This is a genomic window from Pseudomonas sp. P106(2024), assembly GCF_057480815.1.
In genome coordinates, this window is sequence record NZ_JBLIYU010000003.1 from 111,719 (window position 1) to 224,943 (window position 113,225).

Consider the following 113,225-nt stretch of genomic DNA (forward strand, 5'->3'; position numbering starts at 1 on the left):
TTTCGCATCGGCCCGGGTGGTGATTTCGACTTTGGCAACGATGTCAGCAACCTGAGTGGTGACAGCCTCACCATCAATTTCGAACTCGATGTGCAGCACGCCTTCATGTTCGAGTTTCCGCCTGGTTCCGACCGGGCTGTGCTGGAGCCCAGGAACGGCTGGCAGGCCTGGTTGGCCGGTGGCAAGGCGCCGCAGCGCATCTATCGCGACCTGCCGTTCAGGGTGTGGTCCACCGGCCCGTTCAAGGTCTATAAGCTTTGCCAGCACGACATGGGCGCGCACTGCGCGATCCGCAGTGACGAAGGGGAACAGGTGGCTGTGGAGGTCGCCATGAGTCTGCCTGCGGGTATCCAGCACCGGGGCCAGGCGGTGGAACGCCTGCAGTTGCCTACTGGCCGCTTCGCGGCGCTTCAGTTCGAGGCGGCCATGCCAACGTTGAATCGACCAGGCCAGTTGCATTTCGAGGTGGGACGCAGTGATGTCCAAGCGATGCTCAAGCACCCTGGCAGTACTTATGCCGGCCAGGTCACCGTGGTCTTCGACGCCGAGCTTTAACCGGCTGAGGTAGCGCACGAGGTAAACGCTATGCACAGAGCACTTGTGGTTGACGACCATCCTTTCATCCGCAGCACCGTCTGTATGCTGCTGCGCCAGCAACGCCTGGAGATAATCGGCCAGGCCGACAATGGCATCGACGCGGTGCGCCTGGCCCGTGAGCATGCGCCGGACCTGGTAATTCTCGATATCGCCATGCCTGGCCTGGATGGGCTGGAAGTGATCGCCCGGATCAAGGCCCTGGGGACGCTCACGCGTATAGTGGTGCTGACCTCGCAACTGGCCGAGTCCTACTCATTGCGCTGCATGCAGGCTGGGGCCGTTGGGTATGTGTCTAAAACCGATGATCTCGATGAACTCGGCAAAGCGGTGCGCGCTGTGCTGTCTGGCTATAGCTACTTTCCCGAAGTGGCGCTCAGCTCGGTCAACCGCCGTGACCTGCAGGCAACCGAGGCACAGTGCATCGCCAGTTTGACCGATCGCGAGTTGATGGTCCTCCAGCACCTGGCGCGTGGCTATAGTAACAAAGCCATCGGCGAGGCCATGTTGTTGAGCAACAAGACCATCAGTACCTACAAGATTCGCCTACTGGAAAAGCTGCGACTCAGCTCGTTGATCGACCTGGCGGATTTCGCCCGTCGCAACGCGCTCATCTGAGCGCTGTAGTCCCGTGTTCCTGCGTGCCTTGCTGATAGGGATACTGGGGGGGCTTGGCTACCTGCCAACTTGCGCGGCCGTGCAATTGCATGCACGCCCCGCCCCGCAGACACCACCGCCGGTTCTGGATCACGAGGAACTGCGTTGGCTGTGGGAGCACCGCGTGTTACGCCTGGGCGTGATCGCCCGTGACAACCCACCGTTCGACATGCTTACCACGGGGCAGGCCTACGAGGGCATCACCGCCGATTACGTCGGGCTGCTGGCGAGTCAACTGCGCCTCGAAGTGCAGTTGCAGGTGTTTGCATCGTTCGCCGAGACGGCAGCTGCCCTGCGCCAAGGCCGTATCGACCTGCTCGGGTCCGTCAGCCCGCAGCAGGCGCTCGAGGCAGGTCTGCATCTGTCTGCGCCCTATGCCCAGGATCGCCCCTTGCTGATCGCCCCGCAGGAGCATGCGCGGGAACGGGGCCGCAGCGGCGCCAGCTTCAGGTTGGCGCTGGTCGACGGATATCGTCCGCGCCAACAGGTACAGGCGTTATACCCCTTGGCCGAAATCCAGCTTCATCCCTCGCCGTTCAGCGCCTTGGCGGCACTCGCGCTGGGTGACGCCGACCTTTATCTGGGCAGCACGCTCGGAAGCCGTTATCTCCTGGGCCGCAACCAATGGAACGGTGCCGAGGAAATTGGCCATGCGGCCCTGACCAGCCAAGCTGTCGGTTTTGCCATGGCCCGCGACAACAAGGCGTTGATCGGCCTGGTTGATCGAGTATTGGACGGCCTTGGCGATCAACATGCGGATATTCACGAGCGTTGGCATGCCCGACCTGCTGCCGTGCACAGGTCGCCAGGCATCCCGCTGAGCGATGTCGAGCGGCACTGGCTGGCCGAAAACCCACGCATCAAGGTGCTGGTGAATGAACAGGCAATGCCGCTGAGCTATCGCGATGGTAAAGGCCAACTGCAAGGGTTGAGCTTCGATCTGTTGCAATTGCTTGGCCGGCGAACGGGCTTGGAGTTTGACGTCGAGGCAGGTGGCACTACGGCACAGATGGTCGAGCAGGTACGCATGGGAAAGGCACAATTGATCGCGGGCCTGCCCTACAGCCCGGCGCGTGGAGAGCGCCTGCGATTCACTCGTGGCTTTCTGAGTTCTGCGTATGTGCTGGTGATGCAGGGGCACGCCGAGCGGCCAGGTAATCTCGCCCAGCTGAACGGGCGGCGGCTGGCACTGGAGGAAGGCAGCGTGGCACAGGCGTTGCTGGCCCAGGCATATCCGAGGGTCGTGCAGTCACCGGTCAATGGTGCGTTGGAGGCGGTGCACGCGGTGGCCGCCGGGAGAGTCGCGGCAGCCGTGCTGCCACTCGTCCAGGCCCGGTTACTGGTTGCTCGCTGGTACCCGGGGCGGCTGCGGATCAGCAGCCTGGCCTTGCCAGCGGAGCATTTCGCGTTCGCCAGCAGTCCGGGTGCGGTTCATCTCCAGAGCATCCTCGACAAGGCATTGCTCGATCTGGCACCACGCGAAATCGATGTGCTGGTCCGGCGCTGGCGCAGTCCGCTGATCGTTGCCGCCAGTGCCTGGCAGCGGTACCGGACTCCGCTGCTGCTGGGATTTCTCGCTGCTTTTGCCGCACTGCTGGTAGCGCTGCTGTGGATCCGCTACCTACGCCGTCTGCAGGTGCAGCTGCGGCGGGCCAAGCAAGGGGCCGAGGCAGCAAGCCATGCCAAGACTCATTTCCTGGCAGCCATGAGCCATGAGATCCGCACGCCGTTGCATGCCCTTTTGGGCATGCTGGAGCTCGCCCAACGCAAGGCCGGACGGGGCGTGCTCGATCACTTGGCCATCGAGGTGGCCGCTGACGCTGCCCGGGGACTGCAGGAACTGATCGGCGATATCCTCGATGTCACCCGTATCGAGGCGGGCGAGTTACAGTTGACGCCAGCGGTGGCATGCCTGCGCGAACAGGTGTCGCAGGTTATCCAGTTGTTCGATCATCAGGCTCGTGTCAAGGGATTGCGGCTCGATCTCACCGTTGAGGGCGAAGTTGACCGCCCGGTATTGCTTGACCCGGTGCGCTTGCGGCAGGTATTGGCAAATCTGTTGAGCAATGCGATCAAGTTCACCCAGCAGGGGCGGGTACAGGTGAGCGTCTGTGCTCAGTCCCGCAGCGATTGCCTGGTGGTACGCCTGATCGTCGAGGACACCGGTATCGGCATTGCCAAGGCCGAATTGGCCGAGCTGGGCCAGCCCTTTCGCCAAGCCAGCAATCAGTCCCAGTCGCCGCGCAGCAGCACGGGGCTTGGATTGGGCATCTGCCGCAGCTTGTGCCAGATGATGGGCGGCAACTTGCAGTTGAGCAGCGAACTGGGCAAGGGCACCCAGGCGCAAATCCACCTGGAGCTGCCAATTCATCCGCTGGATCCGTCAGAGCCCGTGGTGGCACCACGCAGTGATGTCCCGTCGAATGCAGTACCGCTGCGCGTGCTGGTGGCGGACGACTATCCGGCCAATCGATTGCTGTTGGCCCAGCAACTTGATTACCTGGGGCATCACGCCCGGGTTGCCGAGGATGGAGCGCAGGCCCTACGGCTGTGGTTGAGCGAGCACTTCGATGTCGTCATCAGCGATTGCAGCATGCCGCGCCTCGACGGCTATGGTCTGGCCAGGGCGATTCGTCTGCATGAGCGTCGCAATGGAGGGACGGCGTGTCGACTAGTCGGGCTCACCGCCAGCGCGCTGGCGGACGAACGCCGACGCTGCCTAGCGGCAGGCATGGATGATTGCCTATTCAAACCCCTCGGTTTGCAGGCGCTGATCGGTGCCCTGGGCGGCAGTGTTGCGCAGCAGGGCAAATGTCTGGGGGCTGAGGGCGCGCGCACGTCGATATTCGATTTCGATCATCTACGACAGTTGGCGGACAATGATCAGGGCGCACTGGAAGCGTTGCTTGCCGATCTGCGTCGCAGCAATCGTGATGATCTCACCCGCCTGGCAGATTCAGGCGACAATCCAAAGGCTCTGGCTGCCTTGGCGCACCGGGTCAAGGGCGGCGCACGCATCTTGCGCGCTGGCGATCTGATCAATGCCTGCGAGCGCCTGGAGGGCAGTTGCGCCAGCGCCCCCTTGGATCTTGAACGACTTCGCCGTGATGCTCAGGCCTTGCATGCGGTGATGCAAGACCTGGAGCACTATCTGGGCAGCCGGACTCAAGGCTGAGCGTCATGCCAGGCCAGGTTCATATCCTGCCCAGCAACAAGAGGATCAACAAGACCACCAGTACCACCCCGATTATGCCGGACGGGCCGTAACCCCATGCGCGGGAGTGAGGGAAGACCGGTAAGCCGCCGATCAGCAGTAAGATCAGGATGATAATGAGGATGGTGGTCATGGCGAAGTCCTTGCGTTATGGAAGGGCTGGGGCATAGCGGTAGCCGCTTAATGTTTCCGACTGGTGCCCTTGTATAAAAATTCAATCCACCTGCCTGACGATTGAATGGCCTGCCGCCCAATGGCGCCGTATTCAGCAGTTTGATGCCGTACCGGCAGCCGTGGTGTTGTGGCTAGACTCCAGCCATTCCCACTGTTCAAGGCGCTCCACCATGCACAACCGAATGATGATCACTGGCGCCGCCTCCGGCCTTGGCCGCGAGATTGCCCTGCGCTGGGCTCGCGAGGGCTGGCAGCTGGCTCTGGCAGACGTCAATGAGGCGGGCTTGCGCGATACCCTGGCCTTGGTGCGCCAAGCCGGTGGTGACGGCTTCTCCCAGCGCTGCGACGTGCGCGATTACAGCCAGCTCACCGCCCTGGCCCAGGCCTGCGAGGAAAAGCTCGGCGGCATCGACGTGATCGTCAACAATGCCGGGGTTGCGTCGGGTGGATTCTTCGCCGATTTGTCCCTGGAGGACTGGGACTGGCAGATCGCGGTCAACCTGATGGGCGTGGTCAAGGGCTGCAAGGCGTTCCTGCCGCTGCTCGAGCGCAGCCGTGGGCGGATCATCAACATTGCCTCCATGGCCGCCCTGATGCAGGGGCCGGGCATGAGCAACTACAACGTGGCCAAGGCTGGGGTGCTGGCCTTGTCCGAGAGCCTGCTGGTGGAGTTGCGCCAGGTCGAGGTGGCGGTGCATGTGGTGTGCCCGTCGTTCTTCCAGACCAACCTGCTCGACTCGTTCCGCGGACCAGATCCGGCGATGAAGGCGCAGGTGGGCAAACTGCTGGAAGGTTCGTCGATCAATGCTGCGGATATCGCCGAACATATCCACCAGCGGGTCGCCGCTGGCGAGTTCCTGATCCTGCCCCATGAGGCCGGGCGCCACGCCTGGCAGCTCAAGTGCCAGGCGCCTCAGCGGCTTTACGACGAAATGGCGGACATGGCGGTAAAAATGCGGGCGAAGGCGCGCAAAACCGCGCATTGAGAGAGATTTCTGTAGGTTTTTTTACCTTTGCCAGTAGGTTGCGTCTATTTGTCCTGAGAAGGATTGAGTAGGCCAAAGCTGGCGGGGCAGTCTCCGATTTTCCCTTGAGCTGGAGGATCGGAACATGCTGGTAATTGGACGAGAAGTGGGCGAAGTCATCGTCATTTCCGAAAACATCAAGATCCAGGTGATGTCCGTCGAGAACGGCCAGGTCCGCTTCGGTATCTGCGCGCCGCGGGACGTGGAGGTGCACAGGACCGAGGTGTACAAGCGCATCAAGGCACTTGAGCTCGAGAAGCAGCAGGCTTGAGGGCCCGCTACTCGAACAGCTCACGCGCAACTTCATGCTTGGCCAGCAACTGGCACTGCTGGCTGTCCATGTCGAACAGGATGAAGGCCTGACCTTTGGCCAAGGCCTGGCGTACCCGCAACACGCGGGTTTCCAGCGGCGTGTCGTCGCCGTTGTCGGTACCGTCGCGGGTGACGAAGTCCTCGATCAGGCGGGTCAGTGTTTCGGCTTCAAGTTGCTCGTAGGGGATCAGCATGGTCTGGGCGGTGGTTGTGGGAATGGAGGCATGCTACGTGAATTTGGGGGCCTGGTGCGCCCCATTCCCGCTCGATCACCCTTTGTTGCCCACCAGACTGTCCACCGCCGGCACCCGGGTGTCGCTTTCCATCTGCGTGTCGTGTTCCAGTTGGTGGCTGAAGCGCTCCAGTGAGGCATTGGCCGGTTGCGAGTCGCTGGCGAATACCGGCGGGCTGAGCAGGTAGGCACCGAGCAGACGGCTCAGCGCCGCCAGGCTGTCGATATGGGTGCGCTCGTAGCCATGGGTGGCATCGCAGCCGAAGGCCACCAGGGCGGTGCGGATATCGTGCCCGGCGGTCACCGCCGAGTGGGCGTCGCTGAAGTAGTAGCGGAACAGGTCACGGCGTACCGGCAGGTCCTGATCGCCGGCCAGCTTGAGCAGGTGACGCGACAGGTGATAGTCGTAGGGCCCGGAGGAATCCTGCATGGCCACGCTCACCGCGTGTTCGCTGGACGCCTGCCCCGGCGCCACCGGGGCGATGTCGATGCCGACGAACTCGCTGACGTCCCAGGGCAGGGCAGCGGCGGCGCCGGAGCCGGTCTCCTCGGTGATGGTAAACAAGGGATGGCAGTCGATCAGGGGCTGGCGGCCGCTTTCCACCACGGCCTTGAGCGCCGCCAGCAAGGCCGCCACGCCGGCCTTGTCGTCCAGGTGGCGGGCGCTGATATGGCCGCTTTCGGTGAACTCCGGCAACGGGTCGAAGGCCACGCAGTCACCGATGGCGATCCCCAGCGCCTCGCAGTCGGCGCGGGTAGCGCAGTAGGCGTCCAGGCGCACCTCCACATGTTCCCAGCTGATCGGCATCTGGTCGATGGCTGTGTTGAACGCGTGCCCGCTGGCCATCAGCGGCAGCACGCTGCCGCGGTAGACGCCGGTGTCGGTGAACACGCTGACCCGGCTGCCCTCGGCAAAGCGGCTCGACCAGCACCCCACCGGCGCCAGCGCCAGGCGACCGTTGTCCTGCAACTGGCGCACGCTGGCGCCGATGGTGTCCAGGTGCGCCGAGACGGCGCGGTCGGGCGAGCTCTGGCGGCCCTTGAGGGTGGCGCGGATGGTGCCGCGACGGGTCAGCTCGAAGGGGATGCCCAGTTCGTCCAGGCGCTCGGCGACATAGCGCACGATGGTATCGGTGAAGCCGGTGGGGCTGGGGATGGCGAGCATCTCCAGCAGTACACGTTTGAGGTAGTCGAGATCGGGTTCGGGAAGTCGTTCGGACATGTCCAGGTCTCCGGTCGGGGTGAAATTTTCAAACTGTGGGCAAGGTCTTGTGGGAGCGGCCTTGGGTCGCGAAAGGGGGGGGCGAAGCGCCCCCGGGATGTCAGCTTCGCTGCATCTATTGCCGGGCCCGCTTTGCGGGCCTTTCGCGACACAAGGCCGCTCCCACAAAGATCCGAGGAGCTGTCAGGCCAAGGGGCGGCTGTGGGGAAACAACAAGTCGACAAAGCGCTCGGCCGTAGGCTGCGGTTCATGATTGGCCAATCCCGCACGCTCGTTGGCCTCGATGATCACGTAGTCCGGGTGCTCGGCATCGCGGACCATCAAATCCAGGCCCACCACCGGGATTTCCAGGGCGCGGGCGGCACGTACGGCGGCATCGGCCAGCACCGGGTGCAGGCGCGCGGTGACATCCTCCAGGTTGCCGCCGGTGTGCAGATTGGCGGTACGGCGCACGGCCAGCCGTTGCCCGGCGGGCAGGATGTCGTCGTAGCCCAGCCCCGCGTCCTTGAGCGTGCGCGCGGTCTCTTCGTCCAGTGGAATGCGGCTTTCGCCACCGGTGGCCACCTGGCGGCGTCTGCTCTGGGCCTCGATCAGGGCACGCAGGCTGTGCCTGCCGTCGCCGATCACCTGGGCCGGATGGCGGATTGCTGCCGCCACCACCTCGTAGCCGATCACCACGATGCGCAGGTCGACGCCTGCATGGAAGCTCTCCAGCAGCACGCGGCTGTCGAAGGCGCGGGCTTGCTCCACGGCATGGCTCAGCGCTTCGAGGGTGGTGATATTGACCGCCACTCCCTGACCCTGTTCGCCATCCACCGGCTTGACCACTACCGCGCCATGCTCGTCGAGGAACGCATGGTTGTCATCGACGCTCCCCGCCAGTTGCTGCGCCGGTACCTGCAGGCCAGCGTTGTGCAAGGCCTGGCGGGTCAGGCGCTTGTCCTGGCAGAGGGTCATGGTGACGGCGCTGGTCAGGTCACTCAACGATTCGCGACAGCGGATGCGCCGTCCGCCCAGGCTCAGGGTGAACAGCCCGGCATCGGCATCATCGACCTGAACTTCGATGCCTCGGCGCAATGCCTCGTCGACGATGATCCGTGCATAGGGGTTGAGGCCGGCCTCGGGCCCTGGGCCGAGGAACAACGGCTGGTTGATGCCGTTCTTGCGCTTGATGGCGAAGGTCGGCAGGGTGCGGAACCCAAGCTTCTTGTACAGCCGCTTGGCCTGGCGGTTGTCGTGCAGCACCGATAGGTCCAGACAGGCCAGGCCGCGGCTCATGAAGTGTTCGATCAGGTGGCGTACCAACACTTCGCCGACGCCCGGGCGGGTGCAGTGTGGGTCCACCGCCAGGCACCACAGGCTACAGCCGTGTTCGGGGTCGTCGAAGGCCTTGCCGTGGTCCAGGCCCATGACGCTGCCGATTACCGTGTGGCGGTCTTCGTCCTCGGCCAGCCAGTACACCGGGCCGCCGAGGTGGCGCGGGGTCAGCAGCTCGGGATCGACCGGCAGCATGCCGCGGGCCTGGTACAGCGCATTGATTGCCTGCCAGTCCGCCGCACCTTGCGCCCGCCGAATGCGAAAGCCGCGAAACACGCGTTGCGCTGGCCGGTAGTCGCTGAACCACAGGCGCAAGGTGTCCGAAGGATCGAGGAACAGCTGTTGCGGCGCCTGAGCCAGCACCTGCTGCGGCGCGGCGACGTACAGGGCGATATCGCGCTCGCCGGCCTGTTCTTGCAGCAGCGCTTCGGCCAGGCTGAGCGGATCGGGGTAGGTGTGCCCGATCAGCAGCCGCCCCCAGCCACAATGCACGGCCCGTGGCTGGTCATGGGGCTCGCTGCCGTCACCGGCCAGGCGTGCCTGCAGGCGCTCGTAAGACGGCGCCTGACCGCGCAGCAGGCGTTGGCCGTAGGCGATCTCGTGGGCTTTCATTGGTCAGATTCCTTGTTCGCTGAGCCACAGGTTCAAGGCCGCCAGCTGCCACAGCTTGGAGCCGCGCAGCGGGGTAAGCTGGCCGTGGGGGTTGCTCAGCAGGCGGTCGAGCATGGCCGGATCGAACAGCCCGCGATCCTGACTGGGGTCGGTCAGCAGCTCGCGCACCCAGTCCAAGGTGGCGCCTTGCAGATGCTTGAGGCCGGGCACCGGGAAGTAGCCCTTCTTGCGGTCGATCACTTCGTGTGGAATGACTCGGCGCGCCGCCTGCTTGAGCACCTGTTTGCCACCGTCGGGCAGCTTGAAGCGCGCCGGTATGCGCGCCGACAGCTCCACCAGGCGGTAGTCGAGGAACGGCGTGCGCGCTTCCAGGCCCCAAGCCATCGTCATGTTGTCCACCCGCTTAACCGGGTCGTCCACCAGCATCACCGTGCTGTCCAGGCGCAAGGCCTTGTCCACCGCGTCCGGCGCGCCGGGGCGGGCGAAGTGCTCGCGAACGAAGTCGCCGGCCGCGTCGTTGTCCAGGCGCCACGGCGCCTGCACGGTGTCGCGGTATTCGGCGTGGCTGCGGTCGAAGAACGCGTCGCGATAGGCACCGAAGGCGTCCTCGGCACCGTTCACCTGCGGGTACCAGTGGTAGCCGGCGAACAGCTCGTCGGCGCCCTGGCCGCTCTGCACGCCCTTGCAATGCTTGGCCACCTCCCGCGAGAGCAGGTAGAAGGCGATGCAGTCATGGCTGACCATCGGTTCGCTCATGGCGCGGAAGGCCGCTGGCAACTGCTCGATGATCTCGTGCTCGGCGATGCGCAGCTTGTGGTGGCGGGTGTGGTAATGGCTGGCGATCAGGTCGGAATACTGGAACTCGTCGCCGCGCTCGCCGCCGGCGTCCTCGAAACCGATGGAGAAGGTCGACAGGTCGTCCACGCCTGCCTCGCGCAGCAGGCCGACCAGCAGGCTGGAGTCGACGCCGCCGGAGAGCAGCACGCCGACGTCCACTGCGGCGCGCTGGCGGATCGCCACGGCGTCACGGGTGGCATCGAGCACGCGGCTGGTCCAGCCCTCCAGGTCGAGCTCGCGCTCGTCCGGGTTCGGGCCGTAGTGCAGTTGCCACCAGGTCTGGCGCTCGACCTCGCCATGGCGGTCGATACGCATCCAGGTGCCGGGCTCGAGCTTTTGCACATTGGCCAGCAGCGTGCGCGGCGCCGGCACCACGGCGTGGAAGTTCAGGTAGTGGTTCAGTGCCACCGGGTCGATCATCGGGTCGATATCGCCGCCCTTGAGCAGTGCCGGCAAGGTTGAGGCGAAGCGCAGGCGCTCGCCGTTGCGCGACAGGTACAGAGGCTTGACGCCCAGGCGGTCGCGGGCCAGGAACAGGCGCTGACTGTCGCGCTCCCAAATGGCCAGGGCGAACATGCCGTTGAGCTTGGGCAGCAACGCCGCGCCCCAGGCGTGATAGCCCTTGAGCAGCACCTCGGTGTCACCGTCGGACCAGAAGCTGTAGCCCAGGGCCTGCAGCTCCTGGCGCAGTTCCGGGAAGTTGTAGATGGCGCCGTTGAAAGCCAGTGCCAGGCCCAGGGTGTTGTCGACCATGGGCTGGGCCGAGCCGTCGGACAGGTCCATGATCTTCAGGCGCCGGTGGCCGAGGGCGATCGGGCCCTGGCTATGGAAGCCCCAGGCGTCGGGGCCGCGGGGCGCCAGGTGGTGGGTGATGCGCTCCACCGCGGCGAGGTCCGCCGGGCGTGGGGCTTGGTCGATGGGGGTGAAACGTAACTCTCCTGCTAATCCGCACATAAGTCCTTACCGGTTTTGCCGTTGGGGAAGGTGCCCGAAATAAGGGACACTTAGGTAGGGACCGAGGTAGGTTGTGAGAGTTTTAGATCGATCTGTTATATGGGGTGAGTGGTCCCGGGAGCGCAAGGCGCCCCCCTGCGGTAGTGCTACTTGCCGCGAATCAGCCGGCGCAGCGAGAAACGGTTGGGATGACAGGCCTCGGCCACCGCCCTGGGCAGCGGCAAGGGCTCGCCGCTGACCCAGGCGGCGATCAGCTCACCCGACAACGGTGCGGTGATCAATCCCCGCGAGCCATGCCCACTGTTCACATACAGCCCCTCCAGCCACGGGCAGGCCACATCCGGCACCTGTCGTGCATCCTTGGCCAACATGGCGTAGGCCTGGTTGAACGCCTCGACATCGGCCAGCGGCCCGACGATGGGCAGATAGTCCGGGCTGGTGCAGCGGAACGCCGCCCGGCCCTGCAGTTGTGCCGGGTCCAGTTCGGCGGTGCGCAGGCGGGTGGCCACGTCTGCGGAAAGATCATCCAGCAGCGCCAGGTTGTCCCGGTGCTCGGCCACGGTCGGCGCCAAGTCCTCGCTGTGAAAGTCGAAGCTGGCGCCCAAGGTATGTTCATCGCCACGAGATGGCGCCACGTAGCCGTCGGCGCAAACCACCGTGCGCAGCTCCCGGCTTGCCACGGTGGCCGGCAGGCGGGTGATCTGCCCGCGTATGCGCTTGAGCGGCAGCCCGGCGCAGGCCGGGAACTGACGGACATCGGCAGCCCCGGCCAACACCACCAGCGGCGCGCTGGCCAGCAGGCGCTCGCCGTCCCAGGCCTGCCACAGGCCGTCGGTCTTGCGCAGCGCGATGACGTTGGCATGGCCAAGCAGGCGGATGCACGGATGCTCCAGTTGGGCCTGGCACAGCGCCGGTGGGTGTACCCAACCACCTTCGGGGTAGAACAGGCCGCCGCTGGCCAGCGCCACGCCCGCCGCGGCTTCGGCTTGTGCCCGGTCGAGCTGGCGCAGCAGGCTGTTGTCGAAGGCACTTGCCAGCTTGGCCTGACGTTCGCCTTCCTTGTCGTCAAAGGCCAGTTGCAGCACGCCGCAGGCGTCCCAGTCCTGGCCGCGTTGCAGGTGCTCGAGCCAGCGACGGGTGTAGCCGAAGCCGGAAAGGATCATCTGCGACAGGGCGGTGCCGTGGGCGGACAGTTTGAGGTACAGCACGCCCTGGGGGTTGCCCGAGGCCTCCTGGGCCGGCCCGTCGTGGCGCTCCAACACGCAGACTTGCCAACCCCGGGCCGCCAGGCTGCGCGCGGTGGCACTGCCCGCTAGGCCGGCACCGATCACCAGCGCCTCGCGTGGCCCCGGCAAGGGTGCTGGGCGTGCGTACCAGGGCGCCGCAGGGGCGGCGGGCGCGCCGCTGTAGACGCCATGCATTACCTCCCACTTCTTGCCGATACCGGGCACCTTCTTCATGGTGAACCCGGCCTCGATCAGCGAGCGGCGCACCCAGCCGGTGGTGGTGAAGGTGCCGAGGGTGGTGCCGGGGTATGACAGGCGCGCCAGCTGGGCGAACAGCTCGGGCGTCCACATGTCGGGGTTCTTCGCCGGGGCAAAGCCGTCCAGGAACCAGGCGTCGATGCGCGCGTCCAGTTGTGGCAGTTGCTCCAGCGCATCGCCGATCATCAGCGTCAGGGTGACGCGGCCGTCATCGAGGCTCAGTTGCTGGAAACCCGGATGGATCGCCACGTACTGATCGAGCAGGGGCCGGGTGAAGGCCGCCAGTGTCGGCCACAACTGCATGGCGCGCTCCAGGTCGGCGCGGCTCAGGGGGTATTTTTCCACGCTGACGAAGTGCAGGCGCGCCTCGGCGTGAGCCAGCTCTGCGAACAACTGCCAGGCGCAGAAGAAGTTCATGCCGGTGCCGAAGCCCGTTTCCCCGATCACCAGGCAGTCCCGCGGCGCCAGCTCGGCAAAGCGCTGGCGCAGGTGGTTCTGCTCGATGAACACGTGCAGGGTCTCGTCGATGCCTTCGTTGATGGCGAAATAGACATCGTCGTATTGCCGAGAGTGGGGGCGGCCCTGGTCGTCCCAGTCGATCTGGGCGTGCTGGGGGAGGGTGGTATCGGACATGGTCGGCTCGGTTGCAGCGGATGACGGATTTTAAGCGATTCGCGTGGCGAGTGTCGGCCCTATCGCAAGGCGCGACAGAATCGATACGCATGGCGCAAATCCGCTAATCTTGCTTATCCATTGAAGGAGCCCTCCATGTTCGAATCCGCCGAAATCGGTCACAGCATCGACAAGGACACCTACGAAGCGGAAGTCCCCGCCCTGCGCGAGGCGCTGCTCGAAGCCCAGTATGATCTCAAGCAGCAGGCACGCTTCCCGGTGATCGTGCTGATCAACGGCATCGAGGGCGCCGGCAAGGGCGAGACGGTCAAGCTGCTCAACGAGTGGATGGACCCGCGGCTGATCGAAGTGCGCACCTTCGACCAGCAGACCGACGAGGAACTGGCCCGGCCACCGGCCTGGCGCTATTGGCGGGCGCTGCCACCGAAGGGGCGGATGGGCGTGTTCTTCGGCAACTGGTACAGCCAGATGCTCGAGGGCCGCGTGCATGGCCAGTTCAAGGATGCCGTGCTCGACCAGGCCATCGCCGGGGCCGAGCGCCTGGAGCAGATGCTCTGCGACGAAGGCGCGCTGATCATCAAGTTCTGGTTCCATCTGTCCAAGAAACAGATGAAAGCCCGGCTCAAGGCGCTCAAGGATGACCCGTTGCACAACTGGCGCATCAGTCCGCTGGACTGGCAGCAGTCGGAAACCTACGACCGCTTCGTGCGTTTCGGCGAGCGGGTGCTGCGCCGCACCAGCCGCGATTACGCGCCCTGGCATGTGGTCGAGGGCGTCGACCCGCATTACCGCAGCCTGGCAGTGGGGCGCATCCTGCTGGAGAGCCTGCAGGCGGCCCTGGCCAACAACCCCAAAGGCAAGCATCAGGGCAACGTCGCGCCGCTGGGGCGCAGCATCGACCAGAAGAGCCTGCTCGGCGCCCTGGACATGACCCTGCGCCTGGACAAGCACGACTACCAGGAACAGCTGGTCACCGAACAGGCGCGCCTGGCCGGCCTGCTGCGCGACAAGCGCATGCGCCGCCACGCCCTGGTGGCGGTGTTCGAAGGCAATGACGCGGCCGGCAAGGGCGGGGCGATCCGCCGCGTGGCGGCGGCGCTGGACCCGCGCCAGTACCGCATCGTGCCGATTGCCGCGCCCACCGAGGAAGAGCGTGCCCAGCCTTACCTGTGGCGGTTCTGGCGGCACATCCCGGCACGGGGCAAGTTCACCATCTTCGACCGCTCCTGGTATGGCCGGGTGCTGGTGGAGCGGGTCGAGGGTTTCTGCAGCCCGGCGGACTGGATGCGTGCCTATGGCGAGATCAACGACTTCGAGGAGCAACTGAGCAACGCTGGGGTGGTGGTGGTCAAGTTCTGGCTGGCCATCGACCAGCAGACCCAGCTGGAGCGTTTCGAGGAGCGCGAGCAGATTCCGTTCAAGCGCTACAAGATCACCGAGGAAGACTGGCGCAACCGCGACAAGTGGGACGTCTATTCCGAGGCGGTGGGCGACATGGTCGACCGCACCAGCACCGAGATCGCGCCGTGGACCCTGGTGGAGGCCAATGACAAGCGCTGGGCGCGGGTGAAGGTGCTGCGCACGATCAATCAGGCGTTGGAGGCGGCGTTCGCCAAGGACAAGAAGTAGGCGGATCGTGCAGGGGGGGCTTGGCTTTTAGCGGGGCAAGCCTGCTCCACGATAGCCCGCCCGGGCATTGAGCATGCGTCCAGGGAATGACCTGATGAAATCTTTTCCCGCCACATCCTCCCCGGCAAGCCTTTAGACTGCACCTTCCCCCACCAAGGTCCGACTCGAGGACACCATGCACATTTCTTCCGGACGCTGGGTCCAGGGCCTTCTGTTGGCGCTGTTGACGGCGTTTCTCTGGGGCATCCTGCCGATCAAGCTCAAGCAGGTGCTGCAGGTGATGGACCCGGTAACCGTCACCTGGTACCGCCTGAGTGTTTCCGGCGGCCTGTTGTTCGCCTGGCTGACGGCTAATCGGAGGTTGCCATCGTTCAGCCGCCTCGGAATCAAGGGTAAGGGCCTGGTGGCCGTCGCGGTGGCCGGACTGGTCGGCAACTATGTGCTGTACCTGGTCGGCCTGAACCTGCTTAGCCCCGGCACCGCGCAACTGGTGGTCCAGCTGGGACCGGTGCTGTTGCTGGTGGCCAGCGTGTTTGTGTTCAAGGAGCGCTTCAGCCTGGGGCAGGGCCTGGGGCTGCTGGTGTTGCTGGTGGGGTTCGGGTTGTTCTTCAACCAGCGCCTGGAAGAGCTGCTCACTTCGCTTGGCACCTACACCACCGGTGTGCTGACCATCATCCTGGCGACCAGCATCTGGGTGTTCTATGCCCTGAGCCAGAAGCAGCTGCTGACGGTGTGGAATTCGCAGCAGGTGATGATGGTGATCTACCTGTGCTGCGCGCTGCTGCTCACGCCCTGGGTGCATCCGCTGGAGGCGTTGCAGCTCAGTCCGGTGCAGGGTTGGTTGCTGCTGGCCTGCTGCCTGAACACGCTGGTGGCCTATGGCGCGTTCGCCGAGGCGCTGGCGCATTGGGAGGCCTCGCGGGTCAGCGCGACCCTGGCGCTGACACCGCTGGTGACCTTTGTTGCGGTGGCGCTGGCGGCCTGGCTGTGGCCGGATTACGTGCATGCCGAGCAGATCAATGGCCTGGGCTATGTAGGGGCGGTGACGGTGGTGCTGGGGTCGGCGTTGGTGGCCTTGGGGCCGTCGCTGATCGCGGGGTGGAAGGTACGTCGGGTGCGGGTTGATGGATAATTTCATCGCGGGGCAAGCCCGCTCCCACGCTGCGTTTTGTGGCAGGCGTGGGAGCGGGCTTGCCCCGCGATGAGGCCACCGGATCAGCCCTTGCCGCCAGGCGCCAGCATGTTTTCCGGCCTTACCCACTGGTCGAACTGCTCGTTGGTCAGGTACTTCAGTTCCAGCGCCGCCTCGCGCAGGGTCTTGCCCTCGCTGTAGGCCTTCTTGGCGATTTCCGCCGCCTTGTCGTAACCGATATGCGGGTTCAACGCCGTCACCAGCATCAGGCCGCGCTCAAGGTGCGCGGCCATCTGCCCGGCGTCCGGCTCGATACCGGCCACACAGTGCTGCTGGAAGTTGCGACAGCCATCGGCCAGCAGCTCGATCGACTGCAGCAGGTTGTGGATGATCACGGGTTTGAACACGTTCAACTGCAGGTGGCCTTGGCTGGCGGCAAAGCCGATCGCCGCGTCGTTGCCAAGCACCTGGCAGGCCAGCATCGACAAGGCCTCGCACTGGGTCGGGTTGACCTTGCCGGGCATGATCGAACTACCGGGTTCGTTGGCCGGCAGGCGTACTTCGGCAAGCCCGGCGCGCGGGCCCGAACCCAGCAGGCGCAAGTCGTTGGCAATCTTCATCAACGCCACGGCCAAGGTTTTCAGCGCGCCCGCCAGGCTGGTCAGCGGCTCGTGACCGGCGAGGGCGGCGAACTTGTTTGGCGCGGTGACAAACGGCAGCCCTGACAGGGCCGCCAACTCCGCGGCGATGGCTTCGGCGAAACCGTGCGGGGCATTGAGGCCGGTGCCCACCGCGGTGCCGCCCTGGGCCAGTTCGCAGACCGCCGGCAGCGTTGCGCGGATAGCGCGCTGGGCGTAGTCGAGCTGGGCGATAAAGGCCGACACCTCCTGGCCGAAGGTGATCGGCGTGGCGTCCATCATGTGGGTGCGCCCGGTCTTGACCAGGTTCATGTGGCGCGCCGACAGCTCGGCCAGGCCCGCCGACAGTTCGGCGATCGCCGGCAGCAGCTTGTCGTGCACGGCCTGGGCGGCGGCGATGTGCATGGCGGTGGGGAAGCAGTCGTTGGAGCTTTGCGAGCGGTTGACGTGATCGTTCGGGTGCACCGGTACCTTGCCGCCACGGCCCTTGCCGGCCAGTTCGTTGGCGCGCCCGGCGATCACCTCGTTGACGTTCATGTTGCTCTGGGTGCCGCTGCCGGTCTGCCACACCACCAGTGGGAACTGGTCGTCGTGATCGCCGTCGAGCACTTCGTCGGCGGCCTGCTCGATCAGCCGGGCGATGTCGGCGGGCAGGTCGCCGTTGCGGTCATTGACCCGGGCAGCGGCTTTCTTGACCAGCGCCAGGGCGTGCAGCACCGCCAGCGGCATGCGCTCCTTGCCGATGGCGAAGTTGATCAGCGAACGCTGGGTCTGCGCACCCCAGTAGGCGTCCTCTGGAACTTCGACCGGGCCCAGGCTGTCTGTCTCGATACGGCTCATGCTGCGCTCACTCCTTTGTAGTCAGAAATCGCAGTTTAGGCCCTGATTCGTCGCAGCGGTTCAGTCGCTCGTCGTGCCACTTGAGCACTTCGCCACCACGGCGCAGAATGCTCTACTCTGAGGTACCCGCCTCCCTTTCTTGAAGGAAATGCAATGACCCGTCTTCGTGTCCTCTGTGCTGCCGTTGCCCTGGCCTGCGCCAGCGGCCAGGTACTCGCCGCCACCGCGAGCCACAATGCCGCTGCCGAGAAATTCCTGACCCTGGCCAATGCCGACAAGCTGGGCACCCCGGTGTACATGCAGGTCCAGCAGATGTTCGCCCAGCGTTTCGAACAGACCAAGGCGCCGGCTGCCAAGAAAACGGTGCTCGACAGCTACCAGGCCAAGGCCAACGCCGCCCTGGACAACGCCATCGGCTGGAAGAAGCTCAAGCCGAAGATGGTCGACCTGTACACCGCGACCTTCACCGAGGCCGAGCTGAACGACCTGGTCAAGTTCTACGAGTCGCCGCTGGGCAAGAAAGTCCTGCGCGAGATGCCCAAGGTCACCCAGCAGTCGGCCCAGTTGACCCAGCAGAGCCTGGAGCCGGCGGTGCCGGTGGTCAACAAGCTGCTCGACGACATGACCAAGGAACTCGACCCGAGCGCTGGCAAGGCAGCCGCTCCGGCTAAGAAGTGAGCCTGACGCGATGAACATGCAGCAACGCATCGAGCAGCAGCTGGCGCCGCTGGGCACAGACCACCTCGAAGTGCGCAACGAAAGCCACATGCACAGCCGTGGCCAGGAAACGCACTATAAGGCGGTGCTGGTCAGCGAGCAGTTCGCCGGGCTGAACAGCGTCAAGCGCCACCAGAAGGTCTACGCCACCATGGGTGATCTGATGGGCGAGATCCACGCCCTGGCGATCCACACCTATACGCCCGAGGAGTGGGCGGCGGTCGGCGTGGCGCCTGCCTCGCCGGTGTGCGCCGGCGGTGGGCACTGAATCCTTTCCGTCGTTCTGGTACAATCTCGCAAAATCCGGGGGCCGCTTTGCGGCCCTTTCGCGATACAAGGCCGCTCACACAGGAATACGCATCCCCCTGTGGAAGCGGCCTTGTGTCGCGAAAGGGGCGTAAGGCGCCCCTATGCTTTTTCATGTCAAACCCGGTCCGCCCCTTACGAGGGCAACCACCAGGAGTTTCAGATTCATGACCCAACCGATCGTCGTGGCGGCGCTGTACAAGTTCGTCACCCTGGAAGACTACGTCGAACTGCGTGAGCCGCTGCTCAAGGCCATGGTCGACAACGGCGTCAAAGGCACCCTGCTGCTGGCCAACGAAGGCATCAACGGCACCGTCTCGGCCACCCGTGAAGGCATCGACGCGCTGCTGGCCTGGCTGCGCAGCGACCCACGCCTGGTGGATGTCGACCATAAAGAGTCGTACTGCGACGAGCAGCCGTTCTATCGCACCAAGGTCAAGCTCAAGAAAGAGATCGTCACCCTCGGCGTGCCGGGCGTGGACCCGAACAAGGCGGTCGGCACCTACGTCGATCCGAAAGACTGGAACGCGCTGATCAGCGACCCTGAAGTGCTGCTGATCGACACCCGCAACGACTACGAAGTGGCCATCGGCACCTTCAAGGGCGCGATCGACCCGAAGACCGAGACCTTCCGCGAGTTCCCCGACTACATCAAGGCCAACTTCGACCCGAGCAAGCACAAGAAGGTCGCCATGTTCTGCACCGGTGGCATCCGTTGCGAAAAGGCCTCCAGCTACATGCTCGGTGAGGGCTTCGAAGCCGTCTATCATCTTAAGGGCGGCATCCTGAAATACTTCGAGGAAGTAGCCCAGGAAGAAAGCCTCTGGGACGGCGACTGTTTCGTCTTCGACAACCGGGTCACCGTGCGTCACGACCTGAGCGAGGGCGAGTACGACCAGTGCCATGCCTGCCGCCACCCGATCGACGTGAAGGACCGGGAGTCGGAGCACTATTCGCCAGGCGTGAGCTGCCCGCATTGCTGGGACAGCCTGAGCGAGAAGACCCGGCGCAGCGCCATCGACCGCCAGAAGCAGATTGAACTGGCCAAGGCGCGCAACCAGCCACACCCGATCGGCTACAACTACAAAGCCGAGGCCTGATGCATGTCCGCACGCCTGCTCTATGTGATGGACCCGATGTGCTCCTGGTGCTGGGGTTTTGCCCCGGTGGCCGAGGCGCTGATCGCCCAGGCGCGTGAGGCGGGCGTCGTCACCCGCCTGGTGCCCGGTGGCCTGCGCAGCGGCGGCAGCGCCCTGGATGCCTCGACCCGCAAGTACATCCTCGAGCACTGGCAGGCGGTGCATGACGCCACCGGGCAGCCGTTTCGTTTCGATGGCGCGATGCCTGACGGTTTCGTCTACGACACCGAGCCTGCGTGCCGCGCGCTGGTCGCGGCGCGCGAGCTGGACGATGAGCGGGCCTGGGCGTTGCTCAAGCTGATCCAGCGGTCGTTCTACGAGCAGGGGCTGGATGTCACCCGCGCCCCGCAACTGGTGGAGCTGGCCGAACAGGCCGGTTTCGACCGCGAGGCGTTCTCGCAGCGCTTCACCAGCGCCGATACCCGTGCCGCCACCAGTGCCGACTTCGGCTGGGTGCAGGACCTGGGCATCGCCGGCTTTCCGACGCTGCTGGCCGAGCGCAATGGCCAGCTGGCCCTGCTGACCAACGGCTACCAGTCGCTGGACAGCCTGCAGCCGCTGCTCGGCCGCTGGCTGCAGCAGGCCGCCTGTGCTTGACCTGCCAGGGTCGCCAGACCCTGTGCCAGGGAAGTCCCCCGCTGTGCCCGATCGCCTGAGCTGGGCGGAAATCCGCCGCCTGGCCCTGCGCCACAAGCGAGCCCTGTGGACCGCCAACCTGGTGGCCGTGCTCGCTGCCCTGTGCAGCGTGCCCATCCCCTTGCTGCTGCCGTTGCTGGTGGATGAAGTGCTGCTGGGGCATGGCGACGCCGCACTGAAGTGGATGAACAACTTCCTGCCCGCAGGCTGGCAGGTGGCCGCGGGCTATATTGGCCTGATGCTGTGCGCCACCTTGGGCCTGCGCCTGGCGGCGCTGGCGTTCAACGTGGTCCAGGCCAAACTGTTCGCTGGCCTGGCCAAGGACATCGTCTACCGCCTGCGCATCCGCCTGATCGAGCGGCTCAAGCGTATTTCGCTCAAGGAATACGAAAGCCTGGGCAGCGGTACGGTCACCACCCATCTGGTCACCGACCTGGACACCCTCGACAAGTTCGTCGGCGAAACCCTCAGCCGCTTCCTGGTGGCCGTGCTCACCCTGACCGGCACCGCCGCCATCCTGATCTGGATGCACTGGCAGCTGGCGCTGTTGATCCTTTTGTTCAACCCGCTGGTGATTTACTTCACCGTGCAGTTGGGCAAGCGCGTCAAGCACTTGAAGAAGCTCGAGAACGACAGCACCGCACGCTTCACCCAAGCGCTGACCGAAACCCTCGATGCGATCCAGGAGATCCGCGCCGGCAACCGTCAGGGGTATTTCCTCGGTCGCCTGGGCCTGCGCGCCCGCGAGGTGCGCGACTATGCCGTGGCCTCGCAGTGGAAGAGCGATGCCAGTGGCCGGGCCAGCGGCCTGTTGTTCCAGTTCGGCATCGACATCTTCCGCGCCGCAGCGATGCTCACCGTGCTGTTCTCCGACCTGTCGATCGGCCAGATGCTGGCGGTGTTCAGCTACCTGTGGTTCATGATCGGCCCGGTGGAGCAGTTGCTGAACCTGCAATATGCCTACTACGCCGCTGGTGGCGCGCTCAGTCGCCTCAATGAGCTGCTGGCGCGGGCCGATGAGCCGCAGTACCCGGCGGCCAGCGACCCGTTCGCCGGGCGCGAGACGGTCGGCATCGAGGTGCGCGACCTGCGCTTCGCCTACGCCGACGAGCCGGTGCTGGACCAGCTGAACCTGTCCATCGCCCCGGGTGAGAAGGTCGCTATCGTTGGCGCCAGCGGCGGCGGCAAGAGCACCCTGGTGCAGCTGCTGCTGGGGCTGTACAGCGCCCAGGCCGGGACCATCCGTTTCGGCGGCGCCAGCCTGCAGGAGATCGGCCTGGAGACCCTGCGCGAGCACGTCGCGGTGGTGCTGCAGCACCCGTCGCTGTTCAACGACAGTGTGCGCGCCAACCTGACCATGGGCCGCGATTGCAGTGACGATGCCTGCTGGCAGGCGCTGCGCATCGCCCAGCTGGACGCCACCATCGCCGCGCTGCCCCAGGGCCTGGACAGCATCGTCGGGCGTTCCGGCGTGCGCCTGTCCGGCGGCCAGCGCCAGCGTCTGGCGATCGCTCGCATGGTGCTGGCCGAGCCCAAGGTGGTCATTCTCGACGAAGCCACCTCGGCGCTGGACGCCGCCACCGAGTACAACCTGCACCAGGCCCTGGCGCGGTTCCTCAGCGGTCGCACCACGCTGATCATCGCCCACCGCCTGTCGGCGGTGAAGCAGGCCGACCGCGTGTTGGTGTTCGACGGCGGCCATGTCGCCGAGGACGGCGGCCATCAGCAACTGATCGCCGAGGGCGGCCTGTACGCCAAGCTCTACGGCCATCTGCAGCAGACCTGAAAACAGCCTCAAGGTTCGAGCTGCAAGCGGCAAGTCGCAGTCAGCACACTTTTTCTTGCTGCTTGGCGCTGGTAGCTTGTCGCTCCTTCATGGCAAATGGCCTACGCTGTGCTTGTCTAGGTCGATTCGTGCCTTATCTGCCGCCATGACAGGGACTACATGAAGGTAAATCGGACTCTCGAAGCGCCAAGGCTGCTGGGTATCATCTGGCCTTTCGTCGCCGTTGTGGTTTTCCAGGTGCTGCTGGGCAGTCTGAGCCTTTATGCATTGTCCGCCGTGCGCGCCTACGTGGCAGGCGAGAGTTTGTGGTCCAAGGCGCAGAAGGACGCCATCTATTACCTCAACCTCTACGCCGACGACCGCGATCCGTTGACCTATGCTCGCTACCGCCGGGCCATCCTGGTGCCCCAGGGCGACCATAACCTGCGCCTGGCCCTGGATCGACCCGAGCCGGACCTGGAGGCGGCGCGCCAGGGCGTGCTACAGGGCGGCAACCACCCTGAGGACGTTGCCCGGATCATCTGGTTCTACCGCAACTTCCGTCATATCAGCTATATGGAAACCGCCATCGATTACTGGAACATCGGTGACGACTACCTGCGCCAGCTCGACGTGCTGGCCCAGCAGATGCGTCAAGGTTTCGCCAGCGGTGTTATCGATCCCCACCAGGTGGCCAACTGGAAGGCGCGCATCGTCGCCATCAATGACGGTGTCACCCCCGCCGCCAAGGCGTTCAGCGATGCCTTGGGTGAAGGCTCGCGGATGTTGCTCAAGGTGCTGATGCTCACCAACCTGGCCACCGCGCTGTTCCTGATCGCCATGGCCTGGCGACGTTCGAGCAAGCTGCTGGCCCAGCGCCAGGCGTTCGCCAGTGCACTGCAGGAGGAGAAGGAGCGGGCGCAGATCACCCTGGAATCGATCGGCGATGCGGTGATCACCGCCGATGTCGATGGTTGCATCAGCTATATGAACCCGGCCGCCGAGCAGTTGACCCACTGGCAGGCGGTGCAGGCCCAGGGCCTGCCGCTGACGGCGTTGTTCAGCCTGCTCGACGAGAACGCCGAGGGTGACAGCCTGACGCTGGTCGAGCAGGTGCTCAGCGGCAGCCTCAAGGGCGGCGCCGAGCACGCCCGGCTGATCCAGCGCCTGGACGGCAGCACGGTGTCGGTTAACCTGGTGGGCTCGCCCATCCTCACCGAAGGGCAGGTCAGTGGCGTCGTGGTGGTGTTACACGACATGACCCAGGAGCGCCAGTACATTGCCAATTTGTCCTGGCAGGCCACCCATGACGCCCTGACCGGGCTGGCCAACCGCCGGGAGTTCGAGTATCGCCTGGAGCAGGCGCTCAACGGCCTGGCGCGCCAGGCCGGGCGCCATTCGCTGATGTTCCTCGACCTCGACCAGTTCAAGCTGGTCAACGATACCTGCGGCCATGCCGCTGGTGACGAATTGCTGCGGCATATCTGCGCGGTGCTGCAGTCGGGCCTGCGCGAGGGTGATACCCTCGCGCGCCTGGGTGGCGACGAGTTTGGCGTGCTCCTGGAGAATTGCCCGCCGGAGCAGGCCGAGCGCATTGCCGAACAGTTGCGCCAGTCCGTGCAGAGCCTGCATTTCGTATGGAAGGGGCGCCCCTTCGTAACCACGGTCAGCCTCGGCCTGGTGCACATCGCCCAGGTGCCCAGTACCCTGGAAGCTTCGTTGCGCGCGGCGGACATGGCCTGCTACATGGCCAAGGAGAAAGGACGCAATCGGGTCCAGGTCTATCATGCTGATGACAGTGAGCTGTCCATGCGCTTTGGCGAAATGGCCTGGATCCAGCGATTGCACGTGGCGCTGGAGGAGAACCGTTTCTGCCTCTACGCCCAGGAGATCGCGCCCTTGCATCCCCATGAGGGCCCTGGGCATATCGAGATCCTCCTGCGCCTGCACGACGAAAGCGGGCGCACCATCCTGCCCGACAGCTTCATCCCCGCAGCGGAGCGCTATGGGCTGATGACCGCGCTCGACCGTTGGGTGGTGCGCAGTGTGTTCCAGGTGATCCGCCAGTGCGTGGACGAAGGCCGGGAGGGCCCCCTGGCGATGTGCGCCATCAATTTATCCGGCTCAAGTATCGGCGATGACAAGTTCCTCGAGTACTTGCAACGCCTGTTTGGCGAGTTCGACATCCCGCCTCGACTGATCTGTTTTGAAATTACCGAAACCAGCGCCATCGCCAATCTGGGCAGTGCGATCCGATTCATCAATGAATTGAAAGGACTGGGCTGCAAATTCTCGCTCGACGACTTCTGCGCCGGAATGTCGTCATTCGCCTATTTGAAGCATTTGCCTGTAGACTTCCTGAAGATCGACGGAAGTTTCGTCAAGGACATGCTCGATGACCCGATCAACCGGGCGATGGTCGAAGTGATCAATCACATCGGTCACGTCATGGGCAAGCGGACCATCGCCGAGTTTGTCGAGACACCGCTGATCGAGCAGGCTTTGCAGGAGATCGGCGTTGACTACGCCCAGGGATACCTTATCGAACGCCCGCAGGTCTTCACCTGCGACAGCCTGCAGCGCCAACGGATTGCCGCGAGGCCCCTTCTGCACCGGGCGCCGGGGACCTTTCGCTGAACAACGCCCGGAAATCACAGGGAATCAAGGAGCTGACAGTGATCGACGCGTTCGTAAGGATCGGACCATTGATGGATCCGGCCAGTTATCCGCAGTGGGCTCAACAACTGATAGAGGATTGCCGCGAAAGCAAGCGCCGGGTGGTGGAGCATGAGTTCTACCAGCGATTGCGCGATGGCCAGCTCAAGCAGTCGACCATCCGCCAGTACTTGATCGGTGGCTGGCCGGTGGTCGAGCAGTTTTCCCTCTACATGGCCCACAACCTCACCAAGACCCGCTACGCCCGGCACCCTGGCGAAGACATGGCGCGCCGCTGGCTGATGCGCAACATCCGGGTCGAGCTCAACCATGCCGACTACTGGGTGAACTGGTGCCAGGCACACGGTATCCATCTGCATGAATTGCAGTCCCAGGAAGTGCCGCCGGAGCTCAACGGCCTCAACGACTGGTGCTGGCGGGTGTGCGCCACCGAGTCGTTGGCTATCGCCATGGCGGCCACCAACTACGCCATCGAAGGTGCCACCGGCGAGTGGTCGGCGGTGGTGTGCGCTGAGGACACCTATGCCCAAGGGTTCCCCGAGGACACCCGCAAGCGCGCGATGAAGTGGCTGAAGATGCATGCGCAGTACGATGATGCGCACCCTTGGGAAGCGCTTGAGATCATCTGCACCCTGGCCGGCGAGAACCCCACGTTGGGGTTGCGCACCGAACTGCGTCGGGCGATCTGCAAGAGCTATGACTGCATGTTCCTGTTTTTGGAGCGTTGCATGCAGCTCGAGGGGCGTCAGCAGGGGCGTCTGCGCCCGGCATTGGCGGCGGGCTGAAACAGTTCGCCGGCAACCCGGCTCCTACAGTCGATTCCGTAGGAGCTGGCTTGCCGGCGAAGCGGGCCTTACTGCGCGTTCAGCGCTTGTCCGTTCACATCCTTGCTGTCCGGCCCCATCAGGTACAGGTACACCGGCATGATCTCCTCGGGCAGCGGGTTGTTCTGCGGGTTCTCGCTTGGGTAGGCCTGGGCGCGCATCGCCGTGCGCGTGGCGCCCGGATTGATGCTGTTCGAGCGTACCGGCGCCACGCCTTCCAGCTCGTCGGCCAAGGTCTGCATCAGTCCCTCGGTGGCGAACTTCGACACCCCGTAGGCACCCCAGTAGGCCCGGCCCTTGCGCCCGACGCTGCTGGAGGTGAACACCACCGAGGCGTCCTCGGACAGTTTCAGCAGCGGCAGCAGGGTGCTGGTGAGCATGAAGGTGGCGTTGACGTTAATGTGCATCACGCGCATGAAGTTATCGCCCGAGAGCTGCTCCAGCGGCGTGCGCGGGCCTATGATCGAGGCGTTGTTGAGCAGGCCGTCGAGGCGACCGAACTGCTCCTCGATCATCGCCGCCAGTTCGTCGTACTGGTGCGCCAGGGCGGTTTCCAGGTTGAACGGGATCACCACCGGCTGCGGATGGCCAGCGGCCTCGATCTGGTCGTAGACCTCGTTGAGGTTGGACTCGGTCTTGCCCAGCAGCAACACGGTGGCGCCCAGGGCGGCGTAGGCCTTGGCGGCGGCGGCGCCGATGCCGCGACCGGCGCCGGTGACCAGGATGATCCGGTCCTTGAGCAGGTCGGGGCGGGCGGTGTAGTCGAACATCGGTCTGTCCTTAAATCGGTTGCGATCAATGGGGGCTGCGCGAAGGTTCAGCAGCCGCACAGCGCGCTGTCGATCACCTTGCGCAGTTCCAGCGGGTGGTCCACCACCACGTCGGCGCCCCAGTTGTTGGGGTTGTCCTCTGGATGAATATAGCCATAGCGCACCGCTGCGGTGCGGGTGCCGGCGTCGCGGCCAGACTCGATGTCACGCAGGTCATCGCCGACGAACAGCACGCTGGCCGGGTCCAGGTCCAGGGTCTTGCACGCCAGGATCAACGGTTCGGGGTCGGGCTTGCTGTTCTTCACGTGGTCTGGGCAGATCAGTAGGGCCGAGCGCTCTGCCAGGCCCAGGCGCTGCATGATCGGTTCGGCGAAGCGCACCGGCTTGTTGGTGACCACGCCCCACAGCAGGTTGCCTTTCTCGATGTCGGCCAGCAGCTCCGGCATGCCGTCGAACAGCTTGCTGTGCACCGCGCAGTCGCGCTGGTAGCGCTCGAGGAATTCCAGGCGCAGGGCCTCGAAGCCGTCGGCCTCGGGGTCCATGGCGAAGGTTGCGGCGACCATGGCGCGGGCGCCGCCGGAGATCACCTCGCGGATGCGTTCGTCGTCGATGGCCGGCATGCCGCGGTCGGCGAGCATCGCCTGGCAGATGGCGATGAAGTCCGGCGCCGTGTCCAGCAGGGTGCCGTCCATGTCGAAGAGTACTGCTCGCAGGCGCATGCTCATTCCTCGCGCAGGGTCTGGATCATGTAGTTGACGTCGACGTCGTTGCTGAGCTTGTAGTGCTTGGTCAGCGGGTTGTAGGTCAGGCCGATGATGTCCTTGACCTCGAGGCCCGCGGCGCGGCTCCAGGCGCCCAGCTCGGAGGGGCGGATGAATTTCTTGAAGTCATGGGTGCCGCGCGGCAGCATCTTGAGGATGTACTCGGCGCCGATGATTGCCAGCAGGTAGGCCTTGTGGTTGCGGTTGATGGTCGAGAAGAACACCTGGCCGCCCGGCTTGACCATGCGGTAGCAGGCACGGATCACCGACGAAGGGTCGGGCACGTGCTCGAGCATCTCCAGGCAGGTGACCACGTCGAACTGCTCGGGCATCTCTTCGGCCAGGGCCTCGGCGGTGATCTGCCGGTACTCCACCGCCACGCCGGACTCCAGCTGATGCAGTTGGGCCACCGCCAGTGGCGCCTCGCCCATGTCGATGCCGGTCACGGTGGCGCCGCGCTGGGCCATCGCCTCGCTGAGGATGCCGCCGCCGCAGCCGACGTCCAGCACCTTCTTGCCGGCAAGGGCGACGCGCTCGTCGATCCAGTTGACCCGCAGTGGGTTGATGTCGTGCAGTGGCTTGAATTCGCTCTCGCGGTCCCACCAGCGGTGAGCCAGGGCTTCGAACTTGGCGATTTCGGCGTGGTCGACGTTGCTCATCTGAACAGTCCTCTGAAGCTTCTATGAAAGTGTCACGGGGCGCCAGCCGTGGCTGGCGCCCGGTTATTCGTTGCGCCCGCCGATGCGGGCTCCCCAGGCGCGGGCATTGGCGGCCAGGGCCCGCTCGTCCATCCGCGTCAGGCGGCGGTCCAGCACCAGGGCGTGGCCGGCGACCCAGACGTCCTTCACGCAATCGCGGCCGGTGGCGTAGATCAATTGCGAGACCGGGTCGTGCACCGGCTGCTGCGCCAGCCCCGACAGGTCGAAGGCGACCAGGTCGGCGGCCTTGCCTACCTCGAGCGAGCCGGTCGTCGCCTCCAGGCCCAGCGCCCGGGCGCCGTTGAGCGTGGCCATGCGCAGCGCCCGGTGGGCGTCCAGGGCGGTGGCCGAGCCGGCGACGGCCTTGGCCAGCAGCGCGGCGGTACGGGTTTCGCCGAGCAGGTCGAGGTCATTGTTGCTGGCGGCGCCGTCGGTGCCCACCGCCACGTTCACTCCGGCCTGCCACAGGCGCTCCACCGGGCAGAAGCCGCTGGCCAGCTTGAGGTTGGACTCGGGGCAGTGGACCACGCTGGTGTTGCTTTCTACCAGCAGGGCCAGATCCTCGTCGCTGACCTGGGTCATGTGCACCGCCTGCAGGTTCGGCCCCAGCAGGCCCAGGCGGGCGAGGCGGGCCAGTGGGCGCTCGCCGCTGTCCTTGAGCGCCTGCTCGACTTCGCCGGCGGTCTCGTGGATATGCATGTGCAGCGGTGCGTCGAGCTGGTCGGCGATTACCCGGATCTTCTCAAGGTTCGCATCGCTGACCGTGTACGGCGCGTGCGGGCCAAGGGCGACGGTAATGCGCGGGTGGTGGCGCAGGTCGCCGAACAGCTCGATGGCCAGGTGCAGGCCCTCGTCCGGGGTGCGCGCGCCGGGGATCGGGAAGTCCAGCAGCGGCACGGCGATCTGCGCGCGGATACCGCTCTGGTGCACGCGGTCGCAGGCTTCGCGGGGGAAGAAGTACATGTCGGCAAAGCAGGTGATGCCGCCCTTGAGCTGCTCGGCGATGGCAAGGTCGGTGCCGTCACGCACGAAGGTTTCGTCCACCCAGCGGCCCTCGGCCGGCCAGATATGCTCCTGCAGCCAGGTCATCAGCGGCAGGTCATCGGCCAGGCCACGGAACAGGGCCATGGCGGCGTGACCATGGGCGTTGACCAGCCCGGGCGTCAGCACGCAGTCGGGCAGTTCGCGCACTTCCCGGGCCCGGGGTGCCCGTTCGCGGGGGCCGAGCCAGGCGATCTGGCCGTCCAGCACACCCAGTGCATGGCCTTCGAGCACCACGCCGGCCGGCTCCACGGGGACCAGCCAGTCCGGCACAAGCAGCAGGTCGAGGAGAGGGATGGCGGTGGGCATGCGCGGCATATACCTGGGTTGGTTCGGCTAAACGCGCAGTATACCCGAGCGTCCGCGGCTGAGGGTCGCTATAATCGCCGGCTTTTGATGTCAGGGCGACGGGGAGAGGCGATGCGCGAGCAACTGATGGCGGCGGAGACGGTGACGGGCATCGAATGGCGCGACGGCGTGTTGCACCTGCTCGACCAGCGCCTGCTGCCGCTGGAGCAGTGCTGGCTGGCCTGCACGCAGGCGTACGAGGTGGCCGAGGCAATCAGCGACATGGCTGTACGCGGCGCCCCGGCGATCGGAATCTGCGCCGCCTATGGCCTGGTGCTGGCTTTGCGCCAGCGATTGGCCGAGGGTGACGGCTGGGAGGAGTCCCTCGAGGAGGACTTCATGCTGCTGGGCGAGGCGCGCCCGACCCCGGCCAACCTGTTCTGGGCGCTCAACCGCATGCGTGAACGCCTGCAGCGCCTGCGTTCAGGGGAGGATGTGCTGGCGGTGATGGAGGCCGAGGCGGTGGCCATCCATGAAAGCGATCGCGAGGCCAACCTGACCATGGCCCAGTTCGGCGTCGAGCAGATTCGTCGCCACCAGGGCAGCGAACAGGCTCTGCTCACCCATGGCAACGCCGGGGCCTTGGCCACCGGCGGCTTCGGCACCGCCTTGGGGGTGATCCGCGCTGCCACCCTGGAAGGCATGGTTGAGCAGGTCTATGCCTGCGAGTCGCGACCCTGGTTGCAGGGCTCGCGCCTGACCGCCTGGGAGCTGGCCGCCGATGGCGTGCCGGTGACCGTGGTCGCCGACGCGGCCATGGGGCACCTGATGAAGACCAAGGGCATCACCTGGGTGGTGGTTGGTGCCGACTGTATCGCCGCCAATGGCGACGTGGCGGCGAAGATCGGCACCTACCAGATGGCGGTGACCGCCATGCACCACGGCCTGCGCTTCATGGTGGTGGCGCCGAGCACCAGCGTCGACCTGAACCTGGCCACCGGCGAGGACATCCCGCTGGAGACCCGTGGCGAAGAAGAGTTGCTGGAAGTCGCGGGCATCCAGGTGACGGCCGATGTCGAGGCCTACAACCCGGTGGTGGATGTCACCCCGGCGGACCTGATCGACGTGATCGTCACCGAGAGGGGGGTGGTCGAGCGTCCGGATACGGCGAAAATCGCCCAGTTGATGTGCCGCAAACGCCTGCATTGAGGTGTTTTTTCACCCGTTTGGATGGCGCTTCAAGGCAACCTGCCATATCTCCCATGCGTCCCGTGTTTGTGATACCATCCGGCAGTTTCCAAGGCCGCTCTTTGCGGCGGCCTTCATTGCGCAGATCCATGTCACAACTCATTGATTTGTCGTAAGTCGTCGCACCCCATATGCGCTGCGGCGGCGAGCTTCGTTCGTCCTTCGAGGGATCAGGCGAAGTTTCACCAGAAAAAGGAATCAGGCTTCTCATGGGCGAACTGGCCAAAGAAATCCTCCCGGTCAATATCGAAGACGAACTGAGACAGTCTTACCTCGACTACGCGATGAGCGTTATTGTCGGGCGAGCGCTGCCCGATGCGCGTGACGGCTTGAAGCCCGTGCATCGCCGCGTTCTGTATGCGATGAGCGAACTGGGCAACGACTGGAACAAGCCGTACAAGAAATCCGCCCGTGTGGTCGGTGACGTGATCGGTAAGTACCACCCGCACGGCGACACCGCTGTGTACGACACCATCGTGCGCATGGCCCAGCCCTTCTCGCTGCGCTACTTGCTGGTCGATGGCCAGGGCAACTTCGGTTCGGTGGACGGTGACAACGCCGCGGCCATGCGATACACCGAAGTGCGCATGGCCAAGCTGGCCCACGAGCTGCTGGCCGACCTGCACAAGGAAACCGTCGACTGGGTGCCCAACTACGACGGTACCGAGCAGATCCCGGCGGTCATGCCGACCAAGATCCCCAACCTGCTGGTCAACGGTTCCAGCGGTATCGCCGTGGGCATGGCCACCAACATCCCGCCGCACAACCTCGGCGAAGTGATCGATGGCTGCCTGGCGCTGATCGACAACTCCGACATCACGGTCGATGAACTGATGCAGTTCATCCCGGGTCCGGACTTCCCTACCGCCGGCCTGATCAACGGCCGCCAGGGCATCATCGAGGCCTATCGCACCGGCCGTGGCCGCATCTATATGCGCGCCCGTTCCGAGATCGAGGACATCGACAAGGTCGGTGGTCGCCAGCAGATCGTCGTCACCGAGCTGCCGTACCAGCTGAACAAGGCGCGTCTGATCGAGAAGATCGCCGAGCTGGTCAAAGAGAAGAAGATCGAAGGCATCACCGAGCTGCGCGACGAGTCCGACAAGGATGGCATGCGCATCGTCATCGAGCTGCGTCGCGGCGAGGTGCCGGAAGTGGTGCTCAACAACCTCTACCAGCAGACCCAGCTGCAGAGCGTGTTCGGCATCAACATCGTCGCCCTGATCGACGGTCGCCCGCGCCTGCTGAACCTCAAGGACCTGCTCGAGGCGTTCGTTCGCCACCGTCGCGAAGTGGTCACCCGCCGCACCGTGTTCGAGCTGCGCAAGGCCCGCGAGCGTGGCCACATCCTTGAAGGCCAGGCGGTCGCGCTGTCCAACATCGACCCGGTCATCGCCCTGATCAAGGCCTCGCCGACCCCGTCCGAAGCCAAGGAAGCGCTGATCAGCACCGCCTGGGAGTCCAGCGCGGTGCAGGTCATGGTCGAGCGCGCCGGCGCCGAGTCCTGCCGTCCGGAAGACCTGCCGGAGCAGTACGGTCTGCGTGAAGGCAAGTACTACCTGTCGCCGGAGCAGGCCCAGGCCATCCTCGAGCTGCGCCTGCACCGCCTGACCGGCCTGGAGCACGAGAAGCTGCTGGCCGAGTACCAGGAGATCCTCGAGCAGATCGGCGAGCTGATCCGAATCCTCAGCAGCGCCGAGCGCCTGATGGAAGTGATCCGCGAAGAACTCGAAGCGATCCGCGCCGAGTACGGCGATGCCCGCCGCACCGAGATCCTCAACGCCAGCCACGACCTCAACTACGGTGACATGATCCCGGAAGAAGAGCGCGTGGTGACCATCTCCCACGGTGGTTACGCCAAGACCCAGCCATTGTCCGCCTACCAGGCCCAGCGCCGCGGCGGCAAGGGCAAGTCGGCCACCGGCGTCAAGGACGAGGACTACATCGAGCACCTGCTGGTCGCCAACAGCCACGCCACCCTGCTGCTGTTCTCCAGCAAGGGCAAGGTGTACTGGAAGAAGACCTACGAAATCCCCGAGGCCTCCCGCGCCGCCCGCGGTCGTCCGCTGGTCAACCTGCTGCCGCTGGAGGAGGGTGAGCGCATCACCGCCATGCTGCAGATCGACCTGGAAGCACTGCAGCAGCACGCAGACCCTGAGGAAGAGCTGGAAGACAGCGATGACAGCGTGATTGAAGGCGAGCTGGTTGAGGCCGAAGAGATCGACGAGGAAGACGGCGACACCCCAGAGTGGGCCGCCGAACCGACCGGCGCCTACATCTTCATGGCCACCGCCTCCGGTACCGTCAAGAAGACCCCGCTGGTGCAGTTCGCCCGTCCGCGCTCCAACGGCCTGATCGCCCTGAAGCTCAAGGAAGGCGACACCCTGATCGCCGCAGCCATTACCGATGGCGCCAAGGAAGTCATGATGTTCTCCGACGCCGGCAAGGTGATCCGCTTCGCCGAGAGCGTGGTGCGCGAGATGGGTCGTAATGCCCGTGGCGTGCGCGGCATGAAACTGGGCAAGGGCCAGCAGATCATCTCCATGCTGATCCCCGAGTCCGGCGCGCAGATCCTCACTGCCTCCGAGCGTGGCTTCGGCAAGCGCACCCCGCTTTCCAAGTTCCCGCGTCGCGGTCGTGGCGGCCAGGGCGTGATCGCCATGGGCACCAAGGGGCGCAACGGCCTGCTGATCGGCGCCATCCAGGTGCAGGAAGGCGAGGAGATCATGCTGATTTCCGACCAGGGTACCCTGGTGCGCACGCGGGTCGGCGAAGTGTCCAGCCTGAGCCGTAACACCCAGGGTGTTACGCTGATCAAGCTGGCCACGGACGAAACACTGGTGGGCCTGGAGCGTGTCCAGGAGCCATCCGAGGAAGAACTCGACGACCTGGTCGAGACGGACGAGGAGGGCGCCCCGCTCGATGCAGTGGGCGAGGACACCGCAGGCGCCGAAGAGGCACCTCAGGAATAACCGAAGCAACAACCCGAACGGGGCGACCAAGGTCGCCCCGTTTGACTGATTGGAACAGGCAACGCTCGCTCCTGCAGGGGTTGGCGGGGTCTGTGAGTGACGATTTGTTCTATTTGGCAGAGCGAGAGTGGATGTGAGCAAACGAGCCTTTAACTTCTGCGCCGGCCCCGCCGCGCTTCCCGATGCTGTCCTGCAGCGTGCCCAGGCCGAGATGCTGGACTGGCGCGGCAAGGGCCTGTCGGTGATGGAAATGAGCCATCGCAGCGACGACTACGTGGCCATTGCCGAAAAGGCCGAGCAGGACCTGCGCGACCTGCTGTCCGTCCCCTCCAACTACAAGGTGCTGTTCCTGCAGGGCGGCGCCAGCCAGCAGTTCGCCGAGATTCCGCTGAACCTGCTGCCGGAGAATGGCACCGCCGACTACGTCGAGACCGGCATCTGGTCGAAAAAGGCCATCGAGGAAGCGCGTCGTTTCGGCAACGTCAACGTCGCCGCCAGCGCCAAGCCCTACGACTACCTGGCCATCCCAGGCCAGAACGAGTGGAAACTGACCAAGAACGCGGCATACGTTCACTATGCGTCCAACGAGACCATCGGCGGCCTGCAGTTCGACTGGGTGCCCGAGACTGGCGACGTCCCGCTGGTGGTCGACATGTCCTCCGACATCCTCTCGCGCCCGACCGACGTGTCGCAGTTCGGCCTGATCTACGCCGGCGCGCAGAAGAACATCGGCCCCAGCGGCCTGGTGGTGGTGATCGTCCGTGAAGACCTGCTGGGCCACGCCCGCAGCAGCTGCCCGACCATGCTCGACTACAAGATCGCGGCCGACAACGGCTCGATGTACAACACCCCGGCCACCTATTCCTGGTACCTCTCGGGCCTGGTGTTCGAGTGGCTCAAGGAGCAGGGTGGCGTCGAGGCCATGGAGCAGCGCAACCGCGCCAAGAAGGACCGCCTGTACGGCTTCATCGACGGCAGCGAGTTCTACACCAATCCGATCAGCCACAACGCCCGTTCGTGGATGAACGTGCCGTTCCGCCTGGCCGACGAGCGCCTGGACAAGGCCTTCCTGGCTGGCGCCGACGCCCGTGGCCTGCTGAACCTCAAGGGGCACCGTTCGGTGGGCGGCATGCGCGCCTCGATCTACAACGCCTTGGGCCTGGAGGCCGTCGAGGCGCTGGTGCAGTACATGGCTGAATTCGAGAAGGAGCACGGCTGATGTCCGACCAGGAACTCAAGGCCCTGCGCGTGCGCATCGACAGCCTCGACGAGAAGATCCTCGAGCTGATCAGCGAGCGCGCCCGTTGCGCCCAGGAAGTGGCCAAGGTCAAGACCGCGTCGCTGGCCGAAGGCGAGGCGCCGGTGTTCTATCGCCCCGAGCGTGAAGCCGCGGTGCTCAAGCGTGTCATGGAGCGCAACAAGGGGCCGCTGGACAATGAAGAGATGGCGCGGCTGTTCCGCGAGATCATGTCCTCCTGCCTGGCCCTGGAAGAGCCGCTGAAAGTCGCCTACCTCGGCCCGGAAGGCACCTTCACCCAGGCGGCCGCCATGAAGCACTTCGGTCACGCCGTGGTCAGCCGCCCGATGGCGGCCATCGACGAGGTGTTCCGCGAAGTGGCGGCCGGTGCCGTCAACTTTGGCGTGGTGCCGGTGGAAAACTCCACCGAAGGCGCGGTCAGCCATACGCTGGACAGCTTCCTCGAGCACGACATGGTGATCTGCGGCGAGGTGGAGCTGCGTATCCACCACCACCTGCTGGTGGGCGAGAACACCAAGACCGACAGCATCACCCGCATCTACTCCCATGCCCAGTCGCTGGCCCAGTGCCGCAAGTGGCTGGACGCCCATTACCCGAACGTCGAGCGCGTGGCTGTCTCCAGCAACGCCGAGGCGGCCAAGCGGGTCAAGGGCGAGTGGAACTCGGCGGCGATCGCTGGCGACATGGCGGCCAACCTGTACGGGCTGACCCGCCTGGCCGAGAAGATCGAGGACCGCCCGGACAACTCCACGCGCTTCCTCATGATCGGCAGCCAGGAAGTACCGCCGACCGGCGACGACAAGACCTCGATCATCGTTTCCATGAGCAACAAGCCGGGCGCGCTGCATGAGCTGCTGGTGCCGTTCCACGAGAACGGCATCGACCTGACGCGCATCGAGACCCGTCCGTCGCGCAGCGGCAAGTGGACCTACGTGTTCTTCATCGACTTCGTCGGCCATCACCGCGATCCGCTGATCAAGGCGGTGCTGGAGCAGATCAGCCAGGAGGCTGTGGCGCTGAAGGTGCTGGGTTCGTATCCGAAGGCGGTGCTTTGATTTGAGATTGCCGGGGCCGCTTCGCGCCCCATCGCGACACAAGGCCGCTTCCACAGGTATTGTGCAGGCCTTGAAGCTGTACTGAGTCCTGTGGGAACGGCCTTGCGTCGCGATGGGCTGCAACGCAGCCCCAGTGGGTCTCGCAGATTGCCTAGATTTCTGAACAGGGTTCGTACTCGTGGTTGATGCTGTAACAAACAAATCCGCACCGATTGTCGGCCGCTTGGTCGTGGTCGGCCTCGGCCTGATCGGCGGCTCCTTCGCCAAGGGCTTGCGTGAAAGCGGCCTGTGCCGCGAGGTGGTCGGCGTCGACCTGGATGCCGAGTCGCGCAAGCAGGCCGTGGCGCTGGGCGTGGTCGACCGTTGCGAGGCGGACCTGGCCGTCGCTTGTGTCGGCGCCGATGTCATCCAGCTGGCGGTACCGATCCTGGCCATGGAGAAAGTCCTGGCCCGGCTGGCCCAGCTCGACCTGGGTGACGCGGTGATCACCGACGTGGGCAGCGCCAAGGGCAACGTCGTGCGTGCAGCGCGCGAAGCGTTCGCCGAGCGCTTGCCGCGCTTCGTGCCCGGGCACCCGATCGCCGGCTCCGAGCAAAGCGGCGTTGAGGCCTCCAATGCCGCGTTGTTCCGTCGCCACAAGGTGATCCTCACGCCGCTGGTGGACACCGACCCGCAGGCGCTGGCCCTGGTCGACCGCCTCTGGCGCGCGCTGGACGCCGATGTCGAGCACATGCCGGTGGAGCGCCATGACGAAGTCCTGGCCGCCACCAGCCACCTGCCGCACCTGCTGGCCTTCGGCCTGGTCGATTCGCTGGCCAAGCGCAATGAAAACCTGGAGATCTTCCGGTACGCTGCGGGGGGCTTTCGCGATTTCACGAGAATCGCTGGTAGCGACCCGATCATGTGGCACGACATCTTCCTCGCCAACCGCGAGGCGGTCCTGCGCACTCTCGATACATTTCGCAGCGACCTCGACGCCTTGCGCGACGCGGTCGATGCTGGGGACGGGCACCAACTGCTGGGTGTGTTCACCCGCGCCCGGGTTGCCCGCGAGCATTTCAGTAAAATCCTGGCCCGCCGGGCCTATGTGGACGCTATGAACGCCAACGATCTGATTTTCCTGGCCCAACCGGGTGGCCGCGTGTCCGGACGGATCCGCGTACCTGGCGACAAGTCGATTTCCCACCGCTCGATCATGCTCGGCTCGCTGGCCGAAGGCACCACCGAGGTGGAAGGTTTCCTCGAGGGCGAGGACGCCCTGGCCACCTTGCAGGCCTTCCGTGACATGGGCGTGGTCATCGAAGGTCCGCACCACGGACGCGTGACCATCCATGGCGTCGGCCTGCACGGCCTCAAGCCGCCACCCGGCCCGCTGTATGTCGGCAACTCCGGTACCTCGATGCGCCTGTTGTCCGGCCTGCTGGCGGCGCAACCGTTCGACACCACCATGACTGGCGACGCCTCGCTGTCCAAGCGCCCGATGAACCGCGTGGCCAATCCGTTGCGCGAAATGGGCGCTGTGGTCGAGACCGGCCCTGAAGGCCGTCCGCCGCTGACCATCCGTGGTGGTCATAAGCTCAAGGCGCTGAACTACACGCTGCCGATGGCCAGCGCCCAGGTCAAATCCTGCCTGCTGCTGGCCGGCCTGTACGCCGAGGGCACCACCACCGTCACCGAGCCTGCGCCGACCCGTGACCACACCGAGCGCATGCTGCGCGGCTTCGGCTACGCGGTCGAGTCGAACGGCCCGGTGGCCTCCCTGCAGTCTGGTGGCAAGCTCACCGCTACCCGCATCGAAGTACCGGCGGACATTTCCTCTTCGGCATTCTTTCTGGTGGCGGCCTCCATCGCAGAAGGTTCCGAGTTGGTCCTGGAGCACGTCGGTATCAACCCGACCCGCACCGGCGTGATCGACATCCTGCGCCTGATGGGTGGCGACATCACCCTTGAGAACCAGCGTGAAGTCGGCGGCGAGCCGGTGGCCGACCTGCGCGTGCGCGGCGCCAAGCTCAAGGGTATCGAGATTCCCGAGCACCTGGTGCCGCTGGCCATCGACGAGTTCCCGGTGCTGTTCGTCGCCGCTGCCTGCGCCGAAGGGCGCACGGTGCTGCGTGGCGCCGAAGAGCTGCGGGTCAAGGAGTCGGACCGCATCCAGGTGATGGCCGACGGCCTGATCGCCCTGGGCGTGAAGTGCGAGCCGACGCCGGACGGCATTATCATCGACGGCGGCCCGATCGGCGGCGGCGAAGTGCACGGCCACGGTGACCATCGCATCGCCATGGCCTTCAGCATCGCCTCGCTGCGCGCCAGCGCGCCGATCGTGATCCATGACTGTGCCAACGTCGCCACGTCGTTCCCCAACTTCCTGGCGCTGTGCAAGGAAGTCGGAATCCGCGTCGCCGAAGAGGGCAAGTCGTGAATTCGCAAGCACCGGTCATCACCATCGACGGGCCGAGCGGCTCGGGCAAGGGTACCGTGGCGGGCCTGCTGGCCCGCGAGCTGGGCTGGCGCCTGCTCGATTCCGGCGCCCTGTACCGCCTGCTGGCGTTCAATGCCAGCAACCATGGCGTCGACCTGACCAACGAAGAGCTGCTCAAGGCCCTGGCCGCCCATCTGGACGTGCAGTTCATCGCTGCTGAGCCGGGCAAATTGCAGCAGATCATTCTCGAGGGCGAGGATGTCAGTCATGTCATCCGTACCGAGACCGTCGGTGCCGGCGCATCGATGGTCGCCTCGCTGCCGGCGGTGCGCGAGGCGCTGCTGCAGCGTCAGCGCGCCTTCCGCGAGGCGCCGGGTTTGATTGCCGACGGTCGCGATATGGGCACCGTGGTGTTCCCCGACGCGCCGCTCAAGGTCTTCCTCACCGCCAGCGCCGAGGAGCGTGCCCGTCGCCGCTACCTGCAGTTGAAGGGCAAGGGTGAAGATGTTAGTCTGTCAAGTCTGCTAGATGAGATCCGTGCGCGCGATGAGCGTGACACCCAGCGCGCAGTGGCCCCGCTCAAGCCGGCGGCCGATGCCATTCAGCTGGATTCCACGGAGTTGTCCATCGAGCAGGTGCTGCAACGCATCAGAAGCGAGCTCGCCCTGCGCGACCTGGCCTGATGGAGAGGAGAGCGGGCAGGGGCACCAGTCAACGTCCTGCCAGTTCTTCTTTACTTAACGAAACCCACATTGTCTGGAATGTGGCTATGGGCGTTTGTTTCGCCCGAATCTACAGGAATTAAAATGAGCGAAAGCTTTGCAGAACTCTTTGAAGAAAGCCTGAAAACCCTCAATCTTCAGCCGGGTGCCATCATCACCGGTATCGTTGTCGACATCGACGGCGACTGGGTTACCGTTCACGCTGGCCTGAAGTCCGAGGGCGTCATCCCGCTCGAGCAGTTCATCAACGAAGCTGGCGAGCTGACCATCAAGGTCGGTGACGAAGTTCACGTTGCGCTGGACGCGGTCGAAGACGGCTTTGGCGAAACCAAGCTGTCCCGTGAAAAAGCCAAGCGCGCCGAGTGCTGGATTGTTCTGGAAGCTGCTTTCGCTGCCGAAGAAGTGGTCAAGGGCGTTATCAACGGTAAGGTTAAAGGCGGCTTCACTGTCGACGTTAACGGCATCCGTGCGTTCCTGCCGGGCTCCCTGGTTGATGTCCGCCCAGTGCGCGACACCACCCACCTCGAAGGCAAAGAGCTGGAATTCAAGGTCATCAAGCTGGACCAGAAGCGCAACAACGTTGTCGTTTCCCGTCGCAGCGTCCTGGAAGCCGAAAACAGCGCCGAGCGCGAAGCTCTGCTGGAATCGCTGCAGGAAGGCCAGCAGGTTAAAGGTATCGTCAAGAACCTCACCGACTACGGTGCGTTCGTTGACCTGGGCGGCGTCGATGGTCTGCTGCACATCACCGACATGGCCTGGAAGCGTATCAAGCACCCGTCGGAAATCGTCAACGTTGGTGACGAGATCGACGTCAAGGTCCTGAAGTACGATCGCGAGCGCAACCGCGTTTCGCTGGGTCTGAAGCAACTGGGCGAAGACCCATGGGTTGCTATCAAAGCCCGTTACCCAGAAAGCACCCGCGTCATGGCTCGCGTCACCAACCTGACCGACTATGGCTGCTTTGCTGAGCTGGAAGAAGGCGTTGAAGGCCTGGTGCACGTCTCCGAAATGGACTGGACCAACAAGAACATCCACCCGTCGAAAGTCGTTCAGGTTGGCGACGAAGTGGAAGTCATGGTTCTGGACATCGACGAAGAGCGTCGTCGTATCTCCCTGGGTATCAAGCAGTGCAAATCGAACCCATGGGAAGACTTCTCCGGCCAGTTCAACAAGGGTGACAAGATCACCGGTACCATCAAGTCGATCACCGACTTCGGTATCTTCATCGGTCTGGACGGCGGCATCGACGGTCTGGTTCACCTGTCCGACATCTCCTGGAACGAAGCTGGCGAAGAAGCCGTGCGTCGCTTCAAGAAGGGCGACGAGCTGGAAACCGTCATCCTGTCGGTTGATCCAGAGCGCGAGCGCATCTCCCTGGGCATCAAGCAGCTGGAAGACGATCCGTTCTCCAACTTCGTTGCTGTCAACGACAAGGGCGCTATCGTTAAAGGTATCGTCAAGGAAGTTGACGCCAAGGGCGCTATCGTGACCCTGGCCGACGACATCGAAGCTACTCTGAAGGCTTCCGAAATCAGCCGTGACCGCGTTGAAGACGCCCGTAACGTGCTGAAGGAAGGCGAAGAGATCGAAGCCAAGATCATCAGCGTCGACCGCAAGTCCCGCGTTATCAGCCTGTCCATCAAGTCGAAGGACGACGCTGAAGAGCGCGAAGCCATCCAGAGCCTGAAAAACGCTCCGGAAGCGGCTGCCGATACCACCATGGCTGCGCTGCTGCGCGAAGCAATGGCCAAGCAGAACTGAGTTCTGTTTGATCGGTAAAAAGGGCGACCCTCGGGTCGCCCTTTTTTTTAGACTTATTTGGAATTGCAGTAAATATCAGGTGTTGGTCGATCTGGTGTGAGGTCTTGTTGCCGACTTGGTGGGTGTCAGATTCACTCCGAGGGGATTGCCGTGGCTGCGGATTTTGAAGGGTCTGAAGAACGGCTGATGATGACGGCATAGCGGCTGAGGTCGTCCTCATCCCGCTGGAAGTGAATTGCGACTTTCTTGCCTTTCCAGGTGGAGGTTTTGATTTCGTAGGTAGCGCCCGATTCAAGTTGGATGCGGTGGCTGAGGCTTGAGCCTGGTTGTCCGAAGTTGTCGCGCAGGAAGTCATCGACCAGCTCCAAGCTGCTGGCATTGCCCGTTAGCATCAGTTCATCAATCGCGTTTCCTTGGAGTGTCACAAAGACTTGATAGCCTAAGTTGATTGGAATATAGGGAAGTCCGCGAATTTCAAAACGATCGGTCTTCGAAGTGCTGGAACGGCATAACGTCGGTTGGCGTTCGGGGGTGTTCGGGCACGCAGGCGTTTGCGCTTTGAAATCCCCGTGAAGCGGAATGCCCAGAAACTCGGAAGGCTCCTTGTCCCATGAATTGATATTCTGTGCGGTCCAGGCCGGTGAGCTGGAGGTGATCATCAGGGTGGCTAAGGCTAGCGACAGGGGGGTGATCCGCATAAACGATCCTTGTGGGTGCGACTCGATGTGCAGGCAGGAAGCAGTGTTTAAATGGTGTTTGGCGTAGTTTACGCAAAGGCGGATGCTTCCGACTCGCGATTATGACAAAATCTCAAGCGCTTGGGTTGTCTTCGTGGCGATTTCATCCTGGGTGCTATAAATTTTCCGATATTGGACAGGCGTCGCTTTAAGTGGGGGCGCGGATCAGGGTGGTGCCCAGCTGAGGTCTGTTACATTTCGTTGTGGTCTTGGATTTTTTCATCAAGTCAAGAACTGCCCTGTTCAAATCCCTCCGAGCGTGCTAAAACCTGATTAAGCAATGATCTAGCTGCTTGATAACGAAGGGAAAAACATGACGAAGTCGGAGCTGATCGAACGTATTGTCACTCATCAGGGGTTGCTCTCGTCCAAGGACGTTGAGTTGGCCATCAAGACCATGCTTGAGCAGATGTCGCAGTGCTTGGCGACCGGGGATCGTATCGAGATCCGTGGCTTTGGCAGTTTTTCCCTGCACTACCGTGCTCCGCGGGTGGGGCGCAATCCCAAGACCGGTCAGTCGGTCAGCCTCGAAGGTAAGTACGTGCCTCATTTCAAGCCCGGCAAGGAGTTGCGCGATCGGGTCAATGAAGAAGAGCACGTGCCTCATTGAGTGAAGGATCTGTCTGATGCGTAACCTAAAGCGTGTCGTGGTTGTGCTGCTTGTTTTGTTTCTGGCGGCTGTGGTGATGTTCTTCGTGCTGGAAAATCAACAGGAGGTTTCACTGGTATTGTTTGGCTGGTCTGCTCCAGCTTTGCCGGTGGCTGTGCCTGTACTGGCTGCCCTTTTGGTTGGCTTGACGGTAGGTCCGCTTCTGGGTATCTACGGAGTGCGACGCGGCGATCGTAAAATGCGTGCGTCGACGCGCAAAGAGTTGGTGGGCGGCAATTAAAGAGAATTCCTGCAATTTGGCAGGGTTGCGCTGGCTGTGCGTATAGCCAGCAAGTCGCTACTGGCCTGATTGGGTGTGCGGCTATGCAGTCCTCCTGATCATTTCCGTCATGGTGGCGTCCGTGGCGTAAGTCGCTTCTACCATTGGCTCTATCTTCTTTCGGCGGCCAATTTTTTGGTGGATTGTAGTCTGGAGCAGGGTGAGTATACAGTTCAAGGCATCTATCTTGACTCCAGTCTGATTTGCGCTTCCAATCTAAGTCGAAACAAAGAAATGCTATCTGAATTTGAGGTGTTCTCGTCCACAAGTCGCAATTTGGCGACTCGATTACCTTGGTGGGCGATGACATTTCTATGTGGTCAGGGCTGTTGATGATTCTCGATTTGCCAATGGTCTGGCGTTTTGCTGAGCGTTATAAGCGATTACATGGCTTCTGGTGTGGTGAGGTTTTGGATGGGTGAAGGGGGTTGTCCGGATTCAAATGGTTGGTGTACATCGATACGAATGGTTGTCACGATGGGGCGGTGGGCGCTAGTCGTGGTTTCTGTCGTGGGGCGAGGAACTTCTGGCGGGTAGGTGTCTCTATTCTGGTTAGTGCGAAGTGAACGTAGGGCGCCAAGCTGGGCGAAATGCCGCTATGCTTTGGTCGAGAGGAGGGTGCTGCTGCATCCTGTGCGCGGAAGCAGGCCCCTTGAAATTATGCAATCAGACGGACTCAAGGAAAATAAGATTAAATGCGTATTGAGCGCGAGCAGCTGAGTGGTGGTGACGAGATTGACCTGATTGAGCTTGTTCAAGGGGTGTGGCGACAAAGGCTATGGATGGCGTTGGTCGCGTTGCCTGTGATTGGGTTGGGTTTGGTCTATGTGTTGCTTGCTTCGTCCGTGTATGAGGCGAAGCTCTATATACGTGCTCCTACGCAGAAAGAGATTGCGCAGCTCAATTTCGGTCGCGGTGAGGGGACGGGACTGGCGCCGCTGAGTGCCAAGGATGTATTCAGCATTTATCTAAGATCCCTCCAGTCGGAGGCGGTCCGCGATAGCTTTTTTCGCAACGTCTTTCTCCCAACGTTGACTCAGAAGGAGCGAGGCGGGTCGCGTGATGCGCTGTTTGCTCGTTTCAATGGTATGCTCAGTGTAACTCAGGCGTCTAGGGATGTACCTGATCGATATGTTATTACGGCCAACCTTGAAGATCCGCGTCTCGCTGCGACTTGGGTATCCAGCTATGCCGAAATGGCTGCGGGGCGGGCGAAAGAGGAGCTTTTAAGCGGTACGCGTAGTGATATCTCAATCATGGCAGATAATCTTGATCAGCAAATTCGGGCTTCGCGTGCCAGTGCGGGTAATCAGCGTGCAGACCAGATCGCTCAGCTCAGTGAGGCGTTGCGAATTGCGAAATCCATAGGCCTTGAGAAGCCACCAATCATATCCAATACCTTGTCTAGTGAGGTGTCCGCCGGAATGGGGGGGGCACTCACGTACATGCGGGGCACGAAGGCGCTGGAGGCAGAGATTGCCAACCTCGAATCCCGTCCGTCCAACGATCCCTATATCCCTGGTTTGCGCGAAAGTCAGGAAAGGCTTAATTTTTTGCGCAATTTGAAGGTTGACCCTTCGCTGGTGGCAATGTATCAGCAGGATGGTGTGGTCTCGCAGCCTGATAGGCCGATCAAGCCGCGCAGGGGGCTCATAATGGCGCTCGTGGTGCTGGTTGGGGGGGCGCTGGGCGTGTCGGTGGCGATAGGTCGTGATCTGTGGCTGAGGCGACGAAGCGTTCCTCGGGGAGGAAAGGCTGGCTAGTGCTGGTTGTCAGGCGTTGTTGTCGAGTGCGGAAGGTGCAACAATACATCTTCCCTCCAATGACATGGATAGCTGGAAGAGCGCACGAAGCGCTTGCCTACCCTGCCGGTCTTGGGTGCTACTACCGCTAGCAAGCAGGCAAAACGCAGTGAAAATTGTTCCTCGCAGTAATTACTTGTTCGCTTCGGGTGAATCAGGTCTTTTTGATCTCATTCGAACTCACTGGCGCAGACGAGTATTAATTTGGGCTGTAGGTGGGGTTTGTGCGGCCATTGGCGGCGCTATTGCTTATGCCCTTCCTTCGGAGTATGGGGTGTCCACTACCTTGCGTCCCGTTGCGCTTAATCAGCTGGATGCGCTGAATTGCTCTAAAATCTACTCGATGCCAACTGCAGGGGTATTGAAGATGGTGGGGCGAGGTTGGGTTCCTGCAACGCTCGTCTAGAGTTTTTCCGCTCTTGGCCCGAACTTGTACGTGCTTTCCAGGATGAAGGGAAAAGTGTTGAGCAAGCGTTTCGAGACTTCAAACGTGCCGCGTTAAGTCTGGTGCGGGTGGATACGAATAAGACCGATTTTATAAGTGACTTTGTAAATTTTAAGATCCATGACGAGAAGGGTGTAGCTGGCCCGGTAGTCCTTAACGACTTTGTCGAATACGCCGTGGAGCACAGCGTCTGCAGTGGCTATAAAGCCTTGAAAAACATAAGTTGTGACATTTGCCTTTGTCGGCGGCCTGTTGCTTGGCGCCATGAGCAGCTCTGCGGCGGTCTGCCTTCGAGAATCATCTGCGGCGCACTCGGGTCTTGGCGGATAGTAATGCTGCCTCGCGCATTTTGCCGGAGGGCTTCGCCCGGAAGGTGGATGATCTGGCGCCAGAGGCACGGGCCAGGGCTGTAATGGGCTGATGTCATTTTTATGGCCATTTGCCGCTTTTCCTCAGTGGAAATCTCTTATGGAGCGTCGTACCTGAACAGCCTATGATTAGTGCGCCTTTCATTTTCTCCAGGCACAAGGTAGCTTTCCTGGCGAGCGGGTCGAAGGTTTCAAATCACTGTGGTGGGTGCAATCTGTGCGCTTTACAGATTTTGAGGCGCGTGATCAATCATCCTGTGATGCTTGGTTTCGGGTGTACAGCAGGTTCTGAGTATAGGGGCGTTGGCGTTGGTGTTGTGGGAAATCTGAAGTGATGGCAGGGTACTTTGCTTTTGACGGGTTTTACTGTGTTCTGTGTTAGCGAAGTTGCTCCTGTGAATAAGGTAGTGGTTTTATCGGCCATTGAGGCCGTATTGGGTGGTAAGGCTCTGTGGCAGGGGACGGTATTTAATTTTTCGATCCGGTGCTGGTAGTGCTAACGCCAATAGTCGAAATTCACTCTATTTAGAATGGTAGTTGCATGGCGCTCAAGGTATTAAGCGTATTTGGTACTCGACCCGAAGCAATCAAAATGGCTTCTTTGGCTTTGGGGTTGCAATCGGATGAGCGCTTCGAGGCGAAGATCTGCGTGACAGGCCAGCATCGCCAGATGCTGGATCAGGTGCTTGATCTGTTCGAGCTTAGTCCCGATTATGATCTCGAAATCATGAAGCCTGGGCAAGATCTGACTGATGTGACAGTGGCGATTTTGCAAAAGCTGAAAGGCGTGCTGGCTGAGTTCAAGCCAAACATTGTGCTTGTGCATGGTGACACTGCGACTACTTTCGCAGCGTCGCTGGCTGCCTATTACCAGCAGATCCCTGTCGGTCATGTGGAAGCAGGGCTGCGGACAGGCAATCTTTACTCCCCATGGCCTGAAGAAGCCAACCGTAAACTGACGGGGGCACTGGCCCAGTTGCATTTTGCGCCCACCACTCAGTCTCAGGCTAACCTCTTGGCTGAAGGTGTGGCGGCAACACAGATTCATGTCACCGGCAACACGGTCATTGATGCACTGCTTGAAGTTGTACGCAAGTTGCAGCGATCCGACCTGGCGATATCCTTGGAGCAACAGTTTTCGTATCTTGATCCTTCCCGGCGGTTGATACTTGTCACCGGGCATCGCCGTGAAAGTTTTGGCGACGGTTTTGAAAGAATCTGTAAGGCGCTGGTGCAAATTGCAGGTGACTGCCCGGATGTGGAAGTCGTCTATCCGGTTCATCTCAATCCCAATGTGAGAGAGCCTGTAAATCGCTTGCTCAAAGATGTTGGAAACATCCATTTGATCGAGCCGTTAGACTATTTGCCATTCGTGTACCTGATGAACAGGTCCTATCTGATTCTCACTGACTCCGGGGGGGTACAAGAAGAGGCGCCCTCTCTTGGTAAGCCAGTGCTCGTCATGCGTGATACCACGGAGCGTCCGGAGGCTGTCAAGGCCGGGACTGTTCGCTTGGTCGGTACTGATCTGCAGGCCATTATTGATAATGTGAAGGAATTGCTTATAAGTGATGATGCATACCAGAACATGAGTATTGCTCATAACCCTTATGGCGATGGGCAAGCCTGCGCCCGCATCATTGAAGTTCTAGCTAATTTCAAAACAAGGTAGTGTCATGAGTATTTCTAAGGTTTCTGTGGTCGGGCTGGGTTACATTGGTCTGCCTACTGCGGCGGTATTCGCTTCGCGCAAGATTCAGGTCATTGGTATCGATGTCAATCAGCATTGTGTGGATACGATCAATCGAGGCCAAATTCATATAGTTGAACCTGACCTGGATATGGTGGTGCATGCCGCTGTAACAGAAGGTTTCCTTCGAGCGAGTACCACCCCGGAACCTGCGGAGGCATTTCTCATTGCGGTGCCCACGCCTTTCAAAGAGGGGTTCAAGCCCGATCTGAGTTATATCGAGTCCGCGAGCAAGGCGATTGCACCCGTGCTCAAGGCTGGCGATCTGGTAATCCTCGAGTCCACTTCACCGGTGGGGGCTACTGAACAAATGGCTGCGTGGTTGGCCGAACGTCGCCCAGACCTGACCTTCCCTCAGCAAGCTGGAGAGGCCTCCGACATTCGCATTGCACATTGCCCGGAACGGGTTCTGCCTGGGCACGTGCTGCGTGAGCTTGTGCAGAACGATCGTGTCATCGGCGGCATGACAGAAAAATGTTCCTTGGCAGCACGGGCGCTATACAAAACATTTGTCGAGGGTGAATGCGTCTTGACCAACGCGCGCACCGCCGAGATGTGCAAGCTCACCGAAAACAGCTTCCGTGATGTCAACATCGCTTTTGCCAACGAACTGTCGATCATCTGCGAAAAGCTCGACGTCAACGTTTGGGAGTTGATTCGTCTGGCGAATCGCCATCCGCGGGTCAACATCCTTCAGCCTGGCCCGGGGGTTGGCGGGCACTGTATTGCCGTTGATCCGTGGTTCATCGTTGACTCTGCTCCCGAGCAAGCGCGGCTCATCCGGACGGCCCGTGAAGTGAACGACTCCAAGCCGGCCTGGGTTATGGAAAAACTCCATGCTGCCATTGGTGAGCATCTCAGCCGTCACCCGGACAAAGCTGCAAAGGATGTGGTTGTCGCCTGCTTCGGCCTGGCATTCAAACCGGATATTGATGACTTGCGTGAGAGCCCTGCTTTGGAGATTACCAAGGAAGTCAGCAAGCGTCATGCTGGCAAAGTCCTGGTGGTCGAACCGAACATCAACGCGCTCCCTGGTACATTGGAGACCGCCGAGTTGTGCTCCGTGAGCCAGGCGGTCGAGCAGGCGGATATCCTCTTGCTGCTGGTGGATCACAAGCCTTTCAAAGAGATGCCGATGCAATGCCTGCAAGGGCTGCAAGTTGTCGACACCCGCGGAATCTGGAACGTATGAACATTCTTCCGGTGATTATGTCCGGGGGGGCCGGAACGCGTCTGTGGCCGCTCAGCAGGACACTCTATCCGAAGCAGTTCCTGGCCATCTTCGGCCGGGAAACATTGTTCCAGCAGGCAATCGATCGGCTGTTGAAGATCAACCCGCCGGGTTGCAAGCTCTTGGCACCCTGTATTATCGCCAATGATGAGCACCGGTTCCTTTGCCTGGATCAACTTCGCGAAATCAAGGTCGAGCAGGGTGCTCTGATACTTGAGCCAATTGGCCGTAATACCGCGCCGGCATTGACGCTTGCGGCGTTGTATGCGCGCGATGCGGCCGAGCCGCAGTCAGATCCGGTTCTGGTCGTCATTCCTGCCGACCAGACTATTCATGATGTGGAAATCTTCACGCAGGTGGTCGAAAAAGCAGTTCATGCTGCCAGTCAAGGCGCGATCGTCACCCTCGGCATCCAGCCGGACCGCCCTGAAACTGGTTATGGCTACATTCATTCGACCGACTCGGCCGAGGTCAAGTGTGTTGGCTCGTTTGTCGAAAAACCCGACCTGGCAACTGCGCAGCAGTACCTCGCTGCAGGCAGCTATTATTGGAATAGTGGCATTTTCATCTTGCGCGCCTCTGTTTGGCTGCGGGCTCTTAAACATTATCGCGTCGATATTCTCGAAGCCACCGAAAAGGCCTGGAGCGAGCGTAGCGCTGATAACGGTTTTGTCCGTCCTCAAGTGCAAGCCTTCGAGGCTATTCCTGCTGAGTCCATCGACTATGCAGTGATCGAGCATTGCACGCGCTCGCCGCTGGAAGGGTTGGAGTTGAAAATGTTGGTGATGGATGCCGGCTGGTCCGACCTGGGGGCGTGGGATGCGGTTTGGCGATCAGGTGACAAGGACATCAACCAGAACAGTGCCCACGGTGATGTAATCCTTGATTCCAGCAGTGACACCTTGGTATATGCTTCTCACCGCCTGGTAACGGCCGTAGGCGTTGAAAACATGGTTATTGTAGAAACCCCTGATGCAGTCCTGGTGGCTAACAAGGCACGATGCCAGGGGGTCAAAGCCATCGTCGAGGCGCTGGGGCGTGATACGCGTAGCGAGTCACGGCTGCATCGCCGTGTCCACAGGCCATGGGGGTGGTATGACAGCATTGATAGCGGATCGCGCTTCCAGGTGAAGCGGATTCTGGTCAAGCCCAAGGCAACACTCAGCCTGCAGAAGCATTACCACCGAGCCGAGCACTGGATCGTCGTATCCGGCACCGCCGAAGTGACATGCGAGGACAAAGTGTTTCAGCTGAACGAGAACCAAAGTACCTACATACCGGTCGGGCATGTTCATCGGCTTGCCAACCCCGGCACCATTCCTCTTGAAATCATCGAGGTGCAGTCAGGGAGTTATCTGGGCGAGGACGATATCGTCAGGTTCGATGACACTTACGGTCGCGTATAAAGCTTGAATTCTAGTGGAGTGGCAAATGCAAAAGAGTGCGCTGGTTACAGGTATCACAGGGCAGGACGGGGCTTATCTCGTAGAGCTGCTGCTGGCTAAAGGTTACAAGGTCTACGGCACCTATCGTCGGACCAGTTCGGTCAATTTCTGGCGATTGCAAGAGCTGGGTGTGCTGGGGCACGAGAACCTGCACTTGGTCGAGTTCGATCTGACTGACCTGGCAGGCACCATCCGCCTGCTGCAGAAGGCCCAGCCGGACGAGGTCTATAACCTGGCGGCGCAAAGCTTTGTCGGGGTGTCTTTCGACCAGCCGATCACCACGGCGCAAATCACCGGTGTGGGTGCGCTCAACCTGTTGGAAGCCATTCGCCTGGTGAACCCTGGCATCCGCTTCTATCAGGCGTCCACATCTGAAATGTTCGGCCTGGTGCAAGCGGTACCACAATCGGAGTCGACACCGTTTTATCCACGCAGTCCCTATGGTGTGGCCAAGCTATTCGCGCACTGGACGACGATCAATTACCGTGAGTCCTACAACATCTTTGCCACCAGCGGCATCTTGTTCAACCACGAGTCTCCGCTTCGCGGAAAGGAGTTCGTGACCCGCAAGATCACCGATGCGGTCGCCAATATCGAGGTTGGCAACCAGCAGGTGCTGGAACTCGGCAACATGGACGCCAAACGTGACTGGGGCTTTGCCCGCGAGTACGTCGACGGTATGTATCGGATGCTGCAGGTCGATAAGCCTGATACTTTCGTGCTGGCCACCAATCGCACCGAAACCGTCCGTGACTTTGTCAGCATGAGTTTCAAGGCTGTAGGCGTCGACATCGAGTGGCGTGAAACCGGCGAGAAGGAGTTTGGTGTTGATCGCCGGACAGGTGTCACCCGTGTCAAAGTCAACCCGCAGTTTTATCGTCCGGCAGAAGTCGAATTGCTGATCGGCGATGCGTCGCTTGCCAAGGAGCGCCTTGGCTGGGCGCCCACCACCACGCTTGAGCAATTGTGCCAATTGATGGTCGAGGCTGACCTGAAGAGGGCAAAGCATGGCACATCGTTCTGACAAGACGGTCCTGATCACTGGCCTTTCGGGCTTCACTGGTGCGCACCTGGCGCACCGGCTCATAGCAGACGGTTGGCGTATCGTCGGCCTCGGTGGGCGCCGCCTGGAATGTGAGGCCGAGCACCTGGAAGCGGACCTCAACGATACCGAGCGCCTTACCGAATGGGTCCGCGAGGTCAAGCCATCCCATGTAATCCATCTCGCGGCCTTGGCACATGTCACTAGTAGCGATGCACTTTCCTACTACCGAGTGAACGTGCTGGGTACCGAAAGCTTGCTTACGGCGCTGCAGAATAGCAGTGTGGCATTGGAAAAGGTCGTTATTGCCAGCAGTGCCAATATCTATGGCAATGCCCTGGTTTCGCCGATAGTCGAAAACAGTGAGCCACGGCCGATGAACCATTACGCACTGAGCAAGCTGGCCATGGAAGCGTTGGTGCGCAAGTGGTTCGACCGCTTCCCGATCCTTGTAACCAGACCGTTCAACTATACGGGCGCCGGTCAGTCGGAAGCGTTCGTCTTCGCCAAGATCGTTGCTGCATTTGCCCGTCGGCAGGCTGAACTGAAGCTCGGCAACCTGGATGTGTCGCGTGACCTTTCCGATGTGTGCTATGTGGCAGAAGCCTACGCGCGCTTGCTCGAGTGCGACGCCCAAGGGCAATTTGTAAACATCTGCTCAGGCCGGAGTGTCTCACTGCTCCAGGTCATCGATGCGATGGCGGCTATTGCCGGCTATCGCCCGCAGGTGCGGGTGGACCCGGCTTTCGTGAGGGCTGACGAAGTCAAGGAACTGTACGGCAGCCCGTCCAAGCTGTACGGCCTCGTGGGCGAGCTTGAAGTACCTGAACTGCATGAAACATTGCTGTCCATGTATGAGCGGAACCTTCAGGCTTCAGGTCAGTGACTTTCAATGGATTAGTATAACTGTGCGCATTTGTTTCTTTGCCAATATGTCTGCACACGCCAACTGGCGTGAAATGTTCGACAAAGTCGAGTTCTACCGGGTCGATATCAGGCTTCTCAAGGAGCTGGGGCATGAAGTCGTGCTATCCGGTTCGCCATCGACACTCGACTGGAAGGCTGACCTTTACTATTGCTGGTGGTGGGGGCATTCGCCTTTCCCGTTGCTGGCGGGCAAATTGCGGCGCAAGCCGGTGGTAGTAACGGGAGCGTTCGACTACTCGACATGCCGCAAGGAAATTCCTGGCATGTGCTACCTGGATCGACCGCTTTGGCAAAAACTGGTGCTGCAAACCTCATTGCGGTTGGCGGACCGTAACCTGTTCATCTCAAGATCCGAATATGACGAGGTTACCAATAACCTGGCCGTCCGTAATCCGGTATATGCCACGTTGGCAGTGAATACCGACTACTACTCGCCAGCCGCAGAAGTGGGGGAGGCATCCGACTATTTCTTCACCGTGACCTGGACCAGCAGAACCAACGCGATTCGCAAAGGCCTCGTGCCCAGTATCGAGGCGTTCGCGCGCTTGGCCAAGGACCACCCGAGCATTCGTTTCGTCATTGCCGGTAAGCATGGCGACTACCTGCCTCAATTGCAGGAGCTCGCCCAGCGCCTGGGAGTGCCTGATAAAGTCCAGTTTGTCGGGATGATTTCCGATGACGAAAAGCTCCAGCACTACCGTAATTGTCTGGCCTATGTACAACCCACGCTTTATGAAGGGTTTGGTCACGCCATAGGAGAGGCCTTGTCTTGCGGTGCTAGAGTCATCACTTCACCGCGTGGCGCAGTACCAGAAGTGGCAGGTGCATTTGCCTATTGGGTGCGCCCCGACAACCCAGAGGAAATTGCTGCGGCGATGCAGCAGGTGCTGGCGACGCCAGCAAGCTACGAAGATGCAATGGCTAGACACCGCTGGATCTGTGAGAACTACTCGATCAACGCGCGTCGCCAAGCGCTTAGGCGCATTCTCGATTCCTTTGCCTGACTCGAGAACGGTATTGAGTGAAAAATAATCAAACAAGGTAAAGCCGTGTGTTAGCTCGCCTCATCAGAATTTTCGAGAGCTCCAGGTTGTTGCAGTTGTTTATTGTCACTGCCTGTATCCAGGGCGGTGTGATCATTAGCCAGTTTCTGATCGCTCCGTTTGTTGAGCCGGCTGTAGTCGGCATCGTACGGTCGCTTGAAACCGTCGTCGCACTGGTCGTATTGGCTGGGAGTCTCGGTATGCAGAGTATCGCGATTCGTGATACGGCAGCCTGTGAACGATCCTCTATGCAAAGGGCAGTGCTGCGCCAGGTGTTCATATTGGTCGGTCTTACGTCGGCAGTGGTCATGCTGGGCATCTTCCTGGCGCATGAATTCGTGCTGACAACGGCGATAAGTTCCTATGTGTTCATGACTTGCGGATTGGTGTTGATCACCAATCTCCTGCGTGTCACTACCGGTTTTGCGCAGGGGATCAAGGCAATCAATGAGATCTACCTTGCGCTGGCGTTCGTGACTGGAGCAGGGGTTGTCCTGCATGTAGTGTTGACTCGGCAATACGGTATCCAGGGCTGGATTATTGCCCGTTATGCCACCGAACTGCTTTGCCTGGCAGCAGTCTGGTGGCGCTTGCGCGACTATGTCAGATCGGCTTTGCAACTCTTTAAAGTCAACCGCAAGGAGTTGCTGGAGACTGCAGCATCTGGGGTGACCATCAATGCCAGTCTGTTCGTGCGCCTATTGGTAGATAGCCTGCCAGTACTGATGCTGACGGCCCTCCATGTTAGAACTGAAGATATTGGTTTCTTTGGTCTAGCGAACCTCAGCTTAGTTCTGGGTCTTCTACCTCTGGCGATAATCGCTCAACGCGCAATACCGGACCTGGTGGAGGTCCTCGGTGAGCCAAAAGTTCTGTCAGCCAAGTTCAGGGCATTCCTCAAGTCTATGGTCCTCGTCTCATCGACAATGGCGGCAGCATTGGTGATTGCCGCTAGTAGCTGGTTGTTGCTGATTGGCGGTCAATATGAAATGGCAGCCAAGTATGTTGTTGTGTTGGCGCTGAGCCTGCCGTTGAAGGCGGTCATGCTGGCATGCGGAACCATGCTGGTTGCGTTTCGGATGTTTGCCTTGAGCCTTAAGGTCAACATAGTCGAGGGGCTGCTGGTATTGCTGATTCTATACCTAGGAGTTCCGGAGTTCGGTGGATGGACAGGTGTTGCTGCTTATGTGGCGGGCGCGATTTTGTCCCTAGTGTTAATGCTTTCAGCGGTGAAGGTCCGTATAGCCAACCTCCAAGGAAAAGGTGACGATGTGGCAAGGTAAGGGCGCGCCAGGTATTCAAGCAAGGAAGAACAGAAGTTTTGATTGCTCTTCAGCCGGCTTTCGCTTTGTGATCTGGTGCATTGGGGGACTGGTGATGTTATATCCGCTCCTGAAGTTGATCGGTGGACTCGGCTTGTGCTGGGGCTTTCATTTATTGGACAAGGACGTAGCAGGCATCGAGTCGCTGCCGCTCTACAGTGCGACTCTGTTATTCCTAATCGTGGGGGCCTATCTTGGGTGCAAGTTTCAGCTCAGCCCTCTAAATCGCTGCAGTTTTTTCATAAGGCCGCGTATTTTGATGCGGCTACCTCCGGGCTGGCCGCTGACGGCGGTACTCGTGATTATCGGGGTATTTGGGGCTGGCGAGTGGTTGCAGGAAGGTATTACTCTGCCGACTGTCGTGGTTCGTGAATTCTACATAAACTTGGGTTTGCTCGGGGTTTTGCTGGGCGCTTTGTTGCTCGGTGTTGCCTGGAGGTGCCTGTGCGGTACGGTCATCAACAATCCCCAAATTGATCGTGCGCTGGGCACTTATGCTCTGGTAAGCACCGCCGTACTCCATCTTCTACGCGGGAGGGTTTCCTCCGTACTTTCATTACTGGCCTCCATCCGGTTACCTTTCCTGCTTTTGAGCTACAGGCGCAAGGCGCCTGTCAATCACCCGAACTAGAGATACAGGCATGTGCGGAATTTTGGGTTATCTACATAACGGAACGAAAACGTCGATCGATTTCTCGTCGGCGCTTTCTTTCATTCGACGTCGCGGCCCGGATGACCAAGGCGTGTGGTCGGATACCGATGTCGGCGTATGGTTGGGACAAGTTCGCCTGTCCATCCTAGACACTACGTCCGCCGGGCATCAGCCGATGCTGTCCCAGGACGGTCGGGTGGTGATGGTATTCAACGGTGAAATCTACAATTTCCGTGAACTGCGCGCAGAGCTTGAGGCAGAAGGCCTGACGTTTAGCAGTCAGTCCGACTCGGAAGTTTTGTTGGCACTGTTCTGCCGCTATGGCATCGACTGTCTCAATCGCCTTAACGGTATCTTTGCCGTCGTGTTCTGGGAGCGAGATACCCATACGCTCTGGGTGGCGCGCGATCAGTTGGGTGTCAAGCCGCTCTATATCTACAACGATGGTAGCTGCTTCGCATTTTCCAGCGAAATGAAAGGTTTGATCAGGGGGGGATTCAGCACTCCCGAGATCGACCCACATGCCGTTCTGGCGCATCTGGGCTACCTATGGTCACCGGGCGAACGCACTATCGTGCGCGATATCAGCAAGGTGTTGCCGGGGCAGGTGCTGTGTGTGCGCAACGGCCGCATCGAAAAGAAGTCATTCTATTACCAGCTGCCCATCAATGAGCAGCCCTTGGCCAAGTCAGTGGAACAGACCGCCGTTGATGTGGCCGATGCGGTTCGCACGGCCGTCAAGCGTCAGCTGGTTTCTGATGTTCCATTGGGTTCGTTCCTTTCAGGTGGACTGGATTCCAGTGCGATCGTTGCTTTCGCCGCCGAAGAAACGCGCGACAAGGAGCGGCTGCAGTGTTTCAGCATCCGGGTCGACAATGGTTCCACGGCCAATGAAGGCTTCGCCGATGACCTGCCTTACGCGGAGCGTGTCGCCAAGCATCTGGGCGTCGATTTGCATGTGGTAGGGGTTGGCGATGAAATGATGGACCGCCTGCCAGAGATGGTTTATCTATTGGATGAGCCAACGCCGGACCCCGCCGCCTTGAATGCGCTGTTCATTTCCGAACTGGCGAGCCAGAACGGTATCAAGGTCTTGCTCTCGGGGGCAGGGGGCGATGATATTTTCACCGGTTATCGCCGCCACTTCGCCTTATCCCAGGAGCGCTGGTGGGGTGGTTTGCCCACGCCTCTGCGCAGTGTGCTGGCCGGCAGTGCCAACCTGTTACCGGCTTCATCGCCGCTGTCTCGCCGCCTAGGCAAGGCGTTCCGGTATGCGGACCTGCCAGTCGACGATCGCCTGATCAGCTATTTCTTCTGGCTCGAACCGGAGCAAGCGCATGGCCTGCTGGCTCCAGAGCTGCGTCGCCAGCTGGCCGCAGACGAGTTGTTCGCACCGTTGCGCGAGACTTTGTCCCGCGTTCCGGCAGGGGCCACGCCGCTGGACAAGATGCTGACCCTGGAGTGCAAGCACTTCCTCACCGATCACAACCTCAACTACACCGACAAGATGGGCATGGCGACCGGCGTCGAGGTGCGGGTACCGTTGTTGGATATGGATCTGGTGAACCTGGCAGGTAAGCTGCCTGCGCAAGTCAAGCAGAAGGGGCGTGAAGGCAAGTGGATTTTCAAGAAGGCGATGGAGCCTTACCTGCCAAAGGATATCATCTACCGACCCAAGACCGGTTTCGGTGTGCCGCTGCGTAACTGGCTGCAAGGGCGACTGAAACCGCTGGTCGACGAAGTCCTCTCGCCTTCGTCGCTGCGCAAACGTGGCATTTTCGACGCCGAGGCCGTTGCCCGGCTGATCGCCGCCGACCGTGCAGGCCGCATCGACGCGGCCTACACCTTGTTTGGCATTGTCTGCATGGAGCTGTGGTGCAAACAGTACCTGGACGGCAATTTCGCGCTTGACGGCTGATGCAGTCGCGCCGGGAGCTGGCAGTTTGAGGGTAGTTAAGCTCACTGCAGACGCCTTCGGCATCAGGTGCTGTTTTTTCAACATTATTGGTGGCAATTAATGAAGCAAGTTGTTCAGAACATGGCGAGCGGCGAGACCTCCTTGGTTCAGGCTCCGGTTCCTGCGGTTCGCACTGGTTCGCTACAGATCAATACCAGCCGCACGCTGATTTCTGCCGGTACCGAGCGGATGCTCGTGGGCTTCGGCAAGGCCAACTGGATCGAGAAAGCGCGTCAGCAACCCGATAAGGTCCGCATGGTGCTGCAGAAGGTGCAAACCGATGGCCTGGCCACGACGGTCGAGGCAGTGCGATCCAAGCTGGCTCAGCCACTGCCGCTGGGGTATTGCAACGTAGGTGTGGTGGCTGCCAGTGGCGCTGGGGTATCGGGCTTCAAGGTTGGCGATCGGGTGGTCTCCAATGGGCCGCACGCCGATGTCGTGGTTGTGCCGAAAAACCTTTGCGCGCTGATCCCGGACTCGGTCAGCGATGAAGCCGCTTCGTTCACGGTACTTGCAAGTATCGGTTTGCAAGGTATCCGTCTGGCACAGCCGACACTGGGCGAGGCGTTCGTCGTTACTGGTGTCGGCCTGATCGGCCTGGTCACTGTTCAGTTGCTGCGTGCCCAGGGTTGCCGCGTGCTGGCTATCGATTTCGACGAGCAGAAGCTGGCGTTGGCACGCAACTATGGCGCTGAGACCTGCAATCCGGGCAGGGGTGAAGACCCAGTGGCGGCCGGGATGGCGTTCAGTCGCGGGCGAGGGGTCGATGGCGTCATTATCACGGCCTCGACGAAATCATCGGACCCGGTTACTCAGGCGGCGAACATGTGCCGCAAACGCGGCCGAATCGTGCTGGTAGGGGTTACTGGCCTGGAGTTGAACCGAGCGGATTTCTATGAAAAAGAGCTGACGTTCCAAGTGTCGTGCTCTTACGGTCCGGGCCGCTACGATCCAACGTACGAGGAGCAGGGCAACGACTTCCCTATTGGCTTCGTGCGCTGGACCGAACAACGCAACTTCGAAGCCGTTCTCGACATGCTTGCCAGCGGCCAACTGGACGTTGCCCAACTGGTATCCCATCGCTTTGCCTTCGAAGATGCCGCCGATGCGTACCAAACACTGACCAGCGAGAATTCGGCGTTGGGCATCGTGCTGGAGTACCACTCGGCGCCTCAGGAGCGTCATGTCAGAGACGTGGCTCTGGCGCCCCAGTCGAGCGTTGCTTTCGACCCGATCAAGCCGGTAGTCGGCTTCATCGGTGCTGGAAACTATGCCTCGCGGATGCTGATTCCCGCCTTCAAGGCTGCCGGGGCACAATTCCACACCATCGTCACTGCTGGTGGCCTCAATGGTGTCATTCACGGTAGCAAGTCCGGTTTCGCCCAGGCATCCACGGATGTGGGCGCCATGCTGGCCGACCCTGCGATCAACACCGTGGCCATCGTCACCCGACATGATAGCCATGCGCGCTTCGTATCCCAGGTACTGGAGGCAGGCAAGCATGTGTTCGTTGAAAAACCACTGGCAATCGACGAGCAGGGGCTGGCCGATGTGCAGGCTGCCTATGGCCAGGCCGTGGAGAAAGGGCTGACGCCGCACCTGATGGTGGGCTTCAACCGCCGTTTCTCGCCGCAGGTGCAAAAAATGAAGGCGCTGCTGGCTGCGGTCAAGGAGCCCAAGTCACTGATCATGACCATGAATGCTGGCGCCATTCCTGCAGACCACTGGACCCAGGATGAAACCGTGGGCGGTGGACGGATTATCGGCGAGGCCTGCCACTTCATTGACTTGATGCGTTTCTTGGTCGGGTGTCCGATCGTTTCCATCCAGGCCCGCCGCATGGGTGACTCGCCAGCGGTGGCCGTGACGGAAGACAAGGCATCGATCACCCTGGGTTTCGAGGACGGCTCGTTCGGTACCATACACTACCTTGCAAACGGTGCTGCAAGTTTCCCCAAGGAGCGCGTCGAGGTATTTGCGGCCGGTCGCGTGCTGCAACTGGACAACTTCCGTAAACTCAAGGGCTTCGGCTGGCCAGGGTTCAAGAAACTCAACCTGTGGAAGCAGAACAAAGGCCAGTCTGAATGTGCGGCGGCGTTCCTGGAGGCCGTGGGGCAGGGTAAGGCCACGCCTATTCCGAGCGATGAAATCTTCGAAGTGGCGCGGGTCAGTGTGGAAGTAGCTCGGATGATGCGCGCGCAATGAGCCTGTTTTTCGTCAAGGCCAGAACCGCGTTGGCGCTCGGCCCCGGCAATCTGTGCAGGGCATTGGGTTATCGCCTGGGCGTGAAGACAGGACTCAATCCTGTGCGCCGGCTCACCGCCGAAGTGCCTTCAGGACCGTTTTTCGTCAACCCCTCGCGACAGGTTGAAGATTTGCCGGTAAACGGGCAGTGGGCTGGCGAGGTCCTCTACTACGGCCTGTGGCCTGTCGCCCAGAGTGAAGCGCCACCGGACTGGCATTTGAACCCCCTGACCGGGGTTCGTGTTCCTTCGCCTGAGCGGGAGTGGTGGCGGATTGCTGATTTTGACCCTGTCGTTGGAGATATAAAAAGCATTTGGGAAGCTTCGCGATTCGACTGGGTGCTCGCTTTCGCCCAACGCGGCTGTCGCGGTGATACTGCGGCCATTGCCCAGCTGAATCAATGGTTGGCACATTGGTGCCAACACAACGCGCCTTACCAGGGGCCGAACTGGAAATGTGGCCAGGAGGCATCCATACGCCTGCTGCATCTGGCCATGAGCGCGATCATTCTGGAGCAGCACAAGCAAATTCTGCCAGGCTTGGCGGCGCTGATTGAGGTGCACCTGAAGCGGATTGAGCCAACCATCAGTTACGCCATGGCTCAGGACAACAACCATGGCACTTCCGAGGCTGCCGCGTTGTATGTTGGCGGCAGTTGGCTGATGAAGAACGGTCATCCTGAGGGGGGGCGCTGGTACCGCACCGGGCGCCGTTGGCTTGAAAACCGTGCAGCCCGCCTGATCGAACGCGATGGCAGTTTCAGCCAGTATTCCGTCAACTACCACAGAGTGATGCTCGACACCTTGTCCATGGTCGAGGTCTGGCGTCGCACACTTGAATTGCCGGCGTTCAGCACGAGTTACCAGGCCAAGGCGCGGGCAGCAGCAAACTGGCTGTTCACCTTTGTCGATGAAACCTGCGGGGATGCCCCGAACATCGGTGCGAACGATGGCGCACGTCTGTTGCCGTTGACCAGCACCGACTACCGAGACTTCCGTCCTTCGGTGCAATTGGCGATGGCGCTGTTTTGTGGCCAGCGGGCTTATGTCGAGGTGGGGGCGTGGGATCTCCCGCTGCAGTGGCTGGCCCTGACAGCACCTTCGGCCCAGGCCGAGCGGCCCGGCAGTCAGCAGTTCGACCAGGGAGGCTATGCGGTGCTACGCCAAGGCGAAAGTACCGCAGTGCTACGTTATCCCCGTTTTCGCTTCCGCCCGGGGCAGGCTGATGCTTTGCACCTGGACCTATGGCGCAACGGGCGGAATCTGCTGCGCGACGCCGGCAGCTTCAGCTACAACGCAGAGGCCGAGTGGTTGCGATACTTCCCAGGTACCGCCAGCCACAATACGGTGCAGTTCGGTGAGCGCGACCAGATGCCCAGGCTCAGCCGTTTCCTGTTCGGCTCCTGGCTGAAGATCTGCCGCCTCGAGCCGTTGGCGCGTGGCGATGGTTTCACAACATGTGGAGCGGGCTACCGGGATGGCCAAGGGGCCCAGCACTTACGCCATGTAAGTCTTGGGGAGCATGGGTTGCGGGTGCGTGACCAGATCGTCGGCTTTGCAGGCAAGGCCATTTTGCGTTGGCGCCTGGAACCCGGCGACTGGGTGTTGCAAGAGCATGGTGCGAGCAACGGCTCGCATCGTCTGACGGTGACAGGCGACATGCCGATTGTGCGCTATGAGCTGACCGAGGGGTGGGAGTCCCGTTACTATCTCGAGAAAACGCGTGTACCAGTGCTTGAAGTCGAAGTGGCGACAGCTGGAGTCTTGATTACGGAGTATCACTGGTAACCATGAGAGTTCTCTATTTTCATCAGCATTTCTCTACCCCAAAAGGCGCAACAGGCATTCGCTCTTACGAAATGGCCCGGCGCCTGGTTGCCCAGGGGCATCAGGTAACCATGGTCTGCGGCAGCTACGGTGGCGGCAATACCGGGCTGAGCGGGGCATTCAAGTCCGGCAAGCGGCAAGGTCAGGTTGAAGGCATCGATGTCATCGAGTTCGACCTCGCCTATGCCAATAGCGACGGCTTCCTCAAGCGTGCTGTCAGCTTTCTCAAATTTGCGTTGCGCAGCATAGGAGTGGCACTGACGGCCAGGTATGACCTGGTATTCGCCACCACCACACCGCTCACGGCAGGTATCCCGGGCATATTCGCACGTTGGCTGCGCAATAAACCCTTTGTCTTCGAGGTCAGGGACCTTTGGCCCGAATTGCCTAAGGCCATGGGTGTGATCAGAAATCCTTTGGTGCTCTGGGGCATGTCGATGCTTGAATGGGCCAGCTATCGCTCGGCCCATCGCCTCGTCGGTTTGTCGCCGGGCATTGTCGAAGGCATCGTTTCGCGAGGGGTCGATCCGTCCAAGGTGGCGATGATCCCCAATGGCTGTGATCTTGATATCTTCGATGCCCCAGCCCAGCCGTGGCGCCCGCAAGGGGTTGACGATAGCCAGATGATGGCTGTTTTCGCTGGCACCCACGGCATGGCCAACAAACTCGATGCGGTGCTCGATGCCGCTGTACGTTTGAAAGCCCGGGGGCGTGATGATATCCGGTTGGTTTTGATTGGTCAGGGCAAGCTCAAGCCAGCCTTGGTGAACCGAGCCAAGGCTGAGGGGCTGGACAATGTGGTTTTCCACGATCCGGTCAACAAGGAGCGGCTGGCTGGCTTGATGGCCAGTGCCGATCTGGGGCTGCAGGTGCTGGCCAACGTACCGGCGTTCTACTTCGGCACTTCGCCGAACAAGTTCTTCGACTACATTGCCTCGGGCTTGCCGGTGCTCAACAATTACCCTGGCTGGCTCGCCGAAATGATTGTGAATGAGAATTGCGGATTTGCCGTGGCTCCCGAGGATCCGGACGCATTCGCCGATGCACTGGAGCAGGCCGCTTCCGATCGTGCCGAACTCAAGACCATGGGCGAAAGAGGCAGGCAGCTTGCGGCGCGCAGCTTCGATCGCAAGCTGCTGGCCGGCCAGTTCGTTCGGTGGCTGGAAGGAGTCAAGTAATGTTGAAACGGCTATTCGACCTGACAGCTGCTGCGACTGCCTTGCTGCTGCTGTCGCCAGTCATCGCCCTGGTGGCATGGAAGGTACGCAAGAACCTTGGCGCTCCTGTGCTGTTTCGCCAGCAGCGTCCGGGCCGTGACGGCAAACCGTTCGAGATGATTAAGTTCCGCACCATGCGCGATGCGGTCGATGCCCAGGGTAACGTGTTGCCCGATGCTCAGCGCATGACGCCGTTCGGCAGCTTTCTGCGCGCTTCCAGCCTTGACGAGTTGCCAGAGCTGTGGAACGTGCTCAAGGGTGAGATGAGTCTGGTCGGCCCGCGGCCACTGCTGCTGGAATACCTGCCCCTTTATTCGCCGGAGCAGTACCGTCGTCACGATGTGCGTCCGGGCGTGACGGGCTGGGCCCAGATCAATGGCAGGAATGCGCTGAGCTGGGAAGAAAAGTTCAAGCTCGACGTCTGGTACGTGGACAACCGCAACTTTTGGCTGGACCTCAAGATACTGTTTCTCACGGTGAAAAAAGTTGTGAAGAAGGATGGGATCAGTGGTGATGGCGAGGTGACCATGAGCAAGTTCACTGGAAACCGTTCATGAAGCGTCTGGCGATCCTGGGGGCCAGCGGGCATGGCAAGGTGCTGGCAGACATGGCTGAGCTGTGTGGTTGGCGTGAGGTCGTGTTTTATGACGATGCCTGGCCCGGGCGTCAGCTCAACGGTCATTGGCCGGTTGTCGGCGACAGCGCCGCGCTGTTAGCTCAGCTGTCTGGTATTGAAGGTGTCATCGTCGGCATCGGCAACAATCAGGTGCGCCACGACAAGCAACGCCAGTTGGCTTCAGCCGGGGCGCCGATCGTCTCGTTGATCCATCCGCATGCCGTCATCAGTCGGCACAGTTCGGTCGGGGTGGGTAGCGTGGTAATGGCTGGCGTGGTGGTGAACATTGATTCACGTGTAGGGATCGGTGCGATCCTCAACACTGGCTGCAGTGTCGATCATGATAATCTTCTAGGCGATTTCGTTCACTTGAGCCCCGGTGCGCGCCTAGCTGGTGGGGTTACCGTAGGCGATCTCAGTTGGGTTGGTATTGGTGCCAGCATCCGTCAGATGATCCAGGTAGGATCTCGTGTGGTGATCGGTGCTGGTGCCGTAGTTGTCAAACCTGTAGCCGACGGCAACACGGTCGTGGGCGTTCCAGCACGCTCTCCTGTCCGTCAGGGCTGACTGTCGCTTGCGGGTGCTGACCGAATAATGGACTTATTGCTATGTTGAATACTGCTTTTGCTCCGTGGCCGTCCTTCACCGAAGAAGAGGCCAATGCTGTACGTGATGTGATCCTTTCCAATAAGGTAAATTATTGGACCGGGCAGGAGTGTCGGGAATTCGAGCGGGAGTTCGCCAAATGGTCGCAGTGCGAGTATGCCGTGGCGGTGGCCAATGGCACGGTCGCGTTGGACCTGGCGCTGAAGGCCCTGAATATTGGGGCGGGTGATGAAGTCATCGTCACTTCCCGTACTTTCCTTGCATCGGTCTCGTCGATCGTCAATGCCGGGGCCGTGCCTGTGTTCGCCGATGTTGATCGCGACTCCCAGAACATTACCGTTGAAACGATTCGTGCCGTATTGACCGAGCGTACACGCGCAGTCATTTGCGTGCATCTGGCCGGTTGGCCGTGCGATATGGACCCGATCATGGCCCTGGCTGCTGAAAAGGGACTGAAGGTCATAGAAGACTGCGCGCAGGCCCACGGTGCATTGTACAAGGGGCGTTCAGTCGGCTCGATCGGCCATGTGGGCGCTTGGTCCTTCTGCCAGGACAAGATCATGACCACGGGTGGCGAAGGGGGCATGGTCACCACCAATGACCGTACATTGTGGTCTGTCATGTGGTCCTACAAGGATCACGGCAAGAGCTGGGAGGCTGTCTACGAGCGCCAGCATCCTCCAGGTTTCCGTTGGCTGCACGAGACTTTCGGTACCAACTGGCGCATGCTCGAGGTGCAGGCCGTAATTGGGCGGTTGCAGTTGCAACGGATGCCCGAATGGCAGGCGCAGCGAAGTGAGTACGCCCAGCGCATTGGGGCGGCGGCCGCCCAATTGCCAGGTCTGCGTGTGCCACAGGTGCCGGAGGACATTCGCCATGCCGCCTACAAGTGTTACATATTCGTCGAGCCGCAGGCATTGGCCGAAGGTTGGGACCGTGACCGTATCGCCCGGGAAATCAATCAGGCCGGTGTGCCTTGCTACTCAGGGTCTTGTTCCGAGGTCTATCTGGAGAAGGCCTTCGATGGTACTGACTGGCGCCCTGAGCAACCGCTGCCGATTGCCCATGAACTGGGTGAGACCAGCCTCATGTTTCTTGTTCACCCGACCTTGGCTGCCGGTGAGATCGAATTGACCTGCGAAGTACTGGCTTCGGTGATGGCACGTGCCGTGGCTCGTTGAACCACTACGTGCAAGGTGTGAAACGCTTTTGAGGAATATATGGACAAGATTCGCTCACGGTTGCTGAACCTGAATCGCAGCCAGAAGCGGCTGATCCAGGTCGCTACCGACGTGGTGCTGGTATGGGCTGCCCTGTGGCTGGCATTTGCCGTTCGGCTCGGGGTCAATGAAATGGACAACCCTATTTTGGAGCACCCATGGTTGTTCCTCAGTGCGCCATTGACTGCAATTCCCCTGTTCGTACGCTTTGGCATGTATCGTGCTGTAATGCGCTACCTCGGCAATGATGCTTTGGTTGCCATCGTCAAGGCGGTGACGCTTTCGTCGCTGATTCTGGGTTTGGTTATTTTCTGGTACAGCAATCATCGCCCCCTGGTCCCGCGTTCCATCGTGTTCAACTATTGGTGGCTCAGCCTTATCATGGTCGGCGGCTTGCGCCTGGCCATGCGTCAGTACTTCCTCGGTGATTGGTTCGGTATGCCAGCAAATGTGCCCTTCGGCGCGCGTGAAAATGGCTTGCCCAAAGTGGCGATCTATGGAGCCGGGGCGGCAGGCAACCAATTGGTGGCAGCCTTGAGGATGGGGAAGATGATGCGCCCGGTGGCGTTCATCGACGATGACGCCAGCATAACCGACCGGGTGATTTCTGGTCTTCATGTCTACAGCTCTGCTCAAATCCAGACGATGATTGATCTGACGGGGGCTGAAGAGCTGTTGTTGGCGTTGCCCTCGGCGAGCCGTGCGCGCCGGCGTGAGATCCTGGGCTTTCTTGAAGGTTTCCCGCTTCATGTGCGCAGTGTGCCTGGGTTCATGGATCTAGCCAGCGGGCGGGTCAAGGTCGACGATATCCAGGAGGTCGACATTGCCGACCTGCTCGGCCGTGATGCGGTACCGGCACAGAAAGACCTGCTGTCGCGTTGCGTGCTCAATCAGGTGGTTCTGGTAACTGGGGCAGGCGGGTCGATCGGTTCGGAGTTGTGCCGTCAAATCCTCACGCTGAAACCTCGTATGTTGTTGTTGCTGGAGCATAGTGAATTCAACCTCTACAGCATTCTGTCCGAGCTTGAACAGCGTATCGCACGCGAGTCACTGTCGACCAAGGTGCTACCGATCCTTGGCTCGGTGCGTAACCCGCATCAATTGCTAGACGTGATGCGTACCTGGCGTGTAGAAACGGTCTATCACGCTGCAGCCTACAAGCATGTGCCGATGGTTGAACACAATATTGCCGAAGGTATTCACAACAATGTCTTTGGCACGCTCAATACCGCTCAGGCAGCAGTTCAGGCGGGCGTGGCCAACTTTGTGCTGATTTCCACCGACAAGGCGGTTCGCCCGACCAACGTCATGGGCAGTACCAAACGCTTGTCGGAGATGGTGCTGCAGGCCCTGAGCAAGGAGCAAGCGCCTGTGCTGTTCGGTGACAAAGGCAATGTCGCCCAGGTCAACAAGACGCGTTTCACCATGGTCCGCTTTGGCAACGTGCTGGGTTCATCGGGTTCGGTAATCCCTCTTTTTCATCGCCAGATCACGGAGGGCGGCCCGGTCACTGTCACGCACCCGAAGATCACCCGCTACTTCATGACCATTCCCGAAGCCGCTCAATTGGTCATTCAGGCCGGGTCGATGGGGCAGGGGGGGGATGTGTTCGTGTTGGACATGGGGGAGCCGGTACGGATTGTGGAGCTGGCGGAGAAGATGATTCACCTATCCGGTTTCAGCGTGCGCTCGGAGCGCAATCCGCAGGGCGACATCGCCATTGAGTTCACCGGCTTGCGCCCAGGGGAGAAACTCTACGAAGAATTGCTCATTGGCGATAACGTGATTCCAACCGGGCATTCAATGATCATGAGTGCTGCGGAAGACTTCCTACCGTGGGATGCGCTCAAGGAGGCTATGCGACAACTGTTGCAAGCCGTTGAGGCAGACGATTTTGTGCAGGTTCGGAAGTTGTTGCGGGAAACAGTGATTGGCTATATTCCGGAGGGCGATATTGTGGACTGGATTTATCAACAGCGTCGGTTGGAGTGCTAGTCTGGTGTCTCGGAATTAGTTTTAATTATTTTTTCAGCCGCACGCTCAACTTTGGCCAGGATCGTATCGGCGCTTTTATGACAGACAAAAGGCTTTGGATCTGCATTGTGCCGGTCGATATAATCCCGAATTGAACGTTCGAGATCAGCCACGCTGACATGGGCGCCTCGCCTGATCGATTGCTCGGTAATCTGACTGAATAAACGCTCGACCAAGTTCAGCCAGGAGTAGTGCCGTGACGCTTATAGTCGTGTGTACGCGTAGACGCATGGCCGAACATCAGGGGTAAGCCGGGTGGTGTGCGATCAAGGGCCTGAATCTGGCTTTTCTCATCCATACTCAGCACCAATGCGCGGTCACGCGGTGAGAGATAGAGACCTACGACATCACGGACCTTGTCGACGAAAAACGGATCGCTCGACAGCTTGAAGGTGGATTGCAAGTGAGGTTTTAGGTCGAAAGCGCTCCAGATTTGTTGCGCTGTAGCGGGCGATACACCTGTTGCTGCGCTCATGCTGCGTACGCTCCACTGTGTGGCATTCTCGGGCAGGCTTTGAAGCGCCCGGTTGACAACGTTTTGCACCTGCTCATCCGAAACGGTACGTGGGCGGCCTGGGCGCGCTGCATCTATCAGGCCAACAAACCGGTAGGCGACGATCATGCTGCGTTGAAAACAGGCTCGGAATGCTCATTGACAACCAGTCAACTCCGCTTCCTCGCCTATTTTCGCCTTGCCTGATCGCCGCTCGGATACTTTTCGTACAAACCCTAGTGTGGTGTTTCAGAAGTACCGCTGAAAATTTGGGCTAGTCTCTGTAGACCCTCACTCATCAAGCGTTGTGTATCGACATGGGCCGACCAGCAACTGTCATTACCCTTTCTGAAACTGAAAAGTCGGAGCTGCTACGCCGGATCAAGCTCCGCAAAGGCGCCCAAGACGCTCGTCTACGCGCGCAGATAATCCTCGCCTGTGCGGCAGGCGAATCAGGCAATGACATCGCGCAGCGCTTGGGGACAAGCAAGGATGTAGTGTCGCGGTGGCGCCAGCGTTTTTCTAAATTGGGCCTGCTGGGCCTGAACGATGAACCGCGCTCTGGCCGACCGCGCACCATTTCCGATGAGCAGGTTCAGCAAGTGGTAAACCAAGTCCTGCAAGGTAAGCCCGACGATTCCAGTCACTGGAGCACGCGACGGATGAGTCGTGAGACGGGCCTATCTCCTGCGAGCGTTATGCGTATTTGGCACGCGTTTGGGATCAAGCCGCACTTGGAAAAGACCTTCAAGCTCTCCACTGATCCATTGTTTGTCGACAAGGTGCACGACATCGTTGGGCTCTACTTGAACCCACCCGAACGCGCCCTGGTGCTTTGCGTTGATGAGAAGAGCCAGATCCAAGCGTTGAACCGCACACAGCCGGGCTTACCGCTTTTCCCAGGTAACCCTGCAACCCGCACACATGACTACAAAAGGCATGGAACGACCTCGCTGTTTGCTGCCCAGGATGTGGCAACCGGTGAGGTGATCGGCCGACTCAAGCGCTAACATCGCAGTACTGAGCTTCGTTGGCGCATGGAAATCCTGGCGATAAGGGTGATCGCGTCCGCTTAAAAATACGCGGACACCATCGCCCTTAAAGCTGGAGTTCGGAAGGTGAGTTCGCCGGACGCTTACTAATCACCGGCTGCATCCGATAGCGGTCATAGTGTTGCCGCAAGGATTCTGCGTTATAGCCTTTGTCGGCCAGGAGCCAGCGACAGCGCTTGCGTGGCCTACCTCGACTCGAGGGGATGTGGACACCGTCCAGCAGTCGTTGAGCATGGGAGATGTCGCTGGCGTTACCACCTGAGAGCGTGAAGTGGAGTGGGATGCCACGGGCGTCACTGATCATGTGAATTTTCGTCGTCAATCCACCCCGGCTTCGTCCAAGTGCGTGGTCCGTTGGTTCTTTAGCCCCCTTTTTTGCCTGCTCCGGCAGAGGCACGGGTGGCTCTGACGGTGGTTGAGTTGATGCACCAGGTGGTCAAGTCAATCTGGCGCTGTGCATTGAGTTTGGGGTGTGACCGTCTGAGCATCTTGTTGAAGGTTCCTTGGTTTCGCCAGTCTCGAAAGCGTTGGTAGGCCGTTGACTCTTGGGCGTCCTGTACGTCGATGTGCGGTGAAGAGGGCTGCGACTATTCCCCCTTCTGCGTCGGAAAGTTCGTATCGCTTGGGCATGGCTGAATCCTTCGCCTAAAAAGCGAGAACTCTACGGAAAATCAGGCTTCCAGAGGTGCCGCTGAGGTTATACAGGTTTTCATACAACACCTAAGGTAGTGAAGAGTGCATCGTAATTTCGGTTACATAATAGGTGTTCCAATGATTGGTTGAGATTTATGTCTTTACTGTTTTGCTCTGATCGGATAGCATAAATAATTTTGGCTTGACCGTGCGTCGTGCGTCGTGCCTCGTGGCGGACTCTATCAAGGAATATAACGGGTGAGTTTGATTACGCGTACCAGAACTATTGAGTTTATGCTTTTCTTGTCCGGTTATTTTTTGTACCGTTTTCAGTACGGCTTAGAAAACGAATTCGTCTCCTTTAATTTGGCTCCATTGCAAATCCTGTGTGCTATTTATGCTCTATTGCGTTTTCCAATCAAGCCGATTGCTTTGCTGTTGGTGGTGGGGGGGGCGCTGGCTTTATTGCTGGTGCAGGGGCTTTATTATTATGGTGTTGTCATTCCCGAGTCTAGTCTCCCTGGTGATGGTTATGAATACCTCTCTGCTGCCTTGAGGTTATGGGTCTACCTATTTTTCATCTGTGCTTATGCCCTGACAGTACGACAGCAAGACCTCGATGATATATGTAATGCTTTTCTTAAGCTTTCGCGCTTTTCAGTAATTGTTGCACTTTTGTCTCTGGTTCTATACCATGTGACAGGTATCTCGGTGCTGCTGAACTTCTATGCTGTTGAGCACCTGATCCGTCCTCAGGCGTTCCTTTCCGAGCCTTCAGCATTCGCCCCCATTGCCGCAGTGCTGCTGATTGTCGGTTGGACGAGGGGCACCTATAAGGACATAGGTTACGCACTGTTGGCTCTGGCGGTTACCTTTTCACCTATTTCAATCATGACTACTGTTGGCACAGCATTTCTCTATGCGTTCCTGTTCGGCATCCGCAGTGTGTTGTTGAAAGCTACCATCGCATGCTTGGGGCTCGCTGTCATAGTTCCTATGCTGACGATGGATTGTGTGCCGCTTGTCACAAGTCTGAACGGATTTGAGCGAACCTTGGGGCGTATGTCCTGTGGTGTGCAGGTTATATTTGATAATGATCTTAGAGATCAGCTAAAGTATACTTTTACCAACCAGCGGTTAACTTCGGCTTTTATTTCTATCGATCATCTTCAGCAATATGAAGGGGTCTTTTTTGGCTTTGGGCTTAATTCGTCGTCGGTGTTTATGCCGGAACTCTACGGAGTGGTGCGGGAGAACTCCCTATGGTTCTCGATGCTTTTGTTCTACGGTGTTGTAGGGCTGTTGGTGTTCTTTTTGGTTGTACTTGCTGCCTTGTTTCGGGCAAGAAATGTACCTCGTGATTTCGCTGTTTTGTTTCTATCGCTAGTGGTGGCGTCAACACTCAACTCGGCAGGTGGATTCTATCTCTATTCACTGGTTTTCTTTGTGTCCGGTGTTTTGCTGGTCGGCAGAATAAGATAGGCGCGATTAGTCGTGGGTCGGCAAAGAGTGTTTTGAGTAGCCATCATTAGCAGTTAAGTGGTGGTCTTGTTTCTGCTGAGAAGCTTGGCTGCTAGGTGCGCCAGATGCATATTGGTCGAATGGCAAGATACGATTCTCGAGGAGCTATTGGGTCGTGGTTTTCGGGGCTCGGTATGCGGGGAAACTTGAGTAAAATAAGTTTGTTTGTTGTTTGGGGGTTGTGTTGAAGGTTGTGGCTCTGATTTTTCTTCTTGCGTCTTTAAATGCTTCGGCGTTTGCCCTCTCTAATGAGGTGGCGCCTGGGGCTGATTATCTTATAAAAAGTTGGCGAACGTCGCATTATGCACTCGATGGGGCGGGGCAGTTGATTCCTGAACAGCGGAAGGGAGGGGCATTTTATAAGGTTAAAGAAGGGAGGTATAGTTTTGTCAGATCTTTGGCCAAGAGCAGGACTGCAGTAGTAGTTATGGATCCATGGGAGGATAGTGGGTCGCCTGTGATGAATAAACACTTTCGAAAGGTTTATTCGTTAAGGATTATTCCGATGGTTAAGCATGCTGTAAAGCTTGGTTTGAAAGTGGTGGTTGTGACAAATGATCCGTTAAAAATCAACTTGGGGTATGCTGCTCGTATAAATCCTGCATTGCAGACGATTGTTGATGCCGGGGGGGCTAGCGTGGTTTATCACTCTGATATGGATGATCGGAAGTTTGAGGGGTATTTGAGGTCTCTTGGCGTTGATACCCTGATTTATACTGGGTTTTCATCAAATATGTGCGTCATCGGTATGCCTACCGGTATGATCCCGATGTTTCATAGAGGGTTTAGACTATTTTTCGTCCCTGAAGCCTCCGCGGCTACCGAGTTTGGAAGTAATTGGGGGAATGGCGCAGCCCACAAAGCAACAACCGCCATGATTGCTTCTTGGGTTGGTGAGATCATTGCCTTCAATGATTTCATGAGGCTTCGATCGAGGTGAGGGGGGATGTCGTGTGAATTTTTTGTACTCTCCATTGTTGATTGGGTTGGAGTTCTTTTTTTTCTCTAATGTTGAGGCGATTTTGTTAGCGTTTGGTTGTGGGTACGTTCTGTTTTAATTGTGTGGTTTTTTGTCGGGTAGCGTTTGTTCTTGGAGTTTTCACAAGAAAATACTTGTAAAGTCTTCAGGGGGCACGCAGCAACACTGTGTTTTGACCTGGGCTGCGAGCTGAAATAGTCCTCGCCTTCTTGCAGAAATGGTGCGCCTTCGATGCCAGGAAATCAACACTTTAACGAACATCTGCTGTAGGGTTTTTTACCCGTCAGATATGCAATATTTCGTGACGTATAATTCAGCAAATATTTTCAGTTCGATAAGACTTGGCGAATGACCCGCGACCCACTAGCTTGAGGTGGGCAGTTAGGAAAATGCTGCTTCCCATATCAATTCAAAGGAGTGACCTCTCATGCGTAATACTGTCCTCAGTTATTTGCTGTTGCCATTGTTTTCCGGCTTTTCCTTTTATGTTAGCGCAGCTCCGGCTCCTGACTCAGCGCCGAAGGAGCCGGTGCCGCTGACGGTGGATACTCAAGTTACAGCAGGTAAACTGAATCTGAACACCGCCGATGTGGTGACTTTGCAAAATGAGCTGAACGGGATTGGAATGAGCAAGGCGGAGGCAATCGTGGCTTACCGCGAGGCGCACGGTCCTTTCCAATCGGTCGATGAGTTGTTGGAGATTAAGGGTATCGGCAATGCGCTGCTGGAACGCAACCGTGAAAAGCTGAGGGTGGATTAACCTCGGGCAGCCGACCGATCCTGTATCGGTCGGCTTTCTACTGCATGTCAGCGATCTGCCGCATCCTTGGCATCCGCCTCGGCATTGCGCTCATGCACCTTCTTCAACTGCTCCTCGGTCAACGGCAACTTCTTCGCCGTATCCCGCAGCATCATCAACCCGCCGACAATCGACCCGAGAGCAACCAGCAGTATCAACCAGGCATACCAAGGCATCGAGATTCTCCTGAAAGCGTGTAGGGCACCGCTTACATGGCATTCGAGCCATTGCCGCAGCCGTTGGTTCAATTATAGGAGCCGCCCGCGGCCGGGCCAAATCTCATGACCCGCGGCCCCCAAACCCCACGCCACTTCGTTTACAATGCGCGCCGTTTACGACTTGCCAAGAGACCCTGCCCATGTCCGCCTGCCAGACGCCCCTGATCGTCGCCCTGGATTTCCCCACCCGTGACGCCGCACTGAAGCTGGCCGACCAGCTCGACCCTGCCCTGTGCCGGGTCAAGGTGGGCAAGGAACTGTTCACCAGCAGCGCCTCAGGGATAGTCGAAACCCTGTGCAGCAAGGGCTTCGAAGTATTCCTCGACCTGAAATTCCACGACATCCCCAACACCACCGCCATGGCGGTCAAGGCCGCGGCTGAGATGGGTGTATGGATGGTCAACGTGCACTGCTCCGGTGGCCTGCGCATGATGTCGGCCTGCCGCGAGGAGCTGGACAAGCGCAGCGGCCCGCAGCCGCTGCTGATCGGCGTGACCGTGCTGACCAGCATGGAGCGCGAGGACCTGGCCGGCATTGGCCTGGATGTCGATCCGCAGGAGCAGGTGCTGCGCCTGGCGGCGCTCGCGCAAAAAGCCGGCATGGACGGCCTGGTGTGCTCGGCACTGGAAGCGCCGGCACTGAAGGCGGCGCATCCGTCGCTGCAATTGGTGACCCCGGGGATTCGCCCGGCGGGCAGTGCCCAGGATGACCAGCGCCGGATTCTGACCCCGCGTCAGGCACTGGACGCCGGCTCCGATTACCTGGTCATCGGGCGTCCGATCAGCCAGGCGGCGGATCCTGCCAAGGCGTTGGCTGCCGTGGTGGCTGAAATCTGCGGTTGAATCAGGGATCGTGGGAGCGGGCTTGCCCCGCTCCCACAAGGCGCCTGGCTGCTGATATCAGACCTTCAACACCAGCTTGCCGAAATTTTCCCCGCTGAACAGCTTGAGCAGCGTCTCGGGGAAGGTCTCCAGGCCCTCCACCACATCTTCCTTGCTCTTCACCTTGCCGCTGGCCAGCCAGCCGGCCATTTCCTGCGCGGCCTTGCCGTACTCCTTGACGTAGTCCATCACCACGAAGCCTTCCATGCGCGCACGGTTGACCAGCAGCGACAAGTAGTTGGCCGGGCCCTTGACCGCTTCCTTGTTGTTGTACTGGCTGATGGCGCCGCAGATCACCACCCGGGCCTTGAAGTTCAGGCGCGACAGCACGGCATCGAGGATGTCGCCGCCGACGTTGTCGAAGTACACATCCACGCCATTGGGGCATTCGCGCTTGAGACCGGCCAGCACGTCCTCGGCCTTGTAGTCGATGACGCCGTCGAAGCCCAGTTCGTCCAGCAGGTACTGGCACTTCTGCGCGCCCCCGGCGATGCCCACCACGCGGCAGCCCTTGAGCTTGGCGATCTGCCCGGCAATGCTGCCGACCGCGCCGGCGGCACCGGAGATCACCACGGTCTCGCCGGCCTTGGGCTGGCCGACATCGAGCAGGGCGAAGTAGGCGGTCATGCCGGTCATGCCCAGGGCGGACAGGTAGCGGGGCAGGGGCGCCAGGCGCGGGTCGATCTTGTGCAGGCCCTGGGGTTCGCCGGTGAAGTAATCCTGCACGCCAAGGGCGCCGCTGACATGGTCGCCGGGCTTGTAGTCCGGATGCTTGGAGCTGACCACCTCGCCGACGCCGAGGGCGCGCATGACCTGGCCCAGGCCCACGGGCGGGATGTAAGACTTGCCTTCGTTCATCCAGCCACGCATGGCCGGGTCCAGCGACAGGTAGAGGTTCTTCACCAGCACCTGGCCTTCGCCCGGCTCGCTGGCGGGCCCCTGCTCATAGGTGAAATCGTCACGGCGCACGGCGCCGACCGGGCGCTTGGTCAGCAGGAAACGGCGGTTGGTGTGGGGCATGGCGAGTTCTCCTGAACGAGTGTGAGGGGCTGATGATCGGCGGGTTGAATGGGTCGCGTCACGCAAGATCACCGCGAACGATAGTAGTCCAACCGTGCCCTTGATGATGCTGCCCAGCCCGGCGGTGCCCTGACTAGACTCAGCCACGACTTCCCATCCTTTTGCAGGAGCCAGTGATGAGCATGACTTTCTCCGGCCAGGTTGCCCTGGTCACCGGTGGCGCGGCGGGCATCGGCCGGGCGACGGCCCAGGCATTCGCCGCCGAGGGGCTCAAGGTGGTGGTGGCCGACCGTGACGCGACCGGCGGTGAAGCCACCGTGGCGCTGATTCGCCAGGCTGGCGGCGAGGCGCTGTTCGTCGCCTGCGATGTCACCCGTGACGACGATGTGCGTCAGTTGCATGAGCAGGTCATCACGGTTTATGGCCGGCTCGACTATGCCTTCAACAACGCCGGTATCGAGATCGAGAAGGGGCGCCTGGCGGAGGGCAGCGAGGCGGAGTTCGATGCGATCATGGGGGTCAACGTCAAGGGTGTGTGGCTGTGCATGAAGTATCAGCTACCGTTGTTGCTGGCACAGGGCGGTGGGGCCATCGTCAACACCGCCTCGGTGGCTGGGCTGTCGGCGGCGCCGAAGATGAGCATCTACGCGGCGTCCAAGCATGCGGTGATCGGCCTGACCAAATCGGCGGCCATCGAGTATGCGAAGAAGGGCATCCGGGTCAACGCGGTGTGCCCGGCGGTGATCGACACCGATATGTTCCGCCGCGCCTACGAGGCCGATCCGCGCAAGGCCGAGTTTGCCGCGGCGATGCACCCGGTCGGGCGCATCGGCAAGGTCGAGGAGATCGCCAGCGCGGTGCTGTACCTGTGCAGCGATGGCGCGGCGTTCACGACCGGGCACAGTCTGACTGTCGATGGCGGCGCGTTGGCGATTTGACTGAGGTTGTCCACAGGGTCAGTGCCACGGCTGCGCAGCCGAGCAGCAACACGCCGCCGAAGGCGATCAGCGCAAGTCGCGAACCGAGCCGGTCGCTGAGCAGCCCGGTAAAGATCACCGGCAGGCTGAACCCCAGGTAGGCGAGCAGGAAGAACCCGGCACTGGCCCGGGTCTTCTCGCTCCCGGCCAACTCATTCACCGCCGCCAAGCCACCCAGGTAGATGAAACCATAGCAGGCGCTGCTCGCGGCCACGGCGCCCAGCAGCACACCCAGCAGATTGCCGCTGTCGGCCCCCCAGGTCAGCAGCGCGTAGCTGCACGGCAGGATCAGCAGCCCCAGCAAGGTCGCCTGGGCACTGGCCAGGCGCCGGGCCAGCGGCTGGAACAACAAGCCGCAGCTGATCACGCAGAAGGTCGAGAACCCCGACCAGGCACTAAGCCCGTGCTGACGCAGGATCCCTGGCAGCAGGGCGATCACCAGCCCGACACAGGCCCAGGCCAGCAGGATCGCCAAACCATAGGCCAGGCTGCCGGCGGGGTAGCAGGGCAGGCGCAGCATGGCGCTGCACTGCGCCGGACGAGGGTCGGGAAGACGCCAGACCAGCAGCAAGGCGAGGGCGGCCAATGCCAGTTGCAGGTGGAAACTGCCGGGGGTGAGGGTCGGGCCGCGCAGCAGGAACAGGCTGGTCAGTGCCGCGCCCAGGCCGAAACCGAGCGACGTGCTGGCGGTGACCCAGGTGGCGGCCCGGCTATCGGCGTCCGGCGCCATCAGTTCGCTCATGTAGGCGGTGGCGGTGGCCGAGGCAAGGCCTGTGCCCAGCCCCAGGAACAGGCGCGCCAGGCCCAGCATCTGCAGGCTCGGTGCCAGCAGCATGAGCAGCGTGGCGACCATCGACAGGGCTAGCGCGACCAGGATCAGCGGGCGTCGGCCCACCCGGTCGGCCAGGCCGCCGAGGGCCAACAGCACCGGCAGCACGCCGAGCACATAGCCGGAGAAGGCTACGGCGGTCGCCGCCGCGCCTTGCCCGGACAGGTCGGCGTAGGTGATGTAAAGCGGGGCCTGCAGGTTCACCGCGAGGGTGATCAGGCACAGGGCGAAGGCCAGCAGGACTGGGGCATGGCGAGTGGACATCGGTACGGATCCGCAAGGCAGTGACAGTGGTTGGCAGCATCGGCCTTGGCAGTGGTGCTCGCCAAGGCACACTCGCGGAGCATTTATGCTTAACTGTTTGCCTGAAAACAGCGAACACTTGCCATGCATTTTCATCTTGATCGTGATCTTCCCATCCCCTTGGTCCAGCAACTGACCGAGCACCTGCAGGCCTGGATCGAACAGCAGCGCCTGCGCCCCGGTGCGCGCTTGCCGTCGATCCGCGCGCTGGCCAAGGCCCAGGCGGTAAGCGCCTCCTGCGTAATCGAGGCCTACGACCGCCTGGCGGCCAACGGCTGGCTGCAGGCGCGGCATGGCGCGGGCTTCTTTGTCGCCGAGCGCAAACCGGGCCTGCGGCCCGACCCTGGGGAGTCCTGGGGTGAGGCGATCGACGGCAGTTGGCGGCAGTTTCGCGAAGGCCATGAGCAATTGCTCAAGCTCGGCTGCGGCTGGCTGCCGGTGGCCTGGCGCGCCGAAGCCGAGCTGGCCCAGGCCATCCGCCAGGTCAGCCGCGGCGCGCCCGAGGCGCTGTTCGACTACTGCCCGCCCCAGGGCCTGGCCAGCCTGCGTCTGCAACTGCACAAGGGGCTGGCGCGGCTGGATATCGCCGCCGAGCCGGAGCGGATCGTCACCACCCAGGGCGCCAGCCATGCCCTGGACCTGCTGGTGCGAACCTTGCTGAATCCGGGAGATACAGTGCTGGTGGAGCGCCCCGGCTATTACAATCTGTACAACTTGCTGCGCCTGCACGGTGTGCACATGCTCGAGGTGCCGCGCACCGCCACTGGCCCGGACCTGGTGGTGCTCGAGCAGTTGCTGGCCGAGCACCTGCCCCGGTGCCTGTTCATCAACAGCCTGTACCAGAACCCGACTGGCACCTGCCTGACGCCCAAGGTGGCCTACCGCTTGCTGGAACTGGCCCGTGAGCATGACCTGCGGATCGTCGAGGACGATCTGTATGCGGACTTCCAGGACGGCCCGGCCACGCGCCTGGCGACCCTCGACAGCGAGCAGCGGGTGATCTACATCGGCAGTTTCTCCAAGACCCTCAGCAGTTCGTTGCGGGTCGGCTACCTGGTGGCTGACCCGCCGTTGATCGCGCGCCTGGCCGAACTGAAGATGGTGGCTGGCATTGGCACCTCGCGCTTCGCCGAACAGGTGGTCGGGCAGATGCTGGCCAATGGCGGCTACCGCAAGAGCGTGCAGCGTCTGCGATTGCGCTTGGGTCAGCACCGGGCCACGACCCTGGGGCAGCTGGAGGCCTGCGGCTGGGAGGTGTTTTGCGAGCCGGTAGGCGGCATGTTCGTATGGGCCCGGGTGCCTGGGCGCGACTTTGCCGAGCTGGAGCGATTGGCGCTGGAGCATGCGGTGCTGCTCACCCCGGGCAGCGCCTTCGATCCGCAGGGGCGGGCCAGTGACTGGCTGCGGATCAATGTCGCCTATGGACAGGATTCCCGGGCCCAGGCGTTCTTCCGGCATGCGGGGCGACCTCCGGCAGTCTGAAAGCGACACGCTCATAGCTAAATGACACCATTCGCGCGCCCGCCCCTTGTGACGAGGTCGGCGCCATTGTCACTCTTGCCGTTGGCAGAGGGCCAAAAGGCGAGGAGGGCGGTGATGACGGCGACCAAGCACGGTGTATTGGCCAACCTGGGCATGGCGCGCAAGCTGGGCCTGGGTTTCGCCCTGGTGTTGCTGCTCACCCTGGTGGTGGCCGCCATCGGTGTGTACGCCCTGGCCAATGTCGGCCAGCGCTTCGAGGGGCTGCGGCAGATGGCCCAGTTCAACACCGACGTGTTGAAGCTGCGCCAACACGAGCAGGCCTTCGCCCTGCGCTCGGACATCAAGGAGGCCGATGCACTGCGCGCGGGGCTGCAAGGGTTGTTGGAGCGGGCCCGCGCGCTGCCGGCGCTGTCTTGGGCCGAGGCCGACCTTAACGCCTACGGGCAGGCCTTCGACCAGTTCGTCCAGGCGGTGCAGGCCAAGGAGCTGGCGCTGGACATGGCCAGTTGGTCGGTGTCGAGCGTGGCCAACAACCTCGATGTGCTGCAGGCCGGTCTGGCCGATGACGGCACTTATACCCTCAAGCAGTCCCAAGGCCAGCAAGGTGGCGAGTTCCTCGAGCAGGCCGGGCAGGTGGCGCAGGTGTCGCGGCTGATGCTGCAGGCCATGGACGAGGCCCGGGTACGCCTGGAGCAGAGCCGCAAGGGCGGCGAGGCCGTTGCCGAGGGGCGCATCGCCCAAACGGTGGAGGCGGCCGGCCTGGTGGAGCAGCTCAAGTCGGCGGTCACCGACGCCGGCTACCAGAGCGTGCTGGGCGAAGTGGCCGGGCATATCGCGAGTTTTTCCGAAAAACTCAACGAGTACACCGACCTGCTGGGCCAGGAGCGGGGGATCAAGGATCAGTTGCAGGCCCGGGCCGAGCAGGTCACCACGCGAGTCGACCAGGCCTACGTCGCCCAGGAGCAGGCCATGCAGGCGGAGCTTGCGCGCAACACCGTGGCCATCGCCGCGGCCACGGCCCTGGCTCTGCTGGTAGGCGTGCTGGCGGCCTGGTTGATCACCCGCGCCGTGGTCGCGCCGCTCAAGCGGGTGATCAGCCGTGCCCGGCGCATTGCCGCAGGCGAGTTGGGTATCGAGGCCGAGCCGCCGCGTGCCGACGAGGTCGGTCAACTGCTGCAGGCCATGCAGCAGATGGCCGAGGGACTGTCGGGCATCGTCAGTGGCCTGCAGCAGGGTATCGATCAGCTGGCCGGCAGCGCCCAGGCCTTGTCGGCGGTGACCGAGCAGACCAACCGCGAAGTGGGCAGCCAGAAGGACGAGACCGAGCAGGTGGCCACCGCCATGCAGCAGATGACCGCGACGGTTCACGATGTGGCGCGCAACGCCGAGCAGGCGGCCCAGGCGGCCCAGGATGCCGACGACAAGGTCGAGTCGGGGCAGCAGGTGGTACGCCAGAGCATGCTGCGCATCGAGCAACTGGCGGTGGCGGCCGAGACTGCCAGCAGCGGCATCGACAGTCTCAGCGCCGAGATCCATACCATCGGTGATGTGCTGGAGGTGATCAAGAGCGTGGCTGAACAGACCAACCTGCTGGCGCTCAACGCGGCGATCGAGGCAGCCCGCGCCGGCGAGCAGGGCCGTGGCTTCGCCGTGGTGGCCGATGAAGTGCGCGCGCTGGCCCGGCGTACCCAGCAGTCCACCGAGGAGATCGAACGGCTGGTCGCCAGCCTGCGCGGCAACGCCCAGCAGTCGGTGACGCAGATCCGTGGCAGCACCGAGCTGGTGCGCCTGGCGGTGGCCGACACGCTGCAGACCGAGAGCGCCCTGGGCAGCATCGCCGCGGCGGTGTCGTTGATCCAGCAGATGAACCAGCAGATTGCTGCGGCGGCCGAGCAGCAAAGTTCGGTGGCGGAGGAAATCAGCCGCAGCGTCACCCAGATCCGTGGCAGCGCCGACCAGGCGGCGCTGGCGATGCAGGACAATGCCCGCTCAAGCGTCGAGCTGGCGCAGTTGGGCAGTGACCTGAAGGGGATGGTGGGGCACTTTCGCCTGTGATTGGCTGTGGCTTGCCCCGCGATAGCGTTGTCAGCCCCTGCGCGGACTGAGGATCAGCACGGTCAGCACCCCCGCCACGATCCCCCAGAACGCCGAGCCGATCGAGAACAGAGTGAACCCCGACGCCGTGACCATGAAGGTGATCAGCGCCGCTTCGCGCTCGCGTGCCTCGCCCATGGCCACGCTCAGGCCGTTCATGATCGAGCCGAACAGCGCCAGGGCGGCGATCGACAGCACCAGTTCCTTGGGCAGGGCGCCGAACAGCGCCGCCAGGGTCGCGCCGAAGGTGCCGGCGATGCCGTAGAAGATCCCGCACCACACCGCCGCCGTGTAGCGCTTGGCTGGGTCTTCATGGGCATGCGGCCCGGTGCAGATCGCCGCGCTGATCGCCGCCAGGTTGATGCCGTGGGAGCCGAACGGCGCCAGCAGCAGCGAGGCGAACCCGGTGGCCGAGATCAGCGGCGAGGCCGGCACCTGGTAGCCGTCGGCGCGCAGCACGGCGACGCCGGGCATGTTCTGTGAGGTCATGGCCACCACGAACAGTGGGATGCCGATACTGATGGTCGCCGCCAGCGAGAAGCTCGGCGTGGTCCACACCGGAGTGGCGATTTCCAGCTGGAAGCCGCTGAAGTCCAGCAGCCCCAGGGCGCCGGACAGCGCCGTGCCGACCAGCAGCGCGGCCAGCACGCAGTAGCGCGGTGACAGGCGTTTGACCAGCAGGTAGCTGAAGAACATGCCCAGCACCAGCACCGTGCGATGCTGGGCGGCGACGAAGATTTCGCTGCCGATCTTGAACAGGATGCCGGCCAGCAGGGCCGAGGCGAGCGAGGCGGGGATGCGTCGCACCAGGCGCTCGAAACTGCCGGTCAGGCCGCATATCAGCACCAGCACGGCGCAGGTGATATAGGCGCCGATGGCCTCGCCGTAGGTGACGCCGCCGAGGCTGGTGATCAGCAGCGCCGCGCCGGGTGTCGACCAGGCCACGGTGACCGGAGTACGGTAGCGCAGCGACAGGCCGATGCTGCACACCGCCATGCCGATCGACAGGGCCCAGATCCACGACGAGATCTGCGCGCTGGTCAGGCCGGCGGCCTGGCCGGCCTGGAACATCAGCACGAGCGAGCTGGTATAGCCGGTGAGCATGGCGATGAAGCCGGCGACGACCGCCGATGGGGAGCTGTCCGCCAGCGGCCGCAGGCGCGCGGAGGTGGCATCGGTCATGGGGAATTCCTTGTACAGGTGTAAGCAGTTTTTTCAGGCTACCGTGCAATGGCGTGATCCTTGCCATACAGCAGGCATTGCATTTAGCCGTACAGTCGCCAACTATGGGGTATTACTGCGCAACTGCGTGAATGGGGAGGGGCGATGTACAAGGTGTATGGGGATTACCAGTCGGGCAACTGCTACAAGGTCAAGCTGATGCTGAGCCTGCTCGACCGTCCGTATGAGTGGCACCCGGTGGATATTCTCAAGGGCGAGACCGAAACCCCCGCGTTCCTGGCCATGAACCCCAACGGCAAGGTGCCGGTGCTCAAGCTCGAGGACGGCACGTGCTTGTGGGAGTCCAACGCGATTCTCAACTACCTGGCCGATGGCAGCGAGTTCCTGCCCAGCGAGCCACGCTTGCGTACCCAGGTCCTGCAGTGGCAGTTCTTCGAGCAGTACAGCCACGAGCCGTACATTGCCGTGGCGCGCTTCATCCAGTTCTACCTGGGCTTGCCCGACGAGCGCCTGGAGGAGTACAGGGGGCTGCACAAGGGCGGCTACAAGGCGCTCAAGGTGATGAACAAACAGCTGGAAATGACGCCTTACCTGGTCGGCGAACAGTACTCCATCGCCGATGTAGCGTTGTACGCCTACACCCATGTGGCGCATCAGGGGGGCTTTGACCTGGCGGGTTACCCGGCCGTGCAGGCCTGGCTGGCGCGGGTGGCCAGCCATCCACGGCATGTGCCGATGGTGGATTGACCGGCCTCATTGCACCCTGTGTAGGAGTGGTCAGGCCGCCGCGAAGCGTTTGTCCAGATAGGCAATGATGTCCTTGGACTCATACATCCAGGTCACCTTGCCGTCCTCCTCGATCCGCAGGCACGGTACCTTCACCCGGCCGCCGCCTTCGAGCAGCGCCTGGCGGTGCTGCGGGTCGTTCTTGGCATCGCGCAGTGCCACCGGTACGTTCAGGCGGTGCAGGGTGCGACGGGTCTTCACGCAGAACGGGCAGGCGTGGAACTGGTACAGCGCCAGGTCCTTGGCCTGCTGCTCGACCTGGGCCTGGGCCGCGGCATCGCGCTGTTTTTTCGCCGGGCGACTGATCCAGTCGCCGAACACGATTAGCTGGCCGAGGCCGACTCGCAGGGCTTTGACGATCATGGGCAACTCCTGAAATGAAAAAGCCGACCCCATGGGGTCGGCTCGGAACACAGGCCGATCACTTGATCAGGCTGAGGAACTCGCTGCGGGTGGAGGCGTTCTCGCGGAACTCGCCGAGCATCACCGAGGTGAGCATGGTCGAGTTCTGCTTTTCGACACCGCGCATCATCATGCACATGTGCTTGGCCTCGATGACCACCGCCACGCCCGCGGCGCCGGTCACCTGCTGCACGGCCTCGGCGATCTGGCGGCTGAGGTTTTCCTGGATCTGCAGGCGACGGGCGTACATGTCGACGATCCGCGCCACCTTGGACAGGCCCAGCACCTTGCCCTTGGGCAGGTAGGCCACGTGGGCCTTGCCGATGAACGGCAGCATGTGGTGTTCGCACATCGAGTACAGCTCGATATCCCGGACCAGCACCATTTCGCTGTTGTCGGAGGTGAACAACGCGCCGTTGGTCACTTCTTCCAGGGTTTGCTCATAACCGCGGCAAAGGTATTTCATGGCCTTTGCGGCCCGCTTGGGCGTGTCGAGCAGGCCCTCGCGGGAGACGTCCTCGCCGATCTGGCTGAGGATCGCGGTGTAGTTTTGTTCCAGGGACATGGATCTACCTGTGGAAAATTTCGCAAAGACGAAGGGTACGGCGGCGACGGCGGCGCTGCAAGCGCGATGTCACTCGTCGCGGCCTTCGAGCATGGTTCGCTTGAGCATCACGTACACCGCGCCGGTACCGCCGTGGCGGGCCTGGCATGAGGCGAAGCCGAGCACCTGTGGGTGCTGGCGCAGCCAGGTGTTGACGTGGCTCTTGATCATCGGGCGCTTGCCGTCCAGGCGCGCGGCCTTGCCGTGGGTGACGCGCACGCAGCGCACTTCGAGCTTGGTCGCCTCGGCGATGAAGTCCCAAAGTGTCTCGCGGGCCTTCTCGACGCTCATGCCATGCAAGTCGAGGCTGCCCTCGAAGGCGATCTGGCCGAGCTTGAGCTTGCGGATCTGGGTTTCCTGGACGCCGTCGCGGCGCCACATCAGTTCATCCTCGGCGCCAACGTCGATGACGAACTGGTCGGACAGGCCATCAATCACCAGCGGCTGGTCGCTGCGGACGGTCGCCGCCTGGCGCAGACCGGCCAGCTGCTTGCGGTCGGCCTTGGGTTTGCCGACTTCGGCGCGGTCGTGCTTGATCGGCTTGACGCCCTGCACTTGGCTGCGGAAGAGGGAAAAGTCGTCGTCTTGCATGGTGCCTCCACGTGGGCGGCGTAGTTTACGCGACTGTGCGTCGGAGTGAAGCCTTGAGCTGTGCGCTGTTATGTGCAGGAGCACAAGACTGCGCCTACAGGGGAGGTGTGAGTGTGTCAGTCGTGCTTCTTCATCAGGTGCGGCGACAGGTTCAACTCGCGGCCACGGCGCAGACGGATGCGGCTGCGTCGCCAGACACGAACGCCGATCCACAGCAGCAGCAACCCGACCACGACGAGAATCGCCGACAGTGGGCGGTTGGCATTGAGCTCGGCCAGCGCGGCGTAATTGCCCAGCAGGCCGGCGAAGCCGGCCATGGCGAGCAGTATGCCCAGGGTGGCCAGCAGCACGGATAGGGCGGCGGCAACCCGCGCGCCCCAGTTGCTAGGCTCGCGCTGGCGCAGGCGCTTGGCATCGAAACTGCCTTTGAGCTTCATTCGAATTCCTCAGGATCTGGTAGAGCTGATCCGGATTTCGACCTGCGGGTCACCTTGGGGTTCCGCCCGTCCGCCGGGCGGTCGTGGTTCAGACCAGGCTGGCGGTGGGGGCGACGCAGGCGAAATTGTCGGCCATCACGGCCATTTCGCACTGGTGGATCTGCGCGGCGGGGATCACGGTGTCCTTCAGGGCCAGGTCGCGGGTCGCCGAGGCGTCTTCCACCAGGGTGCAGCGATAACCATAGTCCTTGGCGCGGCGCACGGTGGTGCTGACGCTGGAGTGGCTCATGAAACCGCAGACGATCAGGTCGAGGTGGCCGAGCTCCTGCAGCGTTTCGTGCAGCTTGGTGTTCTTGAAGGCGTTGGGCATGCGCTTTTCGATGACGATCTCACCGGCGCGCGGCTCCAGGCCCGGGATGAACTCGCCCGCCGGGCCCTGGGGGTCGAAGCGACCGCCGACGGTGCCGAGGTGGCGCACGTGGATGATCGGGCGGCCGGCCTTGCGGGCGGCATCGAGCAACCTGGCAATGTTCGCCACGGCCTCGTCCATGCCCGACAGCGCCAGCGGACCGCTCAGGTATTCCTTCTGCGCGTCGATGACGATCAGGCTGGCTTGGCCCAGCTTGGCCGGCGGGTAGTCGCGGCCAGTGAGGCGGAACATCGTGGTTGGAACGGACATCAAGGGCTCCTTGGGTAGGGCTTTTGTGCTCCTATTCTCCCTTGCCTTGACGCCAATGTGAATGGTTGACAGCGCAGGCAGCGTGGTTGCTGGCTTGTGGCTATCGGTTTGGCCATCGGAGGAAACAAATGTGTGGTGTGGGCTGTTAGACTTTTGTCCTGTCTGAAAAGGAGTACCCCGTGATCACATCCCGCCTGCGCACCCTGCGCGACCATATCCGCTGGGCGGTCAGCCGCTTCCATGAGCATGAGCTGTTCTTCGGCCACGGTGCCGACAACGCCTGGGACGAAGCCCGCCTGCTGGTGCTCGGCGCGGTGCACCTACCCTGGGAGGTGGCCGACAGCTACCTGGACTGCGCGCTGGAGGATGACGAAACGGTACGCCTGCAGCACCTGCTCAAGCGCCGTATCGAAGAGCGCGTGCCCACCGCCTACTTGCTGGGCGAGGCCTGGTTCTGCGGCATGTCGTTCATCGTCGACGAGCGGGTGCTGGTACCGCGCTCGCCCATCGGCGAATTGATCGAGAAACGCTTTGAGCCGTGGCTGGCTGCGGAGCCTGCGCGCATCCTCGACCTGTGCACCGGCTCCGGCTGCATCGGCATCGTCGCCGCCGAGGTGTTCCAGGACGCCGAGGTGGTGTTGGCCGACCTGTCCTTTGACGCGCTGGAGGTGGCTAACCAGAACATCGAGCGCCATGGCCTCGATGAGCGGGTATACACCGTGCAGGGCGATGGTTTCGCCGGCCTGCCGGGGCAACGCTTCGATCTGATCCTGTCCAATCCGCCGTATGTCGATGCCGAGGATTTCGGCGACATGCCGGCCGAGTACCACCACGAGCCCGAGCTGGGCCTGGCCTGCGGCAACGATGGCCTGGACCTGGTGCGGCGCATGCTGGCCGAGGCGGCCGACCACTTGACCGACAAGGGCCTGATGATCGTCGAGGTGGGCAACAGCCAGGTGCACGTCGAGTCGCTCTATCCCGAGGTGGACTTCGCCTGGCTGGAGTTCGAGCGCGGTGGGCACGGGGTGTTCATGCTGACGGCCGAACAGTGCAGGCAGCATCAGGAGCTGTTCAAGGCGCGGGTCTGACGGATTCACACCGCCCCTGGAGCGGCCTTGCGTCGCGAAAGCGGCAGCGTAGCAGCCCCAGGATTCAGTGTTGATGCAAAGATTGCTGGGGCCGCTTTGCGGCCCTTTCGCGACGCAAGGGATCGCGTGGTGCGGGTCAGCGGGTAGCGATCCAGATCAGCAACCCGGCCTGGAACACCGCGAACGCCACCAGGCAAGTGATGGTAAAGCGCAGGCCGCTGTCCTCGCGGCGGTACTTGGCCACGCGCTCGTCACGTTCGCGCAACTGGGCTTCCTTCTCCATCAGGTTCTGCTCGGCTTGCTGCAGCATGCCGGCGGCCTCGAGATTGTCCACGCGCTGGACCTTCTCGGTGTTCCAGCCGCCCTTGAGCTGGCCCACTGGCGTTTCCACCAAGCGCCCCTTGAGCAGTTGGCCGTCGGTGTACTCCACCGCCAGGCCGACACTGCTCAGCACGCGGTCGCGGCGCAGGCGGGTGTCTTCATTCAGAGCGTCCTTGTTCGGCAAGCTCATACCCTCGACCTGATAGTGCGAGCAACGCTGCTGCAGCCACTGCACCGCCTGCGCCAGCAGGTAGCGGCCAAGGCCACGGTTCAGCGGCTCCAGCTGCAGGCCGGCCGGGTCGCCGATGCGCACTGTGCGCGTTTCATGGTCGACGCGGATGTCCAGCTGGTTCTGCTCCTTGCGCACCTTCTGCCCCGGCAGGCGGATTTCCATGCGCAGCAGGCTGTGGGCCTTGTCGTGGCGCTCGGCGTAGCCGAACTGGACAAATCGCAGGGGGCGGGCGCCGCTGTTGGGGTCGGTCGGCAGCGGCGCCAGGCGCAGCAACTGGAAGTGCTCGGCTGCAAGCTCCGCCCAGGGCAGCGGGGCGCTTTCCGGGGCTTGTTCTTCGGTCGCCTCGGCGGCGGGGGCATCGGTCATCAGGGAATCCTCAGGTGCACGGCGGCCGGGTGCCAGTACCTGCAAGGACATCGCAGATGTGGGCTTGCCCGCGATTCGGGCGCGCATGCCCCCGGATCACTGCCTTCTTAGCCGCGTTATCGGCAGGCCAAGCCAATACCTGAGGGTGCTTTCAGGCCTGCGGCAGCCCGTGGATGAACAGGACGATGCGCTCTCCCAGCTCTCGGGCCAGCGGTAATTCAGGATTGCGGTAGCTGTCCCGCTGCTGGTCCATCTCCCGAGGGCTGATGCGCAGCATGTGGTTCATGCCGTCGATCAGCGCCAGTTGGGCGTCGGGCTTGGCGGCCTTGAGGCGCTCGGCGTCGGCCACCTCCACCTGGATGTCGTTGCGGCCCTGGACGATCAGCGCGGGCACCTTGAGCCGGGCGAACGCCGCCGCCGGGTCCTGATGCAGCAGGGTGATCAGGTACGGCTGCACGCTGGGGCGGAACACCTGACGCAGCGGAGCGGGCACGTCGAGGCTGGTCTGCCCGGCCTGCAACCGGTCGATCAGCGCCACGCCCCCGGCCAGTTGCGCCGGGGGCAGGCGCAGGGCCAGTTGTTCGCGCAGCACATCAGCCACCGGCCGGCCGCTGCCGGCCAAGGTGATCACCGCGCTGGCGCCGGCCTGCTCGGCGGCCAGGCTGGCGATCAGCGCGCCTTCGCTGTGGCCGACCAGGATCAGTGGGCCGAAGCGCGGGTCCTGGCGCAACGCGCGCCCCCAGGCCACCACATCGGCGACATAGCGTTCGACGCTGAGGTCGCGCTCGTCGGGCGTGGCCGGCTGGCTGGCGGCCACGCCACGCTTGTCGAAGCGCACGCTGGCGATGTGCTCGCCGGCCAGAAACAGGGCCAGGCGCTTGAGGTTGTCGATGCGTCCGGAGGCGGGGTTGTTGCCATCGCGGTCGGTAGGGCCGGAGCCGGCGATGATCAGCACCACCGGCGGTGGGGTGGCTTGTTGCGGCAGCAGCAGGCTGCCATGCAGCACGCCCTGGCCGGTGTCCAGGTCGATGGGGCGTTGCAGCACGGTGGGGGCTGCCTGGGCGAGGCTGGCGCAGAACAGCAGGAGCAGGGCGGCGAGGCGCGACTTCATGGATGGGGACTACATGGGAAGTTGATGTTTCGACCTTGGGCCAAGCTGAAGGTTCGCGGGGCTCGTCGCCGGGCAAGCACGGCCCCCAAATCCCCGCTGTTTTCCGTATACTGCCGGTTTCGACCACTTCAGGCAGATTCGCGGAGCGTCCATGTCCGGCAATACCTACGGCAAGCTGTTCACTGTCACCACCGCTGGCGAGAGCCATGGTCCGGCGTTGGTCGCCATTGTCGACGGCTGCCCGCCAGGCCTGGAAATCTCGCTCGCCGACCTGCAGCACGACCTCGACCGGCGCAAGCCCGGCACCAGCCGGCACACCACCCAGCGTCAGGAGCCGGACGAAGTGGAGATCCTCTCCGGCGTATTCGAAGGCCGCACCACCGGTTGTTCGATCGGGCTTCTGATTCGCAACACCGACCAGAAGTCCAAGGACTATTCGGCGATCAAGGACCTCTTCCGCCCGGCCCACGCCGACTACACCTACCACCACAAGTACGGTATCCGCGACTACCGCGGCGGTGGCCGCAGTTCGGCGCGCGAAACCGCGATGCGTGTGGCGGCTGGCGCCATCGCCAAGAAGTACCTGGCCACCCAGGGCATCCGCGTGCGCGGCTACATGAGCCAGCTCGGCCCGATCGAGATCCCGTTCAAGACCTGGGACTCGGTCGAGCAGAACGCCTTCTTCAGCCCCGACCCGGACAAGGTGCCGGAGCTCGAGGCCTACATGGACCAGCTGCGCCGTGACCAGGACTCGGTGGGAGCGAAGATCACCGTGGTCGCCGAAGGCGTGATGCCGGGCCTGGGCGAGCCGATCTTCGACCGCCTCGACGCGGAGCTTGCCCATGCGCTGATGAGCATCAACGCGGTCAAGGGCGTGGAAATCGGCGCCGGCTTTGCCAGCGTCGCCCAGCGTGGCACCGAGCACCGTGACGAACTGACCCCGGAGGGCTTCCTCAGCAACAATGCCGGCGGCATCCTCGGCGGTATCTCTTCGGGCCAGCCGATCGTCGCCCACCTGGCGCTCAAGCCGACCTCGAGCATCACCACCCCGGGCCGCTCGATCGACGTCGACGGCAACCCGGTCGAGGTGATTACCAAGGGCCGTCACGACCCGTGCGTGGGCATCCGCGCCACGCCGATCGCCGAGGCGATGATGGCCATCGCCTTGATGGACCACCTGCTGCGCCACCGGGCGCAGAATGCCGATGTTCGGGTAGATACGCCGGTCTTGCGTTGATCGACTCCTCCTGGGGCCGCGTGGCGGCCCATCGCGATACAAGGCCGCACCCACAGGATGCATGCGGATCCTGTGGGTGCGGCCTTGAGTCGCGAAAGGGGCGCGCAGCGCCTCCACAGGGTTGAAGCATGCCCCCGATCCCCTACTGGCGCCTCTCCAGCTTCTACCTCTTCTACTTCGCCCTGCTCGGCTCCACCGCGCCGTTCCTGGCCTTGTATTTCGACCACCTGGGCTTCACCCCGGCACGCATCGGCGAGCTGGTGGCCATCCCCATGTTGATGCGCTGCATCGCTCCCAACCTGTGGGGCTGGCTGGGCGACCGCAGCGGCCAGCGCCTGCTGATCGTGCGCCTGGGCGCGCTGGCGACACTGGCGACCTTTTCGCTGATCTTCTTCGCCAAGAGCTATGCCTGGCTGGCGATGGTCATGGCCCTGCACGCGTTCTTCTGGCATGCGGTGCTGCCGCAGTTCGAGGTGATCACCCTGGCCCACTTGCATGGCCAGACCGCGCGTTACAGCCAGGTGCGGTTATGGGGCTCGATCGGCTTCATCCTCGCGGTGGTCGGGCTTGGGCGCCTGTTCGAATGGCTGAGTCTGGACATCTACCCGGTGGCGCTGGTGGCGATCATGGCCGGGATTGTCGCCGCCAGCCTCTGGGTGCCCAACGCGCAACCCGTGGAGCAGACCGAGCGGCGCGGGGCAGGGGGCTTCCTCGCGCAGGTGCGGGCACCCGGCGTGCTGGCCTTCTATGTGTGCGTGGCCCTCATGCAGCTCAGCCACGGGCCGTACTACACTTTCCTCACCCTGCACTTGGAGCACCTGGGCTACAGCCGTGGTGCCATCGGTCTGCTGTGGGCGCTCGGAGTGGTGGCCGAGGTACTGGTGTTCATGGCCATGAGCCGGATCTTTGCCCGTTTTTCCGTACGCAAGGTGCTTCTGGCCAGCTTTGTGCTGGCCGCCTTGCGCTGGTTGCTGCTGGGCAACCTGGCGGATATCCCGGCAGTGCTGGTGTTCGCCCAGGTGTTGCACGCGGCCACGTTCGGCTGCTTCCACGCCGCGGCCATCGCCTTCGTCCAGGCCAGTTTCGGCGCCCGCCAGCAGGGCCAGGGCCAGGCGTTGTACGCGGCGCTCTCGGGCACCGGCGGCGCGTTGGGCGCCCTGTACTCGGGCTACAGCTGGAAATTGCTGGGCCCGCACTTCACCTTTGGTATGGCCAGCGTCGCGGCGCTCGCGGCAGCCGTTATCATTGCCTTCCGACTCAAAGACAGCAGGAACCACCCCTGATGAGCATCCTCAGCGTATTCGACCCGTCCAGCCCGGAACTGCCGCACAAGGTGCTGACCCACCACGACGACATCGCCGCGACCCTGGCCGAGCAGGGCGTGCGCTTCGGCCGCTGGCAGTCTGGCGCGCGACTGCGCCCGGGCAGCAGCCAGGATGAGGTGGTCGCCGCGTGCCGTGGGCCACTCGACCAGTTGATGACTGCCCATGGCAGCCGGGTGTTCGGCGTGCTTAGCCGCGATGGCGTCGACCCGAGCCAGGCTGACCTGCGCGACGAGCATGTGCATGACGGCGAGGAAGTGTTCGCGCTGATCAGCGGGCGCGTCCAGGTCAGCCTGCGCCTGGGGGATGCGGTGTACGCCGTGCTGTGCGAGAAGGATGATGTGCTGGTGGTGCCGGCCGGCATGCGCCGCTGGCTGGACCTGGGCGACACGCCGTTCTGCCTGGCCCTGTGTCTGTTCGCCAGTGACTCGGCGGTGCCGCCGCGGTTCACCGGCGATGCCACTGCCAGGCAATTTGCCGGACTCGACGAATTCTAAAGGAATTGGCTCGCGGGGCCGCCTGTGCTCACGCTGTCCTTGGGTGAGCGCAGGCGTGCCCCGCGAAGAGGGTTGCGCGATCAGCGGTAGGTCGGCAGGGCGAAGCGCTGCTGGCTCTGCAGCATCGAGATTACCGGCAGCTCGCTTGGCTGCCCGGCCAGGTCGCGGCGGATGGCGCTGATCGCCCAGGACAATTGCTCGGCACTGTGCAGTTGCGCGTAGGTCAGCACGCGGCGGGTCACCACGCCGTCGCTGGCGCGCAGGGTCAGCAGCACACCACCGTCCGGACGCGGCTGAGTGGTGACCTGGTAGGCGGCGAAAACCGAGGCGAATTTTTCCTGGATGAGGTCCATATCAACTCCTGACTGTTGTACTGGCAGACTTGAGTTGATGATTGCAGTGACCGTGCCAGCCTTTTATTTGGATAAAGTGCTTTTAAATCAATGGCTTAAATTTGTTTGCTCAAGGTTGTGCATTGCAATCTGCACGCCCGTGCATTTTGCACAGTGCATTTTGCACGGTCATGGTCTGGCCATTGTCATAGCCTGGCTCTGTGCCGCCGATAGAATCTGAACCTTGGACCGCTCGCCGTTGCCTGATGGACACTTGGCCCATTGCCAGATGCCAGGAGGTTCCCGATGTCCGATCACCAGCCCGCCACCATGACCGCCGAAGAAACCGCGGCCTTCGCCGAGGAGGTCTTCGAGCGCGCCCGCCGCGGCGACGCGACGATGCTCGGCCGCTTGCTTGACGGTGGCCTGCCCGCCGACCTGCGCAACCACAAGGGCGACACCTTGTTGATGCTGGCCAGCTACCATGGCCACCACGACGCCGTGCGGGTGCTGCTGGCCCATGGCGCCGATCCGTTGATTGCCAATGACAACGGCCAGTTGCCGATTGCCGGCGCTGCCTTCAAGGGCGATCTGGCCATGATCCGCCTGCTGCTCGAGCACGGCGTGCCGGTGGATGCCGCCGCCGCGGACGGCCGCACCGCGCTGATGCTGGCGGCGATGTTCAACCGCCTGGAGATCATCGACTACCTGCTGGCCCAGGGGGCTGATCCGGCACGGCGTGACGCGGCCGGCGCCACCGCGCTGACGGCTGCGCGCACCATGGGCGCGGTGGATGCCGCCGCACGCCTGGAGGCGAAGGCCGGCTAACCCTTCGGGGGCGTTTGCGGCTATCCTTGGCGCCTTTCACGCCAACCCGCAGGGCCCCCCATGAAAGACCAGTTGCTCGAACTCATCCGCCTCATCGGCGCCGGCTGCATGCGCGATGAGGACATCGAGCGCATCGCCGCCGAGGCCGCCCAGGCCTACGCCGACCCCGCCGCCTTCCTCGCCGCCAACCCGGACATCAACTACGACGACACCTTCCCGTTCCCGCTGGGCGAATGGGTGGTGGTCGGCAGCCTGCCCGACACCGTGCTGTTCCAGGCCGACAGCTACCAGGACCTGTTCCAGCAGATCAGCGACTCGTTCGACAAGAGCGTGCCGTTCACCCTCAAGCCCAAGCAGCTGGCGCGCACCGAGGCGCTGACCGCGCTCAACCGCATCCAGGTGCAGATGGGCGCGTTGAACAAGGAAGCCGGGGGCTACGTGCTGCTGAATTTCAGCCAGTTGCTCGATGACGAGCTGCAAATGGTGATGGTGGGGCAGAACGACCTGGCCCGTGTGCTGGAGTTGGGTGAGGCAGTCGGCATCAAGGTGGAGCCGGCGCTGGAGGCGCTGAAGGTGGCGGTGCACGTCTAAGCAACGAATTTTGCACCTTCCCCTGTAGGAGCGGCCTTGTGTCGCGAAAGGGGTGCGAAGCGCCCCGAGGATTCGTGTATCAAGCTGATATCGCCGGGGCTGCTTCGCAGCCCTTTCGCGACACAAGGCCGCTCCTACAGGGATTGCGGACGGCCGGAGGATGTGTGCCTCAACCTAACGCGGTATCAAGAAACATCATCACCGCGAACCCGCCCATCAGCCCCAGCGTCGCTGCGGTCTGGTGCCCGTTGCGGTGGGTCTCCGGAATCACCTCGTGGGACACCACGAAGATCATCGCCCCCGCCGCCAGGCCCATGCTGATCGGGTAGGCCAAGGCGAAGCCAGTGGAAATGCCCAGGCCGATCACCGCGCCCAGCGGCTCCATCAGGCCCGAGCCGATCGCCACCATCATCGCCTTGAAGTTCGAAAGCCCCGTGGCGCGCAGGGCCAGGGCCACGGCCAGGCCTTCGGGAATGTCCTGGATAGCGATGGCGCTGGTCAGCGGCAGGCCGATGTTCATGTCGCCGTTGGCGAAGCTCACACCGATGGCCATGCCCTCGGGCAGGTTGTGCAGGGTGATGGCCAGCACGAACAGCCACACCCGGTTGACCCGCTCGGCCTGCGGGCCACAAGGGCCGGTGCTTTCATGCTCGTGCGGGGTAAAGCGGTCAAGGCCCAGCATCAGCAGCACCCCGAGGCCCATGCCCAGGACCACGGTGAAGGCCGCCGCCGGGCCGTTGCCGGTGATTTCGCGGGCGGCGTCCAGGCCCGGCAGGATCAGCGAGAACGAACTGGCGGCGAGCATCATGCCGGCGGCAAAGCCCAGCATCACATCCTGGGTGCGGGCGTTGACGTCGCGCAGGATCACCGCCAGCACAGCGCCCAGGGCGGTGGCGCCGAAGCCCGACAACCCGCCGAGCAGGGCCAGGTGCAGGTTGTCGGCGTGGTCGCCGTTGACCGCGTTCCACAGGCTCGCCAGCAACAGCGCGGCGACGGCCAGCAGGCTCAGGGCCAGGCCGGCGCTGAGCCATGGCGTTTCCCGGGCCTGTTGTCGCCAGGCGCTGAGCATTGAGTCGGGAGCGACACTTTGGGTGTGGGCGGGGGGCATGTGAACCTCGGAGCAGTGAATGACAGCAGTTTATCCACTGACCTGTGCGCCGGGCCAAGGATTCCCTTCTATCGAGGCCATAGCCCGCTATGCTCTTGAACACATTTACCGTGCGGGAGCGGCGCTATGGGGTCCACCTTCAACAGCCTGGTCGGCTTGATCATCCTGGCCCTGGATATCTGGGCCATTCTCAATGTGCTCAAGAGCGGCGCCGAGGTCGGCATCAAGGTGCTGTGGATCCTGCTGATCCTGCTGCTGCCGGTGCTGGGGCTGATCATCTGGGCGATTGCCGGGCCACGGGGCAATGTGCGGATCTGAAGCCGCTCATCCCAACTGTGTAACTTTGTAAGGGCCGGCTGCTCTCGACAAAATTTTCACACTCGATTTTTGAAAATCCGCGCCGCACAATGCGGCCTTGGTCCCACCTCGCGTTCGAGGGGCCGACCACCAGGCTGTCGGCGATCTCGCCTTCCCGCAAACCGCAATCCTAGGACCTCTCCATTCATGGCTAACACGGACGCCTTGAAGCAACAGGGCGTGCGAGGCTCGTTCTCGCCGACCCTGAAATCCCACCTGGCCTACACAGTGCTCAGTGGCCTGGTGATCATGCTGATGCTCAGCCTGGTGCGCCTGGCGCTGCTGGCCTACAACAGCGACATGATCGGCGACACGCCGTACTCCACTGTCGCCGAAGGCTTCTTCAATGGCCTGCGCTTCGACCTGCGGGTGGTGGTGTACATCAGCATCCCGTTGCTGCTGGCGCTGCTCAGCCCCTGGCTGATGGCGCGCCGTGGGCTGTTCCGCTTCTGGCTGACCATCGCCTCGAGCGTGGTGATGTTCCTCGGCCTTATGGAGATGGACTTCTACCGCGAGTTCCACCAGCGCCTGAATGGCCTGGTGTTCCAGTACATCAAGGAAGACCCCAAGACCGTCATGAGCATGCTCTGGTACGGCTTCCCGGTGGTCCGTTACCTGCTGGCCTGGCTGGTCGGCACCTGGCTGCTGAGCTTGCTGTTCAAGGGCATTGATCGCCTGACCCGTGGCGAGCAAAGCGTCCAGCCCGCCGGCAGCCGCAATGTCGCGCCATGGTATGGCCGCCTGGCGGTGTTCATGGTCGTGCTGCTGGTGGCCGTGGTCGCCGCACGTGGCACCCTGCGCCAGGGCCCGCCAATGCGCTGGGGCGATGCCTTCACCACCGACTCGAACTTCGTCAACCAGCTGGGCCTGAACGGTACGCTGACCCTGATCGACGCCGCCAAGAGCCGCTTCGGCGAGGACCGCGCCAACATCTGGAAGCCGGTACTCGACCAGCCGCTGGCCACCCAGACCGTGCGCGAGCAACTGCTGACTGCCAACGACACCCTGGTCGATGCCGACGAAGCACCGATCCGTCGTGACTTCCTGCCGCCGCAGAAGAACACCCTGGCGGTCAAGAACGTCGTGGTCATCCTCATGGAAAGCTTCGCCGGCCACTCGGTGGGCGCCCTGGGCAGCCCGAACAATATCACCCCGTACTTCGACAAGCTGGCCAAGGAGGGGCTGCTGTTCGACCGCTTCTTCTCCAACGGCACCCATACCCACCAGGGCATGTTCGCCACCATGGCCTGCTTCCCCAACCTGCCGGGCTTCGAATACCTGATGCAAACCCCCGAAGGCGGCCACAAGCTGTCCGGCCTGCCGGCGTTGCTCAGTGCCCGTGACTATGACGATGTCTACGTCTACAACGGCGACTTTGCCTGGGACAACCAGTCCGGGTTCTTCGGCAACCAGGGCATGACCACCTTCATCGGCCGCAACGACTTCGTCAATCCGGTGTTCTCCGACCCGACCTGGGGCGTGTCCGACCAGGACATGTTCGACCGTGGTAACGAGGAACTGGCCAAACATGACGGCAAGAAGCCGATCTACGCGCTGCTGCAGACCCTCTCCAACCACACGCCGTACGCCTTGCCCAAGGACCTGCCGGTGGAGAAGGTCACCGGGCAAGGGCGCCTGGACGAGCACCTGACCGCCATGCGCTATTCCGACTGGGCGCTGGGCCAGTTCTTCGAGAAGGCCCGCAAGGAGCCGTATTTCAAGGACACACTGTTCGTCATCGTCGGCGACCACGGCTTCGGCAACCACCAGCAGGTCACCGAGCTGGACCTGGGCCGCTTCAACGTGCCGTTGCTGCTGATCGCCCCGGGTATCCAGGAGAAGTTCGGCGCGGTCAACCACACCGTGGGCACCCAGGTCGACATCGTGCCGACCATCATGGGCCGCCTGGGTGGCCAGGCCCGTCACCAGTGCTGGGGCCGCGACCTGCTCAACCTGCCTGAGGGCGACCAGGGCGTGGGCATGATCAAGCCGTCGGGCAGTGAGCAGATCGTTGGCCTGGTGCAGGGCGACCGCATCCTCATCGAGTCCAAGGACATGACCCCGCGGATGTACCGTTATCAGTTGGGGAGCGAGTTCAAGGCCGAACTCATCGAAAGCCCGGACCAGCCGGAAATGCTGAAGAAACTCGAGGCCTATATCCAGACCGCGACCAAGAGCCTGCTGGACAACACCGCCGGTGTCGTCCACGGCACGCCGAAGTAAGGTCGCCGCCTGCCTCATGAAGCCCGCCCTGAACCGGCGGGCTTTTTTCATGCGGTTTCATCTACGTGGCTGAACATTCATTCCGGCGCGATGGTCAAGTGAGTACGCCGTTCCATTCACCGTTGCGCCAGCGAGGGTCGATCGATGAAAGCATGGGAAGTCAGCTTTGCCGACCAGAAGGGCGAGCCGCAGACGCTGCTGCTCAATGCCGAGCAATGCCCCAGCGAGGAGGATGCCGCCCGGGCGATCCGCTCGCGGCTGTTTCCGCTCATGGACGAACTGGACCTCAACGACTTCCAGGACCGTAGCTTTTCCCCCACGGCACGTTGGCTCAAGGAACAGAGCGGCGTGACCATCACCACCATTCGCGAAGCGCCCTGAACCGGGTGTCTCTGGCGTAGCGCCCACGCAGGCGCTACGCTCAAGTCAGGCGCCGGCCTTCTCTGCGGGCCGCCGCCGTTTTCATCGCGTCTTGCAATCCGCTCGTATTGTCAGGCATTCCTTGTGTGCCAGGCAGGTGCGTTGTGCACGGAAAGTCTATCCATTGCTTTGCAGGAGGACGTTTCATGAGCAGCCAGAACGACGACATCAGCAGCAGTGTCCTGCGCCAGATGAAAGCTGGCGGTTTCGATTTCACCCGCATCCACCCCATCGAGTTCTATGCCGTGTTCCCCAGCGAGGCCGGTGCCCGCAGGGCGGCGGGGCAATTTCGTGGCGAATCGCTCAACGCCCAGGTGAGCGAGCGCGACGACGGTGCCTGGCACCTGGAACTGAGCAAGGTGATGTACGCCACCCATGGCGGCATCGGCGCCTTCGAGCAGGCCTTCGAACGGGTCGTGTCACCCTATGGCGGAGAAGTCGAGGGCTGGGGCGTCAAGCAGGAAAGGCCGATCGCCTAGGCCCTGCGAGGCCATTAGTGCGCTTTGCGCCCCGCCATATGCTTCAGGTACGCCAGCACGGCATCGAGCGCCGGCTCATCCAGCACCTGGCTGGAAAACCCGGGCATCTTCGCCTGTGGCCAGCGCCGCAGGCTCTGCGGGTCGCGAATGTACTGGCGCAGGAAGGCCGGCTGGAAATACTCGGTGGGGTTGTGCGGCAGGTTCAGGTCCGGGCCCAGGTGCGCGTCGCCGGCGCCATTGAGGCGATGGCAGGCCAGGCAGTTCTGCTGAAACAGGGCAAAACCCTGGCGCACCGGGTCGTTCTCGGCCAGGGCCGGGTCGGGCAGCAGGGCGGGGAAGCGTGTCTCGACCGGGGGCAGGCGGCGGATGCTGGCGATCTGATACGGCCATTGTTCCGGGCGAATACCACTGGCCTGCGGTTGGGTCCATACCAGGTAGAACGGCCCTGCGCCTGGCTTGCCTTTGCTCAGCGCGGGCCAAGGGTGGCTGGGGTCCTCGATGGCCAGCCAGGCTTGCGCGGGGCCTGCCTGCAACAGCGGCCCGGCGGGCATCTCGGCGGCGAAGCCATCGAGGGCCACGGCCTGCAGGTGATCGCTCGGGATTACGCCCGGCAGCAGCACCGCCAGAGGCACGGCGCGGTAATGCAAGGTGCGCTTGTAGGCCACGTCCTGTTCGATGGTGATATCCCGCGCCTGCGGATGGGCAAGTAGCTGTTCACTGCTCCAGTGCCGGCTATCCCCACCCAGTTCCAGCGTCAGCTGTGCCGCTGGCGATGTCGGGGCGAGTAGCAGGCAGAACAGGGCAAGACACAGGCGCATGGGCGATCTCCAACCATCAAGGTCGGCAGAGTACCTGCGCGCAATCGGAAAATGCCACTGCCGCGTTCAGCCGAAGAGCCGGGTGAGGTTCGGCAGGATCAGCAGCAGCGTCGTGGCGAAGAGTATGAGGCCGGCTTGGCGTACCTTGGATTGTCTGAACATGGCGGACCGCCTTCTTGTTGTTATTCCTGAATAACCCTTGGCTTCCTTGTCTAGCGTCGGGTCGATCGCAGCGGCGTGATGGCACGCCGTTCCTGCTTGCCGCGTATATCTGGATATACAACCAACAGTAGGGCCCGCGTCATCCCTGATTCAGAACCCTTTGTTCTAAGATTTATCATGTCGATTCCTCATGGCTTTAAGGCCACTGGCCACCCCGCTGGCACGCTCAGGCTAGACGAGTGCGCGGCAGGGGTTACGAAGGGTTACAGGGCCTACCGTTCGTCCGGATATCCTACTTGCTTGTACGGCCCTTTCGCGTCAGTCTCTACAGCAAATCCCACCCACATGTCGTTCAGGACTACCCCTATGTCGTTACGCATCTGCATCCTTGAAACCGATGTCCTGCGACCGGAGTTGATCGCGCAGTACCAGGGCTACGGCAGGATGTTCGAGCAGCTGTTTTCGCGTCAGCCGATCGCGGCCGAATTCGATGTGTACAACGTGATGAATGGCGACTACCCCCCGGACGGCGAACGCTTCGATGCCTACCTGGTGACCGGCAGCAAGGCCGACTCGTTCGGCGACGATCCCTGGATCCAGACGCTCAAGGCCTACCTGCTCAAGCTCTACGAACGTGGCGAGAAACTGCTGGGCGTGTGTTTCGGCCACCAGTTGCTGGCGCTGACCCTCGGCGGCAAGGCCGAGCGCGCCGACAAGGGTTGGGGGGTGGGCGTGCACCGTTACAGCCTGGCGGCCCATGCGCCGTGGATGGACCCGCAGGTATCCGAGCTGACCCTGCTGATCAGCCACCAGGACCAGGTCACCGAGCTGCCCGAAGGGGCCACGGTCATCGCCTCGAGCGACTTCTGCCCGAACGCCGCCTACCACATCCGTGACCAGGTGCTGTGCTTCCAGGGACACCCGGAGTTCGTCCACGACTACTCCCGGGCATTGCTCGACGCGCGGCAGGCGTCGCTGGGCAATGAAGTCTATGAGAAGGCGGTGGCCAGCCTGGCCACCGAACACCAGGGGGATCTGGTGGGCGAATGGATGCTGCGTTTCGTCCAGCAGCCCGGCCGCCGCGCGATCTGAGAGGCGCATCGACCTCAATCGCGGGTTCCCCCGCGATTGGCGTTACAGCCAGCCCGAACGCTTGAAGCTGTAGTACAACCCCGAACAGCCCAGGGCGATCACCCCCAGCACGCCGAAGTAACCATAGTGCCAGGCCAGCTCCGGCATGTTCTCGAAGTTCATCCCGTAGATCCCGGCGACCGCCGTGGGAAACGCCAGGATCGCCGCCCAGGCGGCGAACTTGCGCTGGGTGATGCTTTGCCGTGACGACTCCAGCAGCATGCCGATCTCGATGGTCTGGCTGGCGATGTCGCGGATCCCGGCCAGGTCCTCCATCTGCCGCGTGACATGGATCTGCACGTCGCGAAAGTACGGGCGCATGTTCTTGTCGATGAACGGAAAGCTCAGGCGCTGCAGTTCTTCGCTGATCTCCACCATCGGCGCCACGTAGCGGCGCAGGCGCAGGATGTCGCGGCGCAGGCTGTGCAGGCGCTGGATGTCTTCTTCCTTGAGTGAATTGCCGAGCACGCTCTGTTCCAGCTCCTCGATCTCGCCGTGGATGGCCTCGCTCACCGGTTGGTAGTTTTCGGTGACGAAATCCAGCAGTGCGTAGAGCACGAAGTCCTCGCCGTGTTCGAGCAGCAGCGGGCGCGCTTCGCAGCGCTGGCGCACCAGGGCATAGGACTTCGAGTGACCGTTGCGGCAGGTGATGATGTAGCCGTTGCCGGCGAAGATATGGGTCTCGATGAACTCGAGCTTTCCTTCGTGGCGTACCGGCGAGTAGGTAACGATGAACAGCGCGTCGCCGAAGGTCTCGAGTTTTGGCCGGCTATGTTTCTCCAGGGCGTCTTCGATGGCCAGCTCATGCAGGCCGAACTGGCGCTGCAGGTTGGCCAGTTCCTCTGCATTGGGCTCTTCCAGGCCGATCCAGACGAAGTGTCCGGGCTTGCGCGCCCATTCGGCGCCCTCGTCAAGGCTGATGTTGGTGACCTTCCTGCCGGCGCTGTACACCGCCGATGCGACGACTCGACCCATGGTTGTCCGCTTATCCGATTGAACACGCTACACAGCTTGGGCTGTGTAGCGGTGCGGGGCAAGTCCGCACGCAGGTCAGGGCGTGGTGACTTCGCTTTCCATATGGTCGATGCAGTGTTGCATCTGGCTGCGGCATTGCTCGATCAGTGCGGGCAAGTCCTGCTGGGTCAGGCCCGCGGTGGCGATCGGTGCCAGCGAGCGGATGATCACGGTGCGCTGGCGCCAGCTGTTCAGGCGCAGGCGCTGGGTGTAGCGGCTGACGCACACCGGCACGATCGGCACACCGGCCTCGATGGCCATGTGGAAAGCGCCCTTCTTGAACGCCAGCAATTGCTCGCCGGGGTTGCGCGTGCCTTCCGGGAAGATCCAGATCGAGGTGTCGTCGCGCAGGGTCCGGGTGGTGGTCTGCATGGCCTTGCGCGCCTGGTAGGCGTTCTTGCGGTCGACCAGCACATTGCCGCCCAACCAGAACAGCTGGCCGAACAGCGGAATCCAGCCCAGGCTCTTCTTGCCGATGGCCACGGTGCGGCGCGGCACGACCTGGCCGAGGATGAACAGGTCATAGTTGGACTGGTGGTTGGCGATGATCACGCAGCCGGGGGGCTGGTCCCACAACGGACCGACCTCGGCCTTGACCTTGATGCGCATGAGCCAGGCGGCCGGCACGCTGTACAGGCGGGCGAACAGGCGGCTGTTGTCGGGATTGAACGGGCGCAGCAGGCCGATCACCAGACCGACGACACCCACGAGCAGGAAGTGCAGCGCCAACAGGAGCATGCGAAGCATAAAAAGCATGGTACGACTCACACCGGACAGTCGCGGCGCAGTGTACGGGTGTGCACTGTCAGGGGCAAACGTTGCTATGGCGTATGGGGCTTTGACCTCGTGGGAGCGGGCTTGCCCCGCGATGCGATCGCCAGGCGGATACCATCGCGGGGCAAGCCCGCTCCCACAAAGCGTACTTAGAAAAGCCTGTGGACGGGATCAGCCCAGGTGGTTCTGGTCCGCCAGGATCGCCTCGTCCAGCGCTTCCAGCAGTGCCTTGCGCACTTTCAGCTTGGTGTTCTTGTGCGCCAGCATGTTCAGCTTCTTCAGTTCGCGGGCCGCGGCCAGGGCGGTTTCCTGCAACTGCTCGGCGGGCACCACCTTGTCGAGGAAGCCGGCTTCACGGGCGCCCTGTGGGTCGAAGATCTCGGCGTTGTTCACTGAACGCTGGAACGCCGCGCGGCCCAGACGGTCGCGGGCCAGTTCGATACCGGCATGGTGCATGGTCATGCCGATCTGCACTTCGTTCAGGCAGATCTTGTAGGGGCCTTCGACCCCGATGCGGTAGTCACCCGACAGCAGCAGGAAAGCGCCCTTGGCCACGGCATTGCCGGGGCAGGCGACGATCACCGGGAACGGGTGCGACAGCAGGCGGCGGGCCAGGGTGGAGCCGGCGGTGACCAGGCCGACGGCCTCCTTGGGGCCGGCGGTCATCACCTTGAGGTCGTAGCCGCCGGAGAGAATGCCCGGCTGGCCGGTGATGATCACCACCGCGCGCTCCTCGACGGCGCGGTCGAGCGCGGCGTTGAAGGCTTTGATGACGTCCGGGGAGATGGCGTTGACCTTGCCGTTGTTCAGGGTCAGGGTGGCGATGCCGTCTTCGGCATGGTAGGTAATCAGCTCGCTCATGGCAGAGTCCTTTGGATGGCGTGGCGATGACGTTACCCAGCGGCACCGGTCAGGTAAAGCGCCAAGACTGACTGGTCAGTCAGCGCTGTGTCCTTGCGCCCTGTAGCCTCGGGGCAGCGGCGCAAGGTGCGGGAAAAGCGCTGGGCACAATGGCAGCATTGCCCTGATTGGCCCGGTTTTTTGGTCGGTTGGCTTAAGCGCATGAAAATTCTGAAAAAAATGCTTGCCAAAGGAAAAGGCTTCTACTAAATTAGCGCGCCTCGACAGGCTGAATAGCTTGAAGAGAAACGGTGAAGTGTCCGAGTGGTCGAAGGAGCACGCCTGGAAAGTGTGTATACGAGAAATCGTATCAAGGGTTCAAATCCCTTCTTCACCGCCACATTCTGCGAAAAGCCCCCGAATCGAAAGGTTCGGGGGCTTTTTGTTTATTACGGCATGGTTTGTGGCTGCGCAGGCCTGGGCAGGCTTGCGCAGCAGTCAGTGGTCGGATTTAGCCGTGGGGCCGGCGCTCGGCAAATGCCCGAAATTCCCGGTCGCTTGCCCAGAGCTTGTCTATCTCGGCCTTTCGCTTTGTCGAAGGCGTGGCTTTCAGTGCTTCAAGCGCTTTGCCCCAAAATACGTAGCGGGTCGCATTCAGGTAGGCGCAATCGTTCGGGTTGCGGCCTAGCAGGTAATAGCGGCCAGCCTTGCGCAGTTCTCGGCTCAGGCCAATCAGTCTGAATCTGTTGCCCAGCCTGTGCTTGAGGCTCGGGGGTGGTATGTGGCTGGGCACTCCCCGCGATACCTCGACCAGTGCGCGGCTGAACTGCTCATCGAAACGCTGGAAGAACAGCCCCACCATGGCGTGGTAATAGGACTTCTGTGAATAGTAGTGATGCACGCAGTCGCGGGCCTCGACCACCTGCTTGTCGCCCAGCATGAAGGAAACGGCGATCTGCTCCATGGTGTGCAGTTGCGTATGCAAGTGTGCCCATTGATCGATCAGGGCGATCGCTTCGTCCAGCAGTCCGGTGTGCCGGCGAGTCATTCCGCAGATACCGCTGTTGTAGAGACGCAGCGAAGGGCTGGGGGAACGTTTGCTCGCCGCCAGTTCCGCGACCAGCCCGGTGTAGTCGTCGCGCTGCGACGCGTGCTGCCAGCAGAACTCGTACTGGTCCATGAGGAAGTGCTCATCGCTGACGCGGTCGAAGAGCAGTGCCGGATCTTTCACGAAGATGGTGTCGGTATCGACGAAGATGGTCTTTTCGGCGAGCTCCATGCCCCGACGAATCGCCATGGCCTTGCGTCGGTGAACGTAACCGGCCGGTCCCATCCAGTCCGCCAATGTCGCCTCGTCCAGAAATTGCGTATGAACCGGCCAGCCTGCAAAGGCCTCGGGATGGTCGGTGAACACGCTAATGCTGAAACTCTCGCGATCGGCTTGGTGGCGCAGGGCGGAGAGGATGCTGAACTTTGCTTCGTGCAGGTAAGCGGTTTTCTTTCCGTACAGAAGGTACAACAGATGATTCGACTGCATAAAAACTGAATTCCAATATCCCTATCCGGCTCTGCGCCTACCGGGTGGCATAATGCCATATGCGTGTTGAAGCCTCCAAACGGCTTTCAACTGGTGTGGTGACGATTGTGTCGCAGGGGGGAGCGGCACGGTGAGAGGCCTGCGCGCCGTTCGACCGCGAACGGGGGATTATGTTTGCCGCTCGCCCGCCGCAGCGCTCAAAAACTGACACTGGCCGACAGCCGGGCGGTTCGCGGCGCTCCCTGGAACAGATAGTTGTCGCCCAGGTAGTCGCCCACATCACGCCAGTAGCGCTTGTCGAAGACGTTGTCCACGGTCAGGCGCAGTACCGTGTCGTAGCCGCCGATAGTTGTGCGGTAGCGGCTGCCGATGTCGAACACGGTATAGCCGCCGACTTCGACATCACCGGTGTGGTCGGCGTACTTGCTGGCGCTGTAGCGGGCGCCGCCGAGCAGGGCCAGGCCGGGGACGGGCAGGGCGTAGTCGGCCTGCAGTGCCGCGCGCAGGCGCGGGACGTTGATCGCCTGGTGGCCTTCGTAGGCGTCGGTGTCGCTGTTCTGCACGCGGGCGCGGATTGCCGCCGCACTGGCCTGGATCTGCAGGTTGGAGGTCACCCAGCCACTGGCGCCGAGTTCGAGGCCGGTGTTCTTCTGCTGGCCCGACTGCACGTAGGTCGGCGTTGGGGTGACGTCGGGGCGGGCATATTGGTAGGCCTGGCGGATCTGGAACAGCGCCGCGCTGAAGCTCATGCCCTGCCAGTCGCGCTTGATGCCGATTTCGAGCTGGCGCGACAGGGTGGGGGCGAGGATCTCGGCGGCGTTGCTGGCGAACCAGGGCGCAGTGCCGCCTGCGGAAAGGCCATTCGAATAGCTGGCATAGAGCGTGGTATCGGGCTGCGGCTTGTAGATCAGTGCCGCATTGGGCAGCAACTGGTACTGTTGGGTATGCCGTCCGGCGACACCGTTCTCATTCCAGGTCTTCTCGTCCAGCCGGACCTCCCGGGCCCCGATCACGGTCTGCCAGTGTTCGTCGAAGGTGATGCGGTCGCTGAAGAACAGGCCGTATTGGCGGCTGTCGAGGCGACGTTCGCTGGCGCCGATCGGTTTGCCGGAGGGCGCGTAGGCTGGCGCATTCGCGTTGATATTGCCGCTGCCGATCCATTCGTTGTAATACGGCCGCTGATCCAGCGTACGGCGTTGCGCGCTGGTGCCCAGGGTCAGCTCATGGCTTACACCCAAGGCGTCGAAACGCCCGTCGAGCGTGGCCTGCGCTTCGTCGGTCCGTCGCGTGTCGTCGGGACTGCGGAAATCGTAGATGTCGTAGTCGCCGTTGCTGCCGAAGAAGGCGCCCTCACTCGAGCCCCAGGCAAACGCACTGTAGTCGTCGATCACCACCTTGCTGCGCGAAGCGCTCAGGGTGCCGTTCCAGTTGTCGTTGAACTGGTACTTGAAGCGCCCGCCCAGGTTCAGCGAGTCGTTCTGCACCGGCTTGGCCCAGGACTGCCAGGCCAGGTGATCCTTGGGGGCGATGTCGTGGGGCAGTTGGCTGCCGCCGAGCAGTTGATACCCCGGAACCGAATATTGCTCGCGGTGCTGGTATTCGGCGTCCAGTTCCAGCACGGCATTTGGGTTGATCTGCCAGTCGAGCGCCAGGGAGGCGAAATCCCGCTTGCCGTCGGCGTGGTCGACATAGGAACGGATGTCCTCGTGGGCCAGATTCACCCGCAGGCCGAACTGGCGCTCGGCGCCGAACCAGCCGCCCAGGTCGGTGGCCAGGTAGCGTTCGCCCTGTTCATTGCTCGAGACCGTTACCGTGCGCACGTCCTCGGCCCGCTTGGTCACATAGTTGACCAGTCCTCCGGGCTCCGACACGCCGCTCTGCAACCCCGACAGCCCCTTGAGCAACTCCACCTGCTGCTTGTTCTCCAGTGCCACGTTCTGCTCGCCGGCGATCGTCTGGCCGTTGATCCGATAACTGCTGGCAGCGTTGAGCTCGAAGCCGCGCACGTTGAAGTTCTCGTAGTAGCCGATGGGCGCGTAGCTTTCGCCCACCGAGGCATCGCTTTGCAGCACCTCGCTCAGCTTGCGCACCTGGCGGTCGTCCAGCAGCTGGCGGCTGAACACGCTGACCGAGGCCGGGGTGTCGAGCAGCGGCGCGCTGTGCAGGCCGCCGACCTGGGCTTCGCGTGCCTGGTAGCTGGTGTCGTCCTGAACCTCAAAGATGTGCACCGGGGCGAGGGTCACGCTGTCCTCGGCCAGGCCCTGGCCACTGTGCAGGGCAAGGCCCAGGCCGAGCAGGCCAAGGGGCAGGCGGGGGCGAAGCGGGGTCATGCAAGGCTCCTTGAAAGAGGACGCGCCGTTATCGCTCGGCAGCTGTCGGGCAGGCAAAAGGGCGCCATGGTAGCAGGCTGCCGGGCAATCTTTCAGGGGCAGAGGATGGGGAGGCCGGAGGCGATTGCGATGCAGGCGCTATCGCGGATCGAGCCCGCTCCCACAGTCCCGCATCAGTCTTCGGGCATGCGCATCTGCTGTGGGGGCCGGCTTGCCGACGATGACGCCAGTACAGTCAATACGAGCTAAGTCGCTGTCGATTCAAGCCGCCGCCGGCCGCTGGTGCCGGCGCCAGCTGTCGTCGATCTTCGACCAGGTCTTGCCGTCGGTGATGGCCAGCAGCTTGCGGCCATCCTTGAAGGTGGCGAGGAAGGTGACTTCCTCCTCCTTGCCGCCCAGCAGCAGACCGGCCAGCAGGCCGACCGGGCCGGCCACCAGGGCGCCGGCCACGCCCCAGCCAAGGGCGCTACCGAGGCTACGGGTCGATTCGAGGTTGGCCAGCTTCAGATCCTCGATCCGCGCCAGCGAAATGCGCTCGCCGGGCGAGGGGCTGCGCGGGGTCTTGAGTGTGAGCGCTCCATTGCGATACTCGCCTTCACCTTGCAAGAAATCGCCGGATTGCACCGTGAGTCTTGTCATTGTGTCGTCCTGTCAGGAAGGGGTCGTTGACCAACGCCTACTGAGCGCTTGCCACGCCGGCAAGTCAACGAGCAGGCGACGGAGGGTCGTGTGGCGGGTTGTCGCGCAGTAAAGCGCATAGACGAGCGAGCGGCGGCGCTCAACAAGTGAAAGTCGCATTTTCGAAAGTAAACTTCGAACCGTTGTCTATAACTGCCATGGGTCATGACTGTAACTAATGCTTATCGCTGGCGCCGTTGATCCATCGCAGTTTGCGCAAATTAGTGCGGCACAGTTAATTTTCGAAAACGAAAAAATGGCGTCAAAAAACGCTGGACATTAAGTTTCAATGTGTGTCAGTTTTTTTGCGCCTCATAAAGGCGAGTGACAGGAAGTTCTCGCCCGGTGGGAGAACCCTGTCGGACATCAACTGCTTTTTTGTACACAAGGAAGTAATCTGCATGTCGAAAGTCAAAGAAAACGCCATTGTTTCCGCCGTTTCCGCACTGCAACCGAAGGGGCCAAGTTCGTCCTTCGGCCTGATCGACAGCTTTGCCCACCAGTACGACCGCGGCGGCGCGAACATCAATGGCAAGAAGTCCTTCACGGCCGACCAGGCCGCCGATCACATCCTGCGTGACGGCGCTGCCTGGAAAGACCTGAACAAGGACGGCACGATCAGCCTCACCTACACCTTCCTGACCAAGGCACCTTCGGACTTCTACAGCCGCGGACTGGGCTCCTTCAGCCAGTTCAGCGACCTGCAGAAGCAACAGGCCAAGCTGTCCATGCAGTCCTGGGCTGACGTGGCCAAGGTCACCTTCACCGAGGCGGCATCGGGCGGCGACGGTCACATGACCTTCGGCAACTTCAGCGCCAGCAACGGCGGCGCAGCATTCGCCTACCTGCCGTTCGACGGGCCTGGCTCGCACAAAGGGGAGTCCTGGTACCTGATCAACAGCGGCTACCAGGTCAACATCAACCCGGGTACCGGTAACTACGGTCGTCAGACCCTGACCCACGAGATCGGCCACGTACTGGGCCTGTCCCACCCCGGCGACTACAACGCCGGCGAGGGTAACCCGACCTACCGTGACGCCGACTATGCCCAGGATACCCGTGGCTACAGCGTCATGAGCTACTGGAGCGAGAGCAACAACGGGCAGAATTTCATCAAGGGCGGCGGTCAGTACTACGCCTCGGCCCCGTTGATGGACGACATCCTGGCGATCCAGAAGCTCTATGGCGCCAACTACGCCACCCGTGCCAGCGACACCACCTACGGCTTCAACTCCACCGCTGATCGCGACTTCTACTCGGCCACCTCGGCCTCGTCGAAGCTGGTGTTCTCGGTGTGGGACGGTGGCGGCAACGACACCTTCGACTTCTCCGGGTTCACCCAGAACCAGAAGATCAACCTCAACGAAGCATCGTTCTCCGACGTCGGCGGCATGGTCGGCAACGTCTCCATCGCCAAGGGCGTGACCATCGAAAACGCCATCGGCGGCTCGGGCAACGACCTGCTGATCGGCAACGCGCTGGCCAACGTGCTCAAGGGTGGTGCCGGCAACGACATCATCTACGGCGGCGGCGGTGCCGACCAGCTGTGGGGCGGCAGCGGCTCGGACACCTTCGTGTTCGCGGCCGTCAGCGACTCCACCAAGGCGGCGCCGGATCGCATCATGGACTTCACTTCGGGCGTGGACAAGATCGACCTGTCGGCCATCTCCGCGTTCGCCGTGAACAAGCTGCCGCTGCAGTTCGTCAACGCCTTTACCGGTCATGCCGGCGAGGCGCTGCTGACCTACGACCAGGCCACCAACCTGGGCAGCCTGGCCATCGACTTCACCGGAAACAGCTCGGCTGACTTCCTGGTGACCACCGTTGGCCAGGCCGCTGTCACCGACATCGTGGTCTGATGCAACAGGGGGTGGCGCCTGCGCGTCGCCCCTTTTTGCCGGTGAGGCGAACCAATGAAAGCAAACTTGAGAACGATCGCGCTGGCCGCGATCCCCATGGTGTCGATGACCGAGGTAGTCATGGCGAGCAGCCTGTTACTCCCCAACGCCGCGCAACTGGCCGGCCGTTGGCAGCTTTACCCCGAACAGCAGCAGGCCCAGGCTTGCGACCTGCGTCTTGGCGCCACGGAAGGCGAAATCGAAGGTGATCTGGAGTGTGCCAAGGGGCTGATAGGCCTGCGCCCCGGCAGTTGGCTGGTGACCCCCGACACCCTGGCCCTGGTGGGCGGTGACGGCAGCAGCGTGGTGCACTTCAGTCGCGAAGGCGCCCAGCGTTACGCCTGGACCACCCCGGACGGCAAGCAACTGGTGCTTGAGCGCCTCGACAAATAATCCCAGCCTGGAACTAGAAAGTTCCAGTTGAGCCAGGGCGAAACATGAAACTACCGAGCAAAAAGCCCGGGACGCCTTTGTGGGCGGCACTCGGCGAACATAAGTCGACCTTGATCAGCGTGGGCTGTTTCACGGCATTGATAAACTTGCTCATGCTGGTGCCGTCGATCTATATGCTTCAAGTGTACGACCGTGTACTGAGTTCGCAGAACACCACAACTTTGTGGGTGTTGACGCTGATGGTGGTCGGTTTCTTCGTTTATATAGGCGGGCTTGAAGCAATCCGCAGTTTCATTGTCATCCGCGTGGGCAACCAGTTGGAGAAAAGTTTCAACTTGAAGGTCTACCGCGCGGCCTTCGAGCGCAATTTGCGCCAGCGTGACGGCGCCGCCGGGCAGGCCCTGGGCGATCTGACCCAGCTGCGCCAGTTCATTACCGGCCCCGCGCTGTTCGCCTTCTTCGATGCGCCCTGGTTTCCCATCTACCTGGCAGTGATCTTCGCCTTCAACGTCTGGCTGGGGGTGATGGCCACGGTCGGCGCGCTGTTGCTGATCGCCCTGGCGATCCTCAACGAACGCCTCACCCACGCCACCCTGGCCGAGGCCAGTGGCTTCCAGCAGCAGTCGACGCAACTGGCCGGCAGCCAGCTGCAAAGCGCCGAGAGCATCCAGGCCATGGGCATGCTCGGCGCCTTGCGCCAGCGCTGGTACACCTTGCACGGGCGCTTCCTCGACCTGCAGAACAAGGCCAGCGACACCTCGGCGGTGATCACCGCCACCAGCAAGGGCCTGCGCCTGTGCCTGCAATCGCTGGTGCTGGGGCTGGGCGCACTGCTGGTGATCGAGGGGCAGATGACCCCGGGCATGATGATCGCCGGTTCCATCCTGATGGGCCGTGTGCTCGCCCCGATCGACCAGCTGATCGCGGTATGGAAGCAGTGGAGTGGCGCGCAGCTGGCCTACCAGCGCCTGGACGTCCTGCTGCGCGAGCACCCCGAGCCGCCGACGCCGATGCCGCTGCCGGTGCCCACCGGGCAACTGGCCGTGGAGCAGGTCAGCGCCGGCCCGCCTGGGCGCAACCTGGCCACCCTGCAGCAGGTGAACTTCGCCCTGGCGCCGGGTGAATTGCTCGGCGTGCTGGGCGCTTCGGGCTCGGGCAAGTCGACCCTGGCCAAGGTGCTGGTCGGTGTGTGGCCGACCATCAGCGGCCATGTGCGCCTCGACGGCGCCGAGCTCAGCCAGTGGGATCGCGATGCCTTGGGCCCGCATATCGGCTACCTGCCGCAGAACATCGAACTGTTGCGCGGCAGCATCGCCGAGAACATCGCCCGCTTCGGCGAGCTGGACGGCGTCAAGGTGGTCGAGGCGGCCCGCCTGGCGGGCGTGCATGATCTGATCCTGCGCTTGCCCCAGGGCTACGACACACGCCTGGGCGAGGAGGGGGTCGACCTTTCCGGTGGTCAGAAGCAGCGTATCGCCCTGGCCCGCGCCCTGTACGGCGATGCTCGGTTGATCGTGCTCGATGAACCCAACTCCAACCTCGACAGCCACGGCGAGGCCGCGCTCGCCAGTGCCATTGTCCAGCTCAAGGCCCAGGGCCGCACCGTGGTGCTGGTGACCCACCGCAGCGCGGCGCTGGCACAAGCCGACAAGCTGCTGGTAATGAACGAAGGGCGCATGCAGGGCTTCGGCCCGGCCCGCGACATCCTCCATGCCATGGGCCAGGCCCCGGCGCAACGCCCGCTGCAAGCCGGAGGTGGCGCATGAGCCAGCACACCCGTGACGCACGTTTCCATGTTCGCCTGGGGTGGCTGCTGACCCTGGTCGGTTTCGGCGGTTTCATGGCCTGGGCCAGTCTCGCCCCGCTCGACCAGGGCGTGCCGGTGCAGGGCACCGTGGTGGTGTCGGGCAAGCGCAAGGCGGTGCAGTCGATGGCCGCCGGCGTGGTCAGCCGCATTCTGGTCAGCGAAGGCCAGCTGGTGCGCCAGGGCGAGCCGCTGTTCCGCCTCGACCGCACCCAGGTGCAGGCCGATGTCGATGCGCTGCAGGCCCAGTACCGCATGACCCGCGCCGCCTTGGCGCGCTGGCAGAGCGAGCGCGACAACCTGGGGCAGGTGCAGTTTCCCGCTGAGTTGCTGGAAGATTCCGATGCCCGCCTGGCGTTGATTGTTGAAGGCCAGCGCCAGCTGTTCGACAGCCGCCGCCAGGCCCAGGCCCGCGAGCAGGGCGCCTTGGCCGCCAGCATTGACGGCTCCCAGGCCCAGCTGACCGGCATGCGCCGCGCGCGCAGCGACCTGCAGGCACAGGCCGATTCGTTGCGCGAGCAGCTCGACAGCCTGCGCCCGTTGGCCGGCGACGGCTATATCCCGCGCAACCGTGTGCTCGAGTACCAGCGCCAGCTGTCGCAGGTGCAGCGCGACCTGGCGCAGAACGCCGGCGAGAGCGCGCGCCTGGAGCAGGTGATCGTCGAGGCCCGGCTCAATCTGCAGCAGCGCCGTGAGGAGTATCAGAAAGAAGTGCGCACCCAGCTTGCCGAAGCCCAGGTCAAGGCCGCGACCCTGGAGCAGCAGCTCAATTCCGCGCACTTCGAGTTGCAGCACAGTGAGATCCTGGCGCCGGCGGACGGCGTGGCGGTCAACCTCGGCGTGCATACCGAGGGCGCCGTGGTGCGGGCTGGCGACACCCTGCTGGAAATCGTGCCCCAGGGCACCGCGCTGGAAGTCGAAGGGCGCCTGCCGGTGAACCTGGTGGACAAGGTAGCGCCGCAGCTGCCGGTGGACATCCTGTTCACCGCGTTCAACCAGAACCGCACGCCACGGGTGACCGGGGAGGTGGCGCTGGTGTCGGCCGACCAGCTGATCGACGAGCGCAGCGGCCAGCCGTACTACGTGCTGCGCAGCACCGTCAGCGAAGAAGCGCTGGCGCGTCTGCAGGGACTGGCGATCCGCCCGGGCATGCCCGCCGAGCTGTTCGTGCGCACCGGCGAGCGCTCGCTGCTCAACTACCTGTTCAAACCCCTGCTCGACCGTGCAGGCACCGCCTTGACCGAACAATAAGGACCGCCCAGTGAAGAAGTTCCCACTGATCGGGCTGCTGCTGGCCTGTGTCTGGCTGCCGACCGCCGTCCAGGCGGCCATGGGGCCGTTCCAGGTGTACGAGCAGGCCCTGCGTCGCGACCCGACCTACCTCGCGGCGTTCAAGGCCCGCGAGGCCGGCCAGGAATACCGCGCCATCGGTCGCGCCGGCCTGCTGCCCAGCCTGTCGTACAGCTACAACAAGGGGCGCAACGACTCCGAGGTGCGTTATCTCGGCGATTCGCGTCGGCAGAAGGAGGACCGTACTTACAACAGCATGGGCTCGACCTTCATCCTTCAGCAGCCGCTGTTCGACTACGAAGCCTATTCGAGCTACCGCAAGGGCGTGGCCCAGGCGCTGTTCGCCGACGAGAGCTTCCGCGACCAGAGCCAGCAGTTGCTGGTGCGGGTGATGACCAGCTACACCCAGGCCCTGTTCGCCCAGGACCAGATCGCCATCAGCGTGGCCAGCAAGCAGGCCTACCGCCAGCAGTTCCAGCAGAACCAGCGCCTGTTTGACGCCGGCGAAGGCACCCGCACCGACATTCTCGAGGCCCAGGCCCGCTATGAGCTGGCCGATGCCGAGGAGATCAAGGCGCGCAACGAGCAGGATGCCGCGCTGCGCGAGCTGGGGGCGCTGATCGGCGAGCCGGCGGTGCGGGTAGAAGACCTGGCGCCGCTGCGCCTGGGCTTCGCCCTGCCGGTGGTCGACCCCAGCGGCTACGAGGCGTGGCAGGAGCGGGCCCTGGCCAACAACCCGCAACTGGCCTCGTCGCGCCAGGCGCTGGAAGTGGCGCGGTACGAAGTCGAGCGCAACCGTGCCGGGCACCTGCCCAAGGTGACTGCTTTCGCCACCTCGCGGCGCCAGGAGTCGGACAGCGGTAACACCTACAACCAGCGCTACTACACCAACACCGTGGGCATCGAAGTCAGCGTGCCGATCTTCGCCGGGGGCGGGGTGCTGGCCTCGACCCGCCAGGCCAGCCGGCACCTGGAGCAGGCCGAGTATGAGCTCGACGGCAACACCCGCAGCGCGTTGATCGAGCTGCGCAAGCAGTACAACGCCTGCGAGTCCGGCGCCAGCCGCCTGCGCGCCTACGAGCGGGCGCTGGTGGCGGCCGAGGCGCTGGTGGTGTCCACCCGCAAGAGCGTGCAGGGCGGCGAGCGGGTCAACCTGGATGTGCTCAACGCCGAGCAGCAGCTGGCCACTACCCGCCGCGACCTGGCCCAGGCGCGTTACGACTACCTGCTGGCGTGGATCAAGCTGCATTACCAGGCCGGGGTGCTGAGCGAGACGCAACTGGCGCGGGTGGATGAAGCGTTCATCGAGGGCAAGTCAGGCTGAGCCCAAGGCTCCAGGTCATGCACAAATCCCTGTGGGAGCGGCCTTGCCGAGGCGTCGGACCGGTCGGCAAGGCCGCTCTCACAGAGGGGCCGGGCATTCAGGCGGCCACGACCAGCTTCCCGCGCTTGCGCTCAGCCAACCCCCACACCACCAGCGCCAGCGCCCCGATCACCAGCCCGGCCACCACGATCCCATCCCACCCACGCACCTCGAACAGCTGCGTCCCCAGCAACGACCCCAGCGCCCCGCCTATGAAGTAGCAGGTGATGTACCCGGCATTGAGCCGTGTACGCGCCTCCGGCCGCAGCACGATCACCGCGTTCTGGTTGCTCACATGCACCAGCTGCACCGCCAGGTCGAGCAGCAGCACCCCCACCAGCAACGCCACCAGAGACTGCTGCGCGAAGCCCAGCGGCACCCACGACAGCAGCAGTGCTACCAGCCCCACGGTAGTGCCCAGCGGGCCCTTGCCGCGATCGGCCAGGCGCCCGGCCCAGTTGGCCGCCAGCGCGCCGATCGCGCCGGCCAGGCCGAACAGGCCGATCACCGCGTCGGAGTAGTGGTAGGGCGCATTGCTCAGCAGGAACGCCAGCGGCGTCCAGAACAGCGCGAACAGGCTGAAGGCCAGCAACCCCAGCAGCGAACGCAGGCGCAGCACCGGCTCCTCGACGAACAGACGGAACACCGAGCCGATCAGCGCCGGGTACTTGAGCCCCGCGTGGCTGTGGTGTCGCGGCAGGCTGCGGTAAAGCGCGAGGGCGCTGATCGCCATCAGCACCGCCG

The 113,225-nt window shown here is 62.3% G+C and carries 98 protein-coding genes, 1 tRNA gene and 4 pseudogenes (2 of these 103 running past the window's edge); 68 read left to right on the plus strand and 35 right to left on the minus strand.

Translation table 11 applies throughout. The annotated features are described in order from the left end of the window. From AC25M7_RS06665 to AC25M7_RS06675, 3 genes are all read left to right on the plus strand, one after another. Positions 1-555: the 3' portion of a hypothetical protein gene (locus AC25M7_RS06665; protein WP_178080953.1), read on the plus strand. Its footprint begins 438 nt before the window's first position; the window shows 555 of its 993 coding nt (coding positions 439-993); the start codon falls outside the window, past its left edge; its stop codon occupies positions 553-555. A 30-nt stretch (positions 556-585) separates the two neighbouring features. Further along, on the plus strand, positions 586-1,212 hold the full coding sequence (locus AC25M7_RS06670) for a response regulator (protein WP_486970863.1): 627 nt from the start codon (positions 586-588) through the stop codon (positions 1,210-1,212). A 163-nt stretch (positions 1,213-1,375) separates the two neighbouring features. Then, a complete protein-coding gene (locus AC25M7_RS06675) occupies positions 1,376-4,426 on the plus strand; it encodes an ATP-binding protein (protein ID WP_486970864.1) in 3,051 nt (1,016 codons plus the stop codon). Between the two features lie 19 nt (positions 4,427-4,445). On the opposite strand, the gene AC25M7_RS06680 is transcribed toward AC25M7_RS06675, so the two are convergent. Further along, positions 4,446-4,598 carry a DUF3309 family protein gene (locus AC25M7_RS06680; RefSeq protein ID WP_023630061.1) on the minus strand — a complete coding sequence of 51 codons (153 nt, stop codon included), beginning with the start codon at positions 4,596-4,598 and terminating at the stop codon, positions 4,446-4,448. Between the two features lie 211 nt (positions 4,599-4,809). Between AC25M7_RS06680 and AC25M7_RS06685 the strand changes: the two genes are divergently transcribed. Continuing rightward, positions 4,810-5,625, plus strand: coding sequence for an SDR family oxidoreductase (locus AC25M7_RS06685; protein ID WP_486970865.1), 816 nt, complete (start codon positions 4,810-4,812; stop codon positions 5,623-5,625). 124 nt (positions 5,626-5,749) lie between these two features. Continuing rightward, positions 5,750-5,935, plus strand: a complete 186-nt coding sequence (csrA, locus tag AC25M7_RS06690; RefSeq protein ID WP_028690848.1) for a carbon storage regulator CsrA — start codon at positions 5,750-5,752, stop codon at positions 5,933-5,935. Positions 5,936-5,942: 7 nt separating this feature from the next. Here csrA and AC25M7_RS06695 read toward each other — a convergent pair whose 3' ends face one another. The 5 genes from AC25M7_RS06695 to mnmC all read right to left on the minus strand — a co-directional run bounded on the left by AC25M7_RS06695 (position 5,943) and on the right by mnmC (position 13,267). Further along, positions 5,943-6,170, minus strand: coding sequence for a YheU family protein (locus AC25M7_RS06695; protein ID WP_028690847.1), 228 nt, complete (start codon positions 6,168-6,170; stop codon positions 5,943-5,945). A gap of 75 nt (positions 6,171-6,245) precedes the next feature. Continuing rightward, the gene (locus tag AC25M7_RS06700) at positions 6,246-7,430 is read right to left on the minus strand and encodes an osmoprotectant NAGGN system M42 family peptidase (protein ID WP_028690846.1); all 1,185 of its coding nucleotides are present in this window, start codon (positions 7,428-7,430) and stop codon (positions 6,246-6,248) included. Positions 7,431-7,613: 183 nt separating this feature from the next. After that, a complete protein-coding gene (ngg, locus tag AC25M7_RS06705) occupies positions 7,614-9,359 on the minus strand; it encodes an N-acetylglutaminylglutamine synthetase (protein WP_349738228.1) in 1,746 nt (581 codons plus the stop codon). Between the two features lie 3 nt (positions 9,360-9,362). Next, on the minus strand, positions 9,363-11,150 hold the full coding sequence (locus AC25M7_RS06710) for an N-acetylglutaminylglutamine amidotransferase (RefSeq protein WP_028690844.1): 1,788 nt from the start codon (positions 11,148-11,150) through the stop codon (positions 9,363-9,365). A gap of 146 nt (positions 11,151-11,296) precedes the next feature. Continuing rightward, positions 11,297-13,267 carry a bifunctional tRNA (5-methylaminomethyl-2-thiouridine)(34)-methyltransferase MnmC2/FAD-dependent 5-carboxymethylaminomethyl-2-thiouridine(34) oxidoreductase MnmC1 gene (mnmC, locus tag AC25M7_RS06715; RefSeq protein ID WP_486970866.1) on the minus strand — a complete coding sequence of 657 codons (1,971 nt, stop codon included), beginning with the start codon at positions 13,265-13,267 and terminating at the stop codon, positions 11,297-11,299. Positions 13,268-13,402: 135 nt separating this feature from the next. Here mnmC and pap point away from each other — a divergent pair, with 135 nt between their 5' ends. Then, positions 13,403-14,896 (plus strand): polyphosphate:AMP phosphotransferase, encoded by a 1,494-nt coding sequence (gene pap / locus AC25M7_RS06720; protein ID WP_028690842.1) that lies wholly within the window; start codon positions 13,403-13,405, stop codon positions 14,894-14,896. Between the two features lie 175 nt (positions 14,897-15,071). After that, positions 15,072-16,028 (plus strand): DMT family transporter, encoded by a 957-nt coding sequence (locus AC25M7_RS06725; RefSeq protein WP_486970867.1) that lies wholly within the window; start codon positions 15,072-15,074, stop codon positions 16,026-16,028. A gap of 83 nt (positions 16,029-16,111) precedes the next feature. Here the strand turns inward: AC25M7_RS06725 and AC25M7_RS06730 are convergent, their stop codons facing one another. After that, a complete protein-coding gene (locus AC25M7_RS06730; RefSeq protein ID WP_062361501.1) occupies positions 16,112-17,506 on the minus strand; it encodes a class II fumarate hydratase in 1,395 nt (464 codons plus the stop codon). Between the two features lie 153 nt (positions 17,507-17,659). On the opposite strand from AC25M7_RS06730, the gene AC25M7_RS06735 reads away from it, so the two are divergent. The 7 genes from AC25M7_RS06735 (at position 17,660) to AC25M7_RS06765 (ending at position 25,530) form a co-directional block, all read left to right on the plus strand. Next, positions 17,660-18,184, plus strand: a complete 525-nt coding sequence (locus tag AC25M7_RS06735; RefSeq protein ID WP_028690839.1) for a DUF2059 domain-containing protein — start codon at positions 17,660-17,662, stop codon at positions 18,182-18,184. A gap of 10 nt (positions 18,185-18,194) precedes the next feature. Further along, positions 18,195-18,491, plus strand: coding sequence for a BolA family protein (locus tag AC25M7_RS06740; protein ID WP_028690838.1), 297 nt, complete (start codon positions 18,195-18,197; stop codon positions 18,489-18,491). Positions 18,492-18,696: 205 nt separating this feature from the next. Next, positions 18,697-19,629: an oxygen-dependent tRNA uridine(34) hydroxylase TrhO gene (gene trhO, locus AC25M7_RS06745; RefSeq protein WP_062361509.1), complete on the plus strand. Its 933-nt coding sequence runs from the start codon at positions 18,697-18,699 to the stop codon at positions 19,627-19,629. A gap of 3 nt (positions 19,630-19,632) precedes the next feature. Continuing rightward, positions 19,633-20,265 carry a DsbA family protein gene (locus AC25M7_RS06750; protein WP_028690836.1) on the plus strand — a complete coding sequence of 211 codons (633 nt, stop codon included), beginning with the start codon at positions 19,633-19,635 and terminating at the stop codon, positions 20,263-20,265. Further along, complete coding sequence (locus tag AC25M7_RS06755) at positions 20,258-22,090, plus strand: ABC transporter ATP-binding protein (RefSeq protein ID WP_028690835.1); 1,833 nt, start codon at positions 20,258-20,260, stop codon at positions 22,088-22,090. The genes AC25M7_RS06750 and AC25M7_RS06755 overlap by 8 nt, the downstream gene beginning before the upstream one ends. A 159-nt stretch (positions 22,091-22,249) precedes the next feature. Further along, on the plus strand, positions 22,250-24,706 hold the full coding sequence (locus AC25M7_RS06760; RefSeq protein WP_028690834.1) for an EAL domain-containing protein: 2,457 nt from the start codon (positions 22,250-22,252) through the stop codon (positions 24,704-24,706). A 38-nt stretch (positions 24,707-24,744) separates the two neighbouring features. Next, entirely contained in the window at positions 24,745-25,530 is a 786-nt protein-coding gene (locus AC25M7_RS06765) for an iron-containing redox enzyme family protein (RefSeq protein ID WP_028690833.1), read from the plus strand. 68 nt (positions 25,531-25,598) lie between these two features. Here AC25M7_RS06765 and AC25M7_RS06770 read toward each other — a convergent pair whose 3' ends face one another. From AC25M7_RS06770 to AC25M7_RS06785, 4 genes are all read right to left on the minus strand, one after another. Next, positions 25,599-26,339, minus strand: coding sequence for a YciK family oxidoreductase (locus tag AC25M7_RS06770; RefSeq protein WP_207851637.1), 741 nt, complete (start codon positions 26,337-26,339; stop codon positions 25,599-25,601). A gap of 47 nt (positions 26,340-26,386) precedes the next feature. Next, a complete protein-coding gene (gene mupP, locus AC25M7_RS06775; RefSeq protein ID WP_028690831.1) occupies positions 26,387-27,058 on the minus strand; it encodes an N-acetylmuramic acid 6-phosphate phosphatase MupP in 672 nt (223 codons plus the stop codon). A gap of 2 nt (positions 27,059-27,060) precedes the next feature. Beyond that, positions 27,061-27,759: a bifunctional 2-polyprenyl-6-hydroxyphenol methylase/3-demethylubiquinol 3-O-methyltransferase UbiG gene (ubiG, locus tag AC25M7_RS06780; protein WP_207851635.1), complete on the minus strand. Its 699-nt coding sequence runs from the start codon at positions 27,757-27,759 to the stop codon at positions 27,061-27,063. A gap of 63 nt (positions 27,760-27,822) precedes the next feature. Further along, positions 27,823-29,148 carry a TRZ/ATZ family hydrolase gene (locus tag AC25M7_RS06785; RefSeq protein WP_028690829.1) on the minus strand — a complete coding sequence of 442 codons (1,326 nt, stop codon included), beginning with the start codon at positions 29,146-29,148 and terminating at the stop codon, positions 27,823-27,825. Positions 29,149-29,259: 111 nt separating this feature from the next. On the opposite strand from AC25M7_RS06785, the gene mtnA reads away from it, so the two are divergent. The 7 genes from mtnA to rpsA all read left to right on the plus strand — a co-directional run bounded on the left by mtnA (position 29,260) and on the right by rpsA (position 40,562). Further along, positions 29,260-30,336, plus strand: a complete 1,077-nt coding sequence (gene mtnA, locus AC25M7_RS06790; protein ID WP_028690828.1) for an S-methyl-5-thioribose-1-phosphate isomerase — start codon at positions 29,260-29,262, stop codon at positions 30,334-30,336. Between the two features lie 248 nt (positions 30,337-30,584). After that, complete coding sequence (gene gyrA / locus AC25M7_RS06795; RefSeq protein ID WP_062361520.1) at positions 30,585-33,347, plus strand: DNA gyrase subunit A; 2,763 nt, start codon at positions 30,585-30,587, stop codon at positions 33,345-33,347. A gap of 133 nt (positions 33,348-33,480) precedes the next feature. Beyond that, a complete protein-coding gene (gene serC / locus AC25M7_RS06800; protein ID WP_028690826.1) occupies positions 33,481-34,566 on the plus strand; it encodes a 3-phosphoserine/phosphohydroxythreonine transaminase in 1,086 nt (361 codons plus the stop codon). Next, on the plus strand, positions 34,566-35,660 hold the full coding sequence (gene pheA, locus AC25M7_RS06805; RefSeq protein ID WP_028690825.1) for a prephenate dehydratase: 1,095 nt from the start codon (positions 34,566-34,568) through the stop codon (positions 35,658-35,660). Before serC ends, pheA begins: the two co-directional genes overlap by 1 nt. 211 nt (positions 35,661-35,871) lie before the next feature. Then, positions 35,872-38,079: a bifunctional prephenate dehydrogenase/3-phosphoshikimate 1-carboxyvinyltransferase gene (locus tag AC25M7_RS06810; RefSeq protein WP_236179196.1), complete on the plus strand. Its 2,208-nt coding sequence runs from the start codon at positions 35,872-35,874 to the stop codon at positions 38,077-38,079. Continuing rightward, positions 38,076-38,762 (plus strand): (d)CMP kinase, encoded by a 687-nt coding sequence (cmk, locus tag AC25M7_RS06815; protein WP_028690823.1) that lies wholly within the window; start codon positions 38,076-38,078, stop codon positions 38,760-38,762. The genes AC25M7_RS06810 and cmk overlap by 4 nt, the downstream gene beginning before the upstream one ends. 123 nt (positions 38,763-38,885) lie before the next feature. After that, on the plus strand, positions 38,886-40,562 hold the full coding sequence (rpsA, locus tag AC25M7_RS06820; protein WP_028690822.1) for a 30S ribosomal protein S1: 1,677 nt from the start codon (positions 38,886-38,888) through the stop codon (positions 40,560-40,562). A 131-nt stretch (positions 40,563-40,693) separates the two neighbouring features. On the opposite strand, the gene AC25M7_RS06825 is transcribed toward rpsA, so the two are convergent. After that, a complete protein-coding gene (locus AC25M7_RS06825; RefSeq protein WP_486970868.1) occupies positions 40,694-41,260 on the minus strand; it encodes a hypothetical protein in 567 nt (188 codons plus the stop codon). 352 nt (positions 41,261-41,612) lie between these two features. Between AC25M7_RS06825 and ihfB the strand changes: the two genes are divergently transcribed. From ihfB to AC25M7_RS06925, 20 genes are all read left to right on the plus strand, one after another. Further along, positions 41,613-41,909: an integration host factor subunit beta gene (gene ihfB / locus AC25M7_RS06830; RefSeq protein ID WP_279809027.1), complete on the plus strand. Its 297-nt coding sequence runs from the start codon at positions 41,613-41,615 to the stop codon at positions 41,907-41,909. Positions 41,910-41,925: 16 nt separating this feature from the next. Next, the gene (locus AC25M7_RS06835; RefSeq protein ID WP_486970869.1) at positions 41,926-42,189 is read left to right on the plus strand and encodes a LapA family protein; all 264 of its coding nucleotides are present in this window, start codon (positions 41,926-41,928) and stop codon (positions 42,187-42,189) included. Positions 42,190-42,923: 734 nt separating this feature from the next. Beyond that, positions 42,924-43,991, plus strand: coding sequence for an LPS O-antigen chain length determinant protein WzzB (locus AC25M7_RS06840; RefSeq protein WP_486970870.1), 1,068 nt, complete (start codon positions 42,924-42,926; stop codon positions 43,989-43,991). Between the two features lie 64 nt (positions 43,992-44,055). Further along, entirely contained in the window at positions 44,056-44,436 is a 381-nt protein-coding gene (locus tag AC25M7_RS06845) for a Wzz/FepE/Etk N-terminal domain-containing protein (protein ID WP_486970871.1), read from the plus strand. 948 nt (positions 44,437-45,384) lie between these two features. Then, the gene (gene wecB / locus AC25M7_RS06850; protein ID WP_486970872.1) at positions 45,385-46,515 is read left to right on the plus strand and encodes a non-hydrolyzing UDP-N-acetylglucosamine 2-epimerase; all 1,131 of its coding nucleotides are present in this window, start codon (positions 45,385-45,387) and stop codon (positions 46,513-46,515) included. 4 nt (positions 46,516-46,519) lie between these two features. Further along, positions 46,520-47,785 carry a UDP-N-acetyl-D-mannosamine dehydrogenase gene (gene wecC / locus AC25M7_RS06855; protein ID WP_486970873.1) on the plus strand — a complete coding sequence of 422 codons (1,266 nt, stop codon included), beginning with the start codon at positions 46,520-46,522 and terminating at the stop codon, positions 47,783-47,785. Beyond that, entirely contained in the window at positions 47,782-49,230 is a 1,449-nt protein-coding gene (locus AC25M7_RS06860; RefSeq protein WP_486970874.1) for a mannose-1-phosphate guanylyltransferase/mannose-6-phosphate isomerase, read from the plus strand. Before wecC ends, AC25M7_RS06860 begins: the two co-directional genes overlap by 4 nt. Positions 49,231-49,255: 25 nt before the next feature. Beyond that, positions 49,256-50,293 (plus strand): GDP-mannose 4,6-dehydratase, encoded by a 1,038-nt coding sequence (gene gmd, locus AC25M7_RS06865; RefSeq protein WP_084941763.1) that lies wholly within the window; start codon positions 49,256-49,258, stop codon positions 50,291-50,293. Continuing rightward, positions 50,277-51,197, plus strand: a complete 921-nt coding sequence (locus AC25M7_RS06870) for a GDP-mannose 4,6-dehydratase (protein WP_084941764.1) — start codon at positions 50,277-50,279, stop codon at positions 51,195-51,197. Before gmd ends, AC25M7_RS06870 begins: the two co-directional genes overlap by 17 nt. Beyond that, entirely contained in the window at positions 51,166-52,242 is a 1,077-nt protein-coding gene (locus AC25M7_RS06875; protein WP_486970875.1) for a glycosyltransferase family 4 protein, read from the plus strand. The genes AC25M7_RS06870 and AC25M7_RS06875 overlap by 32 nt, the downstream gene beginning before the upstream one ends. 47 nt (positions 52,243-52,289) lie before the next feature. Then, complete coding sequence (locus AC25M7_RS06880) at positions 52,290-53,564, plus strand: lipopolysaccharide biosynthesis protein (protein WP_486970876.1); 1,275 nt, start codon at positions 52,290-52,292, stop codon at positions 53,562-53,564. Next, a complete protein-coding gene (locus tag AC25M7_RS06885; protein ID WP_486970877.1) occupies positions 53,551-54,234 on the plus strand; it encodes a hypothetical protein in 684 nt (227 codons plus the stop codon). Before AC25M7_RS06880 ends, AC25M7_RS06885 begins: the two co-directional genes overlap by 14 nt. A 10-nt stretch (positions 54,235-54,244) precedes the next feature. Beyond that, a complete protein-coding gene (asnB, locus tag AC25M7_RS06890) occupies positions 54,245-56,173 on the plus strand; it encodes an asparagine synthase (glutamine-hydrolyzing) (protein WP_486970878.1) in 1,929 nt (642 codons plus the stop codon). A 99-nt stretch (positions 56,174-56,272) separates the two neighbouring features. Beyond that, on the plus strand, positions 56,273-58,417 hold the full coding sequence (locus AC25M7_RS06895; RefSeq protein WP_486970879.1) for a bi-domain-containing oxidoreductase: 2,145 nt from the start codon (positions 56,273-56,275) through the stop codon (positions 58,415-58,417). Next, positions 58,414-60,243 (plus strand): heparinase II/III family protein, encoded by a 1,830-nt coding sequence (locus AC25M7_RS06900; protein WP_486970880.1) that lies wholly within the window; start codon positions 58,414-58,416, stop codon positions 60,241-60,243. The genes AC25M7_RS06895 and AC25M7_RS06900 overlap by 4 nt, the downstream gene beginning before the upstream one ends. A 2-nt stretch (positions 60,244-60,245) precedes the next feature. Next, positions 60,246-61,460, plus strand: coding sequence for a glycosyltransferase family 4 protein (locus tag AC25M7_RS06905; protein ID WP_486970881.1), 1,215 nt, complete (start codon positions 60,246-60,248; stop codon positions 61,458-61,460). Next, entirely contained in the window at positions 61,460-62,056 is a 597-nt protein-coding gene (locus AC25M7_RS06910; protein ID WP_486970882.1) for a sugar transferase, read from the plus strand. The genes AC25M7_RS06905 and AC25M7_RS06910 overlap by 1 nt, the downstream gene beginning before the upstream one ends. Then, entirely contained in the window at positions 62,053-62,682 is a 630-nt protein-coding gene (locus AC25M7_RS06915; RefSeq protein ID WP_084941772.1) for an acetyltransferase, read from the plus strand. The genes AC25M7_RS06910 and AC25M7_RS06915 overlap by 4 nt, the downstream gene beginning before the upstream one ends. A 41-nt stretch (positions 62,683-62,723) precedes the next feature. Continuing rightward, positions 62,724-63,902, plus strand: a complete 1,179-nt coding sequence (locus tag AC25M7_RS06920) for a DegT/DnrJ/EryC1/StrS family aminotransferase (protein ID WP_084941773.1) — start codon at positions 62,724-62,726, stop codon at positions 63,900-63,902. A gap of 39 nt (positions 63,903-63,941) precedes the next feature. Continuing rightward, positions 63,942-65,936, plus strand: a complete 1,995-nt coding sequence (locus AC25M7_RS06925; protein WP_486970883.1) for a polysaccharide biosynthesis protein — start codon at positions 63,942-63,944, stop codon at positions 65,934-65,936. Here the strand turns inward: AC25M7_RS06925 and AC25M7_RS06930 are convergent. Beyond that, positions 65,933-66,603: pseudogene (locus AC25M7_RS06930) on the minus strand (transposase); the annotation flags it as partial. The gene AC25M7_RS06925 and the pseudogene AC25M7_RS06930 sit on opposite strands and share 4 nt — an antisense overlap. A gap of 182 nt (positions 66,604-66,785) precedes the next feature. Here AC25M7_RS06930 and AC25M7_RS06935 point away from each other — a divergent pair. Further along, positions 66,786-67,475, plus strand: a pseudogene (locus AC25M7_RS06935) (IS630 family transposase); the annotation flags it as partial. Between the two features lie 124 nt (positions 67,476-67,599). Here the strand turns inward: AC25M7_RS06935 and AC25M7_RS06940 are convergent. Continuing rightward, positions 67,600-68,150: pseudogene (locus tag AC25M7_RS06940) on the minus strand (IS5 family transposase); the annotation flags it as partial. A gap of 261 nt (positions 68,151-68,411) precedes the next feature. On the opposite strand from AC25M7_RS06940, the gene AC25M7_RS06945 reads away from it, so the two are divergent. The 3 genes from AC25M7_RS06945 (at position 68,412) to AC25M7_RS06955 (ending at position 71,413) form a co-directional block, all read left to right on the plus strand. Further along, positions 68,412-69,635, plus strand: coding sequence for a hypothetical protein (locus tag AC25M7_RS06945; protein WP_486970884.1), 1,224 nt, complete (start codon positions 68,412-68,414; stop codon positions 69,633-69,635). A 220-nt stretch (positions 69,636-69,855) separates the two neighbouring features. Continuing rightward, on the plus strand, positions 69,856-70,614 hold the full coding sequence (locus AC25M7_RS06950) for a hypothetical protein (protein WP_486970885.1): 759 nt from the start codon (positions 69,856-69,858) through the stop codon (positions 70,612-70,614). Positions 70,615-71,080: 466 nt separating this feature from the next. Continuing rightward, positions 71,081-71,413, plus strand: a complete 333-nt coding sequence (locus AC25M7_RS06955) for a ComEA family DNA-binding protein (RefSeq protein ID WP_486970886.1) — start codon at positions 71,081-71,083, stop codon at positions 71,411-71,413. Positions 71,414-71,460: 47 nt separating this feature from the next. Here the strand turns inward: AC25M7_RS06955 and AC25M7_RS06960 are convergent, their stop codons facing one another. Beyond that, positions 71,461-71,628: a DUF2897 family protein gene (locus tag AC25M7_RS06960; RefSeq protein ID WP_084941778.1), complete on the minus strand. Its 168-nt coding sequence runs from the start codon at positions 71,626-71,628 to the stop codon at positions 71,461-71,463. Between the two features lie 182 nt (positions 71,629-71,810). Between AC25M7_RS06960 and pyrF the strand changes: the two genes are divergently transcribed. Beyond that, positions 71,811-72,512 (plus strand): orotidine-5'-phosphate decarboxylase, encoded by a 702-nt coding sequence (pyrF, locus tag AC25M7_RS06965; RefSeq protein WP_486970887.1) that lies wholly within the window; start codon positions 71,811-71,813, stop codon positions 72,510-72,512. Positions 72,513-72,569: 57 nt separating this feature from the next. On the opposite strand, the gene AC25M7_RS06970 is transcribed toward pyrF, so the two are convergent. Beyond that, complete coding sequence (locus AC25M7_RS06970; RefSeq protein WP_028691780.1) at positions 72,570-73,571, minus strand: NADP-dependent oxidoreductase; 1,002 nt, start codon at positions 73,569-73,571, stop codon at positions 72,570-72,572. Between the two features lie 176 nt (positions 73,572-73,747). On the opposite strand from AC25M7_RS06970, the gene AC25M7_RS06975 reads away from it, so the two are divergent. Continuing rightward, positions 73,748-74,509, plus strand: a complete 762-nt coding sequence (locus AC25M7_RS06975) for an SDR family oxidoreductase (protein ID WP_028691779.1) — start codon at positions 73,748-73,750, stop codon at positions 74,507-74,509. Here AC25M7_RS06975 and AC25M7_RS06980 read toward each other — a convergent pair. Further along, positions 74,460-75,641: an MFS transporter gene (locus AC25M7_RS06980; RefSeq protein ID WP_486970888.1), complete on the minus strand. Its 1,182-nt coding sequence runs from the start codon at positions 75,639-75,641 to the stop codon at positions 74,460-74,462. The two genes, AC25M7_RS06975 and AC25M7_RS06980, sit on opposite strands and share 50 nt — an antisense overlap. A gap of 123 nt (positions 75,642-75,764) precedes the next feature. Between AC25M7_RS06980 and AC25M7_RS06985 the strand changes: the two genes are divergently transcribed. The 3 genes and pseudogenes from AC25M7_RS06985 (at position 75,765) to AC25M7_RS06995 (ending at position 79,217) form a co-directional block, all read left to right on the plus strand. Further along, positions 75,765-77,162 carry an aminotransferase-like domain-containing protein gene (locus AC25M7_RS06985; protein WP_486970889.1) on the plus strand — a complete coding sequence of 466 codons (1,398 nt, stop codon included), beginning with the start codon at positions 75,765-75,767 and terminating at the stop codon, positions 77,160-77,162. A gap of 969 nt (positions 77,163-78,131) precedes the next feature. Beyond that, a pseudogene (locus AC25M7_RS06990) lies at positions 78,132-78,359 on the plus strand (HAMP domain-containing protein); the annotation flags it as partial. Then, entirely contained in the window at positions 78,354-79,217 is an 864-nt protein-coding gene (locus tag AC25M7_RS06995) for a methyl-accepting chemotaxis protein (RefSeq protein ID WP_390898243.1), read from the plus strand. The pseudogene AC25M7_RS06990 and the gene AC25M7_RS06995, both read left to right, overlap by 6 nt. A 30-nt stretch (positions 79,218-79,247) precedes the next feature. On the opposite strand, the gene AC25M7_RS07000 is transcribed toward AC25M7_RS06995, so the two are convergent. Further along, on the minus strand, positions 79,248-80,438 hold the full coding sequence (locus AC25M7_RS07000; RefSeq protein ID WP_207851784.1) for a benzoate/H(+) symporter BenE family transporter: 1,191 nt from the start codon (positions 80,436-80,438) through the stop codon (positions 79,248-79,250). Positions 80,439-80,582: 144 nt separating this feature from the next. Here AC25M7_RS07000 and AC25M7_RS07005 point away from each other — a divergent pair, with 144 nt between their 5' ends. After that, positions 80,583-81,185, plus strand: coding sequence for a glutathione S-transferase family protein (locus AC25M7_RS07005; RefSeq protein ID WP_069017490.1), 603 nt, complete (start codon positions 80,583-80,585; stop codon positions 81,183-81,185). 30 nt (positions 81,186-81,215) lie between these two features. On the opposite strand, the gene AC25M7_RS07010 is transcribed toward AC25M7_RS07005, so the two are convergent. From AC25M7_RS07010 to AC25M7_RS07030, 5 genes are all read right to left on the minus strand, one after another. After that, positions 81,216-81,587: a glutaredoxin family protein gene (locus AC25M7_RS07010; RefSeq protein ID WP_028691774.1), complete on the minus strand. Its 372-nt coding sequence runs from the start codon at positions 81,585-81,587 to the stop codon at positions 81,216-81,218. A 58-nt stretch (positions 81,588-81,645) separates the two neighbouring features. After that, the gene (gene folE / locus AC25M7_RS07015) at positions 81,646-82,191 is read right to left on the minus strand and encodes a GTP cyclohydrolase I FolE (protein ID WP_028691773.1); all 546 of its coding nucleotides are present in this window, start codon (positions 82,189-82,191) and stop codon (positions 81,646-81,648) included. Positions 82,192-82,260: 69 nt separating this feature from the next. After that, complete coding sequence (locus AC25M7_RS07020; protein WP_062361568.1) at positions 82,261-82,821, minus strand: Smr/MutS family protein; 561 nt, start codon at positions 82,819-82,821, stop codon at positions 82,261-82,263. A 116-nt stretch (positions 82,822-82,937) separates the two neighbouring features. Beyond that, positions 82,938-83,258, minus strand: coding sequence for a hypothetical protein (locus AC25M7_RS07025; protein WP_028691771.1), 321 nt, complete (start codon positions 83,256-83,258; stop codon positions 82,938-82,940). Positions 83,259-83,346: 88 nt separating this feature from the next. Further along, positions 83,347-83,937 carry a cysteine hydrolase family protein gene (locus AC25M7_RS07030; protein ID WP_028691770.1) on the minus strand — a complete coding sequence of 197 codons (591 nt, stop codon included), beginning with the start codon at positions 83,935-83,937 and terminating at the stop codon, positions 83,347-83,349. A 179-nt stretch (positions 83,938-84,116) separates the two neighbouring features. Between AC25M7_RS07030 and prmB the strand changes: the two genes are divergently transcribed. Next, positions 84,117-85,025 (plus strand): 50S ribosomal protein L3 N(5)-glutamine methyltransferase, encoded by a 909-nt coding sequence (gene prmB / locus AC25M7_RS07035; protein ID WP_028691769.1) that lies wholly within the window; start codon positions 84,117-84,119, stop codon positions 85,023-85,025. A gap of 136 nt (positions 85,026-85,161) precedes the next feature. Here prmB and AC25M7_RS07040 read toward each other — a convergent pair whose 3' ends face one another. After that, positions 85,162-85,944 carry a hypothetical protein gene (locus tag AC25M7_RS07040; protein ID WP_486970890.1) on the minus strand — a complete coding sequence of 261 codons (783 nt, stop codon included), beginning with the start codon at positions 85,942-85,944 and terminating at the stop codon, positions 85,162-85,164. 151 nt (positions 85,945-86,095) lie between these two features. Next, complete coding sequence (locus tag AC25M7_RS07045; protein WP_062361573.1) at positions 86,096-87,055, minus strand: alpha/beta hydrolase; 960 nt, start codon at positions 87,053-87,055, stop codon at positions 86,096-86,098. 151 nt (positions 87,056-87,206) lie between these two features. On the opposite strand from AC25M7_RS07045, the gene aroC reads away from it, so the two are divergent. The 3 genes from aroC to AC25M7_RS07060 all read left to right on the plus strand — a co-directional run bounded on the left by aroC (position 87,207) and on the right by AC25M7_RS07060 (position 90,111). Continuing rightward, complete coding sequence (gene aroC / locus AC25M7_RS07050; RefSeq protein ID WP_028691766.1) at positions 87,207-88,292, plus strand: chorismate synthase; 1,086 nt, start codon at positions 87,207-87,209, stop codon at positions 88,290-88,292. Positions 88,293-88,420: 128 nt separating this feature from the next. Beyond that, positions 88,421-89,575: an MFS transporter gene (locus AC25M7_RS07055; protein ID WP_069017491.1), complete on the plus strand. Its 1,155-nt coding sequence runs from the start codon at positions 88,421-88,423 to the stop codon at positions 89,573-89,575. Next, positions 89,575-90,111: a cupin domain-containing protein gene (locus AC25M7_RS07060; RefSeq protein ID WP_207851780.1), complete on the plus strand. Its 537-nt coding sequence runs from the start codon at positions 89,575-89,577 to the stop codon at positions 90,109-90,111. Before AC25M7_RS07055 ends, AC25M7_RS07060 begins: the two co-directional genes overlap by 1 nt. An 80-nt stretch (positions 90,112-90,191) precedes the next feature. Here AC25M7_RS07060 and AC25M7_RS07065 read toward each other — a convergent pair whose 3' ends face one another. Beyond that, the gene (locus AC25M7_RS07065) at positions 90,192-90,464 is read right to left on the minus strand and encodes a DUF3509 domain-containing protein (protein WP_028691763.1); all 273 of its coding nucleotides are present in this window, start codon (positions 90,462-90,464) and stop codon (positions 90,192-90,194) included. Positions 90,465-90,749: 285 nt separating this feature from the next. Here AC25M7_RS07065 and AC25M7_RS07070 point away from each other — a divergent pair, with 285 nt between their 5' ends. Both AC25M7_RS07070 and AC25M7_RS07075 read left to right on the plus strand, forming a co-directional pair. Beyond that, the gene (locus tag AC25M7_RS07070; RefSeq protein ID WP_088851854.1) at positions 90,750-91,271 is read left to right on the plus strand and encodes an ankyrin repeat domain-containing protein; all 522 of its coding nucleotides are present in this window, start codon (positions 90,750-90,752) and stop codon (positions 91,269-91,271) included. Between the two features lie 60 nt (positions 91,272-91,331). After that, positions 91,332-91,862, plus strand: coding sequence for a hypothetical protein (locus tag AC25M7_RS07075; RefSeq protein ID WP_062361581.1), 531 nt, complete (start codon positions 91,332-91,334; stop codon positions 91,860-91,862). 169 nt (positions 91,863-92,031) lie between these two features. Here the strand turns inward: AC25M7_RS07075 and AC25M7_RS07080 are convergent, their stop codons facing one another. Continuing rightward, complete coding sequence (locus tag AC25M7_RS07080; protein ID WP_028691760.1) at positions 92,032-92,970, minus strand: ZIP family metal transporter; 939 nt, start codon at positions 92,968-92,970, stop codon at positions 92,032-92,034. 126 nt (positions 92,971-93,096) lie between these two features. Here AC25M7_RS07080 and AC25M7_RS07085 point away from each other — a divergent pair, with 126 nt between their 5' ends. From AC25M7_RS07085 to AC25M7_RS07100, 4 genes are all read left to right on the plus strand, one after another. Beyond that, positions 93,097-93,288 carry a PLDc N-terminal domain-containing protein gene (locus AC25M7_RS07085; RefSeq protein WP_023629733.1) on the plus strand — a complete coding sequence of 64 codons (192 nt, stop codon included), beginning with the start codon at positions 93,097-93,099 and terminating at the stop codon, positions 93,286-93,288. A gap of 186 nt (positions 93,289-93,474) precedes the next feature. Next, positions 93,475-95,550, plus strand: coding sequence for an LTA synthase family protein (locus AC25M7_RS07090; protein WP_207851778.1), 2,076 nt, complete (start codon positions 93,475-93,477; stop codon positions 95,548-95,550). 144 nt (positions 95,551-95,694) lie between these two features. Next, positions 95,695-95,931 carry a hypothetical protein gene (locus tag AC25M7_RS07095; RefSeq protein WP_028691758.1) on the plus strand — a complete coding sequence of 79 codons (237 nt, stop codon included), beginning with the start codon at positions 95,695-95,697 and terminating at the stop codon, positions 95,929-95,931. Between the two features lie 185 nt (positions 95,932-96,116). After that, positions 96,117-96,449, plus strand: a complete 333-nt coding sequence (locus AC25M7_RS07100; RefSeq protein WP_028691757.1) for a ribonuclease E inhibitor RraB — start codon at positions 96,117-96,119, stop codon at positions 96,447-96,449. Between the two features lie 14 nt (positions 96,450-96,463). Here the strand turns inward: AC25M7_RS07100 and AC25M7_RS07105 are convergent, their stop codons facing one another. Further along, complete coding sequence (locus AC25M7_RS07105; RefSeq protein ID WP_197866647.1) at positions 96,464-97,267, minus strand: c-type cytochrome; 804 nt, start codon at positions 97,265-97,267, stop codon at positions 96,464-96,466. 528 nt (positions 97,268-97,795) lie between these two features. On the opposite strand from AC25M7_RS07105, the gene AC25M7_RS07110 reads away from it, so the two are divergent. Beyond that, positions 97,796-98,521, plus strand: a complete 726-nt coding sequence (locus AC25M7_RS07110) for an amidotransferase (protein ID WP_062361585.1) — start codon at positions 97,796-97,798, stop codon at positions 98,519-98,521. A 42-nt stretch (positions 98,522-98,563) separates the two neighbouring features. On the opposite strand, the gene AC25M7_RS07115 is transcribed toward AC25M7_RS07110, so the two are convergent. From AC25M7_RS07115 to AC25M7_RS07125, 3 genes are all read right to left on the minus strand, one after another. Continuing rightward, positions 98,564-99,535, minus strand: a complete 972-nt coding sequence (locus AC25M7_RS07115) for a magnesium and cobalt transport protein CorA (RefSeq protein ID WP_028691754.1) — start codon at positions 99,533-99,535, stop codon at positions 98,564-98,566. A 75-nt stretch (positions 99,536-99,610) separates the two neighbouring features. Beyond that, entirely contained in the window at positions 99,611-100,330 is a 720-nt protein-coding gene (locus tag AC25M7_RS07120; protein ID WP_207851776.1) for a 1-acylglycerol-3-phosphate O-acyltransferase, read from the minus strand. A gap of 189 nt (positions 100,331-100,519) precedes the next feature. Further along, positions 100,520-101,209 carry a crotonase/enoyl-CoA hydratase family protein gene (locus AC25M7_RS07125; RefSeq protein ID WP_062361592.1) on the minus strand — a complete coding sequence of 230 codons (690 nt, stop codon included), beginning with the start codon at positions 101,207-101,209 and terminating at the stop codon, positions 100,520-100,522. Positions 101,210-101,498: 289 nt separating this feature from the next. Between AC25M7_RS07125 and AC25M7_RS07130 the strand changes: the two genes are divergently transcribed. Next, positions 101,499-101,588, plus strand: a tRNA-Ser gene (locus AC25M7_RS07130). A gap of 111 nt (positions 101,589-101,699) precedes the next feature. On the opposite strand, the gene AC25M7_RS07135 is transcribed toward AC25M7_RS07130, so the two are convergent. The 3 genes from AC25M7_RS07135 to AC25M7_RS07145 all read right to left on the minus strand — a co-directional run bounded on the left by AC25M7_RS07135 (position 101,700) and on the right by AC25M7_RS07145 (position 105,694). Then, positions 101,700-102,707 (minus strand): hypothetical protein, encoded by a 1,008-nt coding sequence (locus AC25M7_RS07135; protein WP_486970891.1) that lies wholly within the window; start codon positions 102,705-102,707, stop codon positions 101,700-101,702. 215 nt (positions 102,708-102,922) lie between these two features. Then, the gene (locus AC25M7_RS07140; RefSeq protein ID WP_486970892.1) at positions 102,923-105,055 is read right to left on the minus strand and encodes a TonB-dependent siderophore receptor; all 2,133 of its coding nucleotides are present in this window, start codon (positions 105,053-105,055) and stop codon (positions 102,923-102,925) included. Between the two features lie 261 nt (positions 105,056-105,316). Further along, positions 105,317-105,694 carry a hypothetical protein gene (locus tag AC25M7_RS07145; protein WP_028691750.1) on the minus strand — a complete coding sequence of 126 codons (378 nt, stop codon included), beginning with the start codon at positions 105,692-105,694 and terminating at the stop codon, positions 105,317-105,319. A gap of 440 nt (positions 105,695-106,134) precedes the next feature. Between AC25M7_RS07145 and AC25M7_RS07150 the strand changes: the two genes are divergently transcribed. The 5 genes from AC25M7_RS07150 to AC25M7_RS07170 all read left to right on the plus strand — a co-directional run bounded on the left by AC25M7_RS07150 (position 106,135) and on the right by AC25M7_RS07170 (position 112,442). Then, positions 106,135-107,592 carry a serralysin family metalloprotease gene (locus AC25M7_RS07150; RefSeq protein ID WP_028691749.1) on the plus strand — a complete coding sequence of 486 codons (1,458 nt, stop codon included), beginning with the start codon at positions 106,135-106,137 and terminating at the stop codon, positions 107,590-107,592. Positions 107,593-107,658: 66 nt separating this feature from the next. Next, positions 107,659-108,024, plus strand: a complete 366-nt coding sequence (locus AC25M7_RS07155) for an AprI/Inh family metalloprotease inhibitor (protein ID WP_232108913.1) — start codon at positions 107,659-107,661, stop codon at positions 108,022-108,024. 44 nt (positions 108,025-108,068) lie between these two features. Then, a complete protein-coding gene (locus AC25M7_RS07160) occupies positions 108,069-109,790 on the plus strand; it encodes a type I secretion system permease/ATPase (RefSeq protein ID WP_062361602.1) in 1,722 nt (573 codons plus the stop codon). Next, a complete protein-coding gene (locus AC25M7_RS07165; RefSeq protein WP_028691746.1) occupies positions 109,787-111,079 on the plus strand; it encodes an HlyD family type I secretion periplasmic adaptor subunit in 1,293 nt (430 codons plus the stop codon). The genes AC25M7_RS07160 and AC25M7_RS07165 overlap by 4 nt, the downstream gene beginning before the upstream one ends. A gap of 10 nt (positions 111,080-111,089) precedes the next feature. After that, a complete protein-coding gene (locus AC25M7_RS07170) occupies positions 111,090-112,442 on the plus strand; it encodes a TolC family outer membrane protein (RefSeq protein ID WP_486970893.1) in 1,353 nt (450 codons plus the stop codon). 97 nt (positions 112,443-112,539) lie between these two features. On the opposite strand, the gene AC25M7_RS07175 is transcribed toward AC25M7_RS07170, so the two are convergent. Beyond that, a protein-coding gene (locus tag AC25M7_RS07175; protein WP_186597658.1) for an MFS transporter crosses the window boundary here: on the minus strand, positions 112,540-113,225 show its 3' portion. The gene runs 502 nt beyond the window's last position; only the last 686 of its 1,188 coding nucleotides appear in the window; its start codon lies beyond the right edge, outside the window; its stop codon occupies positions 112,540-112,542.

Bases quoted from the DNA above. Each gene is read 5' to 3' on its own strand.
- AC25M7_RS06900 (WP_486970880.1), top strand. From the start codon at position 58,414: ATGAGCCTGTTTTTCGTCAAGGCCAGAACCGCGTTGGCGCTCGGCCCC.
- AC25M7_RS07160 (WP_062361602.1), top strand. From the start codon at position 108,069: ATGAAACTACCGAGCAAAAAGCCCGGGACGCCTTTGTGGGCGGCACTC.
- AC25M7_RS07120 (WP_207851776.1), bottom strand. From the start codon at position 100,330: ATGCTTTTTATGCTTCGCATGCTCCTGTTGGCGCTGCACTTCCTGCTC.
- AC25M7_RS06695 (WP_028690847.1), bottom strand. From the start codon at position 6,170: ATGCTGATCCCCTACGAGCAACTTGAAGCCGAAACACTGACCCGCCTG.
- pap (WP_028690842.1), top strand. From the start codon at position 13,403: ATGTTCGAATCCGCCGAAATCGGTCACAGCATCGACAAGGACACCTAC.
- AC25M7_RS06980 (WP_486970888.1), bottom strand. From the start codon at position 75,641: ATGTCCACTCGCCATGCCCCAGTCCTGCTGGCCTTCGCCCTGTGCCTG.
- wecC (WP_486970873.1), top strand. From the start codon at position 46,520: ATGAGTATTTCTAAGGTTTCTGTGGTCGGGCTGGGTTACATTGGTCTG.
- AC25M7_RS07020 (WP_062361568.1), bottom strand. From the start codon at position 82,821: ATGCAAGACGACGACTTTTCCCTCTTCCGCAGCCAAGTGCAGGGCGTC.
- AC25M7_RS06740 (WP_028690838.1), top strand. From the start codon at position 18,195: ATGAACATGCAGCAACGCATCGAGCAGCAGCTGGCGCCGCTGGGCACA.
- AC25M7_RS07055 (WP_069017491.1), top strand. From the start codon at position 88,421: ATGCCCCCGATCCCCTACTGGCGCCTCTCCAGCTTCTACCTCTTCTAC.
- AC25M7_RS07000 (WP_207851784.1), bottom strand. From the start codon at position 80,438: ATGACCGATGCCACCTCCGCGCGCCTGCGGCCGCTGGCGGACAGCTCC.
- AC25M7_RS07165 (WP_028691746.1), top strand. From the start codon at position 109,787: ATGAGCCAGCACACCCGTGACGCACGTTTCCATGTTCGCCTGGGGTGG.
- AC25M7_RS07150 (WP_028691749.1), top strand. From the start codon at position 106,135: ATGTCGAAAGTCAAAGAAAACGCCATTGTTTCCGCCGTTTCCGCACTG.
- AC25M7_RS07010 (WP_028691774.1), bottom strand. From the start codon at position 81,587: ATGATCGTCAAAGCCCTGCGAGTCGGCCTCGGCCAGCTAATCGTGTTC.
- AC25M7_RS06960 (WP_084941778.1), bottom strand. From the start codon at position 71,628: ATGCCTTGGTATGCCTGGTTGATACTGCTGGTTGCTCTCGGGTCGATT.
- folE (WP_028691773.1), bottom strand. From the start codon at position 82,191: ATGTCCCTGGAACAAAACTACACCGCGATCCTCAGCCAGATCGGCGAG.
- AC25M7_RS06875 (WP_486970875.1), top strand. From the start codon at position 51,166: ATGAGCGGAACCTTCAGGCTTCAGGTCAGTGACTTTCAATGGATTAGT.
- pyrF (WP_486970887.1), top strand. From the start codon at position 71,811: ATGTCCGCCTGCCAGACGCCCCTGATCGTCGCCCTGGATTTCCCCACC.
- aroC (WP_028691766.1), top strand. From the start codon at position 87,207: ATGTCCGGCAATACCTACGGCAAGCTGTTCACTGTCACCACCGCTGGC.
- AC25M7_RS06680 (WP_023630061.1), bottom strand. From the start codon at position 4,598: ATGACCACCATCCTCATTATCATCCTGATCTTACTGCTGATCGGCGGC.
- AC25M7_RS06840 (WP_486970870.1), top strand. From the start codon at position 42,924: ATGCGTATTGAGCGCGAGCAGCTGAGTGGTGGTGACGAGATTGACCTG.
- AC25M7_RS07025 (WP_028691771.1), bottom strand. From the start codon at position 83,258: ATGAAGCTCAAAGGCAGTTTCGATGCCAAGCGCCTGCGCCAGCGCGAG.
- AC25M7_RS07005 (WP_069017490.1), top strand. From the start codon at position 80,583: ATGTACAAGGTGTATGGGGATTACCAGTCGGGCAACTGCTACAAGGTC.
- mupP (WP_028690831.1), bottom strand. From the start codon at position 27,058: ATGCGCCTGCGAGCAGTACTCTTCGACATGGACGGCACCCTGCTGGAC.
- AC25M7_RS07080 (WP_028691760.1), bottom strand. From the start codon at position 92,970: ATGCCCCCCGCCCACACCCAAAGTGTCGCTCCCGACTCAATGCTCAGC.
- AC25M7_RS06955 (WP_486970886.1), top strand. From the start codon at position 71,081: ATGCGTAATACTGTCCTCAGTTATTTGCTGTTGCCATTGTTTTCCGGC.
- AC25M7_RS06845 (WP_486970871.1), top strand. From the start codon at position 44,056: ATGGATAGCTGGAAGAGCGCACGAAGCGCTTGCCTACCCTGCCGGTCT.
- pheA (WP_028690825.1), top strand. From the start codon at position 34,566: ATGTCCGACCAGGAACTCAAGGCCCTGCGCGTGCGCATCGACAGCCTC.
- ubiG (WP_207851635.1), bottom strand. From the start codon at position 27,759: ATGAGCAACGTCGACCACGCCGAAATCGCCAAGTTCGAAGCCCTGGCT.
- AC25M7_RS07125 (WP_062361592.1), bottom strand. From the start codon at position 101,209: ATGAGCGAGCTGATTACCTACCATGCCGAAGACGGCATCGCCACCCTG.
- AC25M7_RS06885 (WP_486970877.1), top strand. From the start codon at position 53,551: ATGTGGCAAGGTAAGGGCGCGCCAGGTATTCAAGCAAGGAAGAACAGA.
- AC25M7_RS06910 (WP_486970882.1), top strand. From the start codon at position 61,460: ATGTTGAAACGGCTATTCGACCTGACAGCTGCTGCGACTGCCTTGCTG.
- AC25M7_RS06700 (WP_028690846.1), bottom strand. From the start codon at position 7,430: ATGTCCGAACGACTTCCCGAACCCGATCTCGACTACCTCAAACGTGTA.
- AC25M7_RS06895 (WP_486970879.1), top strand. From the start codon at position 56,273: ATGAAGCAAGTTGTTCAGAACATGGCGAGCGGCGAGACCTCCTTGGTT.
- AC25M7_RS07065 (WP_028691763.1), bottom strand. From the start codon at position 90,464: ATGGACCTCATCCAGGAAAAATTCGCCTCGGTTTTCGCCGCCTACCAG.
- AC25M7_RS07145 (WP_028691750.1), bottom strand. From the start codon at position 105,694: ATGACAAGACTCACGGTGCAATCCGGCGATTTCTTGCAAGGTGAAGGC.
- AC25M7_RS06730 (WP_062361501.1), bottom strand. From the start codon at position 17,506: ATGAGCCGTATCGAGACAGACAGCCTGGGCCCGGTCGAAGTTCCAGAG.
- AC25M7_RS07095 (WP_028691758.1), top strand. From the start codon at position 95,695: ATGAAAGCATGGGAAGTCAGCTTTGCCGACCAGAAGGGCGAGCCGCAG.
- gmd (WP_084941763.1), top strand. From the start codon at position 49,256: ATGCAAAAGAGTGCGCTGGTTACAGGTATCACAGGGCAGGACGGGGCT.
- AC25M7_RS06825 (WP_486970868.1), bottom strand. From the start codon at position 41,260: ATGCGGATCACCCCCCTGTCGCTAGCCTTAGCCACCCTGATGATCACC.
- AC25M7_RS07115 (WP_028691754.1), bottom strand. From the start codon at position 99,535: ATGGGTCGAGTCGTCGCATCGGCGGTGTACAGCGCCGGCAGGAAGGTC.
- AC25M7_RS06760 (WP_028690834.1), top strand. From the start codon at position 22,250: ATGAAGGTAAATCGGACTCTCGAAGCGCCAAGGCTGCTGGGTATCATC.
- trhO (WP_062361509.1), top strand. From the start codon at position 18,697: ATGACCCAACCGATCGTCGTGGCGGCGCTGTACAAGTTCGTCACCCTG.
- AC25M7_RS06725 (WP_486970867.1), top strand. From the start codon at position 15,072: ATGCACATTTCTTCCGGACGCTGGGTCCAGGGCCTTCTGTTGGCGCTG.
- AC25M7_RS07105 (WP_197866647.1), bottom strand. From the start codon at position 97,267: ATGCGCCTGTGTCTTGCCCTGTTCTGCCTGCTACTCGCCCCGACATCG.
- AC25M7_RS06835 (WP_486970869.1), top strand. From the start codon at position 41,926: ATGCGTAACCTAAAGCGTGTCGTGGTTGTGCTGCTTGTTTTGTTTCTG.
- wecB (WP_486970872.1), top strand. From the start codon at position 45,385: ATGGCGCTCAAGGTATTAAGCGTATTTGGTACTCGACCCGAAGCAATC.
- AC25M7_RS06670 (WP_486970863.1), top strand. From the start codon at position 586: ATGCACAGAGCACTTGTGGTTGACGACCATCCTTTCATCCGCAGCACC.
- AC25M7_RS07140 (WP_486970892.1), bottom strand. From the start codon at position 105,055: ATGACCCCGCTTCGCCCCCGCCTGCCCCTTGGCCTGCTCGGCCTGGGC.
- AC25M7_RS06735 (WP_028690839.1), top strand. From the start codon at position 17,660: ATGACCCGTCTTCGTGTCCTCTGTGCTGCCGTTGCCCTGGCCTGCGCC.
- AC25M7_RS07085 (WP_023629733.1), top strand. From the start codon at position 93,097: ATGGGGTCCACCTTCAACAGCCTGGTCGGCTTGATCATCCTGGCCCTG.
- asnB (WP_486970878.1), top strand. From the start codon at position 54,245: ATGTGCGGAATTTTGGGTTATCTACATAACGGAACGAAAACGTCGATC.
- csrA (WP_028690848.1), top strand. From the start codon at position 5,750: ATGCTGGTAATTGGACGAGAAGTGGGCGAAGTCATCGTCATTTCCGAA.
- ngg (WP_349738228.1), bottom strand. From the start codon at position 9,359: ATGAAAGCCCACGAGATCGCCTACGGCCAACGCCTGCTGCGCGGTCAG.
- AC25M7_RS06860 (WP_486970874.1), top strand. From the start codon at position 47,782: ATGAACATTCTTCCGGTGATTATGTCCGGGGGGGCCGGAACGCGTCTG.
- AC25M7_RS06975 (WP_028691779.1), top strand. From the start codon at position 73,748: ATGAGCATGACTTTCTCCGGCCAGGTTGCCCTGGTCACCGGTGGCGCG.
- AC25M7_RS06925 (WP_486970883.1), top strand. From the start codon at position 63,942: ATGGACAAGATTCGCTCACGGTTGCTGAACCTGAATCGCAGCCAGAAG.
- AC25M7_RS06710 (WP_028690844.1), bottom strand. From the start codon at position 11,150: ATGTGCGGATTAGCAGGAGAGTTACGTTTCACCCCCATCGACCAAGCC.
- mtnA (WP_028690828.1), top strand. From the start codon at position 29,260: ATGCGCGAGCAACTGATGGCGGCGGAGACGGTGACGGGCATCGAATGG.
- ihfB (WP_279809027.1), top strand. From the start codon at position 41,613: ATGACGAAGTCGGAGCTGATCGAACGTATTGTCACTCATCAGGGGTTG.
- AC25M7_RS07075 (WP_062361581.1), top strand. From the start codon at position 91,332: ATGAAAGACCAGTTGCTCGAACTCATCCGCCTCATCGGCGCCGGCTGC.
- AC25M7_RS07100 (WP_028691757.1), top strand. From the start codon at position 96,117: ATGAGCAGCCAGAACGACGACATCAGCAGCAGTGTCCTGCGCCAGATG.
- AC25M7_RS06770 (WP_207851637.1), bottom strand. From the start codon at position 26,339: ATGTTCGACTACACCGCCCGCCCCGACCTGCTCAAGGACCGGATCATC.
- AC25M7_RS07040 (WP_486970890.1), bottom strand. From the start codon at position 85,944: ATGACCGATGCCCCCGCCGCCGAGGCGACCGAAGAACAAGCCCCGGAA.
- AC25M7_RS07030 (WP_028691770.1), bottom strand. From the start codon at position 83,937: ATGTCCGTTCCAACCACGATGTTCCGCCTCACTGGCCGCGACTACCCG.
- AC25M7_RS06915 (WP_084941772.1), top strand. From the start codon at position 62,053: ATGAAGCGTCTGGCGATCCTGGGGGCCAGCGGGCATGGCAAGGTGCTG.
- mnmC (WP_486970866.1), bottom strand. From the start codon at position 13,267: ATGTCCGATACCACCCTCCCCCAGCACGCCCAGATCGACTGGGACGAC.
- AC25M7_RS06750 (WP_028690836.1), top strand. From the start codon at position 19,633: ATGTCCGCACGCCTGCTCTATGTGATGGACCCGATGTGCTCCTGGTGC.
- AC25M7_RS06985 (WP_486970889.1), top strand. From the start codon at position 75,765: ATGCATTTTCATCTTGATCGTGATCTTCCCATCCCCTTGGTCCAGCAA.
- AC25M7_RS07070 (WP_088851854.1), top strand. From the start codon at position 90,750: ATGTCCGATCACCAGCCCGCCACCATGACCGCCGAAGAAACCGCGGCC.
- AC25M7_RS07110 (WP_062361585.1), top strand. From the start codon at position 97,796: ATGTCGTTACGCATCTGCATCCTTGAAACCGATGTCCTGCGACCGGAG.
- rpsA (WP_028690822.1), top strand. From the start codon at position 38,886: ATGAGCGAAAGCTTTGCAGAACTCTTTGAAGAAAGCCTGAAAACCCTC.
- AC25M7_RS07060 (WP_207851780.1), top strand. From the start codon at position 89,575: ATGAGCATCCTCAGCGTATTCGACCCGTCCAGCCCGGAACTGCCGCAC.
- AC25M7_RS06970 (WP_028691780.1), bottom strand. From the start codon at position 73,571: ATGCCCCACACCAACCGCCGTTTCCTGCTGACCAAGCGCCCGGTCGGC.
- AC25M7_RS06785 (WP_028690829.1), bottom strand. From the start codon at position 29,148: ATGCCCACCGCCATCCCTCTCCTCGACCTGCTGCTTGTGCCGGACTGG.
- AC25M7_RS07090 (WP_207851778.1), top strand. From the start codon at position 93,475: ATGGCTAACACGGACGCCTTGAAGCAACAGGGCGTGCGAGGCTCGTTC.
- AC25M7_RS07045 (WP_062361573.1), bottom strand. From the start codon at position 87,055: ATGAAGTCGCGCCTCGCCGCCCTGCTCCTGCTGTTCTGCGCCAGCCTC.
- AC25M7_RS06905 (WP_486970881.1), top strand. From the start codon at position 60,246: ATGAGAGTTCTCTATTTTCATCAGCATTTCTCTACCCCAAAAGGCGCA.
- AC25M7_RS06995 (WP_390898243.1), top strand. From the start codon at position 78,354: ATGGCCGAGGGACTGTCGGGCATCGTCAGTGGCCTGCAGCAGGGTATC.
- AC25M7_RS06870 (WP_084941764.1), top strand. From the start codon at position 50,277: ATGGCACATCGTTCTGACAAGACGGTCCTGATCACTGGCCTTTCGGGC.
- AC25M7_RS06685 (WP_486970865.1), top strand. From the start codon at position 4,810: ATGCACAACCGAATGATGATCACTGGCGCCGCCTCCGGCCTTGGCCGC.
- gyrA (WP_062361520.1), top strand. From the start codon at position 30,585: ATGGGCGAACTGGCCAAAGAAATCCTCCCGGTCAATATCGAAGACGAA.
- AC25M7_RS06920 (WP_084941773.1), top strand. From the start codon at position 62,724: ATGTTGAATACTGCTTTTGCTCCGTGGCCGTCCTTCACCGAAGAAGAG.